Source organism: Methylobacterium sp. 22177 (assembly GCF_052045615.1).
Lineage (GTDB): Bacteria > Pseudomonadota > Alphaproteobacteria > Rhizobiales > Beijerinckiaceae > Methylobacterium > Methylobacterium radiotolerans.
The window spans coordinates 1-106,485 of record NZ_JBQEPK010000022.1 but is presented as its reverse complement, the minus strand read 5'-3'; the positions used below and the strand labels follow the sequence as shown (position 1 = coordinate 106,485).

The 106,485-nt window shown below is 71.2% G+C and carries 110 protein-coding genes, 1 other RNA gene, 2 pseudogenes, 1 riboswitch and 1 other annotated feature; of the genes and pseudogenes, 68 read left to right on the top strand and 45 right to left on the bottom strand.

What is annotated here, in order from left to right; translation table 11 throughout:
- The 5 genes from ACTJK8_RS19735 to ACTJK8_RS19715 form a co-directional block, all read left to right on the top strand.
- Nucleotides 1–483 (top strand): methyl-accepting chemotaxis protein (locus tag ACTJK8_RS19735; protein ID WP_440762397.1); only part of this gene is annotated, 483 nt, incomplete at its 5' end.
- 154 nt (nucleotides 484–637) lie between these two features.
- Nucleotides 638–2,308, top strand: coding sequence for a methyl-accepting chemotaxis protein (locus tag ACTJK8_RS19730; RefSeq protein ID WP_209650715.1), 1,671 nt, complete (start codon nucleotides 638–640; stop codon nucleotides 2,306–2,308).
- A 132-nt stretch (nucleotides 2,309–2,440) separates the two neighbouring features.
- Nucleotides 2,441–2,496: a sequence feature (sul1 is cis-regulatory element that is thought to sense ions involved in sulfur or methionine metabolism; They are found in Alphaproteobacteria), on the top strand.
- Between the two features lie 60 nt (nucleotides 2,497–2,556).
- Nucleotides 2,557–4,053 (top strand): SulP family inorganic anion transporter, encoded by a 1,497-nt coding sequence (locus ACTJK8_RS19725; protein ID WP_063110335.1) that lies wholly within the window; start codon nucleotides 2,557–2,559, stop codon nucleotides 4,051–4,053.
- Between the two features lie 100 nt (nucleotides 4,054–4,153).
- Nucleotides 4,154–5,467, top strand: coding sequence for an ATP-dependent protease ATPase subunit HslU (gene hslU, locus ACTJK8_RS19720; RefSeq protein ID WP_012320033.1), 1,314 nt, complete (start codon nucleotides 4,154–4,156; stop codon nucleotides 5,465–5,467).
- Nucleotides 5,468–5,626: 159 nt separating this feature from the next.
- A complete protein-coding gene (locus ACTJK8_RS19715) occupies nucleotides 5,627–6,514 on the top strand; it encodes an EamA family transporter (RefSeq protein WP_012320034.1) in 888 nt (295 codons plus the stop codon).
- Between the two features lie 10 nt (nucleotides 6,515–6,524).
- Here the strand turns inward: ACTJK8_RS19715 and ACTJK8_RS19710 are convergent, their stop codons facing one another.
- The 4 genes from ACTJK8_RS19710 to ACTJK8_RS19695 form a co-directional block, all read right to left on the bottom strand.
- A complete protein-coding gene (locus tag ACTJK8_RS19710) occupies nucleotides 6,525–6,926 on the bottom strand; it encodes a PTS sugar transporter subunit IIA (protein ID WP_010682249.1) in 402 nt (133 codons plus the stop codon).
- Between the two features lie 174 nt (nucleotides 6,927–7,100).
- On the bottom strand, nucleotides 7,101–7,541 hold the full coding sequence (locus ACTJK8_RS19705; RefSeq protein ID WP_024829533.1) for an HPr kinase/phosphorylase: 441 nt from the start codon (nucleotides 7,539–7,541) through the stop codon (nucleotides 7,101–7,103).
- Nucleotides 7,541–9,295 (bottom strand): stimulus-sensing domain-containing protein, encoded by a 1,755-nt coding sequence (locus ACTJK8_RS19700; protein ID WP_085985354.1) that lies wholly within the window; start codon nucleotides 9,293–9,295, stop codon nucleotides 7,541–7,543. The genes ACTJK8_RS19705 and ACTJK8_RS19700 overlap by 1 nt, the downstream gene beginning before the upstream one ends.
- 68 nt (nucleotides 9,296–9,363) lie before the next feature.
- Nucleotides 9,364–10,074 carry a response regulator transcription factor gene (locus ACTJK8_RS19695; RefSeq protein WP_012320037.1) on the bottom strand — a complete coding sequence of 237 codons (711 nt, stop codon included), beginning with the start codon at nucleotides 10,072–10,074 and terminating at the stop codon, nucleotides 9,364–9,366.
- A 315-nt stretch (nucleotides 10,075–10,389) separates the two neighbouring features.
- Here ACTJK8_RS19695 and ACTJK8_RS19690 point away from each other — a divergent pair, with 315 nt between their 5' ends.
- The 3 genes from ACTJK8_RS19690 (at nucleotide 10,390) to lepA (ending at nucleotide 13,549) form a co-directional block, all read left to right on the top strand.
- Nucleotides 10,390–11,175: a HugZ family pyridoxamine 5'-phosphate oxidase gene (locus tag ACTJK8_RS19690; RefSeq protein ID WP_043074023.1), complete on the top strand. Its 786-nt coding sequence runs from the start codon at nucleotides 10,390–10,392 to the stop codon at nucleotides 11,173–11,175.
- A gap of 61 nt (nucleotides 11,176–11,236) precedes the next feature.
- On the top strand, nucleotides 11,237–11,437 hold the full coding sequence (locus ACTJK8_RS19685; protein WP_010682254.1) for a hypothetical protein: 201 nt from the start codon (nucleotides 11,237–11,239) through the stop codon (nucleotides 11,435–11,437).
- Between the two features lie 309 nt (nucleotides 11,438–11,746).
- On the top strand, nucleotides 11,747–13,549 hold the full coding sequence (lepA, locus tag ACTJK8_RS19680) for a translation elongation factor 4 (protein WP_012320039.1): 1,803 nt from the start codon (nucleotides 11,747–11,749) through the stop codon (nucleotides 13,547–13,549).
- A gap of 103 nt (nucleotides 13,550–13,652) precedes the next feature.
- Here lepA and ACTJK8_RS19675 read toward each other — a convergent pair whose 3' ends face one another.
- The 3 genes from ACTJK8_RS19675 to ACTJK8_RS19665 all read right to left on the bottom strand — a co-directional run bounded on the left by ACTJK8_RS19675 (nucleotide 13,653) and on the right by ACTJK8_RS19665 (nucleotide 17,020).
- Nucleotides 13,653–13,970: a c-type cytochrome gene (locus ACTJK8_RS19675; protein WP_029357791.1), complete on the bottom strand. Its 318-nt coding sequence runs from the start codon at nucleotides 13,968–13,970 to the stop codon at nucleotides 13,653–13,655.
- A gap of 150 nt (nucleotides 13,971–14,120) precedes the next feature.
- Nucleotides 14,121–15,404: a PQQ-dependent sugar dehydrogenase gene (locus ACTJK8_RS19670; protein WP_012320041.1), complete on the bottom strand. Its 1,284-nt coding sequence runs from the start codon at nucleotides 15,402–15,404 to the stop codon at nucleotides 14,121–14,123.
- 113 nt (nucleotides 15,405–15,517) lie between these two features.
- Complete coding sequence (locus tag ACTJK8_RS19665; RefSeq protein ID WP_440762396.1) at nucleotides 15,518–17,020, bottom strand: NAD(P)/FAD-dependent oxidoreductase; 1,503 nt, start codon at nucleotides 17,018–17,020, stop codon at nucleotides 15,518–15,520.
- Between the two features lie 205 nt (nucleotides 17,021–17,225).
- Between ACTJK8_RS19665 and ACTJK8_RS19660 the strand changes: the two genes are divergently transcribed.
- On the top strand, nucleotides 17,226–19,010 hold the full coding sequence (locus tag ACTJK8_RS19660; RefSeq protein ID WP_440762395.1) for a hypothetical protein: 1,785 nt from the start codon (nucleotides 17,226–17,228) through the stop codon (nucleotides 19,008–19,010).
- 3 nt (nucleotides 19,011–19,013) lie between these two features.
- Here the strand turns inward: ACTJK8_RS19660 and ACTJK8_RS19655 are convergent, their stop codons facing one another.
- From ACTJK8_RS19655 to ACTJK8_RS19625, 7 genes are all read right to left on the bottom strand, one after another.
- The gene (locus ACTJK8_RS19655; RefSeq protein WP_012320044.1) at nucleotides 19,014–20,243 is read right to left on the bottom strand and encodes a molybdopterin molybdotransferase MoeA; all 1,230 of its coding nucleotides are present in this window, start codon (nucleotides 20,241–20,243) and stop codon (nucleotides 19,014–19,016) included.
- Complete coding sequence (gene moaC / locus ACTJK8_RS19650) at nucleotides 20,240–20,731, bottom strand: cyclic pyranopterin monophosphate synthase MoaC (protein ID WP_024829527.1); 492 nt, start codon at nucleotides 20,729–20,731, stop codon at nucleotides 20,240–20,242. The genes ACTJK8_RS19655 and moaC overlap by 4 nt, the downstream gene beginning before the upstream one ends.
- A gap of 3 nt (nucleotides 20,732–20,734) precedes the next feature.
- The gene (gene trpC / locus ACTJK8_RS19645; protein ID WP_116655945.1) at nucleotides 20,735–21,622 is read right to left on the bottom strand and encodes an indole-3-glycerol phosphate synthase TrpC; all 888 of its coding nucleotides are present in this window, start codon (nucleotides 21,620–21,622) and stop codon (nucleotides 20,735–20,737) included.
- Nucleotides 21,619–22,656, bottom strand: coding sequence for an anthranilate phosphoribosyltransferase (gene trpD, locus ACTJK8_RS19640; protein WP_116655944.1), 1,038 nt, complete (start codon nucleotides 22,654–22,656; stop codon nucleotides 21,619–21,621). The genes trpC and trpD overlap by 4 nt, the downstream gene beginning before the upstream one ends.
- A 34-nt stretch (nucleotides 22,657–22,690) precedes the next feature.
- Nucleotides 22,691–23,305: an anthranilate synthase component II gene (locus ACTJK8_RS19635; RefSeq protein ID WP_012320048.1), complete on the bottom strand. Its 615-nt coding sequence runs from the start codon at nucleotides 23,303–23,305 to the stop codon at nucleotides 22,691–22,693.
- Nucleotides 23,306–23,399: 94 nt separating this feature from the next.
- Nucleotides 23,400–24,920, bottom strand: a complete 1,521-nt coding sequence (gene trpE / locus ACTJK8_RS19630) for an anthranilate synthase component I (protein ID WP_440762394.1) — start codon at nucleotides 24,918–24,920, stop codon at nucleotides 23,400–23,402.
- A 3-nt stretch (nucleotides 24,921–24,923) separates the two neighbouring features.
- Complete coding sequence (locus tag ACTJK8_RS19625) at nucleotides 24,924–26,825, bottom strand: peptidyl-prolyl cis-trans isomerase (RefSeq protein ID WP_440762393.1); 1,902 nt, start codon at nucleotides 26,823–26,825, stop codon at nucleotides 24,924–24,926.
- Between the two features lie 186 nt (nucleotides 26,826–27,011).
- On the opposite strand from ACTJK8_RS19625, the gene tpiA reads away from it, so the two are divergent.
- Nucleotides 27,012–27,773, top strand: coding sequence for a triose-phosphate isomerase (gene tpiA, locus ACTJK8_RS19620; RefSeq protein WP_012320051.1), 762 nt, complete (start codon nucleotides 27,012–27,014; stop codon nucleotides 27,771–27,773).
- A gap of 48 nt (nucleotides 27,774–27,821) precedes the next feature.
- Here the strand turns inward: tpiA and ACTJK8_RS19615 are convergent, their stop codons facing one another.
- Entirely contained in the window at nucleotides 27,822–28,280 is a 459-nt protein-coding gene (locus tag ACTJK8_RS19615) for a nuclear transport factor 2 family protein (RefSeq protein WP_070999840.1), read from the bottom strand.
- A 307-nt stretch (nucleotides 28,281–28,587) separates the two neighbouring features.
- Here ACTJK8_RS19615 and secG point away from each other — a divergent pair, with 307 nt between their 5' ends.
- The 4 genes from secG to ACTJK8_RS19595 all read left to right on the top strand — a co-directional run bounded on the left by secG (nucleotide 28,588) and on the right by ACTJK8_RS19595 (nucleotide 32,898).
- Entirely contained in the window at nucleotides 28,588–29,010 is a 423-nt protein-coding gene (gene secG, locus ACTJK8_RS19610; RefSeq protein ID WP_440762392.1) for a preprotein translocase subunit SecG, read from the top strand.
- Nucleotides 29,011–29,166: 156 nt separating this feature from the next.
- A complete protein-coding gene (locus tag ACTJK8_RS19605; protein ID WP_012320054.1) occupies nucleotides 29,167–30,795 on the top strand; it encodes a CTP synthase in 1,629 nt (542 codons plus the stop codon).
- 58 nt (nucleotides 30,796–30,853) lie between these two features.
- On the top strand, nucleotides 30,854–31,306 hold the full coding sequence (locus ACTJK8_RS19600) for a DNA polymerase III subunit chi (RefSeq protein WP_012320055.1): 453 nt from the start codon (nucleotides 30,854–30,856) through the stop codon (nucleotides 31,304–31,306).
- Nucleotides 31,306–32,898 carry a S10 family peptidase gene (locus ACTJK8_RS19595; RefSeq protein WP_440762391.1) on the top strand — a complete coding sequence of 531 codons (1,593 nt, stop codon included), beginning with the start codon at nucleotides 31,306–31,308 and terminating at the stop codon, nucleotides 32,896–32,898. Before ACTJK8_RS19600 ends, ACTJK8_RS19595 begins: the two co-directional genes overlap by 1 nt.
- 22 nt (nucleotides 32,899–32,920) lie before the next feature.
- Here ACTJK8_RS19595 and ACTJK8_RS19590 read toward each other — a convergent pair whose 3' ends face one another.
- Nucleotides 32,921–34,279: a hypothetical protein gene (locus tag ACTJK8_RS19590; RefSeq protein ID WP_012320057.1), complete on the bottom strand. Its 1,359-nt coding sequence runs from the start codon at nucleotides 34,277–34,279 to the stop codon at nucleotides 32,921–32,923.
- Nucleotides 34,280–34,433: 154 nt separating this feature from the next.
- Nucleotides 34,434–34,628, top strand: a riboswitch (cobalamin riboswitch).
- A 35-nt stretch (nucleotides 34,629–34,663) separates the two neighbouring features.
- Between ACTJK8_RS19590 and ACTJK8_RS19585 the strand changes: the two genes are divergently transcribed.
- Genes ACTJK8_RS19585 through cobJ form a run of 9 tightly spaced genes read left to right on the top strand, consistent with a single transcriptional unit; the run spans nucleotide 34,664 to nucleotide 43,988 of the window.
- On the top strand, nucleotides 34,664–34,846 hold the full coding sequence (locus ACTJK8_RS19585; protein WP_024829520.1) for a CbtB domain-containing protein: 183 nt from the start codon (nucleotides 34,664–34,666) through the stop codon (nucleotides 34,844–34,846).
- Nucleotides 34,847–34,862: 16 nt separating this feature from the next.
- Entirely contained in the window at nucleotides 34,863–35,615 is a 753-nt protein-coding gene (locus ACTJK8_RS19580; protein ID WP_440762390.1) for a CbtA family protein, read from the top strand.
- Nucleotides 35,608–36,009, top strand: coding sequence for a DUF1636 domain-containing protein (locus ACTJK8_RS19575; RefSeq protein WP_029357782.1), 402 nt, complete (start codon nucleotides 35,608–35,610; stop codon nucleotides 36,007–36,009). Before ACTJK8_RS19580 ends, ACTJK8_RS19575 begins: the two co-directional genes overlap by 8 nt.
- On the top strand, nucleotides 36,006–37,040 hold the full coding sequence (gene cobW / locus ACTJK8_RS19570; protein ID WP_012320061.1) for a cobalamin biosynthesis protein CobW: 1,035 nt from the start codon (nucleotides 36,006–36,008) through the stop codon (nucleotides 37,038–37,040). The genes ACTJK8_RS19575 and cobW overlap by 4 nt, the downstream gene beginning before the upstream one ends.
- A gap of 46 nt (nucleotides 37,041–37,086) precedes the next feature.
- On the top strand, nucleotides 37,087–40,416 hold the full coding sequence (gene cobN / locus ACTJK8_RS19565; RefSeq protein WP_440762389.1) for a cobaltochelatase subunit CobN: 3,330 nt from the start codon (nucleotides 37,087–37,089) through the stop codon (nucleotides 40,414–40,416).
- The gene (cobG, locus tag ACTJK8_RS19560; protein ID WP_440762388.1) at nucleotides 40,413–41,762 is read left to right on the top strand and encodes a precorrin-3B synthase; all 1,350 of its coding nucleotides are present in this window, start codon (nucleotides 40,413–40,415) and stop codon (nucleotides 41,760–41,762) included. The genes cobN and cobG overlap by 4 nt, the downstream gene beginning before the upstream one ends.
- Complete coding sequence (locus ACTJK8_RS19555; protein WP_012320064.1) at nucleotides 41,759–42,451, top strand: precorrin-8X methylmutase; 693 nt, start codon at nucleotides 41,759–41,761, stop codon at nucleotides 42,449–42,451. The genes cobG and ACTJK8_RS19555 overlap by 4 nt, the downstream gene beginning before the upstream one ends.
- Nucleotides 42,451–43,230 (top strand): precorrin-2 C(20)-methyltransferase, encoded by a 780-nt coding sequence (locus ACTJK8_RS19550; protein WP_012320065.1) that lies wholly within the window; start codon nucleotides 42,451–42,453, stop codon nucleotides 43,228–43,230. The genes ACTJK8_RS19555 and ACTJK8_RS19550 overlap by 1 nt, the downstream gene beginning before the upstream one ends.
- Nucleotides 43,227–43,988 carry a precorrin-3B C(17)-methyltransferase gene (gene cobJ / locus ACTJK8_RS19545; RefSeq protein WP_063111285.1) on the top strand — a complete coding sequence of 254 codons (762 nt, stop codon included), beginning with the start codon at nucleotides 43,227–43,229 and terminating at the stop codon, nucleotides 43,986–43,988. The genes ACTJK8_RS19550 and cobJ overlap by 4 nt, the downstream gene beginning before the upstream one ends.
- On the opposite strand, the gene ACTJK8_RS19540 is transcribed toward cobJ, so the two are convergent.
- The gene (locus ACTJK8_RS19540; RefSeq protein ID WP_024829514.1) at nucleotides 43,955–44,767 is read right to left on the bottom strand and encodes a cobalt-precorrin-6A reductase; all 813 of its coding nucleotides are present in this window, start codon (nucleotides 44,765–44,767) and stop codon (nucleotides 43,955–43,957) included. The two genes, cobJ and ACTJK8_RS19540, sit on opposite strands and share 34 nt — an antisense overlap.
- Here ACTJK8_RS19540 and ACTJK8_RS19535 point away from each other — a divergent pair.
- Genes ACTJK8_RS19535 through ACTJK8_RS19520 form a run of 4 tightly spaced genes read left to right on the top strand, consistent with a single transcriptional unit; the run spans nucleotide 44,766 to nucleotide 48,473 of the window.
- The gene (locus ACTJK8_RS19535) at nucleotides 44,766–45,986 is read left to right on the top strand and encodes a bifunctional cobalt-precorrin-7 (C(5))-methyltransferase/cobalt-precorrin-6B (C(15))-methyltransferase (RefSeq protein WP_012320068.1); all 1,221 of its coding nucleotides are present in this window, start codon (nucleotides 44,766–44,768) and stop codon (nucleotides 45,984–45,986) included. The genes ACTJK8_RS19540 and ACTJK8_RS19535 overlap by 2 nt on opposite strands.
- On the top strand, nucleotides 45,965–46,387 hold the full coding sequence (locus tag ACTJK8_RS19530) for a cobalamin biosynthesis protein (RefSeq protein ID WP_041372350.1): 423 nt from the start codon (nucleotides 45,965–45,967) through the stop codon (nucleotides 46,385–46,387). The genes ACTJK8_RS19535 and ACTJK8_RS19530 overlap by 22 nt, the downstream gene beginning before the upstream one ends.
- The gene (cobM, locus tag ACTJK8_RS19525; RefSeq protein ID WP_012320070.1) at nucleotides 46,384–47,160 is read left to right on the top strand and encodes a precorrin-4 C(11)-methyltransferase; all 777 of its coding nucleotides are present in this window, start codon (nucleotides 46,384–46,386) and stop codon (nucleotides 47,158–47,160) included. The genes ACTJK8_RS19530 and cobM overlap by 4 nt, the downstream gene beginning before the upstream one ends.
- Complete coding sequence (locus ACTJK8_RS19520; RefSeq protein ID WP_012320071.1) at nucleotides 47,157–48,473, top strand: cobyrinate a,c-diamide synthase; 1,317 nt, start codon at nucleotides 47,157–47,159, stop codon at nucleotides 48,471–48,473. Before cobM ends, ACTJK8_RS19520 begins: the two co-directional genes overlap by 4 nt.
- 19 nt (nucleotides 48,474–48,492) lie before the next feature.
- Here ACTJK8_RS19520 and ACTJK8_RS19515 read toward each other — a convergent pair whose 3' ends face one another.
- Nucleotides 48,493–48,921: a helix-turn-helix domain-containing protein gene (locus tag ACTJK8_RS19515; protein ID WP_081437813.1), complete on the bottom strand. Its 429-nt coding sequence runs from the start codon at nucleotides 48,919–48,921 to the stop codon at nucleotides 48,493–48,495.
- 356 nt (nucleotides 48,922–49,277) lie between these two features.
- On the opposite strand from ACTJK8_RS19515, the gene ACTJK8_RS19510 reads away from it, so the two are divergent.
- Both ACTJK8_RS19510 and ACTJK8_RS19505 read left to right on the top strand, forming a co-directional pair.
- Complete coding sequence (locus tag ACTJK8_RS19510) at nucleotides 49,278–49,625, top strand: antibiotic biosynthesis monooxygenase family protein (protein ID WP_012320073.1); 348 nt, start codon at nucleotides 49,278–49,280, stop codon at nucleotides 49,623–49,625.
- A 336-nt stretch (nucleotides 49,626–49,961) separates the two neighbouring features.
- A complete protein-coding gene (locus ACTJK8_RS19505) occupies nucleotides 49,962–51,467 on the top strand; it encodes an undecaprenyl-phosphate glucose phosphotransferase (RefSeq protein WP_012320074.1) in 1,506 nt (501 codons plus the stop codon).
- 76 nt (nucleotides 51,468–51,543) lie between these two features.
- Here the strand turns inward: ACTJK8_RS19505 and ACTJK8_RS19500 are convergent, their stop codons facing one another.
- A complete protein-coding gene (locus ACTJK8_RS19500; protein ID WP_063111283.1) occupies nucleotides 51,544–52,029 on the bottom strand; it encodes a transcriptional repressor in 486 nt (161 codons plus the stop codon).
- A 124-nt stretch (nucleotides 52,030–52,153) separates the two neighbouring features.
- On the opposite strand from ACTJK8_RS19500, the gene ACTJK8_RS19495 reads away from it, so the two are divergent.
- From ACTJK8_RS19495 to ACTJK8_RS19485, 3 genes are read left to right on the top strand one after another with little or no spacing between them, the layout of a single operon-like run.
- Nucleotides 52,154–52,288: a hypothetical protein gene (locus ACTJK8_RS19495; RefSeq protein WP_020094646.1), complete on the top strand. Its 135-nt coding sequence runs from the start codon at nucleotides 52,154–52,156 to the stop codon at nucleotides 52,286–52,288.
- A complete protein-coding gene (locus ACTJK8_RS19490) occupies nucleotides 52,285–53,085 on the top strand; it encodes a metal ABC transporter ATP-binding protein (protein ID WP_063111282.1) in 801 nt (266 codons plus the stop codon). Before ACTJK8_RS19495 ends, ACTJK8_RS19490 begins: the two co-directional genes overlap by 4 nt.
- A gap of 47 nt (nucleotides 53,086–53,132) precedes the next feature.
- A complete protein-coding gene (locus tag ACTJK8_RS19485) occupies nucleotides 53,133–53,957 on the top strand; it encodes a metal ABC transporter permease (RefSeq protein WP_043074057.1) in 825 nt (274 codons plus the stop codon).
- On the opposite strand, the gene ACTJK8_RS19480 is transcribed toward ACTJK8_RS19485, so the two are convergent.
- The 3 genes from ACTJK8_RS19480 to ACTJK8_RS19470 are packed head-to-tail and all read right to left on the bottom strand — an operon-like array spanning nucleotide 53,958 to nucleotide 56,685.
- Complete coding sequence (locus ACTJK8_RS19480) at nucleotides 53,958–54,821, bottom strand: SDR family oxidoreductase (RefSeq protein ID WP_063111281.1); 864 nt, start codon at nucleotides 54,819–54,821, stop codon at nucleotides 53,958–53,960.
- Nucleotides 54,818–55,963 carry a tRNA epoxyqueuosine(34) reductase QueG gene (queG, locus tag ACTJK8_RS19475; RefSeq protein ID WP_209650944.1) on the bottom strand — a complete coding sequence of 382 codons (1,146 nt, stop codon included), beginning with the start codon at nucleotides 55,961–55,963 and terminating at the stop codon, nucleotides 54,818–54,820. The genes ACTJK8_RS19480 and queG overlap by 4 nt, the downstream gene beginning before the upstream one ends.
- A gap of 29 nt (nucleotides 55,964–55,992) precedes the next feature.
- A complete protein-coding gene (locus ACTJK8_RS19470; protein ID WP_012320080.1) occupies nucleotides 55,993–56,685 on the bottom strand; it encodes a glutathione S-transferase family protein in 693 nt (230 codons plus the stop codon).
- A 254-nt stretch (nucleotides 56,686–56,939) separates the two neighbouring features.
- Here ACTJK8_RS19470 and ACTJK8_RS19465 point away from each other — a divergent pair, with 254 nt between their 5' ends.
- The 5 genes from ACTJK8_RS19465 (at nucleotide 56,940) to ACTJK8_RS19445 (ending at nucleotide 61,639) form a co-directional block, all read left to right on the top strand.
- Nucleotides 56,940–57,743, top strand: coding sequence for an undecaprenyl-diphosphate phosphatase (locus ACTJK8_RS19465; RefSeq protein ID WP_012320081.1), 804 nt, complete (start codon nucleotides 56,940–56,942; stop codon nucleotides 57,741–57,743).
- A 235-nt stretch (nucleotides 57,744–57,978) separates the two neighbouring features.
- A complete protein-coding gene (locus tag ACTJK8_RS19460) occupies nucleotides 57,979–59,868 on the top strand; it encodes a methylmalonyl-CoA mutase family protein (protein WP_440762387.1) in 1,890 nt (629 codons plus the stop codon).
- A gap of 43 nt (nucleotides 59,869–59,911) precedes the next feature.
- Nucleotides 59,912–60,286, top strand: coding sequence for a hypothetical protein (locus tag ACTJK8_RS19455; protein ID WP_012320083.1), 375 nt, complete (start codon nucleotides 59,912–59,914; stop codon nucleotides 60,284–60,286).
- A 135-nt stretch (nucleotides 60,287–60,421) separates the two neighbouring features.
- A complete protein-coding gene (locus ACTJK8_RS19450) occupies nucleotides 60,422–60,871 on the top strand; it encodes a hypothetical protein (protein WP_012320084.1) in 450 nt (149 codons plus the stop codon).
- 48 nt (nucleotides 60,872–60,919) lie between these two features.
- Nucleotides 60,920–61,639 (top strand): glutathione S-transferase, encoded by a 720-nt coding sequence (locus tag ACTJK8_RS19445; protein ID WP_440762386.1) that lies wholly within the window; start codon nucleotides 60,920–60,922, stop codon nucleotides 61,637–61,639.
- 15 nt (nucleotides 61,640–61,654) lie between these two features.
- Here ACTJK8_RS19445 and ACTJK8_RS19440 read toward each other — a convergent pair whose 3' ends face one another.
- The 5 genes and pseudogenes from ACTJK8_RS19440 to ACTJK8_RS19420 all read right to left on the bottom strand — a co-directional run bounded on the left by ACTJK8_RS19440 (nucleotide 61,655) and on the right by ACTJK8_RS19420 (nucleotide 66,697).
- The gene (locus tag ACTJK8_RS19440) at nucleotides 61,655–63,412 is read right to left on the bottom strand and encodes a bifunctional serine/threonine-protein phosphatase/kinase (protein WP_024829503.1); all 1,758 of its coding nucleotides are present in this window, start codon (nucleotides 63,410–63,412) and stop codon (nucleotides 61,655–61,657) included.
- A pseudogene (locus ACTJK8_RS19435) lies at nucleotides 63,409–64,314 on the bottom strand (YifB family Mg chelatase-like AAA ATPase); the annotation flags it as partial. The gene ACTJK8_RS19440 and the pseudogene ACTJK8_RS19435, both read right to left, overlap by 4 nt.
- A gap of 102 nt (nucleotides 64,315–64,416) precedes the next feature.
- On the bottom strand, nucleotides 64,417–65,154 hold the full coding sequence (locus ACTJK8_RS19430; protein ID WP_440762385.1) for a hypothetical protein: 738 nt from the start codon (nucleotides 65,152–65,154) through the stop codon (nucleotides 64,417–64,419).
- Between the two features lie 24 nt (nucleotides 65,155–65,178).
- A complete protein-coding gene (locus tag ACTJK8_RS19425; RefSeq protein ID WP_440762384.1) occupies nucleotides 65,179–65,694 on the bottom strand; it encodes a Panacea domain-containing protein in 516 nt (171 codons plus the stop codon).
- Nucleotides 65,695–66,571: 877 nt separating this feature from the next.
- A complete protein-coding gene (locus ACTJK8_RS19420) occupies nucleotides 66,572–66,697 on the bottom strand; it encodes a hypothetical protein (RefSeq protein WP_440762383.1) in 126 nt (41 codons plus the stop codon).
- Nucleotides 66,698–67,052: 355 nt separating this feature from the next.
- Between ACTJK8_RS19420 and ACTJK8_RS19415 the strand changes: the two genes are divergently transcribed.
- Entirely contained in the window at nucleotides 67,053–67,310 is a 258-nt protein-coding gene (locus ACTJK8_RS19415; RefSeq protein WP_440762382.1) for a hypothetical protein, read from the top strand.
- Nucleotides 67,311–67,319: 9 nt separating this feature from the next.
- Here ACTJK8_RS19415 and ACTJK8_RS19410 read toward each other — a convergent pair whose 3' ends face one another.
- The 3 genes from ACTJK8_RS19410 to ACTJK8_RS19400 are packed head-to-tail and all read right to left on the bottom strand — an operon-like array spanning nucleotide 67,320 to nucleotide 68,501.
- Nucleotides 67,320–67,559, bottom strand: a complete 240-nt coding sequence (locus ACTJK8_RS19410; protein WP_440762381.1) for a hypothetical protein — start codon at nucleotides 67,557–67,559, stop codon at nucleotides 67,320–67,322.
- On the bottom strand, nucleotides 67,552–67,806 hold the full coding sequence (locus tag ACTJK8_RS19405; protein ID WP_440762380.1) for a hypothetical protein: 255 nt from the start codon (nucleotides 67,804–67,806) through the stop codon (nucleotides 67,552–67,554). Before ACTJK8_RS19405 ends, ACTJK8_RS19410 begins: the two co-directional genes overlap by 8 nt.
- Entirely contained in the window at nucleotides 67,794–68,501 is a 708-nt protein-coding gene (locus ACTJK8_RS19400; protein ID WP_440762379.1) for a recombinase family protein, read from the bottom strand. The genes ACTJK8_RS19405 and ACTJK8_RS19400 overlap by 13 nt, the downstream gene beginning before the upstream one ends.
- 128 nt (nucleotides 68,502–68,629) lie before the next feature.
- Here ACTJK8_RS19400 and ACTJK8_RS19395 point away from each other — a divergent pair, with 128 nt between their 5' ends.
- Entirely contained in the window at nucleotides 68,630–68,905 is a 276-nt protein-coding gene (locus tag ACTJK8_RS19395) for a hypothetical protein (RefSeq protein WP_440762378.1), read from the top strand.
- Nucleotides 68,902–69,327 (top strand): hypothetical protein, encoded by a 426-nt coding sequence (locus ACTJK8_RS19390; protein ID WP_440762377.1) that lies wholly within the window; start codon nucleotides 68,902–68,904, stop codon nucleotides 69,325–69,327. The genes ACTJK8_RS19395 and ACTJK8_RS19390 overlap by 4 nt, the downstream gene beginning before the upstream one ends.
- On the opposite strand, the gene ACTJK8_RS19385 is transcribed toward ACTJK8_RS19390, so the two are convergent.
- The gene (locus tag ACTJK8_RS19385) at nucleotides 69,324–69,566 is read right to left on the bottom strand and encodes a hypothetical protein (RefSeq protein ID WP_440762376.1); all 243 of its coding nucleotides are present in this window, start codon (nucleotides 69,564–69,566) and stop codon (nucleotides 69,324–69,326) included. The genes ACTJK8_RS19390 and ACTJK8_RS19385 overlap by 4 nt on opposite strands.
- A 198-nt stretch (nucleotides 69,567–69,764) precedes the next feature.
- Between ACTJK8_RS19385 and ACTJK8_RS19380 the strand changes: the two genes are divergently transcribed.
- From ACTJK8_RS19380 to ACTJK8_RS19350, 7 genes are all read left to right on the top strand, one after another.
- On the top strand, nucleotides 69,765–70,973 hold the full coding sequence (locus tag ACTJK8_RS19380; protein ID WP_440762375.1) for a hypothetical protein: 1,209 nt from the start codon (nucleotides 69,765–69,767) through the stop codon (nucleotides 70,971–70,973).
- Nucleotides 70,974–71,060: 87 nt separating this feature from the next.
- Nucleotides 71,061–71,507, top strand: coding sequence for a hypothetical protein (locus ACTJK8_RS19375; RefSeq protein WP_440762374.1), 447 nt, complete (start codon nucleotides 71,061–71,063; stop codon nucleotides 71,505–71,507).
- 158 nt (nucleotides 71,508–71,665) lie between these two features.
- Nucleotides 71,666–72,559 (top strand): hypothetical protein, encoded by an 894-nt coding sequence (locus ACTJK8_RS19370; protein WP_440762373.1) that lies wholly within the window; start codon nucleotides 71,666–71,668, stop codon nucleotides 72,557–72,559.
- A 582-nt stretch (nucleotides 72,560–73,141) separates the two neighbouring features.
- Nucleotides 73,142–73,360: a hypothetical protein gene (locus ACTJK8_RS19365; protein ID WP_440762372.1), complete on the top strand. Its 219-nt coding sequence runs from the start codon at nucleotides 73,142–73,144 to the stop codon at nucleotides 73,358–73,360.
- On the top strand, nucleotides 73,357–73,848 hold the full coding sequence (locus ACTJK8_RS19360; protein ID WP_440762371.1) for a hypothetical protein: 492 nt from the start codon (nucleotides 73,357–73,359) through the stop codon (nucleotides 73,846–73,848). Before ACTJK8_RS19365 ends, ACTJK8_RS19360 begins: the two co-directional genes overlap by 4 nt.
- Nucleotides 73,848–74,309: a hypothetical protein gene (locus ACTJK8_RS19355; RefSeq protein WP_440762370.1), complete on the top strand. Its 462-nt coding sequence runs from the start codon at nucleotides 73,848–73,850 to the stop codon at nucleotides 74,307–74,309. The genes ACTJK8_RS19360 and ACTJK8_RS19355 overlap by 1 nt, the downstream gene beginning before the upstream one ends.
- On the top strand, nucleotides 74,306–74,644 hold the full coding sequence (locus tag ACTJK8_RS19350) for a hypothetical protein (protein ID WP_440762369.1): 339 nt from the start codon (nucleotides 74,306–74,308) through the stop codon (nucleotides 74,642–74,644). Before ACTJK8_RS19355 ends, ACTJK8_RS19350 begins: the two co-directional genes overlap by 4 nt.
- A gap of 87 nt (nucleotides 74,645–74,731) precedes the next feature.
- Here ACTJK8_RS19350 and ACTJK8_RS19345 read toward each other — a convergent pair whose 3' ends face one another.
- Both ACTJK8_RS19345 and ACTJK8_RS19340 read right to left on the bottom strand, forming a co-directional pair.
- The gene (locus tag ACTJK8_RS19345; RefSeq protein ID WP_440762368.1) at nucleotides 74,732–76,465 is read right to left on the bottom strand and encodes a recombinase family protein; all 1,734 of its coding nucleotides are present in this window, start codon (nucleotides 76,463–76,465) and stop codon (nucleotides 74,732–74,734) included.
- Between the two features lie 48 nt (nucleotides 76,466–76,513).
- Nucleotides 76,514–77,158 (bottom strand): annotated as a pseudogene (locus ACTJK8_RS19340) (magnesium chelatase domain-containing protein); the annotation flags it as partial.
- Nucleotides 77,159–77,301: 143 nt separating this feature from the next.
- Between ACTJK8_RS19340 and ACTJK8_RS19335 the strand changes: the two are divergent.
- The 4 genes from ACTJK8_RS19335 to ACTJK8_RS19320 all read left to right on the top strand — a co-directional run bounded on the left by ACTJK8_RS19335 (nucleotide 77,302) and on the right by ACTJK8_RS19320 (nucleotide 80,057).
- A complete protein-coding gene (locus ACTJK8_RS19335) occupies nucleotides 77,302–77,562 on the top strand; it encodes a PepSY domain-containing protein (RefSeq protein ID WP_012320088.1) in 261 nt (86 codons plus the stop codon).
- Between the two features lie 54 nt (nucleotides 77,563–77,616).
- An RNA gene (gene ffs / locus ACTJK8_RS19330) (signal recognition particle sRNA small type) lies at nucleotides 77,617–77,715 on the top strand.
- Between the two features lie 37 nt (nucleotides 77,716–77,752).
- The gene (locus ACTJK8_RS19325; protein WP_440762367.1) at nucleotides 77,753–79,666 is read left to right on the top strand and encodes a DNA polymerase III subunit gamma/tau; all 1,914 of its coding nucleotides are present in this window, start codon (nucleotides 77,753–77,755) and stop codon (nucleotides 79,664–79,666) included.
- 67 nt (nucleotides 79,667–79,733) lie between these two features.
- Nucleotides 79,734–80,057, top strand: a complete 324-nt coding sequence (locus tag ACTJK8_RS19320; RefSeq protein WP_440762366.1) for a YbaB/EbfC family nucleoid-associated protein — start codon at nucleotides 79,734–79,736, stop codon at nucleotides 80,055–80,057.
- A 160-nt stretch (nucleotides 80,058–80,217) separates the two neighbouring features.
- Here the strand turns inward: ACTJK8_RS19320 and ACTJK8_RS19315 are convergent, their stop codons facing one another.
- Nucleotides 80,218–81,837, bottom strand: a complete 1,620-nt coding sequence (locus ACTJK8_RS19315) for a phosphoenolpyruvate carboxykinase (RefSeq protein WP_012320091.1) — start codon at nucleotides 81,835–81,837, stop codon at nucleotides 80,218–80,220.
- Nucleotides 81,838–82,252: 415 nt separating this feature from the next.
- Here ACTJK8_RS19315 and recR point away from each other — a divergent pair, with 415 nt between their 5' ends.
- From recR to truA, 4 genes are all read left to right on the top strand, one after another.
- Nucleotides 82,253–82,858 (top strand): recombination mediator RecR, encoded by a 606-nt coding sequence (gene recR / locus ACTJK8_RS19310; RefSeq protein ID WP_012320092.1) that lies wholly within the window; start codon nucleotides 82,253–82,255, stop codon nucleotides 82,856–82,858.
- Nucleotides 82,859–82,962: 104 nt separating this feature from the next.
- Nucleotides 82,963–83,478: a peptide deformylase gene (def, locus tag ACTJK8_RS19305; protein ID WP_440762365.1), complete on the top strand. Its 516-nt coding sequence runs from the start codon at nucleotides 82,963–82,965 to the stop codon at nucleotides 83,476–83,478.
- A gap of 7 nt (nucleotides 83,479–83,485) precedes the next feature.
- On the top strand, nucleotides 83,486–84,427 hold the full coding sequence (gene fmt / locus ACTJK8_RS19300) for a methionyl-tRNA formyltransferase (protein WP_440762364.1): 942 nt from the start codon (nucleotides 83,486–83,488) through the stop codon (nucleotides 84,425–84,427).
- Nucleotides 84,427–85,188: a tRNA pseudouridine(38-40) synthase TruA gene (gene truA / locus ACTJK8_RS19295; RefSeq protein ID WP_043074038.1), complete on the top strand. Its 762-nt coding sequence runs from the start codon at nucleotides 84,427–84,429 to the stop codon at nucleotides 85,186–85,188. Before fmt ends, truA begins: the two co-directional genes overlap by 1 nt.
- Here truA and dapE read toward each other — a convergent pair.
- The 3 genes from dapE to ACTJK8_RS19280 all read right to left on the bottom strand — a co-directional run bounded on the left by dapE (nucleotide 85,170) and on the right by ACTJK8_RS19280 (nucleotide 90,053).
- Entirely contained in the window at nucleotides 85,170–86,348 is a 1,179-nt protein-coding gene (gene dapE, locus ACTJK8_RS19290) for a succinyl-diaminopimelate desuccinylase (RefSeq protein ID WP_029357743.1), read from the bottom strand. The genes truA and dapE overlap by 19 nt on opposite strands.
- Nucleotides 86,349–86,428: 80 nt before the next feature.
- On the bottom strand, nucleotides 86,429–88,774 hold the full coding sequence (locus ACTJK8_RS19285; RefSeq protein WP_024829497.1) for an amylo-alpha-1,6-glucosidase: 2,346 nt from the start codon (nucleotides 88,772–88,774) through the stop codon (nucleotides 86,429–86,431).
- Nucleotides 88,775–88,922: 148 nt separating this feature from the next.
- Nucleotides 88,923–90,053 (bottom strand): glycosyltransferase family 4 protein, encoded by a 1,131-nt coding sequence (locus ACTJK8_RS19280; RefSeq protein WP_012320098.1) that lies wholly within the window; start codon nucleotides 90,051–90,053, stop codon nucleotides 88,923–88,925.
- 460 nt (nucleotides 90,054–90,513) lie between these two features.
- Here ACTJK8_RS19280 and rpmI point away from each other — a divergent pair, with 460 nt between their 5' ends.
- The 5 genes from rpmI (at nucleotide 90,514) to ACTJK8_RS19255 (ending at nucleotide 95,796) form a co-directional block, all read left to right on the top strand.
- Entirely contained in the window at nucleotides 90,514–90,717 is a 204-nt protein-coding gene (gene rpmI / locus ACTJK8_RS19275; RefSeq protein WP_007561407.1) for a 50S ribosomal protein L35, read from the top strand.
- A gap of 51 nt (nucleotides 90,718–90,768) precedes the next feature.
- Nucleotides 90,769–91,146, top strand: coding sequence for a 50S ribosomal protein L20 (gene rplT / locus ACTJK8_RS19270; protein WP_012320099.1), 378 nt, complete (start codon nucleotides 90,769–90,771; stop codon nucleotides 91,144–91,146).
- A gap of 157 nt (nucleotides 91,147–91,303) precedes the next feature.
- A complete protein-coding gene (gene pheS, locus ACTJK8_RS19265) occupies nucleotides 91,304–92,386 on the top strand; it encodes a phenylalanine--tRNA ligase subunit alpha (RefSeq protein ID WP_024829496.1) in 1,083 nt (360 codons plus the stop codon).
- Nucleotides 92,387–92,484: 98 nt separating this feature from the next.
- Nucleotides 92,485–94,905: a phenylalanine--tRNA ligase subunit beta gene (pheT, locus tag ACTJK8_RS19260; protein ID WP_440762363.1), complete on the top strand. Its 2,421-nt coding sequence runs from the start codon at nucleotides 92,485–92,487 to the stop codon at nucleotides 94,903–94,905.
- A gap of 9 nt (nucleotides 94,906–94,914) precedes the next feature.
- Entirely contained in the window at nucleotides 94,915–95,796 is an 882-nt protein-coding gene (locus tag ACTJK8_RS19255; RefSeq protein ID WP_440762362.1) for a DUF1186 domain-containing protein, read from the top strand.
- Here the strand turns inward: ACTJK8_RS19255 and ACTJK8_RS19250 are convergent.
- The 3 genes from ACTJK8_RS19250 to ACTJK8_RS19240 all read right to left on the bottom strand — a co-directional run bounded on the left by ACTJK8_RS19250 (nucleotide 95,785) and on the right by ACTJK8_RS19240 (nucleotide 98,691).
- The gene (locus ACTJK8_RS19250) at nucleotides 95,785–96,570 is read right to left on the bottom strand and encodes a HesA/MoeB/ThiF family protein (RefSeq protein ID WP_029357741.1); all 786 of its coding nucleotides are present in this window, start codon (nucleotides 96,568–96,570) and stop codon (nucleotides 95,785–95,787) included. The two genes, ACTJK8_RS19255 and ACTJK8_RS19250, sit on opposite strands and share 12 nt — an antisense overlap.
- A 103-nt stretch (nucleotides 96,571–96,673) precedes the next feature.
- Nucleotides 96,674–97,195, bottom strand: coding sequence for a translation initiation factor IF-3 (infC, locus tag ACTJK8_RS19245; protein WP_012320104.1), 522 nt, complete (start codon nucleotides 97,193–97,195; stop codon nucleotides 96,674–96,676).
- Between the two features lie 209 nt (nucleotides 97,196–97,404).
- Complete coding sequence (locus ACTJK8_RS19240) at nucleotides 97,405–98,691, bottom strand: glycosyltransferase family 4 protein (protein ID WP_012320105.1); 1,287 nt, start codon at nucleotides 98,689–98,691, stop codon at nucleotides 97,405–97,407.
- Between the two features lie 107 nt (nucleotides 98,692–98,798).
- On the opposite strand from ACTJK8_RS19240, the gene ACTJK8_RS19235 reads away from it, so the two are divergent.
- Entirely contained in the window at nucleotides 98,799–99,566 is a 768-nt protein-coding gene (locus ACTJK8_RS19235) for an alpha/beta hydrolase (protein ID WP_029357740.1), read from the top strand.
- Between the two features lie 20 nt (nucleotides 99,567–99,586).
- Here the strand turns inward: ACTJK8_RS19235 and ACTJK8_RS19230 are convergent, their stop codons facing one another.
- Nucleotides 99,587–99,871: a DUF1150 family protein gene (locus tag ACTJK8_RS19230; protein WP_024829492.1), complete on the bottom strand. Its 285-nt coding sequence runs from the start codon at nucleotides 99,869–99,871 to the stop codon at nucleotides 99,587–99,589.
- Nucleotides 99,872–99,972: 101 nt separating this feature from the next.
- Complete coding sequence (locus ACTJK8_RS19225; protein WP_012320108.1) at nucleotides 99,973–100,401, bottom strand: Hsp20 family protein; 429 nt, start codon at nucleotides 100,399–100,401, stop codon at nucleotides 99,973–99,975.
- Between the two features lie 419 nt (nucleotides 100,402–100,820).
- Here ACTJK8_RS19225 and ACTJK8_RS19220 point away from each other — a divergent pair, with 419 nt between their 5' ends.
- The 7 genes from ACTJK8_RS19220 to ACTJK8_RS19190 all read left to right on the top strand — a co-directional run bounded on the left by ACTJK8_RS19220 (nucleotide 100,821) and on the right by ACTJK8_RS19190 (nucleotide 105,081).
- Nucleotides 100,821–101,300 carry a hypothetical protein gene (locus ACTJK8_RS19220; RefSeq protein WP_012320109.1) on the top strand — a complete coding sequence of 160 codons (480 nt, stop codon included), beginning with the start codon at nucleotides 100,821–100,823 and terminating at the stop codon, nucleotides 101,298–101,300.
- A gap of 74 nt (nucleotides 101,301–101,374) precedes the next feature.
- The gene (locus tag ACTJK8_RS19215) at nucleotides 101,375–101,845 is read left to right on the top strand and encodes a hypothetical protein (protein ID WP_024829491.1); all 471 of its coding nucleotides are present in this window, start codon (nucleotides 101,375–101,377) and stop codon (nucleotides 101,843–101,845) included.
- Nucleotides 101,846–101,977: 132 nt separating this feature from the next.
- Nucleotides 101,978–102,667 (top strand): MotA/TolQ/ExbB proton channel family protein, encoded by a 690-nt coding sequence (locus ACTJK8_RS19210; protein WP_012320111.1) that lies wholly within the window; start codon nucleotides 101,978–101,980, stop codon nucleotides 102,665–102,667.
- Between the two features lie 54 nt (nucleotides 102,668–102,721).
- Nucleotides 102,722–103,198, top strand: a complete 477-nt coding sequence (locus ACTJK8_RS19205; RefSeq protein ID WP_012320112.1) for an ExbD/TolR family protein — start codon at nucleotides 102,722–102,724, stop codon at nucleotides 103,196–103,198.
- 4 nt (nucleotides 103,199–103,202) lie between these two features.
- On the top strand, nucleotides 103,203–104,198 hold the full coding sequence (locus ACTJK8_RS19200; RefSeq protein WP_053621070.1) for an energy transducer TonB family protein: 996 nt from the start codon (nucleotides 103,203–103,205) through the stop codon (nucleotides 104,196–104,198).
- Nucleotides 104,199–104,496: 298 nt separating this feature from the next.
- Nucleotides 104,497–104,814 (top strand): hypothetical protein, encoded by a 318-nt coding sequence (locus ACTJK8_RS19195; RefSeq protein WP_024829490.1) that lies wholly within the window; start codon nucleotides 104,497–104,499, stop codon nucleotides 104,812–104,814.
- Between the two features lie 6 nt (nucleotides 104,815–104,820).
- The gene (locus tag ACTJK8_RS19190) at nucleotides 104,821–105,081 is read left to right on the top strand and encodes a BrnA antitoxin family protein (protein ID WP_012320115.1); all 261 of its coding nucleotides are present in this window, start codon (nucleotides 104,821–104,823) and stop codon (nucleotides 105,079–105,081) included.
- Between the two features lie 41 nt (nucleotides 105,082–105,122).
- Here ACTJK8_RS19190 and ACTJK8_RS19185 read toward each other — a convergent pair whose 3' ends face one another.
- From ACTJK8_RS19185 to ACTJK8_RS19175, 3 genes are all read right to left on the bottom strand, one after another.
- Nucleotides 105,123–105,602 (bottom strand): YaiI/YqxD family protein, encoded by a 480-nt coding sequence (locus tag ACTJK8_RS19185; RefSeq protein ID WP_012320116.1) that lies wholly within the window; start codon nucleotides 105,600–105,602, stop codon nucleotides 105,123–105,125.
- A complete protein-coding gene (locus ACTJK8_RS19180) occupies nucleotides 105,599–105,802 on the bottom strand; it encodes a hypothetical protein (protein WP_012320117.1) in 204 nt (67 codons plus the stop codon). The genes ACTJK8_RS19185 and ACTJK8_RS19180 overlap by 4 nt, the downstream gene beginning before the upstream one ends.
- Nucleotides 105,802–106,485, bottom strand: a 684-nt coding sequence (locus tag ACTJK8_RS19175; RefSeq protein WP_440762361.1) for an adenylate/guanylate cyclase domain-containing protein, incomplete at its 5' end; no start/stop codon positions are given. The genes ACTJK8_RS19180 and ACTJK8_RS19175, both read right to left, overlap by 1 nt.

The following is a 106,485-nucleotide window of genomic DNA, read 5'->3' as shown; positions in this document are numbered from 1 at the left end:
AACATCGCCGGCCAGACCAACCTGCTGGCGCTCAACGCCACCATCGAGGCGGCCCGGGCCGGGGCCGCCGGCAAGGGCTTCGCGGTGGTGGCCTCCGAGGTCAAGGCGCTGGCCGAGCAGACCGCCAGGGCGACGCACGAGATCTCCGGCCAGATCGCGCAGATCCAGGCCTCGACCGGGCAGGCGGTCACGTCGATCGCCGGCATCACCGGCCGGATCCGCGAGATCAGCGGCGTGGCGACCTCGATCGCCGCCGCGGTCGAGCAGCAGGGTGCGGCGACCCAGGAGATCGTCCGCAACGTCTCCCAGGCGGCGATCGGCGCCGGCGAGGTGACGAGCAACATCTCCGGCGTCGCCGGCGCCGCCGATGAGACCGGCGTCGCCGCCGGCCAGGTCCTCGACGCGGCCTCCGAGCTGTCGCGGCAATCCGAACACCTGACCGCCGAGGTCAGCCGCTTCCTCGACACCGTCCGGGCGGCCTGACCGGGTTGGGCGCGGCACGCGCCGCGCCGGCCCCATGCGTCACGGGCGCTCCAGTATCGAGCCAGGACAAATAATTCCGGATCGTCTCAGTTTACTACGTCTTGACGAATAACCTGCATTTTGACGCCAATCGCGCCTCGACGGTTGGATAGCAATGAAAATCGGCGGAAAACTCCTGAGCTTCGTCGGCGCCTGCAGCCTGACGACGCTGGTCGTGGCGGGGGTCAGCGTCGCGACGCTGAAGAGCTTCGAGCGCTCGCTGGCGAGCGTCGAGAGCGCCTCGGTCCGGGCGCTCGACGCGGCCAACTTCAACCGCCTCGCCGCCGAAGTCACCATGGACTCGCGCGGCGTCTACGCCTCCGCCGACCGGGCGGAGGCCGCCAAGTACACCGCCGGGATCCGCAAAGGTCTCGCCGAGATGGATGCGCTGCGGGCCGACTGGGCGCCGCGGGTGACCGAGGCCGAGCGGCCGCTCTTCGAGACCATGGTGCGCAACGCCGACGCGTTCCGCGCCCTCCGGAGCGCCCTCGCGGAGGCGGGCGACACGACCGGCCCCAAGGCGGCCGCCGAGCTCGGGTTCAACGACGCCAACCGGGCGAACCGCAAGGCCTTCCAGGCGAGCATCGACGCCCTGGTGAAACAGGGCCGGGCCGAGATGACGGCGATCAAGGCCGACACCCAGGCGCTGTTCGAGGCGCGCACGCTCCTGCTCCTCGGCCTCGCCCTGGTCGGGACCGTGATCTGCTGCGCCCTCGGACTGCTCATCGGCCAGCGACAGATCGCCCGGCCGCTGCGGGCGGTCTCGGACGCGATCCAGCGCCTCTCGCGCGGCGACCTCACCCTGCCCGCCGTCAAGCCGGGACGCGACGAGATCGGCGCGATCTGGACGAGCATGCAGGTCTTCAGTGACACGATGCGGGAGGCCGAGACCCTGCGGCACGAGCACGAGCGGATGCAGGCCGATACGGCGACGCGCAAGCGCACCGAGATGGCCTGGCTGGCCGAGCGCTTCCAGGGCAGCATCGGCGGCCTGGTCGAGCACCTCGCCGGTGCCGCGGCCGGGCTGGAGCGCGCCGCCGCGACCATGGCGGGCAACGCCGAGCACGCCGGCACGCAGTCGCAGTCGGTCACGCGCGCGGCCGAGACCACGGCCCACAACGTCGAGGCCGTCGCCGCCGCCACCGAGGAGCTGGCCGCCACCGCCAGCGAGATCGGCGTCCAGGTGACCCAGACCTCGACGGCCGCCGAGAGCGCCGTCGAGGCGACGCGGCGGACCCGGGCGAGCGTCCAGGCCCTCGCCCGCAGCGCCGACGGCATCGGGCAGGTCGTCTCCCTGATCTCCACCATCGCCGGCCAGACCAACCTGCTGGCCCTCAACGCCACGATCGAGGCGGCGCGGGCCGGCGAGGCCGGGCGCGGCTTCGCGGTGGTCGCCACCGAGGTGAAGGACCTCGCGACGCAGACCGCCAAGGCCACCGAGGAGATCGCCGGGCAGATCGCCGCCATGCGGACCGCGACCCACGACGCCGTCGCGGCGATCGAGGAGATCGGCGGCACGATCGAGCAGGTCCACGGCATCGCCCTCGGTGTGGCGGCCGCCGTCGAGGAGCAGCAGCTGGCCACCCAGGAGATCGCCCGCAGCGTCTCGGAGGCCGCCAGCGGCACCCGCGCCGTCACCGACACGATGGCGCTGGTCCTGGGTGCGGCCCGGGAGACCGGCGTCAGCGCCGCGGAGGTCCTCGACGCCGCCGCCGATATCGCCCGCCGCTCGAACGGGCTCGGCGGCGAGGTGGCGGGCTTCGTGGCGCAGGTGCGCGCGGCCTGAGCGGACCGGACCGACGGTTCCGCCAGGGCGGGAATGCGGAGCGGCGCCAGTGGCGACGGGGACGGCGTCGCGGGCCGTTTTCCTGAGCGTTGTTGCATTGCGGTGCCCGGCCCCCTAGGGTCGGCGCATTCGCAAGGACCCGGTGAAAGCCCGGGTGGCTCTTCCGGCCGCCGATCCGCCGGACCACGCATTCGAGACGCGCCTCGACCCGCCAGCGACGCGGGGGCGCCGCTCGTGCGGATTCATCGATGTCGACACCCGTGACCCGAAACGCCGGATATGTCCGGTCGTGGACCTCCAACCTGCGCGGCGACGCCCTGTCGGGGATCGTCGTCGCCCTGGCGCTGATCCCCGAGGCCATCGGCTTCTCGGTCATCGCCGGAGTCGACCCGAAGGTCGGCCTCTACGCCTCCGTGGTCATCGCCTGCACCATCGCCTTCGCGGGCGGGCGGCCGGCGATGATCTCGGCCGCCACCGCCGCCACCGCGGTGGTGATGGTCGACCTCGTGCGCGAGCACGGTGTCCAGTACCTCTTCGCCGCGACGATCTTGATGGGCCTGATCCAGATCCTGGCCGGCTTCCTCCGGCTGGGCCGGCTGATGCGCTTCGTCTCGCAATCGGTGATGACCGGGTTCGTCAACGCGCTCGCCATCCTCATCTTCCTGGCGCAGATGCCCGAGCTCACCGGCGTGACGCCCGCGACCTACGGGCTGATCGCCCTGGGTCTGGCGATCATCTACGGGTTCCCGCGGATCACCCGCGCGATCCCCGCGCCGCTCGTCGCGATCGCGGTGCTGACGGCGATCACCGCGATGTTCCACCTCGACGTGCGCACGGTCGCCCATCTCGGCGCCCTGCCCTCCGCGCTGCCGAGCTTCGCCCTGCCGGATGTGCCCCTCAGCCTGGAGACCCTGCGAATCCTGCTGCCCTACGCGGCCACGCTCGCGGCCGTCGGCCTGCTGGAGAGCCTGCTCACCGCGCAGATCGTCGACGACATGACCGACACCGGCAGCGACAAGAACCGCGAGTGCGTGGGTCAGGGCATCGCCAACATGGCGTCGGCGGTGTTCGGCGGCATGGGCGGCTGCGCGATGATCGGCCAGTCGGTGATCAACGTTTCCTCGGGCGCCCGCGGCCGTCTCTCGACGCTGGTCGCGGGGGCGTTCCTGCTGGTGCTCCTCGTGGCGCTGCAGGACCTGCTCGCCGTCGTGCCGGTGGCGGCTCTGACGGCCGTGATGATCATGGTCTCGATCAACACCTTCTCGTGGCGCTCCCTCCTGCGGCTGCGCACCAACCCGCTGCCCTCCTCGGCGGTGATGCTGGTGACCGTCCTGGTCGTGGTCGCCACGAATGATCTCGCCGTCGGCGTGCTTGTCGGCGTGCTGCTCTCCGGCGTGTTCTTCGCCGGCAAGGTCGCCCGGCTCAACCGGATCACGTCGGCCCTCTCGGCAGACGGCCGCACCCGGACCTACACCATCACCGGGCAGGTGTTCTTCGCCTCGGCGGGCACGTTCTCGGAGGCGATCGACGTGCTGGAGCCGGTCGAGCGCCTCGTCATCGACGTCCACGCGGCGCATTTCTGGGACATCTCCGCCATCGGGGCCCTCGACCGGGTCGTCCTCAAGGCTCGCGCCCGTGGCCGCGACGTCGCGGTCGTCGGCCTGAACGAGGCCAGCGCGACCCTGGTCGAGCGGTTCGGCCAGCACGACAAGGGCGACGCCGCGGCGGTCCCGGCAGCGCACTGAGGTGGCGACCGGCCGACGCGCGGCCCCTTGCGCGGGACCGCGCGCGACCCCATTCCCGGCGCGGGGCCGATTTCGGGCCGGGAACAGGGATGGCAAAGCGGTGACGACGTTCTCTCCCCGCGAGATCGTGTCCGAACTCGATCGGTTCATCGTCGGGCAACACGACGCCAAGCGCGCCGTGGCGATCGCGCTGCGCAACCGCTGGCGGCGCCAGCAGCTCACAGGTCCGCTCCGCGAGGAAGTCGCGCCCAAGAACATCCTGATGATCGGGCCGACCGGGTGCGGCAAGACCGAGATCGCCCGCCGCCTCGCCCGGCTCGCCAACGCGCCGTTCCTCAAGGTCGAGGCCACCAAGTTCACCGAGGTCGGCTATGTCGGCCGCGACGTCGAGCAGATCGTCCGCGACCTCGTCGAGGTGGCGATCGGCCTGACCCGGCAGGCCAAGCGCGAGGGCGTGAAGGCCAAGGCCGAGGCCGCCGCCGAGAACCGGATCCTCGACGCGCTGGTCGGCCCGACGGCGAGCCAGGCCACCCGCGACAGCTTCCGGCGCAAGCTCCGCAACAGCGAGCTCGACGACAAGGAAGTCGAACTGGAGCTGACCTCCAGCGCCCCCGCCGGCATGCCGATGTTCGAGATTCCCGGCGTTCCGGGCGCCTCCATGGGCGCGATCAACATCGGCGACATGCTCGGCAAAGCGCTCGGCGGCCAGCGCGGGAAGCCGCGGCGGATCCTGGTGCGGGACGCCTACGCGCCGCTGATGGCCGAGGAATCCGACAAGCTCGTCGACGACGAGGCGCTGGTCCGCGAGGCGATCCGCGAGGTCGAGAACAACGGCATCGTCTTCCTCGACGAGATCGACAAGATCTGCGCCCGCGAGGGCCGCTCGTCCGGCGACGTCTCGCGCGAGGGCGTGCAGCGCGACCTGCTGCCGCTGATCGAGGGCACCACCGTGGCCACGAAGCACGGGCCGGTGAAGACGGACCACGTGCTGTTCATCGCCTCGGGCGCCTTCCACGTCTCGAAGCCGGCAGACCTCCTGCCCGAGCTGCAGGGCCGCCTCCCGATCCGGGTGGAACTGCAGCCTCTCACGGTGGACGACTTCAAGCAGATCCTGACCGCCACCGAGGCGAGCCTGCTCAAGCAGACCGTCGCGCTGATGGAGACCGAGGGCGTCACCCTGACCTTCACGGACGACGCGGTCGACGCCCTCGCGCGGGTCGCCGTGGAGGTGAATTCCTCGGTGGAGAATATCGGCGCGCGTCGGCTCCAGACGGTTCTGGAGCGGGTGATCGACGAGATCTCCTTCACCGCCACCGACCGGTCGGGCGAGACGGTGCCGATCGACGCGGCCTACGTGCGCGAGCGGGTGCAGGATCTGGCGTCGAACGCGGATCTGAGCCGCTTCATCCTGTGAGGGCAGATCGCTGCACCGTCGCGCATCGGCGGCCGGTGCGAGCCCGGCGTGGCGAGCCCCACGCGGGGCTGGCGTGAGCCATGAGGCCCGGCGTAGGCCGCGGCGGCTGCGGCATCTGCTAAGCGAGCGCCCTGGCCCGGTCCTGAGGATTGTCGTCGCGTGTCACGGATCAGGTTCGGCCTCGGGGATACGGTGCTCTCCGTGGCGGCGCTGGTCACCGGCATGGTCTCGCTCCAGTGCGGCGCGACCTTTGCCAAGAGCCTGTTCCCGGCGGTCGGCGCGGCCGGGACCTCCGCCCTGCGGGTCGGCTTCTCCGCCCTGATCCTGATCGCGGTCTGGCGGCCGTGGCGGCGCAGCCTCCCGGCGCGCGAGGCCGGCTGGATCGCCCTCTACGGGACCGCCCTCGGGCTGATGAACCTCCTGTTCTACCTCGCCCTAGCGCGGCTGCCCCTCGGGCCGGCCGTGGCCATCGAGTTCGTCGGGCCGCTGGCGGTCGCGCTGATCGCGTCGCGGCGGCGCTCGGATTTCCTGTGGATCGGCGTGGCGATCGCCGGGCTCGCGCTGCTGCTGCCGATCGCCAACCCGGACGGCCTCGACCCGATCGGCATCGCGCTCGATCTCGGCGCCGCCCTGTGCTGGGCGCTCTACATCCTGTTCGGGCAGCGCGCCGGGCGCATCGACGGTGGGCAGGCCGTATCCCTCGGCATGCTCACGGCGGCCCTCGTCGTGGCGCCGTTCGGCGTGGCGGAGGCCGGTCCGGCCCTGCTGGCGCCCGGTCTCCTGGCCGCGGGCTTCGCGGTGGCGCTGATGTCGAGCGCCCTGCCCTACTCGCTGGAGATGGTCGCCCTGCGCCGGCTCGACCGGAAGAGCTTCGGCGTGCTGATGAGCCTGGAGCCGGCCGTGGCGGCCTGCGCGGGACTCGTGCTGCTGGGAGAGCGAATCAGCGCGGTCCAGTGGCTCGCGATCGCGCTGGTGATCGCGGCGTCGGTGGGTATCACCGTGAGCGCCCGGCGCTCCGCTCCGCCGACGGCCGTTCTGGAAGCCTGATCGCGGAGACTTACTTCCCCGCCAGGACCCGCGAGGCGACGTTGATGTATTTGCGGCCCGCTTCCTGGGCGTGGAGCACGGCGTCGCCGAGCTTCTCCTCGTCGCGGACGCTGGCCAGCTTGATCAGCATCGGCAGGTTGATCCCCGCCACGACCTCCACCGAACCGCCGTTCATGCAGGAGAGCGCGAGGTTCGACGGGGTGCCGCCGAACATGTCGGTCAGCACCACCACACCGTCCCCGGTATTCACACGACAGACCGCGGACATGATGTCCCGGCGTCGCAGTTCCATATCGTCCTCCGGCCCGATCGTGATCGTCTCGATCTGATCCTGCGGGCCGACCACGTGCTCCAGCGCGGCCTTGAACTCGGTCGCCAGGAGTCCGTGGGTGACGAGCACCATGCCAATCATCGACACGTGTTCCAACGTCCTGTGTGTGCCGCCATGTTGTGCATCGCACAGCCCCCCACAAGGCGAACGCGACTTTTTTGCCCGGACATTCCCACGATCATGCCACGGTCGCCGCGTGTGCGCCATGGGGGATACCAGTCTTGGGCGAATCGAGCCGCCTGTGCGGCTGCGAAGTCACGGCCGCGGTTTTCGCAGCGCCGCACGGACGAGGAGCGGCGCGAGGCCGGCCGCGCGGACGCCTCGGTCGAGGACGAGGCGCGGCACAGCGGCCCCCAGGATGTCGGCGTCGGCCGGCGGATCCGGCAGGCGCGACGCCGTCTCCACCAGATCGACGGCGAGGTGCAGCACCGCCTCCGGCCGTACGTCGAGCCCCAGATCGACCGCCGACAGGATCCCCTGGCCGCGGACCTCCACGCGTCCGTTGAGCGCGGGATGGGCAGCGGCCGTGACCCGCCCGTCGCGAATCGCGCAGACGACCCGATCGTCGGCCACGAAGGCCCCGTCCGGCGCGGCGGCGAGCAGGAGCGCGAGACTGGACTTGCCCGCGCCCGATGGACCGCGAATCAGGATGCCGGCCCCGCGCAGCGCGATGCAGGCGCCGTGCAGGGTGACCATCAGGCGTGGAGCTGCCGCGGCGCCGCCGGCAGGCGCACGACGAACCGGGCGCCGCGCACCGTCGGCTCGCCGTCCTCGTCGGGAGCGCCCGGCCGGTTCTCGGCGCGGATCGTGCCGCGGTGGGCCTGGACGATCTGCCGGGAGATCGACAGGCCGAGGCCCGAGTTCTGGCCGAAGCCCTGCTCCGGCCGGTCGGTGTAGAAGCGCTCGAAGATCCGCTCCAGCGCGTGCTCCGGGATACCCGGACCCTCGTCCTCGCAGATCATCTCGACCTCGCCGCGCACCCGGCGCAGCACGACCCGGACCTTCGCGTCGGTCGGTGAGAATGACCTGGCATTGTCGAGCAGGTTGTTGACCACCTGCCCGAGCCGGCTGTCGTGGCCGATGATCGTGAACGGCGCGTCCTGCTCGGAGCCCGTCGCCTCGACGTCGAGCTGGATCAGGCAATCCTTGGGGCGCCGCCGCTCGTTGGCGACCGACACGACCGTGGTGAGCAGCCGCCGGAGATCGACCCGGCGCGCCTCGGCGCGCGCCAGCTCCGCGTCGAGGCGCGAGGCGTCGGCGATGTCGCTGATCAGGCGGTCGAGGCGCTTCACGTCGTGCTGGATGATCGCCATCAGCCGGCCGCGGGACTCGTCGTTCCGGGCGAGCGGCAGCGTCTCCACCGCGCTGCGAAGCGAGGTCAGCGGGTTCTTCAGCTCGTGGCTGACATCCGCCGCGAAGCTCTCGATGGCGTCGATCCGCCGGTAGAGGGCCTGTGTCATGTCCCGGAGGGCGCCGGACAGGTGGCCGATCTCGTCGGTGCGCTCGGTGAAGTCCGGGATCTCCTCGCGGGTCTTGATACCCATGCGGACCTTCTCGGCGGCCTCCGCGAGGCGGCGCACCGGTCCCGCGATCGCGCCCGCCAGCAGGAACGACAGCACCACCATCACCGCCGACGCGACGAGGAACACCTGGAGCAGGCCGAACCGCTCCGAGGCGATGACACGGTCGATCGCGTCGCCCTGGGTCGAGATCAGCAGGGCGCCGCGGACCGAGCCGGCCCGGTGAATCGGCACCGCCACCGAGACGGTGGTCTCGCCGAGCTTGTTCCGGCGGACGAGGCTGCCGCGATTGCCACCGAGCGCCGCCTGGACCTCGCGCAGCGAGTGGCCGTTCACCGGCCCGGTCTCCTCGGCGGTCTCGGTCCGGCTGCGGAACAGGCCGCCGAGCTTGGACTGGATCGCCTCGAAGGCGGATTCGAGCATCCCGGGCTTGTGGGGCTTCGGCTCCAACGGGTCGGGCCGGCTGGCATCGCCGCGCTTGAACAGGGTGCGGGTGTCGAACAGGAGGCCGCCCTCCTGGTCGTAGACACGGGCGCGGTTGCCCGTCGGCGTCACGAGCCGCGACAGGAGCGGCGCCACCTTCTCGGGGTTGAGCGAGAAGGCGAGCGGCTGCGATTCCTCCTCCGCCGCCTCGCCGGCCTGCTGCTGCAGCAGCTTGTCGGGGTCGATGCGGATCGTGTCGGTGTCCACGGACGCCGAGGCGGCGATCGCCCCAGCGATGATCTCGCCCTGGATGGCGAGACTCTGGATCCGGGCCTGGATCAGGCCCTGGCGGAACTGATTGAGGTACAGGAATCCGACGAGGAGCGCGATCAACCCGACGAGATTGAGGACGACGATGCGGCGCGTCAGGCTCGACGAGGCGCGCTGGCCGATCGCCTCCCACACGGCGCGGGGCCAGCCGAGCGGTCGGGACAGGGTCTGGGCCAGGGAGGCGCGGGGCGCGGCATCCTCGGTCTGGGTCTGAGTACGGACGGTCACGGGGCGGATCCTGGAGATCACGCCTCCTTGAATCGATAGCCGACGCCGTAGAGCGTCTCGATCATGTCGAAGCTCTGGTCTGTGACCTTGAACTTCTTCCGCAACCGCTTGATGTGGCTGTCGATCGTCCGGTCATCGACGTAGACCTGATCGTCGTAGGCGGCATCCATGAGGGCGTTGCGGCTCTTCACCACGCCGGGGCGCTGCGCGAGGGCCTGGAGAATCAGGAACTCCGTGACCGTCAGGGTCACCGGCTCGCCCTTCCACGTGCAGGTGTGCCGCTCGGGATCCATCATCAGCGCGCCGCGCTCGAGCGACCGGGCCGCGACCTCGGCCTCGCCGCGGGGCGTGCCGCCGGGGGCCTCCTTGGCGAAGCGCCGGAGCACCGCCTTCACCCGCTCCACCAGCAGGCGCTGCGAGAACGGCTTATGGATGAAGTCGTCCGCGCCCATCTTGAGGCCGAACAGCTCGTCGATCTCCTCGTCCTTCGACGTCAGAAAGATCACGGGAAGGTCCGATTTCTGCCGCAGGCGTCGGAGAAGCTCCATCCCGTCCATGCGCGGCATCTTGATATCGAAGATCGCGAGATCGGGCGGGGAATGGCGCAGACCGTCCAGCGCGGAGGCGCCGTCCGTGTAGGTCTGAATGCGGTAGCCTTCGGTCTCAAGCGCGATCGACACAGAGGTGAGGATGTTCCGGTCGTCGTCGACGAGGGCGATGGTCGGCATGCGCGGTCCCTGACTGAACGGGCTCAGGCGCGGTCCCGGCTCTTCGCACAGGCCGCGCCACGTCCCGGCCCCGAGGGGGCAGACAAAAACGCGAACCGGGCAGTTTGGGCGCAACCCGGCACGCGCAAAGGGACAGGTGCTTTAGTACGGCCGATCGGAAAAAGCGAGCGGCGGTCATAGCTTGGCCGTAACACGGGCGCCCATCGCTCCTCCTCCGGCCCATCTGACGCGGTCGCGGCGCCTCGCGCCGCCCCCGTTGCGCCGCTAACGTGGCGGCGAAACCGGGCGGCCGCTCGAGTGGGGGAGGAATCGCGCATGGGCGAGACGATCGACACGGGTCCGGGTGCGGGCGGACCGGCCCGTCCGCTGCCGGCCGAGGCGGCGCCGTTCGACGCGATCGGCCTGTCGCGCACGCTCCTGCGCAGCGTCCGGTCCGGGGCGCTCGCGACCCTCGAGCCGGACGGGACGCCCTTCGCCTCCCTCGTCACGATCGCCACCGACGCGGACGGCACGCCGCTGATGCTGCTGTCGCGGCTGTCGGCCCACACCCGCAACCTGCTGGCCGACCCGCGCTGCTCGCTGCTGTTCTCGCAGGGTGGCAAGGGCGATCCCCTCGCCCATCCCCGGCTGACCGTGGTGGGCCGCGCCGTCCAGACCGTCGAGGCGCGGGCGCGGGAGCGGTTCCTGGCTCGCCACCCCAAGGCCAAGCTCTACGCCGACTTCCCGGATTTCGGCTTCTTCGCCCTGGCGCCCGAGGCCGGCCACCTCAACGGCGGCTTCGCCAAGGCCGCGACCCTGACCCGCGACCAGCTCCTCCTCGACCTCTCGGACGCGCAGGCCATCGTGGCGGGCGAGCGCGGCGCGGTCGAGCACATGAACGCCGATCACGCGGACGCGCTGGCGCTCTACGCCGCGGGCGCCGGCGGCGCAGCCGATCTGCCCTGGCGGCTCACCGGCCTGGACCCCGAGGGCATGGACCTGATGGCCGCCGACCGCACCGTGCGGGTCCCCTATCCGGAGCGCGTCACCGACATGGGTGCGCTGCGCAAAAGCCTCGTTGCCATGGCCGCGCGGGCGCGCGCGACCGGTGCGGACGCGTAAACGCGCAAGGACTTGCCGATCAGGCATGGCGAAAGGTCGCTGACCGCCCCATATCGGCCCCATGAGCGATACCCAGACAGATACCTACCCCTTCAGCCTCGACGTGGAGCCGGTCGGCGAGAGCGGCTCCCTGTTCCAGTGGAGCATCCGCAAGCACGGCAAGCTGCACCAGCGTTCGGACCGGAAGCATCCGACCGAGGCCAAGGCGCGCTCCCACGGCGAGGCCGAGATCGAGCGACTGATCCGCGACCGCGGTCGCTGAGCCAGATCGCTCCTTGGCGTCAGACACGATCGTGACCCGGGGGCCGGCCCGTTCCGGCCCCCGTTGCTTTTGTGTCGCCGCCGGAAGGACCCGCCGGCGGCGCAGGCCTGTCACCGACTCTGCCCCGGGTCCTGCCCGCGGTGCCGAATGCCGCCGCCGGTGCTTCGCGTCGGGCTGCGCGTCCGCCCGGGCGCTCAGGCCGCGCTTGGCGCCTCCCCGCCGCGCTGCTATCTCGCGCGGGAGCCGCTCTATCCGAACACGTCCCGACGTCAGACGGTGCGCGCCGGCGCGCGCCCCAACGGAATGCCGATGACAGCCCCGATCGACACCATCCGCAACTTCTCGATCGTCGCGCATATCGACCACGGCAAATCGACCTTGGCCGACCGGCTGATCCAGGCCACCGGGACCGTGGCCTTGCGGGACATGTCCGAGCAGATGCTCGACTCGATGGACATCGAGAAGGAGCGCGGCATCACCATCAAGGCGCAGACCGTGCGCCTGGAGTACAAGGCGCAGGACGGCAAGGACTACGTCCTGAACCTGATGGACACGCCCGGCCACGTGGACTTCGCCTACGAGGTCTCGCGCTCGCTCGCCGCCTGCGAGGGCTCGCTGCTGGTGGTCGACGCCTCCCAGGGTGTCGAGGCGCAGACGCTCGCCAACGTCTACCAGGCGCTCGACGCCAATCACGAGATCGTCCCGGTCCTCAACAAGGTCGATCTGCCGGCCGCCGAGCCGGACCGGGTGAAGGAGCAGATCGAGGAGGTGATCGGCCTCGACGCTTCCGACGCCGTGCCGATCTCGGCCAAGACCGGCCTCAACATCGAGGCGGTGCTGGAGGCGATCGTCACGCGCCTGCCGCCGCCGAAGGGCAACCGCGACGCGCCCCTGAAGGCGCTCCTCGTGGACAGCTGGTACGACGCCTATCTCGGCGTCGTGGTGCTGGTGCGGATCATCGACGGCACCCTCAAGAAGGGCATGACCATCCGCATGATGGGCGCCGACGCGGTCTACGGCGTCGACCGGATCGGCGTGTTCCGGCCGAAGATGGCCGACATCGATGCGCTGGGCCCGGGCGAGGTCGGCTTCTTCACCGGCTCGATCAAGGAGGTGGCCGACACCCGCGTCGGCGACACGATCACCGAGGACAAGCGCCAGACCACCGAGATGCTGCCCGGCTTCAAGGAAGTTCAGGCGGTGGTGTTCTGCGGCCTGTTCCCCGTGGACGCGGCCGAGTTCGAGAACCTGCGCTCGGCCATGGGCAAGCTCCGGCTCAACGACGCTTCGTTCTCGTACGAGATGGAGAGTTCGGCCGCGCTCGGCTTCGGCTTCCGCTGCGGCTTCCTCGGGCTCCTGCACCTGGAGATCATCCAAGAGCGGCTGGAGCGCGAATTTAACCTCGACCTGATCTCCACGGCGCCGTCGGTGGTCTACCGGCTCAAGATGCGCGACGGCGAGATCAAGGAACTGCACAATCCGGCCGACATGCCTGACGTCATGAAGATCGAGACGGTCGAGGAGCCCTGGATCCGCGCCACGATCCTGACGCCGGACGAGTATCTCGGCGGCGTGCTCAAGCTCTGCCAGGACCGGCGCGGCGTCCAGATCGACCTCAACTACGTCGGCAAGCGCGCCATGGTCGTCTACGACCTGCCGCTGAACGAGGTGGTGTTCGACTTCTACGACCGGCTCAAGTCGATCTCGAAGGGCTACGCCTCCTTCGACTACCACGTGTCGGACTACCGCGAGGGCGACCTCGTGAAGATGTCGATCCTGGTGAATGCCGAGCCGGTGGACGCCCTCTCGATGCTGGTCCACCGCACCCGCGCCGAGTCGCGCGGCCGGGCCATGTGCGAGAAGCTGAAGGACCTGATCCCGCGCCACCTGTTCCAGATTCCCGTCCAGGCGGCGATCGGCGGCAAGATCATCGCCCGCGAGACGATCAAGGCCCTGTCGAAGGACGTCACCGCCAAGTGCTACGGCGGCGACATCTCGCGCAAGCGCAAGCTTCTCGACAAGCAGAAGGAAGGCAAGAAGAAGATGCGCCAGTTCGGGCGCGTCGAGATCCCCCAGGAGGCGTTCATCGCCGCCCTGAAGATGGACGATTGATCCGCGGCGTCGCCAGCGGAGCGAAGCGATACAGGTAGCGCGACGTCGGTCTGCGTGGCGCAACCGGATCGCTTCGCTCCGCTCGCAGTGACGGGGGTGCCGCCTAGCCCGGCGGCAGCACGTCGATCTGGATGCCGGAATAGTACGCCGCCAGGTTGGCGATATCGGCGTCCGACAGCTCCTTCGCGACCACGTTCATGATCTCGTTCTGCCGCTTGCCGTCGCGGTACTCGGTGAGTGCCTTCACGAGGTAGGGCTCGACCTGCCCGGCGAGGTTCGGCGCCTCCGGCAGCTTCGAGAGCCCGTCCATCCCATGACAGGTCTGGCAGGCGGTCGCCCGCTTCTTGCCCGCGGTCGCGTCGCCGGCCTGCGCCGAGAGCGGAACGAGGGTGGCGGTCAGGACGAGAAGCGGACGGATCATCGGGCGAGCTCGAACTCTGGGATCAGTGAAGACTTGCCCGCTCGCGTCGGAACGGGACGCGCGCGCCCTCTCCCGAACGTGAGACAGGGCGCGTTGCGGCTTTCCGCGACTTGGCGCCTCACGAGCGGAGAGGCGCCAAGTCACAAGAGACTACTTCTCGTAGGAGATCCGGTAGATCGCCCCGGCGGAATCGTCCGAGACGAGCAGCGAGCCGTCGAGCATCACGGCCACGTCCACCGGGCGGCCGAGGTACTCGCCGTCGCCGGTGAGCCACCCTTCCGCGAACGGCTTGACCGACTCGACCTTCCCGTCGGCGCCGAGCTTGGCGAACATCACCCGGGCGCCCACCGGCTCGGTGCGGTTCCACGAGCCGTGCTCGGCGATGAAGATCCCGCCCTTGTACGACGCCGGGAACTGCTTGCCGTTGTAGAAGGTCATGCCGAGATCGGCCGCGTGCGGCGGCAGCTCGGCCTGCGGAGCGACGGCGTCGGTCGGCGGGGTCTGATCCTTGTACTCGACCGTGCGGACCGAGCCGCCGCCGAACCACGGGAAGCCGAAATTCTCGCCCGCCTTGGTGGCGCGGTTCAGCTCGCCCGGCGGCTTGTCGTCGCCCATGCCGTCGACCTGGTTGTCGGTGAACCACAGCGACTTGTCGGTGTTGAAGTCCATCCCGACCGAGTTGCGGATGCCGGTCGCGTAGACCTCGCGGTTCTTGCCGTCGGCGTCGATGCGGATGATGCCGCCGATACCGGTCTTCTTGTAGAGGTCCATCTTCTCGGCGGGCGGCACGTTGTAGGGTTGGCCGAGCGCGATGTAGGTCTTGCCATCCGGCCCGACCCGGCAGACCCGGGCGGTGTGGTTGAAGCTCTCCTCGGAGGCCGGGATCAGCTGGCCCTGCTTGACCAGCACGCCGGCGGCGACGTCCGGGTTCTCGTAGAAGAACTCGGCGGCCGGGAAGGCCAGGACGCGGTTCTGCTCGACCACGGTGAGCACGCCGTCCTTCGAGAAGCAGACGCCGTTCGGGATCTTGAACGTGATGCCCGGCGCGAAGGGGCGGACCTCGTCGGCGACCCGGTCCTTGTCGCGGTCGGTGACCGTGTAGATCTTGCTCTTGCGCGTGCCGACGAACAGCACCCCGGCATTGGGGCCGACCGCGATGGCGCGGGCGTCCGGTACCACGGCGTAGAGATCGATCTTGAAGCCCTCCGGCAGCTTGATCTTCGACAGGGTCTTGCGGATCGCGTCGGCGCGGCGGCCGGTCTGCGGGATCTCCGCGGCGGCCTGGGTGTCGGTGCTGTGGAAGCCCTCGAGCTTCTCGAGGTCGTCGGTCTTCGCCTTGGTCTCGGCAGGGGCGGCGCCCTGCGCCAGGACGGGGAGCACCGCCGCCGGCAGGGCCACGCCCGCGAAGAGCGCGGCGAGAAGCAGAGATCGCATCGAAAGAATCCTCCCGGCAGCCCTTGGACCAGGGCATTACCGGGAGGGAACGATAGAGGCGCGGGATGGACCGGCAAGCCGCGCCGGTGACGCGGCCGGGGCGCTGTCGCGCGTCAGGCCACCTTGCGCGGCACGAGGCGCTCGCTGCCCAGGGCGAGGTCGGCCCCCGACACGCCGGACTCGGTGTACTCGGCGTCCTCGTTCACCCGCCAGACATCGTGCCGGCGCCGGCCGCAGAGGATGTTCTCCACGGTCAGCATCGCGGTCATCATCGCGTGGTCCTGGTTGTTGTACTTGTGCATGCCATTGCGGCCCACGAGGTGCAGGCTCGGGAAATCCCGCTCCAGCTCCCGCCGCACGGTGACGACGTGGCCGGCATACTCCTCGTCGTAGACCGGGTAGGCCTTCGGCTGGCGGACCACGCAGGCATCGACGACGTCGGCCGGGTCGATCAGGCCGATCTGCCCGATCTCGCGCTTGGCGAGCTCCACCAGCTCGGAATCGTCGGCGTTCCACAAGCCGTCACCCTCGAAGCAGAAATACTCCAGACCCAGGCAGGTGTGGTCCGCGTCCGGCACCATCTCGGGCGACCAGGAGCGGAAGTTCTGCACGCGACCGACCTTCACCGACGGGTCGTGGATGTAGATCCAGTTGTCCGGGAAATTCTTGTCGGACTTGGCGATGAGCGCCACCGTCAGGAAGTCGCGGTACTTCAGCGCCCGGGCGTTGAAGGTGCTGAGCGGCCGCGGGCGGATCGCGTCGACCAGCTCGCGGACCGGCGCGGACGAGACGACGTTGCGGGCCGTGAAGGTCTCGCGGCTGCCGTCCGAGCGGCGGGCCGCCACCGTCCAGATGCCGGTGCCGGCATCGTAGCTGAGGGAGTCGACGCTGCGGTCGAGCTTCAGCTGACCGCCCTGGGCGCGGATCTTGACGGCCGCCGCCTCCCACATCATGCCGGGGCCGCGGCGCGGATAGCGGAACGACTCGATGAGCGTCTTGATGACCGGACCGCCGGCCTTCGGCGCCTTGCGCAGGCCCAGCGACCGCTTGATGCCGTCGCGGATCGCCGCACCGAGGTCGAGCCCCTTGATGCGCTGGGCCGCCCAGTCGGCCGAGATCGCGTCGCACGACATGCCCCACACCTTCTCGGTGTAGGTCTTGAAGAAGATCGAGAACAGGCGCTCGCCGAACTGGTTGCGGACCCAGGCGTGGAAGGTCTTGGGCTCCGCGACCGGCCGCAGGCGGGCGTAGAGGTAGGAGGCGACGCAGGCCGCGCTGGTGAGGACGCCCAGGTTGCGCAGCGCCTCGAAGGCCTTGAGCGGGTAGGCGTAGTACCGGCCGCGATAGTAGATCCGCGACAGGCGTGGGCGCTCGATGAAGTCGTCGGGGAGGATCTCGTCCCAGAGATCGACCACGGCCTGGGACTTCGAGAAGAACCGGTGGCCGCCGATATCGAACAGGTAGCCGTTGTGCGAGACGGTGCGCGAGATCCCGCCGACCTGCGCCGGATCGCGCTCCAGGACGGTGACGGAGCGGCCCTTCTTCGACAGCAGGTAGGCGGCGGTCAGACCCGCGGGCCCCGCGCCGATCACCAGCGTCTCGGTGTGGTGGCTCATCCCATGCTCCGGCGATTGGTGCGGCGCGCGACGCGCAGGACGCCGACCGGTCGCCAGCATGCCCGGTCGTGGTTAAGGAATCGCTGGCGCCGGCGGGGCAAACCGGCGGCCGGACCGCCCGTCCGCCTCCCTTTGACCGCGCGTTAAGCCGAATTGCGCGAGCATGCCGGCGCGGGCATCGACCGCTCGTCCGGGTGATCCAACCATGCCGGCTCCGGCGCTCCCTCTCTCCCGACCGCGCGGGCGGATCGAGGCCCGCACGCTGCTGTGGGTCCTCGCCGGCCTCTGCGTCGCGACGATGAACGCCCCCCACGCGGTGTGGGAGACGATCCACCACCTGCGCGTCCCGGATACCGACGACGCCATGCGCCTCGTTGAAGTTCGCGACCTGCTGGCCGGCCAGGGCTGGTACGACAACGTCCAGTACCGCTTCCTGCCTCCGGGCGGCGTGCCGGGCCACTGGTCGCGCCTCGTCGACGCACCCATCGCCAGCCTGATCCTGGCGCTCACGCCCCTGACGGGCCCCGCGCTCGCCGAAAGCCTGACGGCCGCACTCTGGCCGATGCTGCTCTTCGGGCTCTACGGCTGGCTGCTGTATCGCGGAGTCCGGCACAGCTTCGGCAGCGGGGCCGCGCTCCTGGCCGTGATCGCGGCCACGCAGACTTTTGGTGTGACGATCCAGTTCCAGGCGGGGCGGGTCGATCATCACAACCTGCAGATCCTCTCGATCCTCGGTCTCTCCTTCTGCATGATCCGCGGGGGTCTGCGACCCGGCCTGATCGGCGGGATCCTGGCGGCGGGCTCGCTGGCGATCGGCCTCGAGGGCCTGCCCTTCGTCGCGCTGGCGGCCGTCTTTCTCACGGGCGAGTGGTGCCTGCGCGGACGCTCGGCCCTGCCGTCGCTGGCGGGCTTCGGCCTGGGCCTCGGCCTGGCCGCGCCCGCGCTGTTCGCCCTCCAGACGGCCCCCTCGCAGTGGGGGGGCACCCACTGCGACGCGCTCTCGCCGCCCTGGCTCTGGCTCACTCTGGGCGGCCTCGGCCTCGTCGCCGCAGCCGCCGCCGCGGGCGAGCGCCTCGCGACCGTATCGGCGCGCCTCGCCCTGGCAGGAATGGCGGGGACCATCCTGCTGGCCGGGTTCGCCGCCGCCTTCCCGTCCTGCCTCGGCGGCCCGTTCCCCGACATGCCGCCCCTGGTGAGGATCCACTGGCTGCTCACGGTCAACGAGATGGCGCCGTTGGCGAAGTTCGTGGCCCGCGGCCAGTGGGAAGCGCTGGTCTTCTACCCCGTGGTGTTCCTCGCGGCCCTCACGGCCACCGGGATGGCGTGGCGCGGGCCCGACCGCCGGGCCTGGTCGGTGGTCGCGCTGTTCCTGTGGCCGGGGCTGATCCTCGGCATCGCGCAGTTCCGCGGATTGTACATCGTCTCCGGCTTCGTGCCGCTGGTGGCGGGGGTAATCCTCGATCGGGCGCTGGCGCGGGCAGCCCTGCCGGCCGGGGAACGGCGCTGGCCCGCCGCGCTCCTCGGGGCCGCGATGATCAGCAGCCTCTGGATGATCCCCGCGCTCCTGGCGGAGATCCTGGCGCCCGGCCTGCGCACCGCGCCCGACGCGGCCGAGACCACCGCCTGCCTCGACGACGCCGCCGTCCGCCCCCTGGCGCGCCTGCCGGAAGGCACCGTGCTCGCACCGATCTTCATGGGGCCGTCGATACTTCTCCGGACCCCGCACAGCATCGTCGCCGCGCCCTATCACCGCGCCATTCCCGGCCTCACGGCGGCCATCGTGGGATTGGGCGGCACAGAGGCCGACCTCGACCGGGTGCTCACGGCGTTCCACGTTCGCTACCTCGTGGCCTGCCCGGCACGGCCGGCCGAGAATCTGCAGGCGGAGACGGCTTACGCCACGCGACTCGCCGAGGGCGCGGCCCGGAGCGCGCGCCTCTTGCCGCTGGACGTGCCCGGCCCGCTTAAGGCCTGGCGCGTGGTGCCCTGACGATCAGAGCAGGCGGCGATCGAGGCGGATGATCCGGCAGGGATCGCCGGCGCGCGCGGCCGGCGCGTGCGGGGCGCGGAGCAGCAGGGCCTCGGACCGGCCGAGGACGGCGAGCATCGACGAATCCTGGCGCTGCTCGGCGGTCGCGACCGGCAGCCGGCCGGGCTCGAGGGCGAGGCTCGCCCGCATGTAGTCGGCCCGCCCGTCATTCTCCGGCATGTCGCGGCCGAGCGTGGCCGGCTCGCTCCGGTCGGCGCCCGCCCGCGGATCGCCCTGGAGCGCGCGGATCGCCGGCACCACGAACAGCAGCCCGCACACGATGGACGAGACCGGATTGCCCGGCAGCCCGATCACCAGCATGTCGCCGAGACGGCCGTGCATCAGCGGCTTGCCCGGCCGGAGGGCGACCCGCCAGAAGCCGAGCTCCAACCCCTCCTTGGCGAGCGCGGCCTGTACCAGATCGTGGTCGCCCACGGAGGCTCCTCCGAGGGTGACCAGCAGGTCGGCCCGCGCCGCGCGGGCGCGACGGAACGCGTCCGCCAGGGCGTCGTGGTCGTCCCCGGCGATGCCGAGATCGACGATGTCGGCGCCCGCCTCCGCGGCGAGTGCGCCGAGCGCGAGGCTGTTCGAGGCGACGATCTGGTCCCAGCCCGGCGTCGCGCCCGGCTCCACCAGCTCGTCGCCGGTGGCGAGGATCGCGACGCGCGGCCGGCGACGGACCGGGAGCCGCGGATGACCGGCCGCCGCGGCGAGCGCGAGGCGCCGCGCGTCGAGGCTCGTGCCGGCCGGGATCAGGGTCTGGCCCGCGGTGAAGTCGAGGCCGGCCCGGCGAATGAACCGTGCCGGCTCCACGGGCTCCAGGACCCGCACCGCGCCCGCCTCGGCGGCGGCGTCCTCCTGGATGAGGATCGCGTCCGCGCCCTCCGGAACCGGCGCGCCGGTGAAGATCCGGACCGCCTCACCCGCGCCGATGCGTCCCGGGAAGCCGTGGCCGGCCGCGCTGGTGCCGATGAGCCGCAGGGTCGCCCCGACCATTGCGGCGTCGGCGCTACGCACGGCGTAGCCGTCCATGGCCGAGGCCGGAAATGGCGGCTGGGTCCGCGAGGCGACGACGTCGGCCGCGAGCGTCCGGCCGCCGGCCCGAGCCAGCGGGACGGTCTCGGCCTCGACCGGCGCGGCGACGCTCGCGAGCACCCGGGCCAGCGCCTCCGCGACCGGGATCAGGCCGCTCATTCCGCCGGTGCCCGGTAGGCGCCCGAGCGGCCGCCATCCTTTGCGGTCAGCCGGATCCCCTCGATCCGCATGCCGCGATCGACCGCCTTCACCATGTCGTAGACCGTCAGGCAGGCCACCGAGACGGCGGTGAGCGCCTCCATCTCGACGCCGGTCGGGCCCTGGACACGGACCTCGGCGGCGATGCGCAGGCCCGGGAGCGCGTCGTCGGGCTCGCACTCGACCCGCACCTTCGACAGCAGCAGCGGGTGACAGAGCGGGATCAGCTCGTGGGTGCGCTTGGCCGCCATGATGCCGGCGAGCCGGGCCGTGCCGATCACGTCGCCCTTCTTGGCGTCGCCCTCGCGGATCAGCGCCAGCGTCTCGGGCCTCATCACGATCTGGCCTTCCGCCCGGGCGGTCCGGTCGGTGGCGGGCTTGTCGGTGACGTCGACCATGTTGGCCGCGCCGCTGGTGTCGAGATGGGTCAGCGTCGAGCCCGGTCGCATGCCTTACGCCTTCTTCCGCGGCTTGCCGCCCGTGGCCCCCGCGTCGCCGAACAGCAGGGCGCGGGCCGCTGCCGCGACGTCCGGCTGCCGCATCAGGCTCTCGCCGACCAAGACCACGCCGAGGCCGTTGTCCCGCAGCCGCGCCACGTCGGCGTGGTCGCCGATCCCGCTCTCGGCCACGGCGATCCGGTCCGCCGGGATCCCCGGCGCCAGCCGGATCGCGGTCTCGAACGAGACCTCGAAGGTCTTGAGGTTCCGATTGTTGATACCGATCAGCGCCGTGCCGAGGGTGATCGCCCGCGCGAGTTCGGCCTCGTCGTGCACCTCGACCAGGACATCCATCCCGAGGAGGTGCGCCGTCTCGACCAGGGCCTCGGCCTCGTCGTCGTCGAGGCAGGCCATGATGACGAGGATGCAGTCGGCGCCCCAGGCCCGGGCCTCGTAGACCTGATAGGGCTCGAACAGGAAGTCCTTGCGCAGCACCGGCAGCCCGCAGGCCGCGCGCGCCGCCGTCAGGTACTCGGGACGACCCTGAAATGAGGGCTCGTCGGTCAGCACCGACAGGCAGGTGGCGCCGCCGGCCTCGTAGGCGGCGGCGAGGGTCGCCGGATCGAAATCGGCGCGGATCAGGCCCTTCGACGGCGAGGCCTTCTTCACCTCGGCGATGAGCGCCGGGCGATCCGCGGCCAGATGGGCCCGGATCGCCGCCGCGAATCCGCGCACCGGCTCCGCCTGAGCGACCTTCCGCTCCAGCTTGGCGAGCGGCACGCGCAGCTTCGCCTCGGCGATCTCGCGGCGCTTGTAGGCCTCGATGCGGGCGAGGACGTTCGGCCGCTCGGTCGGGGTCCCGGCGCCGGTCTCCGGGGTCGCCTCGTGCGTCAGCGAGCTCATCGGCCCTCCTGCCCGTTGGAGTGGTCGTTCGAGGCCCGGACGAGGCGGGCGAGCGTCGCCCGGGCGGCCCCGGAATCGACGGCATCCTGCGCCTGCGCGACGCCGTCCGCCAGGGCCTGCGCGGCCCCCGCGACCACGAGCGCCGCCCCGGCGTTGAGGACCGCGATGTCCCGATAGGCGTTCCGCGCACCCGCCAGGACGGCCTGCAGGGACCGCGCGTTGTCGGCCGGGTCGCCGCCGCGCAGCTCCTCGGGCGCGCGCAGCGCCAGCCCGAATTCGCGCGGGTCGATGGTGAAGTGTGACAACCGGCCTTCCTCGAGGGCGACGACCTGCGTCGGGCCGGTGACGGTGATCTCGTCGAGCCCATCGGATCCGTGGACGGTCCAGACCCGGCGGCTGCCGAGTTCGGCCAGGACCCGCGTCAGCGGCTCCGCGAGGGCCGCCTGGGCGACGCCGAAGAGCTGGTAGCCCACGCCGGCCGGGTTGCTCAGCGGGCCGAGCAGGTTGAAGATCGTCCGCACGGGCAGCTCGGACCGGACCGCCGCGACGTGGCGCATCGCCGGGTGGTGGGCCTGCGCGAACAGGAAGCAGAGGCCGGCCTCGTCGAGGCAGCGGGCCTGCGCGGCGGGGTCGAGCCCGAGCCGGACGCCCAGGGCCGCGAGCACGTCGGCGGCACCGGAGCGCGAGGTCGCCGCGCGGTTCCCGTGCTTCGCCACCGGCACGCCGCAGGCGGCCACGACGATCGCCGCCAGGGTCGAGACGTTCACGCTGCCGGAATGGTCACCGCCGGTGCCGACGACGTCGACGGCGTTCTCCGGCGCCGCGACGCGCGTCATGCGCGCCCGCATGGCCTCGGCCGCGCCGACGATCTCCTCGACGCTCTCGCCGCGCACCTTTAGGGCGGTCAGGAAGGCGCCGGCCTGGACCGGCGTGACCTCGCCCGACAGCAGGTCGTCGAAGGCGGCGCGGGCCTCGGCGCGGTCGAGGGCGAGGCCCCCGGCGACCTTCGCGAGATGGGGTCTGAAGCTGTCCATGAGTTCTTACGGAGGGCCGCCCCGGCCCCCGGCGTCAATGCACGTCGGCGCGCGTCCTGTCACGCGCCGTGTTCCAGGCGGCGGCGAGATCCAGGAAGTTCTTCACGATCTCCGCGCCGTGCTGCGACCGGATGCTCTCGGGGTGGAACTGGACGCCGTGGAGCGGCCGGTCGGCGTGCTCCAGGCCCATGATCAGGCCGTCCGCCTCGGCGGTGACCCGCAGGGCCGTCGGGCAGGTCGCGCGGTCGACCACCAGGGAGTGGTAGCGGGTCGCCTCGAAGCTGTCGTTGAGGCCGCGGAACAGGCCGCGCGCGCCGTGCCGGATGGTCGAGACCTTGCCGTGGAGCGGCAGGGGCGCCCGCACGACGTCACCGCCGAAGGCCTGGCCGATCGCCTGGAGGCCGAGGCACACGCCGAAGATCGGGATCTCCTCGGACAGGTCGCGGACCACGTCGAGGCAGATGCCCGCCTCCGTCGGCGTGCACGGCCCGGGCGACAGCACGATCGCGTCGGGCGCCCTGGCGCGGATGTCGGCGATCGTGAGCGCGTCGTTGCGCGCGACCTCGACCGCGCCGCAGAGCGGCCCGATCAGGTGCACGAGATTCCACGTGAAGGAATCGTAGTTGTCGATGACGAGGACGTTGGGCATCGCGGCGGCACGCTCGGGCATGCAGGCGATGTGACCGCTCGCACCCGCGCGGTCAACCGTCGGCGTCGGACGGCGGCGCAGCCGCGCGTCCGCCCTACTGCCCGCGCTTGGCCTGCGCGGCGAAGCGCACCGCCTCCTCGGCGGCCCGGAACAGCGCCTTGGCCTTGTTGACGCATTCCTGCTGCTCGGAGGCCGGGTCCGAATCGTAGACGATCCCCGCCCCGGCCTGGACGTGCATCGCCCCGTCCTTCACCACCGCGGTGCGCAGGACGATGCAGGTGTCCATCTCGCCACGCGCGCCGAAATAGCCGATGCAGCCCGCGTACGGCCCGCGCTTCTCGCGCTCCAGCTCGTCGATGATCTCCATGGCCCGCACCTTCGGGGCACCCGAGACCGTGCCGGCCGGAAATCCCGCGGCCAGAGCCTCCAGGGGATCGTGGCGCGGGTCGAGGTCACCCTCGACGTTCGACACGATGTGCATGACCTGGCTGTAGCGCTCGATGAAGAACGAGTCGGTCACCCGGACGCTGCCGATCCGCGACACCCGCCCGGCGTCGTTGCGGCCGAGATCGAGCAGCATCAGGTGCTCGGCCCGCTCCTTCGGATCGGCGAGCAGCTCCTCGGCCAGGGCGGCATCCTCGGCCGGGGTCGCGCCGCGGCGGCGCGTGCCGGCGATCGGGCGGACCGTGACTACCCCGTCCCGCACCCGCACCAGGATCTCCGGCGAGGAGCAGACGATCTGGAAATCCTCGAAATCGAGGTAGCACAGGAACGGCGCCGGGTTCGTCCGCCGCAGCGAGCGGTACAGGCTGAAGGCCGGCAGCGTGAACGGCGCCGAGAAGCGCTGGGACAGCACCACCTGGAACACGTCGCCCGCGACGATGTACTCCTTGGCGCGCGCCACCATGGCGAAGAAGTCGGCCGGCGGCGTGTTCGAGACCGGCTCGGGATGGGCGACCGCCGACAGGTCGACCCGCGCCTCGATCGGCAGCGGCCCCTCGAGGGCGGCGGCGACCCGGTCGACGCGCTGCAGCGCGTCCTCGTAGGCGGCCCGAGCCGCGACGCCTGGGCCGGGCCGGACCGGCGACACGACGGTGATGACGTCGCGGATGGAGTCGAAGACCACCATCACCCGGGGGCGCACAAGGATCGCGTCGGGCACGCCGAGCGGGTCCGGATTCGGCTCCGGCAGCCGCTCCATGGCGCGGACCATGTCGTAGCCGAGATAGCCGAACAGGCCGGCGGCCATCGGCGGCAGGTCCTGGCCATCCGACTCGCCGATGGCGCTCTCGGCGATCAGGGCGCGCAGGCTCGCGAGCGGCGCCCGGGAATCCGGCTCGAACCGCGTGAGGTCTGCCCCGCGCGCGATCGCGGGCGCGCCCGCCCGGCAGCGCCAGATCAGGTCCGGATCGAGTCCGATCATCGAGTACCGGCCGCGGACGGCGCCGCCCTCGACCGATTCGAGCAGGAAGGCCGGCCCGGAATGGCCGGCGCGCAGCTTGAGGAACGCCGCGACCGGCGTCTCGAGGTCCGCGACGAGGCTTACCGCCACGAGGCTCGGCTGCCCGGCCTCGTAGCGCGCCGCGAAGGCCGCGTAATCGGGCGCTTCGGCCATGCCTCAGTACTCGCCGCCGATGGCGCGCCGCAGGGCCGCCGGGTCGACCTTCACGCCCGCGTTCTTCTGGACCTCGCTGATGTACTGGGACAGCACGTCATCGGCGAGCGCCGCCTGGAAGCTCTGCGTGATCTGCTTGTCGCTCGGGCTATCGGCCACGAAGGCCGGCACCGTCGCCGCCGTGACCTTGAAGACCGCGCGCGAATCGCCCGCGGCCGCCGTGCCGGCCTTGCCGACCGGGGTCGCGAAGATCAGGTTCACGACGTCCGCCGTGAGCATGTCCTTGGCCTGGTTGCGCGCGAGATCCTGCGCCTCCTGCAGGTTGACGCCGACCTCCTGGACGGCCGCCTCCATGGTCTCGCCCTTGTTGATCTTCTCGACGAGCTCGCGACCCTTGGCCTGGAGGCGCTTGGCGATCTCCGTCGCGGTCCAGCCGGCCTTCACGCCGTCCTTGACCTGATCGAGGGGTTTGTCGTGGGCGGCGTCGATCCCGGTCACGTCGTACCAGACGTAGCCGCCGGTCTTGGTCCGCAGGGGCTCGTTGTCGCCGCCGATCTCGGCGCGGAACAGGGCCGGCAGGGTGGTCTCCGCATCGGGAATGTCGGTGACCCGCTGCCCGTCCGGTCCCTTGCCGTTGGCGTCCACGGCCTTCACGGTGACGATCTTGAGGCCGCGCTCCGCGGCGATGTCGGCGAGGGGCTTGGCGACGGCGCGCTGGTCCTCAATCGCGTCGCGGGTGGTCTCCATGGCGTCGCGGGCACGGGCCAGGGCGAGGGCCTTGCGGATCTCTCCCTCCACCGCCTCGAACGGCTTCACCGTCCCGGCCTCGATCTTGGTCACGCGCAGCAGCACCGTGCCGAACCGGCCCTGGACCGGCTGGCTCACGCCGCCCTCCGGCAGCGCGAAGGCGGCGTCGGCGACGGCCTTGTCGAACAGCTCGCTCTTGGTCAGCGTGCCGAGGGTCAGGTCCTTCTCGTCGGTGCCGCGCTCGGCCGCCACCGCGTCGAAGGTCTTGGAGCCGTCCGTAATCGCCTTGCGGGCCGCCTCGGCGGCGGCCGCGTCGGGGAACACGATCTGCTGGATGGTGCGCTTCTCGGGCGTGCCGTAGCGGTCCTTGTTCAGCGCGTAGGCGGCGCGGGCGTCGGCCTCCGTGATCGCGTCGGGCTTCGCCATCGCCTCGGGCTCGACCACGAGGAGGTTGACCGACCGGAATTCCGGCGCCCGGAAGCCGGACTTGTTGGCCTCGTACCAAGTCTTGAGCTCGTCGTCCGTCGGATCGGGGATCTGGCCGGCCACCGAAGGGGTCAGCATCAGGTAGGCGGCCGCGCGGCGCTCGGTGGTGTAGCGGTGAACGGCCTCGCGCATGGCGAGCGGCACGTGCAGGTCCGACGACACGGCCTCGGCCAGCTGAAGGCGGGCGATCACCGAGCGCTGCTCGCGCACGAACAGGCCCTCGTTGAGGCCGGCGCGCTGCAGGGTCTGGTAGAAGAGCTGCGGCTCGAACTGACCCTGCTGGTTCTGGAAGCTCTTCTCCTCGTGGATCGCCTTGATCACCGAGGCATCCGGCACGGCGAGGCCGAGATCGTGGGTCTTCTGATCGAGGGCGGCCTCGGTGATCAGCTGCGACATCACCTGCCGGTCCAGACCGAGCATCCGCGCCTGATCGGGCGTGAGCGGACGCTTCAGCTGCGTCTGATAGCGCTGGAGCTGGTTCTGGTAGGCTTGGCGCACCTGCTCGGCGGTGATCGGCGTGCTGCCGACCGTGGCCACCTTGTTGCTCGCGCCGCCGCGGAAGAACTCCTCGACCCCGAAGATGCCGACACCGGCGATCAGCAGCGTGAAGATGATCGTCAAGACGATCTTGCCGAGCCAGTGCTGGCTGGCGTTGCGGATGCCCTGAAGCATGGTCTGTGATCGAGTACCTTCGGCAGCCGCCCCGTCACCGGGCCGGCGCTGTCCCTGAGAGCCGACCGCGATAGACCATTCGCGTCCACAGGCAAAGGCTCGGGCACGCCGGGCCGTTTGCACGCTCAAGCTCGCTCTGGTAGGCCGCGGCAACTTCGGAAACGCCGCGACGGAGCGAGGGCAGGAATGACGCAGTCTGGGCGCAGGCCGCTTGTCGCCGGCAACTGGAAGATGAACGGGACCCGGTCATCCATCCAGGTGGTCGAAGCGATTCGCGACGGGCTGTCGCCGGACCTCGCGTCCCGCATCGACGTGCTGATCTGCCCGCCCGCGACGCTGATCGGATCCTGCGTGGCGGCAGCGGCCGGATCGCCGATCGCGATCGGCGGCCAGAACCTGCATGCCCGTCCGAGCGGCGCCTTCACGGGCTCGATCTCGGCCGAGATGCTCGCCGACCTCGGCGCCAAGTACGTGATCGTCGGCCATTCCGAGCGCCGGGCCTACCACCACGAGACCGACGACGGGGTCCACGCGAAGGCGCTGGGCGCCCGGCGCGCGGGCCTGTGCGGGATCATCTGCGTCGGCGAGACGATCGAGGAGCGCGAGCAGGGGCGCGCCCTCGACATCGTCCGCGCCCAGCTCGCCATCGGCCTGCCGAAGGGCGCGACCGCGGCCGACACGGTGATCGCCTACGAGCCGGTCTGGGCGATCGGCTCGGGGAGGACGCCGACGCCGCGCGACATCGCCGAGGTCCACGCCTCCCTGCGGGAGATGCTCGACAAGCTCGTGGGCGACGAGGCGCAGAAGATCCGCATCCTCTACGGCGGCTCGGTGAAGCCCGGGAACGCCAAGGAACTCCTGTCGGTGGACAACGTCGACGGCGCGCTCGTGGGCGGCGCCAGCCTCGTGGCGGAAGATTTCCTGGGGATCTGCGCCGCCTACGCCTGAGCGCGCAGCCGCCGTTCGCCCGGGTGCGGCGCTCGCGCGCCCGGGTTGTCAGATCTTGAAGGCCTGCCGGGCGAGCAGCCGCCAGCGGCCGCCGTCGCTGTGCCAGACCTGCATCACGCCGATATGCACCGGTGACGTCTTGCCGCCCGAGACCACCTCGCCGGTGAAGATGTGGCGCGCGATCGCGTCGTCGCCGACCACCGAGACGGACCGGTCCGACAGAGTGATGTTTGGGAAGGCCGAGCGCCTGCTGGTCAGCGTCTCGATGAAGGCCGTCTTGTCCTGCACCTGACCGCTGGAATGGCCGTAGCTCAGCCCGTCGAGGACCAGGGCGTCGAGGGCCGGCCCGTCCGCCGACAGAAGGGCCCTGGTGAGGGCGTCGACCGCCTGTTCCACGGCGGCGCCCTGAGCGGCATCGGATCCGCCCGCGGAGCCCGGGCCCGAGCAAATCAGGACGGGCACGGCGATGGCGGCGGCGGCGAGCGCCGCGCGGCGGGACACGGACATGGCTAGCCTCCCGGACCGAGCGGCGCGTTCGGTAGGCCGCCCTTCCCCGACAGAGAGCACGATGCGCGGCCGAAGGCGAGGGTCGAAGCGGACAGCCGGCCGCTCGCGTCAGGTTGGCGACGGGCGACCGGTGGTGTATGTCGTCGCCGAATTCCGGCCGGTCCGCCAGAAGCGTCGCCCCCGAAGCTCTCGCCGCACGCCCCCGTGCCCGGGAGGTTCGTGAACGATCGCGGGCCCCGGCCCTCGTGCGTTCGTCTTCCGGTGCCCGCTGCCGGCGCGCGGCGCTGAAGAAGACTCCGGAACACCGATGCAGACCGTCCTGATCGTCGTCCACCTCATCATCGTGCTCGCGCTGATCGGCGTCGTGCTGCTCCAGCGCTCCGAGGGCGGCCTCGGGCTCGGCGGTGGCGGCGGTGGCGGCGTCGGCGGATTCATGACCGGCCGCGGTCAGGCCAACGCCCTGACGCGGGCCACCGCGATCCTGGCGGCCCTGTTCTTCACGACCAGCATGGTCCTCGCCATCCTGTCGCATCGCTCGGCGGCGCCCAAGTCGATCCTCGACAGCGGCGCGCCGCAGACGTCCGGCCAGCCGGCCAAGCAGCCGACCGGTGCCGACAACCTGCTCGACACGCTGCGCCAGCAACAGGACCGGGCGCCCGCGAACGCTCCGGCCCAGCCGGCCCCGGCCCCCGCGCAGCCGGCGGTTCCGGAAGCGCCGCAGTCGCGCTGACGGCGCGCGCCGCGGGCGGCGCAGCGTCCGACCCTTGTCCCGACGGACCGGCGCTCGGCCGGTCCACGCCATGCGTCGCGCGATCCCCAGCCCATGCACCGGCCGGGGCCTCCGCCGTTTGGCAAATGCCAGCAGCTTCTTTATGGACCGAGGCCCATGACGCGGTACGTTTTCATCACCGGCGGCGTGGTTTCCTCTCTCGGCAAGGGCCTCGCCTCGGCGGCCCTGGCGGCGGTCCTTCAGGCCCGCGGCTACCGGGTCCGGATGCGCAAGCTCGACCCTTACCTCAACGTCGATCCGGGCACGATGAGCCCGACGCAGCACGGCGAGGTGTTCGTCACCGACGACGGCGCCGAGACCGACCTCGACCTCGGGCATTACGAGCGCTTCACCGGCGTCCCGGCGAGCCGGGCGGACAACATCACCACGGGCCGCATCTACCAGGACATCATCGCCAAGGAGCGGCGCGGCGACTACCTCGGCGCCACGATTCAGGTGATCCCGCACGTCACCAACGCGATCAAGGACTTCGTCCTCGACGGCAACGACAGCTTCGATTTCGTGCTGGTGGAGATCGGCGGCACGGTCGGCGACATCGAGGGCCTGCCGTTCTTCGAGGCGATCCGGCAGCTCGGCCAGGAACTGCCGCGGGGCACCTGCTGCTACGTCCACCTGACGCTGCTGCCGTACATCCCGTCCGCCGGCGAGCTGAAGACCAAGCCGACGCAGCACTCCGTGAAGGAGTTGCGCTCGATCGGCATCCAGCCCGACATCCTGCTCTGCCGCTGCGACCGGCCGATCCCGATGGACGAGCGGCGCAAGCTCGCGCTGTTCTGCAACGTCCGCCAGACCGCGGTGATCGAGGCGCTCGACGTGGCCTCGATCTACGAGGTGCCGCTCTCCTACCGGACCGCCGGCCTGGACCGCGAGGTGCTCGGCCATTTCGGCCTAGAGCACGGCGAGGAGCCGGATCTCGGCCGCTGGCAGACCATCGCGGAGCGCGTGCGCAATCCCGAGGGCGAGGTCTCGATCGCCATCGTGGGTAAGTACACGGGGCTGAAGGACGCCTACAAGTCGCTGACCGAGGCGCTGACCCACGGCGGCATCAGCCACCGGGTGAAGGTCAACCTCGAGTGGATCGAGGCCGAGGTGTTCGAGCGCGAGGATCCGGCGCCCTTCCTCGAGGGTCTCAACGGGATCCTGGTCCCGGGCGGCTTCGGCCAGCGCGGGGCCGAGGGCAAGATCCGCGCGGCCCGCTACGCCCGCGAGAAGCGCATCCCCTACCTCGGCATCTGCTTCGGCATGCAGATGGCGGTGATCGAGGCCGCCCGCTCGCTGGCCGGGATGCCGGAGGCGAATTCGACGGAGTTCGGCGAGACCGCCGAGCCGGTGGTCGGCCTGCTCACCGAGTGGCTGCGCGGCAACGAGCTGGAGCGGCGCGCCGCGGCCGGCGACCTCGGCGGCACGATGCGGCTCGGCGCCTACGAGGCGAAGCTCGACCCCGAGTCGAAGATCGCCCAGATCTACGGGTCCGAGCAGATCTCGGAGCGGCACCGCCACCGCTACGAGGTCAACATGGCCTATCGCGAGCGGCTGGAGGCCAAGGGCCTGCGCTTCTCCGGCGTCTCGCCCGACGGCCTGCTGCCCGAGACCGTGGAGCATGTCGGGCACCCGTGGTTCATCGGCGTGCAGTTCCACCCGGAGCTGAAGTCGCGCCCGTTCGAGCCGCACCCGCTGTTCAAGGGGTTCGTCGGCGCCGCGATCGAGCAGAGCCGCCTGGTCTGAGGCCGCGGCGGCGCGCCGCTGCTCGCGCGGCGCCCCGCGGCCCTATATCCTCGGTGCCGTGACCGAGATCCTCTTCTACCACATGCAGCGGCAGCCCCTGGAGAAGGTGCTGCCGAACCTCGTCGAGCGCTCGCTGGACCGCGGCTGGCAGGCCGCGATCCAGGCGGCCAGCGAGGAACGGCTGCAGGCGCTCGACGACCACCTCTGGACCTATTCCGACGAGAGCTTCCTGCCGCACGGCACCGACCGCGAGCCCGACGCCGCGAGTCAGCCGGTGGTGCTCACGCTCCGGGACGTGAATCCCAACACGGCCTCGATCCGCTTCCTCGTGGAGGGCGCCGACCTGCCGCCCGACGCCGGGCAGTACGAGCGGATCTGCATCCTGTTCGACGGGACCGATCAGGACGCCCTCCTGCGCGCCCGCGAGCAGTGGAAACAGGCCAAGGACGCCGGCCACGCGGTGGCCTACTGGCAGCAGGACGATACCGGACGCTGGAACAAGAAGGCTTGATGGTGCCCCTCCACGGACGTCTCGCGCGCGCCGCGCTCGCCCTCACCCTGGCTGTCGCCGCACCCGCCGGCACCCTGGCCCAGGACGCGCCGCATCCGCATCCCGCGGAGAGCAAGCCGGCGCCGCGCGGCCCGGAGGGGCGCCGCCTCCCGCCCGATTCGACGACGAGGCAGAGCGTCACGCTGCCGGACGGCCGGACCCTCGACTTCACCGCCACGGCCGGCAGCCTGCCCCTCGTCGACGAGGCGGGAAAGCTCCAGGCCGAGATCGCCTACGTCGCCTACACGATGGCGCCGCAGGCCGGCCGCGAGCGGCCCGTCACCTTCGCGGTCAACGGCGGCCCGGGCGCCGCGTCGGCCTATCTCAACATCGGGGCGATCGGGCCCTGGCGGCTGCCGGTCGGCGGCGACAGCATCAGCCCGTCGCAGCCGGTGACGCTGACGCCCAACGACGGGACGTGGCTGGGCTTCACCGACCTCGTCTTCATCGACCCCGTGGGCACCGGCTACAGCCGGGCCGCGGACGGGAACGGCAAGGCCTACTGGTCGATCGATTCGGACGCCTCGACCCTGGCGGCGACCATCGCCCGCTACCTGCGCGTCAACGACCGGATGGCGAGCCCGAAATTCTTCGTCGGCGAGAGCTACGGCGGATTCCGCGGCCCGCTGATCGCCGAGAAGCTCCAGGAGGAGATCGGCGTCGGCCTCTCCGGCATGGTGCTGCTCTCGCCGGTGCTCGATTTCGCGTGGCTGGAGACGCCGCGGGCCAACCCGTGGGGTTACGTGCTGAAGCTGCCCTCGCTGGCGGCCGGCGCTTTGGAGCGGGCCGGCACGGTGCCGACGCCCACCCTTCTCGGCGACGCGGAGGCGTACGCCACGGGTCCGTACCTGAGCGATCTGCTGAAGGGGCCGAGCGATACGGCCGCCGTCGCCCGGATGACCGAGAAGGTCGCGCCCCTGGTCGGCCTCGACCCAGCCCTGGTGCGCGCGCAGGCGGCGCGCCTCTCGACCCGCAGCGTCCAGCGCGAGATCGACCGCGCCGAGGGCCGCGTGACCAGCGCCTACGACACCGGCATCACCGGCTGGGACCCGAACCCGGACGCCGCCCAGTCGAGCTTCGAGGACCCCCAGCTCACGGCCCTCCAGGCGCCGCTGACCAGCGCGATGCTCGACCTCTACGCGCGCGCGCTGAAGTGGCCGGTGACCAACATGCGCTACGAGCTCCTGAACAACGCGGTCAATCGCGGCTGGAGCTGGGGCTCGGGCCGGCAGGCCCCGGAGGTCCTGTCGAACCTCAAGGGCGACCTCGCGCTCGACGGGCACCTGCGCGTCCTCGTGGCGCACGGCTACACCGACCTGGTGACGCCCTACTTCGCCTCGAAGCTCCTGCTGGCGCAGGTCCCCGCCTACGCGGCCGGGCGCCTGAGCCTCGCGGTCTATCCGGGCGGGCACATGTTCTACACGCGCCCGGACTCGCGCGCCGCGTTCAGGGCGGACGTCGAGCGGATGTACACGGACGCCCTGAAGGTGCGCGACGCCGGCCCGACCCGTCCGGCCGGCGCCCCCGCCGAGCATCTCAGGACCGCGCCGTGACGCCCCCCGCCCGCCTGGCCGTTCACGCGTCGTCGAAGGCGAGGGCCTCGGCCGGGTAATCGACCATCGTCCGGCGCTGCGCGTCGGTATTCTGCCACTCCCCGACCTTCATGTAGCGGCCCTCGAGATCGCGGACCTCGACCACCTTCCCGATGGTGGGGATCGACTGGAAGCCCTGCGGCCAGTTCGACGCGAAATAGAAGACCTGCTCGACGTGGTCCGAGAGGTGGCAGATCCCCGGTCCGAAGGTTCCCAGCCCGAACACGAGGTAGCGGCCGTTCACCAGGGCCGCGACGTCGGAGATCAGCGACTCGCTCTGGATCTCCACCGGCAGGCCGCGTCGCGCCGCGTAGGCCTCCACCTCGGCGATGACCGGGTTCAGCCTGTTCTCGAAGACGAGCTTGACCGAGCGGATCCGGCCCTCGGCCAGCAGCCGGTCGATGACCATCCGGTAGAACGCGAGGGGCGGCTGCGGGTAGTGCGGATCGACCCAGGTGCTGAAGATGTCGCCCGAGCGGATGTGGATCAGGAGCTGGTCGTCGGGCTTGGCCGGGAAGGTCCTGGGCAGGCCGTTGAACAGCGGCCGGATCACGCTCTGCACGATCGCGCGCGAATCCGTCGGTCCCCGCAGCGCGGTCACGCGCTCGAACTGCGTCGGGTCGAAGTACAGACCCGACAGGAAGTAGCCGTCCGGCGGCAGCGGTTCGTCCGGCGGGATGAAGGTGATGCCGTCGCAGGTCAGCCGCTCGGTCAGGAAGATCACCTTGCTGCGGTCGACCTTGGGGACCTTGATGTATTTCAGGTTGAGCGCCTTCGCGACCGACACCGCGATGATGTACTGGACGAGGCAGTTGCCGAAGGCGCCGTTCTCGAACAGCGACAGGCCGACGAGGGCGCGGCTCGCGCGGTCGGGCGCCGAATGGAGATTGTAGGTGACGTAGACGTTGGCCCCGGGCTTCTCGTTCAGGAGCGTCACGTCGAGGCCGAGCATCGCCCGGAGGGCGATCAGGTCGACGGCGGCCTCTTCGGCGCGGACGGCAACGGGGACGATCCGGGCCGGCTCCGGCGCGGCGACCCGCACCGCGCGCGCCCAGGCCCGCTCGTCGGGGACGATGGCGGCCACGAGGGCGTCCGGGGTCGCGCTCCAGCCGGCGAGGTCCGGCTCGATCCACGTCGCGCCGTCCTGCGAGACCGCCACGGCGACGTCGCCGGGTTCCGGAGGGACCACCCCTCCCCCCGGTCGCAGGGCGACGGAGTGGATCGGGAAACGGCCGCCGAGATCGACTTCGAGCCACCTCGTACCCGCGTCCGATACGATCCGCGGGTCTCGGCCGGCCGCCAGATCGACGAGGACCGGGGTCGGATCGTCTGTCAGGGCCATCGGGTCTCCGGGAGCTTACCGCCCGCGCCGGGCGGGTGTCGGGTGCGGCGGTGCCTGCTCCGGGGCGCGGCCGTCAAGCCCGTCCGTGCCGCGGCGCGGCGCGGGAATCGGCCGCGATCCGGCGTCGCTCCGTTGTGTCCCGGCGGTCATGCGTCTACAACGACCGGGTGACGGTGCCCCGGCGACGGGGTGAAAAGGGAATGCGGTGAGGGGTCCGAGGCCCCGATTCCGCGGCTGCCCCCGCAACTGTGAGCGGCGAGCGCCCGCCAAGCGCCACCGGAGCGATCCGGGAAGGCGGCGGGCGCGCCGAGCCGCGAGCCAGGAGACCTGCCGTCACGACAGGATCCCGCAATGCCGCCGGTGGGGCGGCTGGAGACACTGCTGATGACGACCCAAACCCTCGCCCCCGTCGCCGCCGGCACCCGCGCGTCGGAGCGCCCGATCGCCGTCGCGCTCGCGGCCGTGCTGGGCCTCGGCCTGCTGTTCATGGCGGGCTTCTCGCCGGCGATCGCGCTCCACAACGCGGCGCACGATTTCCGACACACCCAGAACTTCCCCTGCCACTGACGTCCCCGGAACAGGGATGATCATCCGGCTCCTGTCGGCGGCCCTCGCCGCCGGCTTCTTCGCGGCTGCCGTCGTGACGGGCCTCGAACTCACGCTGACCTCGCCGCTGATCGTCGCGGCCGAGCGCTACGAGCAGCAGGAGGCGCCGCGTCATGCCGCCGAGACGCTCCCGATCAGGGCGCTCCCGATCGTGCTGGCCCATGCCGGGCACGACCACGCCGCGCCCGACGCCGCGCCGGAATGGCAGCCCGGCCCCGGCCTGCCGCGGATGGCCTTCACCGGGCTCGCGACCCTCGTCGGCGGCGTCGGCTACGCGCTGCTGCTCGGCGCGGTGATGCTCGCCTGCGGCCGCGAACCCACGCCACAGGTCGGGCTCGCCTTCGCGGTGGCGGGCTTCGCCAGCGTCGCCCTCGCGCCGGGCCTCGGCCTGCCGCCGGAACTGCCCGGCAGCGCGGCGGCCCCGCTCGCGACGCGCCAGGCGTGGTGGGTGATGACCGCCGCGGCGACCGGGATGGGGCTCTACCTGATCACGATCCGCCGCGCGCTGATCACCATCCTCGGGGGGCTCGTCCTGATCATCGCCCCGCACGCGGTCGGCGCCCCGCAGGCGCCGGAGGCCGCGTCGGAGCTTCCGGCCGCGCTGGCCGCGCAGTTCGCCGCGCGGTCGCTGGCCATCAGCTTCGTGTTCTGGATCCTGATCGGGCTGGGACTCGGCTGGGCGTGGCAGGCCTTCGCCCGCGGCGCGGATCGGGGAGCGGCCCGTGCCTGAGACCATTCTCTACGTCTGCACCACCTGCCGCCGCTCGGACGACGACCCGGACGGCCCCCGCGCCGGGGCCCGCCTGCTGGAGGCGCTCCGGGCGCGGAGCGGCGGCACGCCGGACCTGCGGGTCGAGGCGGTGGAGTGCCTGTCGGTCTGCAAGCGGCCCTGCACCGTGGCGGTCGCCGCGGCCGACCGCTGGACCTACGTCTACGGCGACATGGATCCGGCCGCCTCGGCCGAGATCATCCTCGGCGGGCTCGCGGCCTACGCGGCGACCCCGGACGGCATCGTGCCCTGGCGCGAGCGTCCGGAGGCGTTCCGCAAGGGCGTGATCGCCCGCATCCCCCCTTTCCCAGAACCCCGCCCGGTCCCCGCCGGCACCCTGGAGGCCGCGGAATGACCCTCGTGAACAAGATCCCCTGCACCATCGTCACCGGCTTCCTCGGGGCCGGCAAGACGACCCTCGTCCGCCACGTGGTCGAGAACGCCAAGGGGCGCCGCCTCGCCATCCTGGTGAACGAGTTCGGCGACATCGGCTTCGACAAGTCGTTCCTGGCGGCCTGCGGCGTCGAGGGCTGCACCGAGGACGCCATCGTCGAGCTGCCGAACGGCTGCATCTGCTGCACGGTCGCGGACGATTTCGTTCCCGCGCTGGAGACCCTGCTCGGCCGCGCCGAGCCGCCGGAGCACATCCTGATCGAGACCTCGGGTCTCGCGCTGCCGAAGCCGCTCGTCCAGGCGTTCCAGTGGCCGGCGATCCGCTCGCGGGTGACCGTCGACGGCGTGGTCGCCGTGGTCGACGGCCCGGCGGTGGCCTCGGGCGCCTTCGCGGAGGATCCGGAGGCCCTGGCGGCCCAGCGGGCCGCCGACCAGTCGGTCGACCACGACAATCCCCTGGAGGAGGTTTTCGAGGACCAGCTCCTCTGCGCCGACCTCGTGGTGGTCAACAAGGCCGACCTGATCGACGCCGCGACCCGGGCGCGGGTCCGCGCCGAGGTCGAGGGGCACCTGCCCCGCGCCGTGAAGGTCGTCGAGACCGAGAACGGCGCCATCGACCCGCGGGTGCTGCTCGGCCTCGGCGCGGCCGCCGAGGACGATCTCGACGCCCGCCCCTCGCATCACGGCGAGGGCGAGGACCACGATCACGACGATTTCGAGACCGTGGCGCTGCCGGTCCGCCCGGCGGTGACCGCGGGGGATCTCGCGGCCCGGGTCGAGGCGGCGGCCGAGGCCGCCGGCGTCCTGCGCATCAAGGGCTTCGCCGAGGTCGAGGGCAAGCCCATGCGCCTCGTGGTGCAGGGTGTCGGCCGGCGCGTCACCCATCATTTCGACCGCCCCTGGCGGGCCGGGGAAGCCCGCGACGGGACGCTGGTGGTGATCGGCCTGAAGGGCTTCGACAAGGACGCCGTCGCGGCGGCCCTCGCGGGATGAGGCCGGTCGCGCACGCCCGCCCGGACTCGCTCTAGGGGCCGCCGCGGTGCATCTCGTGCGCATCGATGCCGTGTCCCTCGACGAGGGCGAGGCGGCCGTGGATCTCGGGCAGGAGCCCGGCGACCTCGTGGTGCTGTCGTTCACCGACAGCGACCTCGCTTCGGTCGGGCAGGCCCACGCCGCGGAGCCCGGTCTGCCGAGCCTTCGGCTCGCGAAGCTCGCCAAGCTGCGGCATCCGCTCTCGGTCGACCTCTACGTCGAGCGGGTCGTGGCGCGCGCCAAGGTCGTGGTGATCCGCTGCCTGGGCGGGCTCGACTACTGGCGCTACGGGATCGAGCGCTGCGCCGAGGCCGCGCGGGCGCACGGCGTCGTGCTGGCGGTCCTGCCGGGCGACGACCGGCCGGATCCGCGCCTCGCGGCGTTCTCCACCGATCCCGACCTCGCCGGGCAGCTCGACGCCTATTTCCGCGCCGGCGGGCCCGACAACCTGCGGCGGATGCTGCGGAGCCTGTCGATCCGCCTCGGCGGCGACGGCCGGGTCGAGCCGCCGCAGCCGCTCCCGCGCGGCTTTCCGTGGTGCCCCGGCTGCGGGGTCCTGCCCCTCGAGACGGCCCTCGCCGCGGCCGGGACCGCGGTCCCGCTCGCCGGTGCGCGGATCGCCGCCGAGCCCGTCGCGCTCCTCCTGATCTACCGCTCCGCCGTGCTCGGCGGCGATACCGGCCCGTTCGCCGCCCTCGCCGCCGCCCTGCGGGCCCGCGGGATCGGCGTGCTGCCGATGGCGGTGTCCAGCCTGAAGGAACCGCAGGCCGCCGCCGCGGTCGCCGCGGCCGTGCGCGCGCGCCGGCCCGACCTCGTGATCGCCGCCACCGCCTTCTCGGCCCGCGAGGACGAGACCGACTTCGTCCTCGACGGCGCCGACTGCCCGGTCCTCCAGGCCTTCACGGTGGGCTCGCCGCGCGCGGCCTGGGCGGCCTCCGCCCGCGGCCTGGGCGCGGCCGATCTCGCCATGCAGGTCGCGCTGCCGGAATTCGACGGCCGGCTCTCGGGCTTCCCGATCTCGTTCAAGGAGGAGAGCGCCGAGATCGCCGGCTTCGCCGAGCGCCGCGCCGTGCCCTACGAGGCCGGCATCGCCGCGCTCGCCGACCGGGCCGCGGGATGGCTGCGGCTGGCCGCCCTGCCGCGCGCGGCGCGGCGCGTCGCCCTGGTCCTGTCCGACTATCCCGCCCGCGGCGGCCGGGCCGGGTTCGCGGTCGGGCTCGACACGCCCGCGAGCGCCCGCGCGATCAGCGCCGACCTCGCGGCCGCCGGCTACGCGGCGGGCGCGCTGCCGGAGGCGGGACCGCTGATGGCGGCGCTCACGGAGGGCGCGGACCAGTTCCGGGTGCCGCTCGCGGCCTACGCGGCGTGGTGGCGCTCGCTCCCCGGGGACGTCCGCGCCGCGGTCACCGCCAGCTGGGGCGAGGCCGAGGCGGACCCGGCCTGCGTCGACGGCGCCTTCCGCTTCCGGATCGTCCGGGACGGCAACCTCGCGGTCCTCCTCCAGCCCGACCGCGGCCGCGATCCCGATCGCAAGACCGGCTACCACGACCTCGAGCGGGCACCGACCCACGCCTACCTGGCGTTCCATCTCGGCCTGCGGCAGGGTTTCGACGCCCTGGTGCAGCTCGGCACGCACGGCACCGCGGAGTGGCTGCCGGGCAAGGCCGTGGCCCTGTCGCCCGACTGCTTCCCGGCGCTCTGCGTGGGCGGGCTGCCGGTGATCTACCCGTTCATCGTCGACGACCCGGGCGAGGCCGCGCCGCTCAAGCGCCGTCTCGGCGGGGTCGCGCTCGGGCACCTGACGCCCGACACCGCCGTCCACGCGCTGACACCCGAGGCGGCCCGGCTCCGCGAGCTGGTGGAGGAGTATTCGGCGGCCAGCGTGCTCGACCCCCGCCGCGCCCACCTCATCGCCCGGGCCATCCTGGAGGAGGCCGGGGCGGCCGGTCTGCTGGACGGTGCCGGGATCGGCGCGGACACGCCGATGGACGAGGCGCTGACGCGGCTCGACGCGCATCTCTGCGATCTCGGCGAGACCGTGTTCCGCGACGGCCTGCACGTCTTCGCCCGCGCGCCGCACGGGGCTGCGGAGCCCGTCGCGGCGAGCGCGGACTCCGAGCGCGCCGGCCTGCTCGCCGCCCTCGACGGGCGGTTCGTCCGTCCGGGCCCCTCCGGCTCGCCGTCCCGCGGGCGGGCCGACGTGCTCCCGACCGGGCGCAACCTCGCGACCCTCGACCCGCGGGCCATCCCGAGCCGCGCCGCCGCGCTCCTCGGCGAGAAGGCCGCCGTCGCCGTGGTGACCCGCTACCTTCAGGACGAGGGCGCCTATCCGGCCCGGATCGTCATGGATCTCTGGGCCTCGCCGACCCTGCGCACCGGCGGCGAGGACGTGGCCCACGCCCTCGCCCTGATGGGCGTGCGGCCGGTCTGGGACCACGCCAGCACCCGCGTCACCGGCTTCGAGATCCTGCCCCTCGCGATGCTGGACCGGCCGCGGATCGACGTCACCGTCCGGGTTTCCGGCGCGTTCCGCGACACCTTCCCCGACACGCTGGCGCTCCTCGACCGCGCCGCCCGCGCCGTGGCTGAGCGGGACGAGGCCGACGACGAGAATCCCCTGGCGGCGGCGCGGCGGCGGGGCGACGGCGCCGCGCGCGTCTACGGGGCTGCGCCGGGCCGCTACGGCGCCGGCACCGCCGCCACCGCCCTCGACGGCGCCTGGGAGGGCCGCGCCGACCTCGGCCGCGCCTATCTGGCCGCCAGCGGTCACACCTACGGCGACCGCGACGGTCCGGACGCCGATTTCGCCGCCCGCGTCGCGGCGGCCGACGCCTATCTTCACGCCTTCGACGTGGCCGAGCGCGACCTGTTCGACGGCGACGCCGCCGTAGACGCGATGGGCGGTTTCGCGGCGGCCGCGGCCCTGGAGGGTGCGAGTCCCGCGCTCTACAGCCTCGACGTGTCGGTGCCGGAACGGCCGAAGGCGCGGACGGCCCGGGAGGACGCCGCCCGCCTGATTCGCGGGCGCCTCGCGGATCCCCGCTGGATCGCGGCCCAGCTGCGCCACGGCTACAGGGGGGCGCAGGAGCTCGCCCAGGGGCTCGACGCGGTCTTCGTCCTGGCCGCCGCGAGCGACGCGGTGACGGATCCCGGCTTCGAGGCGCTCTACGCGGCCTGGGTCGCCGATGCCGAGGTGTTCGAGCACCTGCGCGCCGCCAATCCCGCCGCGGCCCGGGCGATCCTCGAACGGTTCGACGAGGCGCGGGATCGCGGCCTCTGGCACAGCCGGCGCAACGCCCTCCCGGCCGACGCCCTGATGCGCGAGGCCGCCGAGTGAGCGCCGCCCCGCATCGGCGCGTCCCGCCCGAGGCGCCCGCCCGCCGGGGCTGGTGCCCGGGCCTGGCCAAGCCCATGCCGACGGGCGACGGCCTGCTCGCGCGCGTGCACCCGCCGCTCGGAATCCTGACCCTGGATCAGGCCCGCGCGGTGGCGGACGGGGCGCGGCGCTTCGGGAACGGGCACCTGGATCTCACCGCGCGGGCCAATCTTCAGATCCGCGGCGTCTCCGAGGCGACGCGCGTTCCGCTCGCCGCCTGGCTCGCGGCCCGGGGCCTCGGCGACGCGCGCGCCGACGGCGGCCCCCAGCGCCTGACGCTCACGAGCCCGCTGGCGGGTCACGATCCGGACGAGACGATCGACGTGCCGGCCCTGGCCGCCGCCATCGAGGCTGCCGGGCTCGCGACACCCGGACTTCCGGCCAAGACCCTCGTCGTCGTCGAGGGCCGCCCCGGCCGGGCGGTGCCCGAGGCGGATCTCTGCGCCGTCGCCGAGGGGCCGGGCGTCGTCGCGATCGCGGTCGCCCGCGGTGAGACCTCGCTGACGCTCCTGACCTGCAGGGAGGACGCGGCGCCCGGCCACGTGGCGGCCCTGCTCGGCGCCTTCGCGGGGACGGGCCGGCGCCGGATGCGCGACCTGGCGGACGACGAGCTGGCCGCGCTGACCGAGGCTCTTCGCTCGGGCAGGCCGGCGCCCCCGATCGGACCGGCTTACACGCGCCGCGGCTTCGCACCGGAACGGGAGCCGGCACGTCCGGCGCGCGGATCGGATCTCCGGGGCGTCGCCATCGACGCGCCGTTCGGGCGCTGCACCGCCGATGCCCTCGACCGGGTCGCGGCCACGGCGACGGCGGTCGGCACGGACGCGATCCGCCTCTCCCCCACGCGCGGCTTCGTGCTGCTGGTGCCGGCCACCGCCTTCGACGCGGCGGCGGCCGCGACGGCGGCGCTCGCGGCGGAGTTCATCGTCGTCCCGGACGATCCGCGGCGCGCGATCGCGGCCTGCACGGGGGCTCCGGGCTGCGCCTCCGGATCGACCCCCACGCTGACGGATGCGGCGCGCCTCGCGGCGGCGTTCGGCCCGCTGGCGGGCGCGGGCCGCGCCGCGCACGTCTCGGGCTGCGCCAAGGGCTGCGCGCGACCGGGCCCGGCCGACCTGACCCTCGTCGGCCGGGACGGGCGCTACGGCGTGGTGATCGGGGGGGCGCCCGGCGATGAGCCGGCGATGGATCTCCCTATCGAGGCCGTGCTGGAGCGGCTAGGAAGAGCCGAGATCGACGGGCTTTCCGCCGCCTTCGCGCCGGAGATCACCCCTTCGGCATGCGGGAGGACCAGGAGACCGGCATGAGCGCGAGCCAGAACGCCCTGCGCCAGACAGGATCGGAGCCGGCCGCGGCCCACGAGTCCCCGTCCCGCTACGACTACATCCGCGACGGCGGCGCGATCTACGCGCGCTCCTTCGCGATGATCCGCGCCGAGGCGGATCTCGGGCGCTGGTCGGGCGCCGCCGAGCGCGTCGTCGTGCGCATGATCCACGCCTGCGGCATGACCGACCTGCCGACCGACGTGGAGATGGCGCCCGATTTCGCCGAGGCCGGGGTCGCGGCTCTGAAGGCCGGCGCGCCGATCCTGTGCGACGTCCGCATGGTCGCCGACGGCGTCACCCGGGCTCGCCTGCCCGCCGACAACAGGGTGATCTGCACGCTCGGTGACCCGCGCGTGCCCGATCTCGCCAAGAGCCTCGGCACGACCCGCTCCGCGGCCGCCATGGAGCTGTGGCGGGAGCATCTCCCGGGCAGCGTCGTGGCGGTGGGCAACGCCCCGACCGCCCTGTTCCGCCTCCTGGAACTGCTCGATGCCGGCGTGGCGCCGCCCGCCGCGGTGATCGGCATCCCGGTGGGCTTCGTCGGCGCGGCGGAGTCGAAGGAGGCCCTGGCGCGGGACGGCCGCGTGCCGTTCGTGGTCGTGCACGGGCGGCGCGGCGGCAGCGCCATGACGGCCGCGGCGGTCAACGCGCTCGCCAGCGAGGTCGAGTGATGGACGGTTTCGAACGCCTCGACGGCCCGACCGAGGAAATCCCCGCGGCCGCCGTGACGGGCACGCTCTACGGCGTCGGGATGGGCCCGGGCGATCCGGAGCTGCTGACCGTGAAGGCGCAGCGCATCCTGATGCGCGCGCCGGTGCTGGTGCATTTCTGCAAGCGCGGCCGGCGCGGCAACGCCCGCACGATCGCGGACGCGATCCTGCGCGATCCCGCCCGCGAGATGGCCCTCGCCTATCCCTACACGACCGAGATCCACCCCGAGCACCCGGACTACGTGGCGGCGCTGGCCGGCTTCTACGACGACGCGGCCGGGCAGCTCGCCGATCACCTGGGTGCCGGGCGGGACGTCGCGATCCTGTCGGAGGGCGACCCCTTCTTCTACGGCTCGTTCATGCACCTGTGGCGGCGCCTGAAGGACCGCTTCCCCGTGGAGGTCGTTCCGGGCGTCACCGGCATGTCGGGCTGCTGGACCCGGGCCGGCACGCCGATCACCTGGGGCGACGACGTCCTCACCGTCCTGCCGGCGACCCTGTCGCTCGACGCGCTGACCGAGCGCCTGCGCGGCACGGACGCGGCCGTGGTGATGAAGCTCGGGCGCCACCTTCCGAAGGTGCGGGCCGCCCTGTCGGCCGCCGGGCTGCTCGCGCGCGCGGTCTACGTGGAACGCGGCACGATGGCGGGCGAGCGCGTCGTGATGCTGGCCGACAAGGCCGACGACGACGCGCCCTACTTCTCGATGGTGCTCCTGCCCGGAGAGGGCCGCCGGCCGTGAGCGGGAGCCTGACCGTCGTCGGCCTCGGGCCGGGCGACGCGGCCCTGCTGACCGAGTCGGCCCGCCGGGCGCTGGACGCGGCGGAGGACGTCGTCGGCTACTTCCCCTACGTGGCCCGCGTGCCCGAGCGGCCCGGCCTCGTCCGGCACGCCAGCGACAACCGGGTGGAGATCGACCGGGCGCGCCACGCGCTGCAGCTCGCAGCGTCCGGGCGCCGGGTCGCGGTCGTTTCCGGCGGCGATCCCGGCGTCTTCGCCATGGCGGCGGCGGTGTTCGAGGCGGTCGAGTACGGCGAGCCCGGCTGGCGCGACCTCGCCATCACGGTGGAGCCCGGCATCACCGCGATGCTCGCCGCCGCGGCCCGGCTCGGCGCGCCGCTCGGCGGGGATTTCTGCGCGCTCTCGCTCTCGGACAACCTGAAGCCCTGGCCGGTGGTGACCGCGCGGCTGGAGGCGGTGCTGCGCGCGGATTTCGTGGTCGCGCTCTACAACCCGATCTCCACCGCCCGGCCCTGGCAGCTCGGGGCGGCGCTGGAGATCGCGGCCGGGATCCGGGCGCCCGACACGCCCGTCATGTTCGCCCGCGCCGTCAGCCGGCCGGACGAGGCGATCCGGGTCGCGACCCTCGCGGAGGCGCCCGCGGTGGCGGCCGACATGGCCACGATGGTGATCCTGGGCGCCTCGACGACGCGGCTGATCCCGCGCGCCGGCCGGGCGCCGTTCGTCTACACCGCCCGCAAGGTCGAGGGACCGGCGTGATCGCTTGCGTCCAGCCAGCGGCGCGCGCCCGCTTCGTCCGCGACGCGGGGCACGTCGGGCTTGGCCGGCCGGCGCACCATCACGACCGGGAGGCCGAGGCTGCGCGCCGCCGCGATCTTGCCGTAGGTCGCCGCGCCGCCGGCGTTCTTGCTGACCACGATCTCGATCCGGTTCGCCCGCATCAGGGCCGCCTCGGACGCGGCGTCGAAGGGCCCGCGCGCCTCCAGGGCGGTGAGATGCGGCACCGGCAGGATCCCGGCCAGCGGCTCGACCGTCCGGGCCAGATAGCTGTGCTGGGGCGCCGCCGCGAAGGCCCCGGCCTCCTGCCGACCGATCGTCAGGAACACGCGCCGGGGTTCCGCGCCGAGGGCGGCGACCGCCTCCGCCATCCCGTCGACCTCGATCCAGTCGTCGCCGCGCTCGCGGCTCCAGGCGGGCCGGCGGATCGCGAGGAGCGGCACCCCCGTCAGGGCCGCCGCGCGCGCGGCGTTGATCGACATCTGCGCGGCGAACGGGTGGGTCGCGTCGATCAGGCGGCTGATCGCCTCGGTCCGCAGGTAGCGGGCGAGACCCTCGGCGCCGCCGAACCCGCCGATCCGGGTCGGCACCGGCTCGGGCTTCGGCGCCGCGGTCCGGCCTGCCAGCGAGAGCGTCACGGCGCGATCCGCCCGGCCGGCGAGCGACCGGACCAGGGCGCTCGCCTCGCCGGTCCCGCCGAGGATCAGGACCCGCAGCGTGCCGGCGGTGGAGGGCGGCGTGTTCATGGGCGTCTTGTCCATGAGCGCTGATCGCCTGTCGAGCGTCCCGTGGCTGTCGATCGTCGGGATCGGCGAGGACGGGCGGGCCGGGCTGACGCCGTCCGCCGCCGCCGCGCTCGGCGCCGCTCGAGTGGTCTATGGCGGCCGGCGCCACCTCGCCCTCGCGGGGCCGCTCGACGCGGAGGCGCGGCCCTGGCCGAGCCCGATCCACGAGGCCTATCCGGAGATCGTCGCGCGGCGCGGCCGGCCGACCTGCATCCTCGCCACGGGCGACCCGTTCCATTACGGCATCGGCGCCGAGATCGCCCGGCTGGTGCCGGCGGACGAGATCCGCGCCTTCCCGCAGCCGTCCGCCTTCAGCCTCGCCTGCGCCCGGCTCGGCTGGCCGCTCGCCGAGTGCGCGCTGGTCACGCTTCACGGTCGGGCGCTGACACGGATCGTCCCGCATATCCAGCCGGGGGCGCGGCTGCTCGTCCTGTCGTGGGACGGCACGACGCCCGGCGCGCTCGCCGCCCTGCTGCGCGACCGCGGCTTCGGCGCGTCGACGCTGACGGTGCTGGAGGCGATGGGCGGCCCGCGCGAGCGCGTCCGCACGGCCCGCGCCGACGCGTTCGACGGCGCCGGCGTCGACCCGCTGAACACCGTCGCGCTCGCGGTGGCGGGTGCCGGCCGCGCCCTGCCCCTCGCGCCGGGCCTCGACGACGACCTGTTCGAGAATGACGGACAGCTCACCAAGGCCGAGATCCGGGCTCTGACCCTCTCGGCCCTGCGCCCGCATCCGGGACAGCATCTCTGGGATGTCGGTGCGGGCGCCGGCTCGATCGCGATCGAGTGGATGCTGCGCCACGCGACCCTGCGCGCCACGGCGATCGAGGGGAGACCGGACCGCGCCGAGCGGATCCGGCGCAACGCCGCCGCGCTCGGCGCGCCGGACCTCGCCGTCGTCACCGGCACGGCCCCCGGCGCGCTCGCCGGCCTGCCCGCGCCGGACGCGGTGTTCATCGGCGGCGGGGTCTCGGAGCCCGGAATCCTGCCGACGGCGCTGGCGGCGCTGCGGAGCGGCGGTCGCTGCGTGGCCAACGCCGTGACCCTCGAGGGCGAGGCCGCGCTGCTCGCCGCCTTCGCGGCGCACGGCGGAACGCTGCGCCGCTACGGCGTGGAGCGGGCGAGCCCGGTCGGGGGAATGCACGGCTGGCGCCCCGCCATGCCGGTGACCCAGTGGGCCTGGACCAAGCCGTGACCGGAGCCCTGGTCGCCGGCATCGGCTTCCGCCGGGAAACCGATGCTGAGGAAATCGCGGGACTGATCGAGCGCGCCCTCGCCCTGGCCGGAGCCGCGCGCTCGAGCCTCGCGGCCGTGGCCACCGCGGCCGATCGGGCCTCGGACCCGGCGATCCGCGGGGCGGCGGCCCGGTTCGGCCTGGCACCGCATCCCGTCCCCGCCGCCGCGCTGGAGGCGCGCGACGCCGAGATCGTCACCCGCTCGGCGCGGATCGAGCACCTGCGCGGCGTCGGCTCGCTCGCCGAGGCGGCGGCCCTCGCCGGGGCGGGGGACAGGAGCCGGCTCGCCCTGCCCCGAATCGCGAGCCGCGGCGCCACTTGCGCCCTGGCCGTCCGATACGACACGACACGGGAACCATGACCGTCCATTTCATCGGCGCCGGCCCCGGCGCGGCCGACCTGATCACGGTGCGCGGGCGCGACCGCATCGCGGCCTGCCCGGTCTGCCTCTACGCCGGGTCGCTCGTCGCCCCCGAGATCCTGAGCTGGTGCCCCCCCGGCGCCCGGATCGTCGACACGGCCCCCCTCGACCTCGACGCCATCGTGGCGGAGATCCGGACGGCGCACGCGGCCGGCCAGGACGTGGCGCGCCTGCATTCCGGCGACCTGTCGATCTGGAGCGCCCTGGCCGAGCAGATGCGCCGGCTCGACGCGCTCGCCATTCCCTACACGGTGACGCCCGGCGTCCCCGCCTTCGCGGCCGCGGCCGCGCTGCTGCGCCGGGAACTGACCGTCCCGGGCGTGGCGCAGAGCGTGGTCCTGACCCGCACCTCCGGTCGGGCGAGCGCCATGCCCGAGCGGGAGACCCTCGCGGCCTACGCGGCCACCGGCGCGACCCTGGCGATCCACCTGTCGATCCACGTGGTCGAGGCGGTCGCCGCCGAGTTGATCCCCTTCTACGGCCCGTCCTGCCCGGCGGCGGCGGTGTTCCGGGCATCCTGGCCGGACGAGCGGGCGCTCGTCGGCGATCTCGCCGGGCTGCCCGGGCTGGTCGCGGCGGCCGGCCTGGAGCGCACAGCCCTGATCCTGGTCGGACCGGCGCTCGGCGCCGCGGATTTCCGCGAGAGCGCGCTCTACGCGCCCGACTACGACCGGCGCTACCGGCCCGGCGGCACGGTGGGGAGCCGCTCGTGAGCGCCCCGGGCCTCCTCGTCGCGGCGCCGCGCTCCAGTTCCGGCAAGACGACCGTCACCCTCGCGCTGATGCGCGCCCTCACCCGGCGCGGCCTGCGGGTGCGCGGCGCGAAGTGCGGTCCCGACTACATCGATCCGGCCTTTCACCAGGCCGCGACCGGCCATCCGAGCTTCAACCTCGACAGCTTCGCGATGGCGCCACCCCTCCTCGACGCCCTGGCGGGCGCGACGGCGGCGGCCGATCTGGTGGTCGCCGAGGGGTCGATGGGCCTGTTCGACGGTGTCCGGGCGGCCGAGAACCGCACCGGGGCGAACGCCGATATCGCCGCGCGCTACGGCTGGCCGGTGCTGCTCGTGGTGGACGTGTCGGGTGCGGCCCAGTCGGCCGCCGCCGTGGCGCTCGGCTGCTCCCTCTACGATCCCCGCATCCGGATCGCCGGCGTGATCCTCAACAAGGTGGCGAGCGCCCGGCACCGGCGCCTCGTGGAGGCCGGCATGGAGCGTGCCGGGCTGCCGGTGCTCGGCGCGCTGATGCGCGACGCGCAGCTGGTCCTGCCCGAACGCCACCTGGGGCTCGTGCAGGCCGGCGAGACCGCGGATCTCGCCGCCCGTCTGGACCGGCTCGCCGACCTCGCCGAGGCTGGCATCGACCTCGACGCCGTCACGGCCTGCGCGGGCGGCGCCGTGCCGGCCTCCGGCGGCCAGCTGCCCCGGCCGCCCGGGCAGCGCGTGGCGGTCGCCCGGGACGCGGCGTTCAGCTTCCTCTACCCGCATCTCGAGACCGGCTGGCGGATGGCCGGCGCCGAGCTCGTGCCGTTCTCGCCCTTGGCCGACGAGGGACCGCCCGAGGAGTGCGACGTCTGCTGGCTGCCGGGCGGCTATCCGGAACTGCACGCGGGCCCGATCGCCGGCGCGACCCGCTTCCTGGACGGGCTGCGCCGCTTCGCGCGGACCCGGCCCATCCACGGCGAGTGCGGTGGCTACATGGTCCTCGGGCAGACGCTCCAGGATGCCGACGGCGCCACCCATCCCATGGCGGGCCTGCTGCCGGTCGCGACCTCGTATCACCGGCGCAAGCTGCATCTCGGCTACCGCGTCGCGCGGCTGTGCGGGTCCGGCGTGCTCGGCGGCGCGGGCACGCGCCTCGTCGGACACGAGTTCCACTATGCCAGCGAACTCTCGCCGATCGCGCCGGAGGCAGCGGCGCTCGCCCGCGTGACGGATGCCGAAGGTGTCGATCTGGGACTGGCCGGGCACCGGGTCGGACCCGTCACCGGCAGCTTCTTCCACCTGATCGCGACCGATCCCCCGTGACGCCGGCCTGCCGGGCCTGTCAGGCCGGATCCGTCGTCGGCGCGCGGTTCTGCGCGAGGCGGGCGGCGCTGCGGACCAGCGCGAGCACGTCGCGGCGCATCTGCTCGTCCTCGATCTGGGCGTAGGCGCGCAGCAGCTCGATGGCGCCGTGGGCGCTGAGGAAGCCGAACACGTCCTCCTGGGCGTTCTCGCGCGGCTCGCTCTCCTCGAAGAACGCGGAGACCGGAACCTCGAGGAGGCGCGCGATCTCGCGCAACCGGCCGGCACCGACGCGATTCTGGCCCTTCTCGTATTTCTGCACCTGCTGGAAGGTCACGCCGACCGCGTTGCCCAGAGCGGTCTGACTCATGCCGCGGGCCTTGCGCAGGGCGGTGATCCGGATGCCGACCAGGCGATCGACGTCGGTCGTCTGCTTCGGCATCGTCTGGCCGGAGGTCTCTTTCTCCATGGCGTGGGCTGCATCCTCCTGCAGACGCGGTGTCTTCGCCTCGCCGTCGCGCCGCTTCACCGTCCGCCCCTTCGTCGCATGTCCTGCACGCCAGGCTGCCGGTACTCCGTGCCGCTATCCGGCTATAGCCCTGATCCCGACACAGCTGAACCGCGGCGCAGTAGGACACCAAGTTGTCAAGCTTCGCAAGTCGAAGATTACATCTTCTAGTTTAAGCCCACACATCTTTGCAACATTGTTGCTCAAATGTCGACGCTGAGGTCTCGGCTGCTTTTAAGGGTGCGCCTTGTCGCCGCGCGGGCGTTCCCCTTACGAACACCGAGGCATGTAGGTTCGGTACCGCGCAGGAGACACGCATGTTCATCGCGATGAATCGCTTCAAGGTCGTTAAGGACGCGACGGCGGATTTCGAGGCCGTCTGGCTCGGGCGCGACAGCCACCTCGGCGAGATGCCCGGCTTCGTGGAATTCCACCTGCTGCGCGGGCCCGAGCACGAGGATCACGTGCTGTACGCCTCCCACACGATCTGGCGATCGCGCGCGGATTTCGAGGCCTGGACCCGGTCTGAGCAATTCCGCAAGGCGCACGGTCGCGTCCCGTCGACCAAGCCCCTGTATCTCGGCCACCCGCAATTCGAAGGTTTCGAGACGATCCAGACGGTCGGCGGCTCCGCCGACGCCCGCCAGGACGCCGACGCCGTCTGAGCGAGACCGACCCCGGCCCTCCCGTGGCCGGGGTCGCACGCGGGCACCGACGCGGTTGAAACCGTGAGTTAAGAAACCCGCGTGAATTGAAATAGCTCCGGCGAAAATGGTTCCCTACCAAATCTGGCCCCTGCCGGATGCGCCGAACAGTCACTCAGCATTAATCATGTATTGCAACGTCCGGAGGCTCGCCCTAGGTCGCAGCCTTCCTTCGTGACTGCGATCGTGAACCCGCGGGGCCCGCGGCTTGCTCCGTCACCGTCACCAGGCGGCGCTGAAACCTTTCGTGTCTCAGACTGGTACAGAGTCCGACTAAGACGGGACGTTGCGGGTCAGATGTTTCACGATCGGCTTCCGGAGACGTTTCAGGCGCTGCCGACCTCGGCGGAGCGCCGCCGCAACGTGTGGTCGGCCCTGCTGCCGCGCCGCGGTCGTGCGCTGGCGCGCATCGCCCTCTCCGCGGGGCTCGCGGTCACCGACATGGCGGCGATCGTGGCGGTGACGCTGGGCCTCGAATGCGCCTACCACGCCATCGCGCAGGACAGCACGGTCTGGGCGGGTCTCGTCCGCGGCCTGCGGCTGTCGGCGCTGCTCGCCTTGGTGATCGTCGCCACAAACGTGCTCCGCGAGGAGTACAGCCTCGAGAACGTGATGGCGCAGAAGCCCGGCATCCAGCGCGTGGCCTCCCTCTGGCTGATCGCCTGGGCCGCCGTGCTCGTCGTCAGCTTCATGACGAAGACGACCAACGATTACTCGCGGCTCGTCTCGCTCGGGATCTTCGCCGCCGGCCTGCCGGTCCTGATCGGAGCGCGGGCCGCGGTGCGGCGGCTCGTGCGCGAGCGGCTGAGCGCCGGCTCGGCCACCGCCAGCCGGATCCACCTCGTGGGCTACGAGGAGGACATCGCGCGGTTCTACGCCGGCAAGGAGGTCGACCAGCTCGGCTCGCGGATCATCGGGACGAGCTACCTGCGGCGGGTCGATCCCGGCGCGGACGCGGCCACGCGCCACGACCAGCTGCAGGAAGACCTCGACCTCGCCGTCTCCGTCGTCCGCTTCCTGCGGCCGGACGACGTCTTCGTCCTGGTGCCGTGGGCCGACACCGCGGAGGTCGAGCGCTGCATCGACGCGTTCCTGCGGGTGCCCTCGGCCCTGCACCTGCGTCCCGGCGCGGTCCTCGACCGGTTCCCCGACCTGCAGGTCGCCCGAGTCGGCGGCGTCTCGGGGATCAACATCGGCCGCCGGCCGCTCAACGTGGGTGAGGTCATGCTCAAGCGCGCCCTCGACCTGACGGTGGCGACCATCGCCCTCGTGTCGCTGTCGCCGCTGCTCGCCGCGATCGCGGTGGCGATCAAGCTCGACAGCCCCGGCCCGGTCTTCTTCCGGCAGAAGCGCTACGGATTCAATCAGCAGCCGTTCGGCGTGTTCAAGTTCCGGTCGATGCGGGCGGACCCGAACGCCGCCTTCCGGCAGGCGACCCGCAACGACAGCCGGATCACCCGGATCGGCGCCATCCTGCGGCGGACGAATCTCGACGAGCTGCCCCAGCTCATCAACGTCCTGCGCGGGGAGATGTCGCTGGTCGGTCCGCGCCCGCACGCGCTGGCGCACGACCGCAGCTTCGAGCGCCGGATCGCCCTCTACGCCCGCCGACACAACGTGAAGCCCGGCATCACCGGTTGGGCCCAGGTCAACGGCTACCGCGGCGAGACGCAGACCGACTTGGCCATGGAGCGGCGCGTCGCCTGCGACCTGCACTACATCGACAACTGGTCGATCTGGTTCGACATCCAGATCATGATCCAGACGGTCGTCTCGCGCCGCGCCTACCAGAACGCCTTCTGACCGGCAGCCGGCGATCGTCCGGCGCGCAGGTGTACACGGCGCGGTCGGCCGGGCCTCCCAGCCCGGGCGGTGCGCCTCAGAGGGCCTGCTTCCGCTCCCGGCAGGCGCCGCAATCGCCCTCGACCTCCAAGATGCTGTGGCTCGGCGTGAATCCGGCCCGCTCGAGCGTGCGCCCGAGACTGCCCTCGACCTCCTCCGACGAGGCCTCGTCGACGCCCCCGCAAATGCGACAGATCAGGAAGATGACGCCCTCTCCGGGCGCGTGGCCGTGCGCGCACGGGATGAAGGCGTTGCGGCTCGCGATCCGATGGACCAGCCCCTGCTCCATGAGGAAGTCGAGGGCGCGGTAGACCGAAACCGGCGCCACGCGCTTGCCCGGCACGCTCAGCCGCTCGGCGATGTCGTAGGCGCCCTGAGCCTTCCCGGCCTCGGCCACGGCCTCCAGCACCTCCCGGCGCAGGGGCGTGAACTGAAGACCGCGCTCGCGACACAGGGCCTCGGCCCGCGCGAGCATGTCACCGGTGCCGGCGTGGCACGCGTCGTGACCCTCGTGACGGTGCATGATTGCTCCAGACGTAATCCGCAGGTTGTCCCACGGGTTTGTTACAGTGTATCACCGCCGCCCAGCACCGCACCAGTAGCCCCGCGCGGTGCCCGCGCCGGCGTGAGCGCGCGACGAGGACTCCGTGCCGACCATTCCCAGCCCGAGACACGCGGCGCGGCGATCGCTGTTCCAGAGCGGGATCGGCCTGCGGCTGGCGCTCGCCGCGCTGCTCTCCGCGCTGGTCTGGCTGACCATCGCCTGGGCGCTCGCCACATGAGCGGCCCGATACCGGATCCGATCCGCCTCGTCGGTCTCACCCTCGGTTACGACCGGCATCCCGCGGTCCACCACCTCGACGGATCCGTGCGGGCCGGCGACCTGCTCGCCCTGGTCGGGCCGAACGGGGCCGGCAAGTCGACGCTCCTCAAGGGCATGGCCGGCGAGATCCGCTGCCTGGACGGCCGCATCGAGCGCGCGGGCGCCCTCGCCTACATGCCGCAGGTCGACGAGATCGACCGGAGCTTCCCGCTCACGGTGATGGATCTCGCCGGCATGGGCCTCTGGCGCCGCGCGGGGGCGTGGCGCAGCCTCACCCGGAGTCGCCCGGCCATTCAGGCGGCGCTGGCCACGGTCGGCCTCGACGGCTTCGCGGCGCGGCCGATCGGCACCCTGTCGGGCGGGCAGTTCCGGCGCGCGCTGTTCGCCCGGCTGATCCTGCAGGACTGTCCGGTCGTGCTCCTCGACGAGCCGTTCACCGGCATCGACGCGCGGACGGTGGACGACCTCCTGGCGCTCATCCGCGCGTGGCATTCCGAGGGGCGGACCGTGGTCGCCGCCCTCCACGACCTCCAGCAGGTCCGCGCGCATTTCCCGACGACGCTGCTCCTCGCCCGAGAGCCGGTCGCCTGGGGTCCGACCGCGCGGGTCCTGACGGCCGAGAACCTCGCCCGTGCCCGCAACCTGTCCGAGGCCTGGGACGAGGGCGCGGCGATCTGCGCCGGGCCGCGGGCGGTCGCGGCCCCGGCGCACGACCACGGTGGCGCGGACCATCACCACCACGAGGACGCCGCGTGACCGATCCGCTCGGATCCCTGTTCGCGCCGTTCGTGGAGTTCGGCTTCATGCGCCGGGCCCTGGCGGGCTGCCTCGCGCTGTCGGTCTCGGCGCCGCCCATCGGCGTGTTCCTGACGCTGCGCCGCATGAGCCTGATGAGCGACGCCATGAGCCACGCGATCCTGCCCGGGGCCGCTATCGGCTTCCTGGTCGCCGGCCTGTCCCTTCCGGCGATGACGCTGGGCGGCCTCGTCGCCGGGCTCGCGGTCGCCCTGCTCGCCGGCGCCGTCACTCGGGCGACGGTCGTGCGGGAGGACGCCAACCTCGCGGCCTTCTACCTCATTTCCCTGGCGGCCGGCGTGCTGCTGGTCTCCCTGCGCGGCTCGCAGATCGACCTCATGCACTTCCTGTTCGGCTCGGTCCTGGCGCTGGACGACGCCGCCCTCTGGCTGCTCGGCGGCATCAGCACGCTGACCCTGCTGGCCCTCGCCCTGATCTACCGACCGCTCGTGATGGAATGCGTCGACCCGCTGTTCCTGCGGAGCGTCAGCCGCAGCGGCGGCCCGGTCCACCTCGCCTTTCTGGCGCTGGTGGTGGTCAACCTCGTGGGCGGCTTCCAGGCTCTCGGCACGCTGCTGGCCGTGGGGCTTATGCTGCTGCCGGCGGTGGCGGCCCGGTTCTGGGCGCGCGACCTGGCCGGGCTGATCCCGGTCTCGATGCTGATCGCCGCCCTGGCCAGCGTGTCGGGGCTCAGCCTGTCGTACCGGTACGACGTGCCGAGCGGGCCGGCCATCGTGCTGGCGGCCGGCGCGCTCTACGTGGCCTCGATGATGGTCGGCCCCCGCGACGGCCTGCTCCGCCGCCTCGTCCGGCCGCGCCACCTCGAAGCCTGATCAGGGCTGGTCCTTGAGGGCGGCGAGACCCTCGCGGTAGGTCGGGTAGGCGAGCGCGACGCCGAGCTCGTCGCGGATCAGCCGGTTCCGGACGCGCTTGTTCTCGCCGTAGAAGCTGCGCGCCATCGGCGACAGGTCGGCGGTCTCGAAATCGATCGCGGGCGGGAGCGGCAGGCCGGTGAGGGCCGCGGCGTGCTCGGTCACGGTCTGGGGCGCGGCCGGCTCGTCGTCGGTGACGTTGTAGATCGCTCCCGGTCGCGGCCGGTCGATCGAGGCGAGCAGCGTCGTGGCGATGTCGTCGACGTGGATGCGGTTGAAGACCTGCCCGGCCTTCACGATGCGCTGCGAGCGACCCTCGCGCAGCTTCACGATCGGGTTGCGCCCGGGTCCGTAGATGCCCGAGAGCCGGAAGATCTGGACGGCCTTGCCGGTCGCGGCGCCGAGCGCCAGCCACGCCGCCTCAGCGTCGAGGCGCACCTTGGACCGGGCGCTGCGCGGGGTCGCCGGCGTGGCCTCGTCGGTCCAGGCGCCGCCCTGGTCGCCGTAGACGCCGATGGTCGACAGGTACCCGATCCAGCGGATCCGGCTCGCCGCGACGGCGTCGGCGTAGCGGGCGAGCACCGGGTCGCCGGCCTCGCCGGGGGGCGCCGAGACCAGGAGCACGTCCGTGTCGGCGAGGTCCGCGGCGATCCGGGGATCGTCGGCCTCCGGCCCGAAGGCGCGCATGGCGAAGGACGTCTCCGCCGCGATGCGGTCGGCGGCCGCGGGGTCGGTGACGGTCGCGCGGACGGTCTCGAAGCGCGCCCGTGCCCGCGCGGCGAAGTGGCGGCCCGTGAAACCGAGCCCGAAGACGAAGAGATTCATGCGGCGGATGTCTCGTCCGTCCGCGATCCCGTCAAGCCGGTCGCGGCCCGCCACTCGTCGCGCACGTGGGCGTCCGTCTCGCGCTCGCCCTGCTGCCGACGGAGCGCGCGCACGGTCTCCGGCTCCAGCAGCCGGCCGCAGGCCCAGACCGCCATGCCGCGCACCAGCGGGGACGGGTCGCGCAGCCGCGCGACGGCCGCCTCCGCCAGCGACGGGTCACCCGAATTGCCGATCGCGATCATGACGTTGCGCAGGAAGCGGTCGCGCCCCGTACGCTTCACCGGCGTGCCGGCGAAGAAGGCGCGGAACGCCGCGTCGTCGAGTTCCGCGAGATCCGCGAGCGCCGGGGACGCCAGCTCCGCGCGCGCGGCGAGCCGGCTCTCCGCCGCGGTGCGGGCGAACTTGTTCCAGGGGCAGACGGCCAGGCAATCGTCGCAGCCGAAGACCCGGTTGCCGATCGCCGCCCGGAACGCCGCCGGGATCGGCCCGGCATGCTCGATCGTGAGGTACGAGATGCAGCGGCGGGCATCGAGCCGGTAGGGCGCCGGGAAGGCGTCGGTGGGGCAGACGTCCAGGCAGGCGCGGCAGGAACCGCAATGGTCGCGCTCCGGCGCATCGGGCTCGAACTCCGCGCTCGTGTAGATCGCGCCGAGGAGCAGCCAGTTGCCGTGCCCGCGGGAGATCAGCACCGTGTGCTTGCCCTGCCAGCCGAGGCCGGCCGCCTCCGCGAGGGTCTTCTCCATGACGGGGGCGGTGTCGCAGAACACCTTCACCCGCACGTCACCCTTGGCCGACAGGTACCCGCCCAACTCTTTCAGACGCCCCTTCAAAACCTCGTGATAATCCCGCCGCTGCGCGTAGGCGGCGACGGCACCGCGGTCGCGGCGTCCCACGAGGTCGAGGGGATCGTGCTCCGGCCGGTAGCTCATCGCCAGGACCAGGATGCTGCGCACCCCCGGCCAGAGCGCGATCGGGCTGGCCCGCTGGTCGGCCCGCTCCGCCATCCAGTCCATGGTGCCCTGCGCGCCCTCGGCGAGCCAGGCGGACAGGCGGCCCGGCAGGTCGGGGAGCCGGTCGGGACGGGTCACGCGCAGGCCGCAGAACCCGAGCGTCCGGGCCCGGGCCTCGACGAGGCGGCGCAGGTCGGCGCCGTGATAGGTCCGTCGCGCGTTCAGAAATCCAGATCCGCGTAGTGGGCGGCCGGCGCCATGCCGGGCACACGGTCGGCGAGCAGGGCGCGGAACGAGGGCCGCGACTTGACCCGGGCGTACCAGTTCCGCGCCATCTCGTCCTCGTCCCAGGGCACGTCGCCCAGGTAGTCGACGCAGGAGAGATGGGCCGCCGCCGCGAGATCCGCATAGGTCAGGTTGTCGCCGGCGATCCAGCGCCGCCGCGCGATCAGGTAGCCGATGTATTTGAGGTGGTAGCGCACGTTGGAGCGCGCCGCGCGGATCGCGTTCATGTCGGGCGGGCCGCCGCCCTCGTTGGCCGACATGAAGCGCTTCGAGATCTTCTCGTTCACGAGGTAGGCGGTCACCTCGGACTCGAACTTCACCAGGAACCAGTCGAGCAGCCGCCGGACCTCGACGCGCTCGACCGTGTCCTCCGGCAGCATCCGCCGGCCGGAGAGGCCGAGGCCGCGGGTCTCGTCGAGGTACTCGGCGATGACGCCCGCACCGGGGACCACGAGCCCGTTCTGCTCCAGCAGCACGGGCGTGACGCCCGCCGGGTTGATCAGCAGGAAGTCGTCGCGCCGTTCCCAGGGCCGTTCTTCGAACAGCGTCGGCTCCATGCCCATCTCGGCGAGCACGAGACGGATGAATCGGGAATTCGCGCAGAAGGGGAAATGGTAGAGGGTCGCCATCGAGGCCGTGCGGGACGTTCGGTCTGCCAGCGCGGCCGGTCCCGCGCTCGTCGTGGGTCCTGATGCGCAGGTCTTCGGCGCGCAGGACTTCGGACCGAGCGTTATTGCCCGACCGTTGCCGAGCCCTTAACACGCGCGGCCCGGCCCGGTAACTGCCCGTCAACCCTGATCGGCGAAGCCTCGGGTACAACCATTTCGCGTGGCAGGCGGCGGCCCGACGGGGGCCGCCGCGCGCGCGGCATCAAGGCGTCGCGATGGATCCCGCAAGCATCGGCAAGGCAGTGCTGCTCGCCCTGGTGGAGGGGGCGACCGAGTTCATCCCGGTCTCCTCCACCGGCCACCAGCTGCTGGTGGGGCACTTCATCGGCTTCCACTCGCCCAACAACACCTTCGAGGTGCTGATCCAGCTCGGCGCCATCCTGGCGATCCTGCTGGTGTATTTCCGCCGCCTCCTCGGGATCGCCACCGCCCTCCCGTCCGATCCGAAGGCCCGTCGCTTCGTGCTCGGCATCCTGGTGGCGTTCCTGCCGGCGGCGATCATCGGCGGTCTCTTCTCGAAGCTGATCAAGGCCTACCTGTTCAACCCGTGGATCGTCTGCGCGACCCTCGTGGCCGGCGGCCTGGTTCTCCTCGTCATCGACGACACCGACCTCGAGGTGAAGAAGACCGACGTCTACGACTTCACGCTGCCGATGGACCTGAAGATCGGCATCTTCCAGTGCCTGGCGATGATCCCCGGCGTCTCGCGCTCGGGCGCCACGATCGTGGGCGCGATGCTGATGGGCGCCGACAAGCGCTCGGCTACCGAGTTCTCGTTCTACCTCGCGATGCCGACCATGGCGGGCGCCTTCGCCAAGGACCTGCTCGACAACTACAAGTACCTTTCGGGCAACGATGTCGGCCTGATCGTGATCGGCTTCATCGTGTCGTTCGTCTCGGCGCTGTTCGTGGTGCGGTTTCTCCTCGACTACGTCTCCCGCCACGGCTTCTGGCTGTTCGCGTGGTGGCGGATCATCGTCGGCGCCCTCGGCTTCGCCGGCCTGATCATCCTCGGCTGACGCGAGGGCGCCGCGCCCCGGTACACCCGACGGCCCATCCGCCTCGCCGGCGGCGCCCCGGCGCGACGATCCGGATTGACGGGCGCTCCTCGCTTCGCCTCGGCCGCCGCCCTCAAAAATCGGTGATCGGCGGCTTGAGCTTTCCTCAACCATCGGGCGATTGCCAGCGGCGGGGCGGCGTGCGAGGCAAACGCATGAAAGCGGTGCAGAAGACGCCGCGCCCTGGGACGTACCGATGGAAGACAGACCGCTCGCCGACCTCTTCGAGCCCGCGGACCGAGCCCGCTGGCTCGGCCTCGTCGAAGGCGTCCTGAAGGGGGCCGATTTCGATAAGCGGCTGGTGTCGCGCACGGCCGACGGCCTGCGGATCGAACCCCTCTACGGACTGGCCGAGCCGGCGGCGCAGCCGGTGCGCGAGCCCGGGCCCTGGCGGATCGCCCAGCGGGTCGACCATCCCGACCTCAACACCGCCAACGCGCAGGCGCTCACCGACCTCGAAGGCGGGGCCGATGCCCTCGTGCTCGCCTTCGCGGGCGCGCCGGGCGCCCGCGGCTACGGTCTGACGGCGGCGAGCGTCGAGGAGCTCGACGCCGCGCTGAAGGGCGTGATGCTGCCGCTGATCGCCCTGCGGATCGACGCCGGGGGCCGCGGCCTGGAGGTGGCCCGGCTGGTCAAGGCGCTGGCGGAGCGCCGCGGCGAGGATCTCTCGACCTACGATCTGGATCTCGGGCTCGATCCCGTGGGCGTCCTGGCGGCCACCGGCAGCCTCGGGGCCGTCTGGACGGACATCGCCCCCCGCCTCGCCGAGACCGTGGCCGAGCTGGAGGCCGCGGGTTTCCGCGGCCGAGCCTTCCTGGCCGACGGCCGGCCCTACCACGAGGGCGGCGCGGGCGAAGCGGCGGAGCTCGGTGCTGTGCTCGCCACCGCCGTCGCCTACCTGCGCGCCCTGGAGGCCTCCGGTCACGATCTCGCGAGCGCCCGCGACCGCGTGGCGATGCTGCTGGCGGCCGATGCCGACGAGTTCGTCACCGTCGCCAAGTTCCGCGCCGTGCGGCGCCTCTGGGCGCGGGTGGAGCAGGCCTGCGGCCTGGACCCGAAGCCGCTGCGGCTCCACGCCGAGACGGCGTGGCGGATGATGACCAAGCGCGATCCGTTCGTGAACATCCTCCGCACAGGCATGGCGGCGGCCTCGGCCGGCATGGGCGGCGCCGACAGCGTCGCGGTCCTGCCCTACACGCAGGCGCTCGGCCTGCCCGACGCCTTCGCCCGGCGCGTGGCGCGCAACAGCCAGATCGTGCTCATCGAGGAGTCGCATCTCGCGCGCGTCAGCGACCCCGCCGCGGGCGCCGGCGGTTTCGAGGCCCTGACGGCCGAGCTCGCCGACGCGGGCTGGGCGGCGTTCCAGGCGATCGAGGCCGAGGGCGGCATCGTGGCCTCGCTCAGCGTCGGCAAGCTCCAGCGGCGGATCGAGGTGACCCGCGAGGCCCGCGCCAAGGCGGTGGCGACCCGCCGCGAGCCGCTCACGGGTGCGAGCGAGTTCCCGAACCTCCCCGAGAAGCAGGTCACGGTTCTCGACGTGCCGCCCGTGGCGGCGGGGCGCGGCTCCAACTTCGGTGCGGGTTCCGCGGTCGCCTGCGACGCGCTGCCGTCCCAGCGCCTCGCGGAGCCCTACGAGGCCCTCCGGGACGCCTCGGACGCCTTCCTCGCCAAGACCGGGCGCAGACCGGTCGTGTTCCTGGCCAATCTCGGCCCGGTGGCGGCCTTCAACGCCCGGGCGAGCTTCGCGGCCAACGCCTTCGCGGCCGGCGGACTCGAGTCCCTCTCGAACGAGGGCTTCCCCGACGCCGAGTCGGCGGCGGCGGCGTTCCGGGAGTCCGGCGCCAGCCTCGCCTGCATCTGCTCCACCGACGGGATCTACGCCGAGCGCGCGGTCGAGACGGCGAAGGCGCTCGCCGAGGCCGGCGCCGGACCGGTCTACCTCGCCGGGAAGCCGACGGACCTGGCCGAGCCGCTGAAGCAGGCGGGCGTGGCCGCCTTCCTGCATGTCGGCTGCGACCTGCTCGCCCTCCTCAACGCGGCGCTCCGCGCGGCCATGCGGACACCGGCGCCGCAGACGTCGCGCTGACGGGGCGCCGGTCCCTCCGAAGCCCTCGGCCCCCCGGACTCGCATGACGCCCCGCCTCGCCGTCGCCCTGCTCCTCGTCGGCACGCTGCCCGCCGCGGCCGCCCCGCGCCCGGCCGCCCAGCCCGACCGGTTCGACGGCACGTGGAGCGTCGAGATCATCACCGAGGCGGGGACCTGCGACCGCGCCTATCGCTACCCGGTGCGGATCGAGCGCGGGCGGGCCCGCTTCATCGGGACCGCCTTCACGGTCGAGGGCGGCGTCGCCCGGAACGGCGCGATCCGCGGCACGATCTCGAACGGCGCCGCGACCGCCGACGTGCGGGGGCGGCTGGGCTCGGACGGGTTCGGTGCCGGAACCTGGGTCGCGTCCGGAGCCCTCGCCTGCCGGGGACACTGGAACGCGGAGCGGCGCGGCTGAGCCCGGCTGTGGCCGTCGCGAAACAGCCCGGATCTTGCCCGGAATCGGGCGTCCGGACCGAGCCGCCAGCCCCGATCCCGACGCAATCATGAGCGAGAGCTGAACACGGTTCGGACACCCGACGAGGCCGCCCGTATGAAGACTTCGATCCTCGCCACCTTCGCCGTCCTCGCGCTCGTCTCGGCTGCCGAGGCGCGGCCTCACCGGCACCCGGCCGCCCCGAAGGTGAACGCCGCCGAGGCCGAGAAGGTGCTGGGGCCGCTGCGGCAGGCCGCCACCGCGTGCTTCGCCGAGACGGTGCTGTCGAACCCGAAGGCCACCGCCGAGGCGCGCGCCGGCCGCTGGTACGAGGCCGTCGGCATCACCGGCTTCCTCTGCCGCCCGGAGGTCGCCGCGATGATCCAGGCCCACGATAGCCTCTACGGCGCGAAGACCGGCGAGCGCTACTTCAAGGGTGCCTACGTCAAGCACCTGGACCAGCAGCTCGCCGAGCGCCTCCAGCCGATGTTCGCGCGCAAGGCCGTCGCCAGCGCCGAGCCGCCGGTCGAGAAGGCCTCGGCCGAGGAGCCGGCCGAGAACAACTGAGCGGGAACCGACCGGGCCCGCCGCGCCTTCCCCGACCCGGAGGCGGCGATGCCCTACGAACTCCATTACTGGCCGATGATCCAGGGGCGCGGCGAGTTCGTCCGCCTCGCGCTTGAGGAAGCCGGCGCCGACTACGTCGACGTGGCCCGCCAAGACGACGATTCGGGCGGTATCGGACCGATGCTCGACCGCCTGTCCGACCCGGCCGATCCGCGGCCGCCCCTGGCTCCGCCCTTCCTGCGCGACGGCGACGTCGTCGTCGGGCAGAGCGCCGCGATCCTGCTCTATCTGGGGCCGCGCCTCGGCCTCGTGGGCGCTTCGGAGAGCGACCGGATCTGGACCCACCAGCTCCAGCTCACCGTCGCGGACGCGGTCGACGAGGCGCACGACACCCACCATCCCGTCGGCGTCGGCCTGTACTACGCGGATCAGAAGCCCGAGGCGCTGCGCCGGGCGGCCGAGTTCCGGGACGAGCGCATCCCGAAATACCTCGGCTATTTCGAGCGCGTGCTGGCGGCGAACGGCGGCGGCCGGCTCGTCGGCGCGAATCTCTGCTACGCCGACCTGTCGCTGTTCCAGCTCGTCGACGGCCTGCTCTACGCCTTCCCCAGGGCTACCACCGCGGCCCTTCGGAGGACGCCGCAGGTGGCGGCGCTCCACGAGACCGTGGCGCGCCGCCCGCGGCTCGCCGCCTACCTCGCCAGCGAGCGCCGGATCCCGTTCAACGAGGACGGCATCTTCCGCCGCTATCCCGAACTGGATCCCTGAGGCGCGCGCCGGGGCTCACCGACGCGGGCCGGCGACCAGGATCGCCGCGAGCGCCAGCGCGATGAGCCCGAGCACCAGCGACAGCAGGCGCCAGAACAGCAGCGGGTCGCGCTCCAGAAGCGACGCCCGCCGGCCGTCCGTGAAGGCCGGGTTGGGGTGGCGCAGGTCGTGGACGAAGGCCGACAGGGCCGTGTAGCGCCGTTCCGGATCGGGATGCACGGCCCTGCGCAGCGCTTCGTCGACCCAGACGGGCAGCAGCGGGCGTACGGTGAGCGCCGACGCGTAGCGCAGCCGCCGCTGCGCCGCGCGCGTCCGCGCCCGGGGCACCGCGTCGCCGTAGGGCAGCCGCCCCGTCAGCATCTGGTAGGTGATCACGCCGACCGCGAAGACGTCCGACCGGACGGTCGCCGGGGCGCCGAGGAAGCACTCGGGCGCCGTGTACTGCACCGTGCCCAGGATCTCCGACGGGTCGATCCGCGGGTCGCCCTCGACCACGCCGGCGACCTGCGTCGCGCCGAAATCGATGACCTGGACGGTCCCCGCCGCGTCGATCAGGACGTTGTCGGGCCGCAGGTCCTGGTGGACCATCTCCCGCCGGTGGAAGGCCTGCACGCCCCGGGCGAGTTGCTCGACGAGCGCCCGCACCGCCTCCAGTTCTGGCGCCGCGTGGTCGCGCATCCACTGGGTCAGCGTCTGGCCCTCGACGTAGCGCATCACCGTGTAGAGGTGGCTGCGCTGGCCGGCCCGGGAATGGGCCTTGAGCACGTGAGGACTGTCGATCCGGCGCGCGATCCACTCCTCCATCACGAAGCGCTTCCGATGCGCCGGGTCGTCCCGCAGGTCGAGGGACAGCACCTTCAGGGCGACCTGGGCGCCGGTCTCGGCGTCCACCGCGAGGTAGACGCGGCTGCGCGGACCGGAGTGCAGGATCCGCAGCAGCCGGAAGCCGTCGAGCTCCGCGGGCGGATCGAGCAGCGGCGCCGGGTCCAGCCCCTCGGCCTCGCCGAGCAGGTCCGCCGGCTCGCCGGCCGGCACCGTCTCGACCCGCACGATCTGGATCGTCAGGTTGTCCGGGCTGCCGGCCGCCAGGGCCATCTCCACGATCGCCCGCGCGGCGGCGTCCAGGGTCTCGGCCGCCGCGATCGCCGCCACGATGTCGCGGGGCCGGACATGCTCGTGCACGCCGTCGGTCGTCAGCACGAAGGTGTCGCCCGCCGCGATGCCGACGGCGTGGTAGTCGATCTCCAGGCGGGCCTGCGCCCCGAGCGCCCGGCCGAGATAGGATTCCGCGGGGGAGACCACCACGCGGTGGTCCTCGGTGAGCTGCTCGAGGGACCTGCCGGAGACGCGCCAGATCCGGCCATCACCGACGTGGAAGAGGTGGGCCGCGCGCGATTTCAGCACGAGGGCGTCGAAGGTCGTGACGTGACCCCGGTCGAGGTCGTTCGGGTCGGCGCCGCGCCGGGTCTCGGCGAAGAGCCAGGAATTGGTCGCCGCGATCACGCGCTGCGCCGAGGTCTTCACCGACCACGTGTCGGGCGTGGCGTAGTAGTCGCTGAGGAAGCTCTTGACCGCGGTCTCGCTCGCCGCGGCCCCGGCGGCGCTGCTGCTGATCCCGTCGGCGAGGGCCACCGCGATGCCCTTCAGGCCGAGGGCCGGCTGGACCGGGACCAGGGCGCCGTTGAAGTCCTGGTTGGCCGCCTTGCGGCCGGCGCTGCTGTGCTGGCCGATCGTGACCGTCAGGTCGGCCGGACCGTCCGAGACGGCACTCACGCGGCGGCCGCCGCGCCGTCGCCGCGGCCCCGGTACGACAGGGCCTCCGCGAGGTGGAGCCGGCGGACCTGGGCCTCGCCGTCGAGATCGGCGAGGGTCCGGGCGACGCGCAGCGTCCGGTGGAAGCCGCGGGCGGAGAGGCGCATGCTCTCGGCCGCCTGACGGATCAGCGCCGTCCCGTCGGCGTCGGGGCTCGCGACGTCCGAGATCAGCGTCGCCGGACAGGTCGCGTTGGTGGTGGAATCCGGCAGACCGCGCGCGGCGTAGCGCGCGCCCTGGAGGGCGCGGGCGGCCGACACGCGCGCGGCCGCCTCGCGGGAGCCCTCGGCCGGCGCCGGCAGGATCAGGTCGGCGGCCGTGACCGCCGGCACCTCGACGCGCAGGTCGATGCGGTCGAGCAACGGTCCGGAGATCCGCGCCTGGTACTGCGCCATGCAGCGCGCGTTCGGCCCGCGCCGGCAGGCGTAGCCCGGTTCGAGTCCCTGGCCGCAGCGGCACGGGTTCATCGCCGCGACCAGCTGGAAGCGCGCCGGGTAGGTGACCCGGTGGTTGGCCCGGGCGATCATCACCGCCCCGGTTTCCATCGGCTGGCGCAGGCTGTCGAGCACCTGCGGGGCGAATTCGGGCAGCTCGTCCAGGAACAGCACCCCGCCATGGGCGAGGGAGACCTCCCCGGGCCGGGCGCCGAGCCCGCCACCCACAAGCGCCGCCATCGAGGCGGAATGGTGCGGCTGCCGGAACGGGCGGCGGCTGGAGAGGGCGCCGCCCTTCAGCGCGCCCGCCACCGACTGGATCATGGAGATGTCGAGCAGCTCGCGCGGCGTGAGCGGCGGCAGGATCGACGGCAGACGGGCCGCGAGCATGGATTTGCCCGAGCCCGGCGGACCGTTCATCAGCATGTTGGTGGCGTGAAGACCCATGCCGAGCTTCTCCTCAGCGGCAGCGCTGTAGGCGTGAGGAACAAAGATACTCGCCTACCGCCGCTGAGGTGTCAGGCCGACGGGCTACCCGAACATCGACGGCTGATCCGGGTCGATTACCCGATAGCCGCGGAGGTTCGCATCCTTCACGGTCACGCCGCTTTCGAGCGCGAGAGCGACGCCTTTGACGTAAACGTCGAGCAGCGCGTCGACATCATCAACTCCGTAGATCTGCCGCTCGCGGCCACTGTACACCCTGAGGAATCGCCGACCCTCTGCCGCTTCACCCGCGTCCAGATACTCGAAATCGGCTTCAGAAAAATCGTCCCGGGCGAAGGTCGCCAGGGCGATAGAGCACGCCACGTCAACCTGCGGCCCGACAGGACGACTGGTCTTCCGGAAGCCGGGCAGAACAACGGAGGCGGCGCCACTGGCGACACGAAGGAGCGGCGCCTTCAAGCCGATATACACCGTCCTGCCGTGCGCCCTACCAACCGGAACCGCCGTGTACCCGATCCTGTAACAGGTCGATGGGTTCGCGACGGCGTAAGGGCCCACGCAGTCGATAGCCTGAACATTGTACGGCCGACCAACGGGTTGCCCAGTTGTCAGGCATCTCATCTTCGCGTCAGCGAGGCTGAGGCGCCCCTGAAACATCTCGTAGAGGCACTTAATGGCGGGATCGTAGTTGAATGAGCCACCACGCTTCTTCACGTATTCCGTCAAAAGCCAGTCGGCGATCTGCTCAGGTTTGCGGTTCAGCGGATCGAAAGCGAACGCCCGACCAACGTCGAGGTTGTTGAGGAGCAAGAAACTGGACACGCAGGCACTCCGCGCTCGGCAATTTTAGGACAACGCAAAGCGCTGCCGTAGGCTCCGAAAGTGCGCTCGAATTTCTTCATTTTTTATTCGGAGGGCCAGCCGTCCTACTGGCTCAGGAGAATTCCAGAGCACATCCCACGGCGAACCAGTTTCGTGGGTGAAGTCCGAAAGCTGCCACGCATCATAAATGTGATAGGCGTCGAAAATGCCCTCGATAAATTTTTTGTCCTCTGAAGAGAGGTCGGGTTCAACTTCAACAATTTCTCCAGTGGTCAGGATTAACTTTGTCGCTCGCGATGTAATAAATTCTTTTCTAAAATTTTTGAACGCATCTCTGACGACTTTGACGACTGGTCCGTGGGTCCAGGCCTCAAACTCCTGCGCGCACAGAGGACGCTCATTGATCGCTAAGTACCAACCATGAGCAAAATAGACGATTTTCAAGACTGACATTTGTGTCAGTTGTACGCCACGACTATCTGCCAGATCGAGCAGGAAATTGGCGATCGCCCGCGCATCATAAGGTGGCGACTTTTGCATGTCCCATTTTCATCCAAACTGCTAAGCTTCCGTAAGCGCTGGGCTTATCCACAACTATCCCGCGCAAGGCGGGCGGCAACCGCACCACAATTGTTCCTCTTTCGTTCCATTGTCCAGCCGGCGACTGGCAGCGAGGCGAATTCACGTCACCTGTTCGCGCTGGTCGGCGCGTTCCAGCACACGCTGAACCTGTTTGGTCCTGCAGTCGCCGCCGCGATCCGTATGGATCTTGGTGCCTAGATGGCCCTGCACTTCCCTTTTGAAGCGGTGCGGTGCTGTAGGCTACCAACGAGGAGGTCGCGGCTCAGCCCTGCCGACATGCGCTCGTACGCCACCTGATGGGCCTTTCGTGAGCCGTTCCACGAACTGGCCTAGTGAGGCCGCCCAAAGGCCCGGCTACCGCCGCCAGGAGCGGACATGTCGTCCTGAGACGCCTTCCTCGCCCGGATTGCGGCCAGGAAGCGGCCAGGAAGCGGCCGCGCTGAAACGCGACGGCGCCGCCGACAACCAGGTTTTTGAAAATAGTGGAGAACCACGTTTGCGGCCGACTTGCGCGAATGCAAACGGCCCTCGACCGCTTGCGCAACCCTGTGCCTCTCATGCACGGTGGGTGCACGGGCCTTGTACATCGGCCCCCCTGACCCGAGAGACGAGGGCAGCGCAAAGCGCCACCCCCGTCCCCCTCGGGGAGCCAGGAAGCGCGTTCGGGGCGGTCGGCCGACCAAGCAAGGCCGCCTCGACGCCACTTCCGCGAGCAGCATGCAGAGTGGGTCGCCGAGAACGCAAGCGGCAGGCCCACTTATCCCCGTTGTATCCACCGGCTGAGCACCTTTGGACACGGAACGCATGTTCCTGTGGAGAGAGCGATTTTCGCCCCTTACGGCGCTTGCAGTGCGTACATGTAGAGGTTGAACGCCTCGCGGTCGCGCGCGTCCGCCATGTTGACGTCGGCGTTGTCGATCTCGATGCGCCGGCCGGCCTCGAGCTGAGCGGTCCGGATCAAAGGTTGAAATTCCGTTACCAGGTAAGCCCGCGTTAGCGGGTTCGGGGCGACAGTTGGGCATCACCCTCACGGGATGCCTCATGCCGGACCCTCAGACCCTCTACGCCGTCGCCGCCGTCATCACGGCTCTGTCGCCCGTCGCCATCGCCGCCATTTTGGAGACCGGCCGCCTTGTGCGAAGCCGCCGGCGGCCTACCACGCCTCCGTCCGACCCGCCGGACCCGTGAGGTCTCCGATCCGACAGGGCATCTAGAATGGGACATGACGGCGGTGAGAGCTGTATCGTTGCCGCCTTGTTCTCGCCGAGGTAAGCGTCTCTTAACCGCGGCCGGTCAAGTCGACTGGGCAGGAGCCCATGTTCCATTCTCTCCCCACTCTCCAGTCGCTCCGTGTCCTTGCGGAGAGCAATCGTCCCGGCGCGATCGTGCTGGCCGAGCACGTTGTCGATCAGCACGCAGCGATGTTCGATAACCCTGGCGACCGTCTCACTGCGCTTGATGCGCTGGCCCGCGATCTGATCCGTATGGGACGGGTGAATGTGGATCTCCAGCCGTTCCTGCGGCAGGTGGACGACTACATCGAACTCATCCAGGGCTGGCCCAAGGTGGCCTAGAAGGCGGGCCTACGGCCCCGTGCCGAACCGCTCGGTGTAGGTGACATTCAGGGCCGCGAGCCGCCCCTGCATCTCCAAGATCTTCACCCGCTGTCGTCGCGCGACGTCCCGCATGGCCTTGGCCGCAGGTTTCCTGTCGAGCAGATCGGCGGACCTCACCAGCCCGTCAGCAGTCGCGTTCAAGGTTGTAATGCTGGTGCAAAGAGCGACCATCCGCCCGTGCATCGCCTGGCGCAGATCCTCACTCACCGCGCCGAGCTCCAGGGCTGCGCCGGTTCTCCGGCCCTGAGAGGAACAAGGTGGCGTGTTGCTCACGTAGGGCAGCAAGCTGGCCCCGTAGCTCCATCGCTTTCACCCGCGTGCGAGCTGCGGTGTCCCGTATAGCTTCGGCGCCTCGCTGATGTTCAGCCAGGGCAACCGCCGCTTCCACGAGCGCATCCGCTGTCGCCTCGGTCCTGATGATGTCGCCGGTCAGGACGTCCATCAGGTCCAGCATGATCTTACGCAGATCCTCGCTGATGCCGCTCGCGCCTCGACCCGCTGAACTTGCACGGGACTCCACATCCCGCCGCGCGCGGTCGGGATGCCACGAGCGTTCAGGGCGTCCGCGACGGCCTGGAGCGTGAAGGCGCCGGCCTCGCGTATCTCGGCGATGACGGGGAGGAGATCAGCCGCCCGGCTGTTGGCCTTGGCCTGTCGGACCTGCGCGCCCTTGGCCTTGGCCTCCGCCGACAGGACCGCACCCCGGTCTCCCCCGAGCTTCACGCCACGGGCCTTTGCAGCGGCCAGCGCCGCCTTGGTGCGAGCGGAGATCGCGCGGCGCTCCTCATCCGCGACAAGGGCCATGATCCCGACCGTGAGCCGGTTGGCGTGCGGGTTGTCGGTGGCGACGAACTCGATGCCGGCTTTCTCCAGGCCGAGCAGGAAGTGCGCGTCACGACTGAGCCGGTCGAACTTCGCGATGAGCAGCTTGGCGCCGTAAATCCGGCAGGCCTGGATAGCGCGCTGGAGCTGCGGGCGGTTCACGTCCGACTTGCCGCTCTCGACCTCGACGAACTCGCCGCAGACTGTCCAGGCACCCCCGTTGAGGTAGGTCTCGACCGCCGCGCGCTGCGCCTCCAGGCCAAGGCCGCTGTCGCCCTGCCGCTTGGTGCTGACCCGCAAGTAAGTGACGAACTTGCCCTGGGCCATGACCGCCTCGCGCATTACGTCTTAGTCGACGTTCGATGACTGTTTTGTAAAGCGGCTCGCTGCCCCTTGGCAAGCTCCTTCCGGCCCCCGTGCGAGGAAATCGCGCCCGGCCACAACCTGGACCCTTCATGGAAACTATCGACCGCTGGGGGCCATGGGCCGCCGGCCTCTCCGACTGCGAACGTCTCGCACGCCTCCGCACGTTGCGGACGATCGTCCACCTGTTGCTGGGCCCGCGCGGCGATGTGCTGGAGCGGGCGATCCGGTGCGTGGAGGAGAGCGCCGTCGATCTCGACCTCCTACCCGCAGCCCTGAGCCGGCTCCCGTCCCTGGACTACCGGAAGGTGCTCGCGAGCTACGCCGCCATCGCCCGACCGGCACAGCCCTGCGGGACGCCGGCATGATCGGTCACCCTGTTCTGACGGCCCTCGCGGACCTCGACGTGCTCACCCCTGCCGACCTGGAATTCATCCGGCAGCATGGGCGCTCCTATCGTGGCATCCTCCTGCCAGACGAGATCGAGCCGTGGCCGCGCCACCGCTGTCTGGACGCTGCCGACGCCCTGGAGGACGAGGGCTGGGGCAGGTACGTGCGAGGGTTCGCCCTGAGGCCCGGTTCCCGTGCGCCCCTCATGCACGCTTGGACCAGCCGCGACCGCGCGACCGCGATCGACGCGGTTTGGTCCGACCAGCCGAGCTGCCGGTACTGGGGTCTCGACCGGGAGCATGAAGCCGAGTTGGAGCGCCTGACGGAGATCGTCAACCGCGCGATCGAGGGGCGATCCCGGCCGGCTTGGTACGGCGCCGTGTTCGGGGGCTTGCGCTAAGCGCTGTCGGCGTCGGCTGTCGCCCGGCCTGAGCGGCTGTCGCGGAGATCCAGGAAGGCGCCGATCGTCTCCACCATGTCGGCGGCGGCGTTGGCCATGGCCGTGTCGCCGTTGGCCTCCGCGATCACGCCCAGCGCGAACGCCTCCTCAAGCGCGAGCCTGAAGCGCTCCGAGATCTCGGGGCCAAGCTCCTCAAGTCGCGCTTCGGCGCGCGTGAGAAACCCATCGTCACCAGCCACGCCCTGCCCCGCTCCTCCGTGTTCCCTGAGCTTAGATCATGCCGGGGGTCGGCGAGCAAGAAGAAAATCAAGTAACAATCAATACGATGTGTAGGTTTCGAGTTTTTTATTGGCACACCCCGTGGCCTTGGGGAAACGCCTATACAAATTCCACCTATAAAAGGCCCTTTTTATAAAAAACAACAAGAAGAAACCACAATGCCATTCGGCTTCACGCCCATCTTCCGCATCGAGCAAGAGGGCATCGACATCTCGGATCGGTTCAACGACCGACTAATCGCCATCGATGTAAGACATTCTGCCGGAGGTGGCGACTCCGACACGGTAGAGATCACCCTCGATGACAGAGATTGGAAAATCGCAAAACCAACCGTAGGTCGAAAGCTCGAAATTTATCTTGGATACAAGGAAGTTGGTCTCGCGCAACAGAACGTCTACGAGATTAAACGCGTTGAATTTTCCGGCCCTCCACGTTCGATCAAAATCACTGGCACCTCAGTCGAGATGATCGGCGGCCTGAAAGAGCCCAAGGTGCGGGAATTCGAGGGCAAGACCCTCGGGGAGATCGTCGAGGCCCTCGCGGCCTCTGGGGGCGTGAAGGCCCTTGTCGAGCAAGGTCTGGGCGAGAAGTTGGTCCCGTTCCTGAACCAGGCGGGACAGTCCAGCCTGCACGTCCTGCAAGAGCTGGAGCGGCGCTACGGGGCGATCTCCAAGTTCGAGAATGGCCGGCTGATCTTCATCCCCCGTGACAAGAACGAGACCGTCTCGGGCTTCACCTTGCCGACCTTGCTCCTAAGGCCGGAACACCTCGCGAAGTGGTCCGTCTGGCACGACAAGAGGGGCGATTTCTCGAGCGCGAGGGCCGCCTATGTTGATCCGAACACGCACCAGCCGGTCTGGATCGAGGAGGAAAACCCCCGGCCGGTCACGGACGAAGAGGGCAACGTCGCACGCTTCCCCTACCGCTTTGCGCAGCCTTTCCAAACCGAAGTGGAGGCCAGGGCGGCGGTGTCCGGCATGATCCATCGCCTGAACCGCTCCCTGGGCGAGATCAACGTCACCCTGTCCAAGGGCGATCCGTGGATCCGAGGCAATCAGCTCACCTTGATCGGTGGCATGCGCGAGGGGATCAACGGCTCGTACACGACCGAGGTAGTCGAACACAGCTACAGGAAGGATCGCGGTCTTCTCACGACCATCCTGGGCAAGCCGACCGGCGGTCCCGACCCTTACCCGAACGGGGCCGACACAGACGCGCAGGTGCTGATGGCACCTCAAGTCGGCCAGACCCTTGGTCGGAAGCTCGACGACGACAAGGCGTATGGGCCGCTGGCGACACGGGGAGCGACCGCTCCCACGTCTCCCTCGACGCCGCCTCCGAGCACGCCAGACCCCAACCTACCGTAGCGCCCGGCCGGGTCTCGTGGCCTGCCACAGCTCCGCTTGCAGCTCTGCGCTTGCTCGACCATCTCACTGTAACGTTACGAACGAATGGTGAACGCAGTGGCGATGACGAACGCGGAGCGGCAGGCCCAGTACAGGGCTCGCCTGAAGGTGAAGGGGTCGGCCGGCGTCGAGCTGGGCGCGGAGATCGTGGCCTTCAGGGAGGTGTGCGCGCGGAAGGTGGCGGAGATCGCCGCTCAGGGGAACGAGGCGGCCTTCGACCTGTCGGACCTACTCGCGGCCATCCTCGACGGTGACGAGGCTGCGAGGGGCCTCCAGGGTCCCTTGCTGGCACGGGCATTGGGCCTGCCGTCTGACCCCTGGCCGCACCTAACCGGCAACTCCCTGCGGATCATGATTGGAGGGAGGATCGAAGAGGCTGAGCGCCTGGGCTTCCCGGTCGGACTAGACGGGGGTGAGGTGGACTTCGTCACCAAGCTACGTGCGGACCGCCACCTCGATTGGCTGGTCCAGGATGATAGGGCGGAGGCGGCGTAGAACCTGCCGATCCGCCGATAAATCCCTATAAAAGGCACGCTCAGGACAGCAAAAAATGGTCGATTGGCAATAAGTCATTGCCAGTACACGACTTTTATTCCCGCTTTTTCAAGAAATTAAATAGGGCTCCCAGTCGAAAGACGGGTGCCTGTCCAAACATGAAGAAGCCCCAGTCGCCTCGTCCGGGAAGAGGTGGCGACCAGGGCTTTTTGGAGCAGTCGAGAGAGATGGAACATACATCAGGACCGCCCGGCGATCAAGTAGACCGGCCCCAAAACGACAGCTTCATCGATGTCGAAAACCGGCTCAGGGTGAAACGATACGAGGTGGAGGATCAGCGTCGATCGAGCCGCAACTTCCCGCGCCAACGTGTCGGCGCCCTGAGCAAGATCGTCCGACACCGGCACGAGGGTCCATGCGAGACCGACGACGGCGAGACCTACTTCGATCTCGTCGCGCCCTTCCTCGTGCAGGCCAGCGCGATCGAGGGCGGCGATCCGGTCGCCTACGTCATGGGCTGGGCGCAGCAGTTCGTGCCGGCCCTCGTGCGCGAGATCGGTCCGGCCGGGATCGAGGCGCGCGTGAGCGCCATGGTCCGGCAGCATGAGGAGGCCCGTCGATCCGGCGCTCGCTGGGCGCCCGGCATGAAGGCGATCGTCTCGGCTCTCCGCCTCACCCTAGAGGAGGTGCGCGCGGTCGGTCTCCGGGGGTTCGGTTCGGTCAACCCGCCCTCCGCCGACGACGTGAAGGCCCGCAAGCGGAACCGCGCCACTGAGGTTCGGCGCGAGAGGGGCATGACCGCCCAATCCGACCGGACGCGGACCAAATGCGACGACGCTATCGCCGCTGCAATCGGCCTGAAATCCCGGCGCATGATCCAGAAATGGAGGAAGGATCAGATCCTCGACGCCAAGCTCGCGCCCTTCATCGAGGCCGGCATCCTGGATTACGCAAAACTGTGTCCCCCATCCTCTGGGGAACATGGACGACACACTTTTGCGAACTGCGAGCCTGCCATGAACGACAACGCCCAACTCGCCCGTTCCGCGTGACCGGCGATCGTCGCGGAGATCGAGACCGTCTCAGTGGTGGTATTGGGAGCCGGAGGCGACAGGGACCTTTCCGGCAGCGCAGTGCTGGGAGGATCATCACGACCAGATGATGGTGGTGGTGCGAGCGGAGCGAGAAAGACGGTTCCGGGAGCTCGACGTAGACGGTGACGCGCGCGAGGCCTGAGACGTGGACCCGGCGGAGGCGTTTACGTCGCCTTCGGCTCCCACCATGACCACGAGCTGACCCGGCCGGACCGCCTCGACCTCGACCGGCTGCTCAGCGGTGGCATTTCTGCGCTACGCGCCACCATCATCAGCACATCCAATGCCGGACCAAGCATAGCCGTAGCACAAAGCACGCCTGTGCGACGATGTGTCATTAAAGATCATTTGACACTGGAGCCCGATTAGTGTAAGAAATGGGTATCCTGCAAATTCTATATCTGAGCTGAACCGCTCAGGTTCCCGCCGGTCTGAGACCGGCCCGACGCCGTGCGGATCGCGGCCGTTCGCCTGTGCGAGCGCCTTCAGGGGCCGGCCTTTCCGCAGGGCGCCGCCCCGCCAATCCCTCCCGAGACCAAGATGAACCAGACCCCGACAGGGGGCCGCATGGTCGGTTTCATACCGTCCAGCGACCTCCGAAAGGCGCTTGAGCGCGCCTCGGCTCGCAATCGCGAGACCATCTCCACCTACATCCGCCGCACACTGGGGGAGGCCCTGACAACCGGCGGCCTGCTCAAGCCCGGCGCGCCGATCTCGAACCTCGACGCCCGCCGGCAGGCCTCAGGAGACGCCCTGTGAGCGAACCGACCTCATACCGCGACCTAATCGAGGCTCACGTCGCCGCCGCCGGTCTCGCGCCGACCGAAGAGCAGATCCAGGCCGCAGACGCGCTTCTACTGGGGCGCATCATCACCTTCTCCACCGGCATCACGATGGTGGATGGTGAACTCGCAAGCCCGGACAAGGCCGTCGCCCACGCCTGCGGATGGTTCCCTAAGGCCCTGACGCCGCCCGCTCCGCCGGCTCCCGTCGCCCAGCCAGAACCGCCCCCGCCGCCTGCTCCGCCGTCGCGCTGGACAGGTCTCACAGCCGCCGCGCTCGCCCGCACGGCCACCAACGGCGCCACCACGGCGAAGGCCGCGCATGAGGGCGAACAGGTCGAACACGCGCGCCGGCTCGCAGCCGGTCCAAACCCCTTCCGTGCCGGTGGAAATCAGACTCACCGGGCCATCATCCGCAAGTATCTGCCGGAAATTGCAGATAATCTAAAAGTACAGGCAGGATAATGTTTTCGAGTAACTGGAGACAACGCGAGCAGAACGGCAAGGATAGACTGGCCGACGAGCAAGAGAAGCGGAACGATCCCAAGTTCAAAACGCGGGAGCAGCAACTCCGGGAGCTATCGGCTCGGCAAGATGCCCTGATCCAGGCGGAGCGCGAACAGGCCCGCATCGCGGCCGATGGTCCACTCCAGCCTGTCGCCGAGCTGTTCCGAGAGAAATTCGGGGGCGATCTACCGGAGGTAGTTGAAGTCCTGAGCAAGCCCCGAGGCGCTGAGAAGTTGGCGAGGATACTGCGGGGATCCGTTCAGGAGATCATCACGGCTCGCCGACAAGCGGCGGAGGCCGCGCGGATCGAGGCTGGCAAGGCTCAGATCGAGATCGACGGCGCCCGGCGCTTGGCGACCCAAGAGCAGGCTGAGGCCAAGCGCAAAGCCAAGGCTGAGACTGCGGAGGCGGAGGCGTGAGCGCCCCCGACCTCCCGCCCTTCGACTGGCGCGAGATCGTTCGACCGGGCGAGGTGGTGTTCGGAACCCGGCACCTCGACGCGGACGCCCTCGACCGGCCCACCGGCTTGGCGCTGGCAAACCTGCCGCCCGGCCCGCTCGCGGCGTTCGTGGTCGCGCATGGTGCGATCCGCTGGGCCCTCGACGGCGAGCTGGCGACCCCGGACCACTTCGGCACCCTCGCCCCCGCCGGAAGCGCTCTGGACGTTTTTGACGCTCATGGCCTGCGGATCGTCGCGGTGGAGCCCGGTGCCACAGCGACGGTCACGCTGAAGCGAGGCGCGAGAAGCGAATAGGAAGGCCGCAGACGGGCGAGAGGCGTTCCCGGCTACGTCCGGCGCCTTCAGCCTATTGATGACCGTTCCCGACTCGTTCTGGCGATCCTAGGGGCTGTCCGCCTTCGGAGCATCGCCGGCAGGCACAAACGGCAAGGCGAGAAAGCGCTGAACAGAGCGCTCGACCGAGAGCGGATGCGAGATGACGGCGAAATGCGCCTCTTCGGTCATCGGAGTTGAGAAAGCGGGCAGCTCCTCGGTCAGTTTCCTAGCCGCGACCTGCCACTCCTCCGGCGCGCGCGTGTGGTCGTCGCGCTCGTCATACTTGATGATCGTCTCGCTGTTGTCCTTCCACCTGAAGATCAGGAAGCCCGTCCCGTATTGCACCGTTACAGACGACAGACTTTGCCGCAGCAGTACGTTCACCCGCTGGCGATCGGGTGCGTAGGCGGCAAGAAGGCCGCGAAGCTCGTCGAACCTGCGGGAGACCGCAGCTTGGTCCGAGACCGCCCTCGCGCGCAGCAGCTCAAGCTCGCGGCCCCGGAAGACCTCAACGGCCTTCTCTTCAGTCACAAGTGCGATGCTCAGGGCTGAGGAGGTTGCCCCTTCCGCGATGGCCCGGACGAGGTTGTCCCGCCGCGCCTCCGCCTTCTGGATTGCCTCCCGCACCTTTTCCAGGGGGTCACCTAGGCCCCCATACGGACCGTCGAAGCTCCGGACTTGAAAAAGCCAATCCGCATCGACTCGGATTGCGCCCTCGACGTGATCCAGTCGGACGGCACGATACCGACACCCTCCGCCGGCCTTCGCCTTCGTGCAAACCAGCGATGGGTGCCCGGCCTTGGCCTTTGACCCTTTCGAGACCCGCGTCATTGTCGCCCCGCACATTGGGCAACGGGCCAGCCCGGCGAGCATGTTTCTGATTTCGGCGGTCGCGTGTCGGCCGCGCTGGGGGTTAATCGACGAAGTCCGAAGGGCGCGAACCGTTTCCCGCGTCTCGTCATCGACGATGATCGGAAAGTGGCCCTCGACCGGCGCTTGGCGCGTCCGCACCTTCCGACCTTCTACATGCTCTTGGGTGTAGGGCTGGAGCACGCCCCCTACCGCAGGGTTGTCCAAAATTTTGATGATCGAGGTTCGGTGCCAATGCGCGGCGAGCCGAGATCCGTTGCCGAATGGCTGGACGCCATCCCGGTTGAGCGCGGCCGTGATCGCGTGCTCGCCAGATCCTTCGGCTGCCATCGCGAAGATCCGGCGCACTACAGCCGCACGATCCTCGCGCACCCGCCACGTTCGATCGGGCGTCAGCTCCAGCCAAGCCGGCGCGCGAGCCGTGAGCGGTCGTGAACCGGCGGTGTCGCGCTTGTTCGCCCATGCCGCCTTCAGACGCCTCGACTTCGTCGCGCTCTCCTCGTTCGATCGGATGAAGATCATCAGCGCGAGCATCAGCGACATGGGATCGTCGTCGATCCCATCAGCCGTATAGGCCTTGCCATCGCTGAGCGTGACGACGGTAATCCCCGCTTCGACGATGTTCTCCAATGCCCGCAGCGCCTTCCTAGCTGCCTGCCGGGAGATGCGGTCCAAGCTCTCCACCAAAAGGTAGGAGCCCTGCGGCACGGTACCGACCTTCACGGCCTCCAGGAACTCGCCCAGGCGGCCGGTTTCGGCATTCCTTCCACGGAAGGCCGATACGCCAAGATCCGCGAAGGTCAGCTTTTGGTCGAGGTCGAGACCATGGCGAAGGGCGTAGTCCCTGGCCAACGCCGTCTGACGGCGCGAGCTGTCACCCTTGGCCTGCTCAGGCGTCGAGAACCGCAGATACGAGTACGCCTTCGGCATGGCCGACCTCCAAAGGCGGCAATGCCACGTAGGTCTCTAAGACGTCAACATGAGCAGGTTGTGGCCGCCGGCCGCCGCGATCTCGAGGGCGCGCTTGGCACCCTCCTGCCCCCGGATGTCGGCGAGGTCCGGAAGCGGCCCGGTCGGCGCGGCGACGGCGGGCTCCGGCCGCGCCATGACCTGGCTGCCCTTGAAGTGGTTGGCGAGCTGGATCAGCGAGCGCGGCGCGAGCACGTCGAGGTCGCCCCCGGCCCAGGCCGCCTCCGGCCCGGTGGCGGCCGGGCAGATGAGCCCGAGCCCCCGGGCACCGGCCGCCACGGCGGCCGGCAGCACGCCGCTGACCGCCGTGATGCTGCCGTCGAGGGCGAGTTCGCCGAGGACGCAGTAGCCGGCGAGCGCGTCGGCCGGGATCGCGCCGATCGCCGCCATGACGCCCAGCGCGATCGGCAGGTCGAAGTGCGAGCCTTCCTTGGGAAGATCCGCCGGAGCGAGATTCACCGTGATGCGCTTGGCGGGCAGTGCCAGTCCGGAGGCGATCAGCGCGCCGCGGACCCGCTCGCGCGATTCCGCCACCGCCTTGTCGGGCAGACCGACGACGGTGAAGACCACGGAGCCCGGGACGATCTGGACCTGCACGTCCACCGCCCGCGCCTCGATGCCCTCGAAGGCCACGGTGGCGACGCGGGTGACCATCGGTGCCAAGTCCTCGCCGCCGCGTTCCGGTACGGCCCAGATGTGCGGCAGATCCGGGAGCGGCTCAAGGGCATCGCCGCCATGGAACTCCGCTGCCGCCGGCCTGTTCACAGCCGGACACAATGGCCGGATCGGAGACAGCCATGCGCCTGACCACGACCCTTCTCGCCCTGACCCTGATCGCCGGCAGCAGCCTCGCCGCCCGCGCCGACGAGAAGCTCCCGCCGGACCAGCAGGCGAAGGTCGAAGCCATGCTCAAGCAGGAGGGCTTCACCAAGTGGAAGGAGATCGAACTCGACGACGGCATGATCGAGGTCGACGACGCGATCGACGCGAGCGGCAAGCAGTTCGACCTGAAGCTCGATCCGAAGACCCTGGCGATCGTCAAGCGCAAGGCCGAGTAGGCGGCGCCGAGAGGCAGCGCTTGCGTTCAGAGCGAGGCCCGGCCATATAGCCGGCGGGGGGTTGGCGAGGGACGTTTCACTCGCCAACCGGGTCAGGTCCGGAAGGAAGCAGCCCTAACGAGACCGAGCGGGTCTTCGTCCAGCCTCCCACCTCATTCCACGGCGCGCGGCAGCCAGACCCAGACACGGCATGGACGCTACGACCGGCACGCCTGACGACGAGCCGGGCCTGCCCGGGTTTCCAGCGCCCCCCGCCGCGGCGACGCCCTACCGGGTGCTCGCCCGAAAGTATCGCCCGACCAATTTCGGCGACCTGATCGGCCAGGACGCGATGGTGCGGACCCTCGCCAACGCGTTCGCGGCCAACCGCATCCCGCAGGCCTGGATGCTCACCGGCGTTCGCGGCGTCGGCAAGACCACGACGGCGCGCATCCTGGCCCGCGGCCTCAACTACGCCCGCGCCGGACAGCCCGACACCGGCCCGACCGTGTCGATGCCGGAACTCGGCCTCCACTGCGCGGCGATCATGGAATCCCGGCACATGGACGTGCTGGAGATGGACGCCGCCTCGCATACCGGTATCGACGACGTCCGGGCGATCATCGACGGCATCCGCTACGGGCCGGTCTCGGCGCGCTACAAGGTCTACATCGTCGACGAGGTCCACATGCTCTCCGAGAAGGCGTTCAACGCCTTCCTGAAGACGCTGGAGGAGCCGCCGCCGCACGCGAAGTTCGTGTTCGCCACCACGGAGATCCGCAAGGTCCCGGTGACGATCCTGTCCCGCTGCCAGCGATTCGACCTGCGCCGCGTCGAGGCGCCGACCCTGCACGCCCATCTCGCAAAGGTCTGCGCGGCCGAGGGGGTCATCGTCGAGGACGAGGCGCTGGGGGCCATCGTGCGGGCCGCGGAAGGGTCCGTGCGCGACGCGCTCTCGCTGCTCGACCAGGCGATCGCCCACGGCGCCGGCACGATCACCGCGCAGAGCGTCCGCGACATGCTGGGCCTCGCCGATCGCGCCCGGATCCTCGACCTGTTCGAGGCGGTGATGCGCGGGTCGGTCCCGGCCGCCTTCGCGGAACTGCGGGCGCAGTACGATTCCGGCGCGGACCCGTCGGTGGTGCTCTCGGATCTCGCGGCCTTCACGCATCTCGTCACCCGGCTCAAGGTGGTGCCGGAGGCGGCCGCGGACCCGACGCTCAGCGAGACGGAGCGCGTCCGCGGGGCCGCGTTCGCCGACAAACTCTCGATCCGCGCCCTGTCGCGGGCGTGGCAGATCCTGCTGAAGGCGATTCCCGAGGTCCAGGCCGCGCCCCGGCCGCTCGCGGCGGCCGAGATGGCGATCGTGCGCCTCGCCTACGCGGCCGATCTGCCGACCCCCGACGAGGCGCTGCGCCAGCTCAGGGCCGAGGCGGCCGCGGCCCCCGCGGACGAGGCCCCGGCCGTGTCGGCCCGGCCGCCGCTGCCGCCGATCCCCGACCTGCGCGGCGGCGGCTCCGCCGCGCTCGCCGCGGCACCCCGCACGGCAGCCGCGGACACCGCCCCGGTCACGGCACCCGTGGCCGCGCCCGTCGCCGTGAACGCGACCGCGAGCGTCGCCATGAGCGCGCCCGTCGCTGCGCCGGCGCCGAGACCGGCGCCCGTGACACCGCCGACGCCGCGCCTCGGACGGTTCGAGGACCTGATCGCGCTGGCGGACGCCAACCGGGACATCCTGCTGCGGACCGCCCTCGAGCGCGACGTCCACCTGGTGCACTTCGAGGAGGGGCGGATGGAGTTCCGCCTCGCCTCCGGAGGCCGGTCGAGCCTCGCCACCGACATCGCCGCCGCCATCGAGCGGTGGACCGGGCGGCGCTGGGTGGTGGCCCTGTCGAAGGACGAGGGCGCCCCGACCCTCGACGCGGCGGCCCGGGCCGCCACCGAGACCCGCCGGGAGAATGCCGCCGCCGACCCCTTCGTGCGCGAGGTGCTGACGCGCTTCCCCGGGGCCGAGATCGTCGACGTGCGCGAGACCGCGCCCGAGGCCCTGCCCTCCGCCGAGCAGGAGATCCTCGGGGAAGGCGATGCCGCGCGGGTCGGCGAGGTCGAGGACGACGACGCCTGACGCGGCGCACGGTGGCGCCCGGGCCGGGCCATACCCAGATCAGACGGAAGAACGGAAAGAGAGCCGCATGCGCGACCTGATGGGCATCATGAAGCAGGCTCAGGCCATGCAGGAGAAGATGGCCAACCTGCAGTCCGAGATGGACGCGACCGAGGTGAGCGGCGCCTCCGGCGGCGGCTCGGTCCGGGTCACCATGACCGCCAAGGGCCAGATGAAGGGCGTCAGCATCGACCCGTCGCTGATGGTGGCGGACGAGCGCGAGATCCTGGAGGACCTGATCGTGGCCGCCTGCAACGACGCCCGCGGCAAGGCCGAGGCGACCATGCAGGAGCGCATGGCCGAGCTGACGAAGGGCCTGCCGCTGCCGCCGGGCATGAAGCTGCCCTTCTAGGCTGCAGGTCCGACGGAACGGTCGAATCCGTCGTCTTCGCGAGTGCGGCGGAGCGATCCGGCAGCGCCGCGCTCGTCGAGGACGCGCTGCCCTGGACTGCTTCGTCGCGCTCGCGAGGACGGGGAGGAACGGGCGGCCCTGCGAGCCGCCCGTCCGATCTTCAGGCCGCGATCGCCTGCGCGGTCGGCCCGGCAGAGCGCACGTCGGCGTCGACGTGGTCCTCGAACCGCTTGAAGTTGTCGTCGAACATCTTCACCAGCCGCGCGGCCGTCTCCACGAAGGCACCCTTGTTGGCCCAGGTCTTCACCGGGGTCAGGATGTGCGGCTCGACGCCCGGAACCGAGACCGGCACCGCGAAGCCGAAATACGGGTCACGCCGGAACTCGGCCTGCGCCAGCGAGCCGTCGAGGGCGGCGCTCAGCAGGCGGCGCGTCACGCGGATCGGCATCCGCCGGCCGGTGCCGACGCCGCCGCCGGTCCAGCCGGTGTTGACCAGCCAGCAATCGACGCTGTGCTTGGCGATGAGGTCGCGCAGCAGGTTGCCGTAGGTGCTCGGGTGCCGCGGCATGAACGGCGCGCCGAAGCAGGTCGAGAAGGTCGCCTCCGGCCCGGTCAGGCCGCGCTCGGTGCCGGCCACCTTGGCGGTGTAGCCCGAGAGGAAGTGGTACATCGCCTCGGCGCCGGTGAGCTTGGCGATCGGCGGCATCACCCCGAAGGCGTCGCAGGTCAGCATCACGATGTTCTTCGGATGCCCGGCCCGGCCCGTGGCGCTCGCGTTGGCGATGAAGTCCAGCGGGTAGGCGCAGCGGGTATTCTCGGTGAGCGACGCGTCGTCGAAGTCCGGCACGCGGGTGACCGGGTCGATGATCACGTTCTCCATCACCGTGCCGAAGCGCTCGGTGGTGGCGTAGATCTCCGGCTCGGCGTTGCGCGAGAGACGGATCGTCTTGGCGTAGCAGCCGCCCTCGAAGTTGAAGATCCCGGAATTCGACCAGCCGTGCTCGTCGTCGCCGAGCAGCTGGCGGGAGGAATCGTTCGACAGCGTCGTCTTGCCGGTGCCCGAGAGGCCGAAGAAGATCGCCGAGCCGCCCTCGGCGTCGAGCGCCGCGTTGGCCGAGCAGTGCATCGGCATCACGCCCTGCCCCGGCAGGATGTAGTTCAGGTAGGTGAAGACCGACTTCTTCATCTCGCCCGCGTAGGCGGAGCCGCCGATCAGCACGAGCTTCTTCGAGAAGTCGATGGCGATCACGGTCTTCGACCGGCAGCCGTGCCGGGCGGGATCCGCCTGGAAGCTCGGCAGGTCGATGATCGTCATGTCCGGCACGTAGGACGCGATCTCGGAGCGGTCCGGCCGGATGAGCAGGTTGCGGATGAACAGCGAGTGCCACGCGAACTCGGTGAACACCCGCGCCTTGACCCGGTAGGCCGGATCGGCACCGCCGTAGAGGTCCTGGGCGAACAGCTCCCTGCCCTCGGCGTGCTTCAGGAAGTCCTGGCGCAGGGTCTCGAACTGCTCGGGCGTGATGGCGCCGTTGTTGTCCCACCAGACCTCGTTCTCGGTGCCAGCGTCGCGGACCACGAACTTGTCCTTGGGCGAGCGGCCGGTGTGGCTGCCGGTGGTGGCGACGATCGCGCCCCCGCGGGCGAGCTGCGCCTCCTTGCGGGACAGGGCCTCCTCGTAGAGGCGCGGGGCCTCGAAGTTCCAGTGGACGGCCTTGAGGTCGCGGAAGCCGGCCGCCTCGGCGCCGTGGGCCGCGTTGTGATCACCGATGTTGGTCAAGATCGTATCTCCCGGGCCCCTGTTCGACCGTCGACGCGACTGAACCGGACGGCACCGCCGTCCGGGCTTGCCCGGGAGACGTCCGTGCGGTCGTACAGGACCGCCGCACGCAGGATCTCCGTTCCCGGCCGCTCACCTCCCCACTCTCGAGTAGGTGGCGAAGCTTCGCTGTCATAAGGGGCCCCGCCGGGAGCCCGCAACGTGTACAAACAGGTTAGACCACAGTCGTGGACTCAGGAACCCAAGTCTGTAAGCAGTTCCGTTCGTCGGGCAGCATAATGCCACCGGCGGAGCGGCTTCGGAATACCCATATACCACACAAGCGGGTACTCACCCGTCCCCGGACCCTTGCGCGGCGCCCGCCGCCGTCTATGCCCGTCCGGATCCGAAGCCCCTTCCTCGCCCCAGAGGCACGATGCCCCAAGCCGTCGCCGGCCCCGAGATCGAGCGCCTGATCCAGCTCCTCGCCCGCATGCCGGGCCTCGGACCGCGCTCGGCGCGGCGGGCCGCCCTCCAGCTCATCAAGAAGCGCGACACCTTGCTCGGGCCCCTCGCCGACGCGATGCGGGTGGCGGCCGACCGCATCGTCGTGTGCACGAGCTGCGGGAACGTCGACACCTCGGACCCGTGCACGATCTGCCGCGACGCCGAGCGCGATCCGACGACGCTCGTGGTGGTGGAGGACGTGTCCGACCTCTGGGCCCTGGAGCGCTCCGGGGCCGTGAAGGCGCGCTATCACGTGCTCGGCGGCGTCCTCTCGGCGCTGGACGGCGTCCGGCCGGAGCACCTGAACCTCGCGAGTCTCGTGGAGCGCGTGGCCCGGCCCGAGGTCACCGAGGTCATCCTGGCGCTCAACGCCACGGTCGACGGCCAGACCACCGCCCACTACGTCACGGAGTCGATCCGGCACTGCGACGTGAAGGTCACGCGCCTCGCCCACGGCGTGCCGGTCGGCGGCGAGCTCGACTACCTCGACGAGGGCACGCTGTCGGCGGCGATCCGCAGCCGGACGGCGTTCTGAGGGTCGGCGACGGGGCACCAACCGGTATTTGACCGGTCCACGGCCGCATCCTATTCGACGGGGAGCCCGGACCCGTCCCGGCGCCTTCCCTGCCGGTTCCTGCCATGACCATCCGCCCGCTCGTCATCCTTCCCGATCCTGTCCTGCGCCTGGGCTCCGAGCCGGTCGGGCCGATCACCGCCGAGATCCGCACCCTCGTCGCCGACATGTTCGAGACGATGTACGACGCCCCCGGCGTCGGGCTCGCGGCGATCCAGATCGGCGTGCCGAAGCGCGTCGTCACGATCGACACATCGAAGGAGGAAGGAGTCCGCGACGCGCGGGTGTTCATCAACCCCGAGATCGTCTGGTCCTCGGAAGAGAAGCGGGTCTACGACGAGGGCTGCCTGTCGATCCCGGACTACTACGCCGAGGTCGAGCGGCCGGACCGGGTGCGGGTGAAGTTCCGCGACCTCGACGGCAAGGAGCGGGAGATCGAGGCCGACGGCCTGCTCTCGACCTGCATCCAGCACGAGATCGACCATCTGAACGGCGTGCTGTTCATCGACCACCTGTCTAAGCTGAAGCGTGACCGGGTGATCAAGAAGTTCACCAAGGCGGCCAAGCGCGACGCGGCCTGATCCGGCCATGCGCGTCGTCTTCATGGGCACGCCGGACTTCGCGGTACCGACGCTCGCCCGGCTTGCGCAGGACGGGCACGACATCGCGGCGGTCTATACCCGCGCGCCCGCCCGGGCCGGCCGCGGCATGAGCCTGCGCCCCTCGCCGGTCCACGCGCTGGCCGACACGCTCGGCATCCCGGTCCTGACACCCGCGACGCTCCGCACGCCCGAAGCCGCCGAGACCTTCGCGGCGCACCGGGCCGACGTCGCCGTGGTGGTGGCCTACGGGATGCTGCTGCCGCAGGCGATCCTCGACGCGCCGAAGCACGGCTGCCTCAACCTGCACGGCTCCCTGCTGCCGCGCTGGCGCGGCGCGGCGCCGATCCAGCGCGCCGTGATGGCGGGCGATGCCGAGAGCGGCGTCGGCGTGATGCGGATGGAGGCGGGCCTCGACACCGGCCCGGTGGCCCTGGAGGCCCGGCTGCCGATCGCGCCGGGCATGACGGCGGGGGCGCTGCACGACGCCCTGATGCCGCTCGGCGCGGACCTGATGGCGCAGGCGCTCGCCCGGCTGGACGCGGGCACGCTGACCTTCACGCCGCAGCCGGAGGACGGCGTCGTCTACGCGCACAAGATCACCAACGACGAGGCGCGGATCGACTGGTCCCGGCCGGCGGCTGAGGTCGCGAACCGGATCAACGGGTTGTCGCCGTTCCCCGGCGCCTTCTTTGAGGTCGATCTCGGCAAGGGACCCGAGCGGGTGAAAGTGCTGCGTGCCGCCCTCGCCGAGAGCGCGGGTTCGGGCGCGGGCGCGCCGGGCACGCTGCTCGACGCCGAAGGCACCGTCGCATGCGGGGACGGTGCCGTGCGGCTCGTGGAGCTGCGCCGCGCCGGGAAGGGCGGAAGCGCGAGCGGGGCCGAGTTCGTCCGCGGCGCGCGGCTGGCGCCCGGCGCCCGCCTCGGCTGATGCCCCGCTACAAGCTCGTCATCGAGTACGACGGCGGCCCCTTCTGCGGCTGGCAGCGGCAGGCCGACGATCCCACGGTCCAGGGCGCGATCGAGGCGGCCGTCACGCGCTTCTCCGGCGAGAATGCCCGGCTCACCTGCGCGGGCCGGACCGATGCCGGCGTGCACGCGATCCATCAGGTCGCCCATCTCGACCTCGCCAAGGACTGGCGGACCGACACGGTCCGGGACGCCCTGAACGCCCATCTGCGGCCGCAGCCGGTGGCGATCCTGTCCGCCGAGACCGTGCCGGACAGCTTCGACGCCCGCCACTCGGCGATCCGCCGGCACTACCGCTACCGTATCCTCAATCGGCGCAGCCCCGCGGCGCTGACGCGGGCTCATGTCTGGCACGTGCCGTGGCCCCTCGACGCGGACCTGATGCACGACGCCGCCCAGCGCCTCGTCGGCCGCCACGACTTCTCGGCCTTCCGGGCCGCCGAATGCCAGGCGAACAGCCCGATCCGCACGCTGGAGCAGCTCGACGTCGCCCGCGCGCCGATGGCGCTCCACGACGAGATCGTGGTGGCGACCGCGGCGCGCTCCTTCCTGCACCATCAGGTGCGGGCGATGGTCGGCACGCTGATGCTCGCCGGCTGCCGTCGCCTCGCCGCGGACGACGTGGCCGAGATCCTCGCCTCGGGCGACAAAAGCCGCTGCGGGCCGCTGGCCCCGGCCGCGGGGCTGACCTTCGTGGGCGTCGACTACGATCCCGGGAAATAGGCGTCGAGCACGCGCCCGTAGATCGCGGTCAGCCGCTCGAGGTCGGCGACCGCCACGCATTCGTCGACCTGGTGCATCGTCTCGCCGACGAGGCCGAACTCGATCACCGGGCAGGCATCCTTGATGAAGCGCGCGTCCGACGTGCCGCCGGTGGTGGAGAGCGTCGGCATCAGACCGGTCTCGGCCCGGATCGCCTCGGCGACGAGCGTCACGAAGGCGTCCGGCCGCGTCAGGAAGGCCGGCGCGTTCGAGGGCTGGAGGTCGAGGGTGAAGCGGACCGCGTTCCCGGCCGCCTGCTCCAGGCGCCGGCGGATCTCGGCGCCCAGGCTCTCGGCCGTCCAGTCGTCGTTGAAGCGGACGTTGAAGGTTGCCCGGGCGGTCGACGGGATCACGTTGGTGGCCGGATTGCCGACGTCGACCGTGGTGAATTCGAGGTTCGAGGCGTCGAAATGCGCGGTCCCACGATCCAGAGGCTCGGCGATCAGCGCCGAGGCGAGGCGCAGCAGGCCGGGAATCGGGTTCTCGGCCTTGTGCGGGTAGGCGACGTGGCCCTGCCGTCCGAGCACAGTGAGCTTGCCGGTCAGCGACCCGCGCCGGCCGATCTTGATCATCTCGCCGAGCCGGCCTGGGTTGGTCGGCTCCCCGAGGACGCAGTGGTCGAACCGCTCGCCCCGGCGCCGCGCCCAGTCGAGGAGCTTCACGGTGCCGTTGACCGCGGGTCCCTCCTCGTCGCCGGTGATCAGGAACGCGATGGAGCCGCCGAAATCGGCCCCGCGCCGGTCGAGGAAGGCGAGGGTCGCCGCGAGCATGCAGGCGACGCCGCCCTTCATGTCGGCCGCGCCCCGGCCGTACAGCATCCCGTCGGCCACGGCGCCCGCGAAGGGATCGTGGCGCCAAGCGCCCTCGCCCTCCGGCACGACGTCGGTGTGGCCGGCAAAGACGAGGCACGGACCGTTCTGCCCGATGCGGGCGTAGAGGTTCGGCGTATCGGGATAGCCGGGCTCCGCGAAGACCGGCCGCTCGATCGCGAAGCCGGCCGGTCGGAGCGCGTCGGCGACCACGTCGAGGGCGCCCCGATCTTCCGGTGTCACGGACGGGCAGCGGATCAGGTCCTGCGCGAGGCGCAGGGCCGCGTCGGGGGCGTGATGGTCAGCCGGCATGAACCCGTCCTCGGCGGCGCGAGGTGCCGCGCGGCCCGCTTAACCCGAAGCGGGCCGCCCCGGAACTCCCGACCCGGGCCCTACTTGGTGACCACGACCTGCACGTCGCCGTGGCGGCGCTGCACCGAGACGGTGACGTCGTCGTCGTAGCGCTGGAAGCGGATGTCCAGGCGCGAGCCGCCGAGCTTCACGTTGTAGAGCGTCACCCCGTCGAGGAAGCCCGGCAGGATCGGGTTCTTGAGCCGGACGCGGTTGCGCTCGTGGTCCAGTTCGAGGCCGAGGCAGGCCGCCAGGAACGCGAACGGCGCCGCCGCCGCCCAGGCCTGCGGGCTGCAGGCGACCGGGTACGAGACCGGGCCGCGCTGCTTGCGGCGCATGAAGCCGCAGAACAGCTCCGGCAGCCGCTTCTGGTCCTGGTAGAGCGAGGTGTCGAACATCCCCTGGAAGATGCGCGCGGCCTCGTGCTTGCGGTCGTAGCGCGCGAGACCCATCGCGATCAGCGCGTTGTCGTGCGGCCAGATCGAGCCGTTGTGGTAGGACATCGGGTTGTAGCGCGCCTCGCCCTTGGCGATCGTGCGCACGCCCCAGCCGTTGAAGCCGTCCTTGCACAGCAGCGTCTCGGCGACCCGCGCCGCCCGCTCCGGCTTGGCGATGCCGGTGAACAGGGCGTGGCCGGCGTTGGAGGAGCGCACCGCGCACTGCTTCTTCGCGCCGTCGAGCGCCAGCGCGTAGGTGCCGATCTCCTCGTTCCAGAACGCCGCGTCGAACCGCTCGCGCAGGCTCGCGGCCTCCTGGGTGAGCCGCTCGGCCATCGGGTCGTGGCCGAGGAGCGCCGCGAGCTTCGCCATGCCGTTCTTGGCCGCGTAGACGTAGCCCTGTACCTCGCAGAGAGCGATCGGGCCCTTGGCCAGGTGGCCGTCGGCGTGGAAGATCGAGTCGTGGCTGTCCTTCCAGCCCTGGTTCTCGAGGCCCTTGTCGGTGTCGCGGGCGTACTCGACGAACCCGTCGCCGTCGCGGTCGCCATAACGGTCCATCCATTCGAGCGCCAGTTCGAGGGCTGGCCAGATCGCCCGCACGGTCTCGAGGTCGCCCGTGACCGCGTAGTACTCCCAGGCCAGCATCACGAAGAGCGGCGTGCCGTCGATGGTGCCATAATAGTGCCGGAACGGCACCTCGCCGAGCATCGCCATCTCGCCGCGGCGGGTCTCGTGCAGGACCTTGCCGGGCTGGGCGTCGGCGGCCGGATCGACCGCCTTGGCCTGCGTCGAGGCGAGGTAGCGCAGGACGCCCCGGGCGAATTTCGGGTCGATCCACAGGGCCATCATCGCGGTGATGATGCCGTCGCGCCCGAACACCGTGGAGTACCAGGGGATGCCGGCGAACGGGTAGATGCCCTCCGGGGTTCGGCTCGCGAGCATGTAGAGGTCGGCCGTGGCCCGGCACAACCCCTCGTTGAACTGGTCGTTCGACGAGATGATCGTGGTGATGCCGGCCGTCAGTGCCCGCAGGTCCCGCCGCGAATCGCGGTAGGCGCGCGCGAAGATCGTCCCCTCACCGAGATCCTTCGGCTCGCGCCGGGCGCCGCCGGCATTGGCCGCCAGCGTGAGCCGGGCGGCCGCGTCCTCGCCGACCATCGTGTCGGTCGGCGGCTTGGTGAAGGCCCGGTGCGCCTCGAAGGTCACCCGGATGAACAGGGAGGTCCGGCCGCCCGGCGGGAGCGACACGTCGAACGCCACCTTGCCGGGCTCGATCGAATCGGGCTTCGGGCCGAAATGCAGGGACGTCGTCCGGACGATCTCGTCCAGGCCGACGTAGCGGAACTGCACCTCGCGGTCGCTCGCCACCAGGACGCCGCGCTTGCCGCGCTCCTGACGGTCGGTCCCGCGGACCTCGAAGAGGTCGCGGAAATCTGCGTCGAAGGTGACGGCGATGCGCAGGCGCCGGTGCTTCGAATCGTACGAGCGCAGGCCGATCCGGTCGTAGCAAGCGCCGCGGAACAGGAACTTGGTGCGCTCGATCGCGATCGTCTCGCGGGGGATCGAGGTCTCGTCGTGGGCGTCGATGCGGATGTCGGGCGTCGTCATGTCGACGCTGAGCGCGCCGTTATCGTCCTGCATCACTGAGGAGAGCATCAGCGGGCGCTGGCCCTCGACCGTCACCTCCAGGCGCGAGAGGTAGCGCGTGTCTTGGAAATAGAGGCCTTCCGGCCCGGGCTGGACGCCGATGTCGCCGTAGGAATCGAGGACGCCGAAGGCCTCGCCGAACTTCAGCGAGCGCAGCGGCCGCTCGACCAGGGAGGTCTGCGCCTCGATGTGGTAGGTCGGGAGGACGTCGTCCGCGTCCTGGAATCCGTGCGCCACGCTTCCGGCGCTCGCCGCGGTCCGGGCCTTCGCATCGTGGGCCGCTGCCGTGTTGTCCGCCGCCATGCAGGGCATCTCCGGGTGCAAGTGAGGGGTGCGAATCGAGAGGGCTGCTGCATCCCTACGATGCAGCAGCCCTTGTTCACCCTACGGATGAGTCGCCTTTAAGACGCTAGGCCGAGCCGGACCCGCCTCGCAAGCCCGGTGCCGTTTTTCAGGCCGGCATGGCGGCGACCGGGATCGCCGGTCGCGCGGAGCCGTTGACCTCGCCGTACTGCGGCATGAACCCGGACTTCGGCAGCTTGATCACGTCGGCGCCGCGGGCGAGCAGCTCCTCGTAGGCGGCCACGTACTTCTTCACCATGCACTCGGCGGTGAAGGCGCTCTCGAAGTGGCGGCGCACGCCGGCGCGGCTCATTGCCTTCACCTTGGCGACAGCGGCCACGGCGTCGTCCATGTTATCGCAGAGCACGCCGCCGACGCCGTCCTTGATGACCTCCGGCACGGAGCCGTTCCGGAACGCGATCACCGGGGTGCCGGCCGACATCGCCTCGATCATCACGAGGCCGAAGGGCTCCGGCCAGTCGATCGGGAAGGCGAGCGCCAGGGCGTTGCCGAGGAAGTCCTTCTTCTGCTCCTCGTTGATCTCGCCGATGTACTCGATCAGCGGGTGGTGGATCATCGGCTCGATGACCTCGTCCCAGTAATCCTGATCGGCCTTGTCGACCTTGGCGGCAATCTTGAGGGGAGTGCCGGAGCGGATCGCCATCTCGATCGCGCGGTCGGGCCGCTTCTCGGGCGAGATCCGGCCGAGGAAGGCGAGGTAGCCGCCCTTGGCCTCCGGGTAGTACGGGCAGTTCTCGGCCGGCAGGCCGTGATGGATCGTCGCCAGCCAGTTGGAGGTCGGCGGCATGGGCAGGCGCTGATTGTCGGAGATCGAGACCAGCGGCATGCCCGTGAAGGTCCGGTAGACCGGCATGAAGTCCGGCACGTCGAGGCGACCGTGCATCGTGGTGATGCACTTATGGTTCAGATCCTCGAACATCGGGTACTGAAGCAGGTCGATGTGGAAGTGCAGGATGTCGAATTCGTGCGCGCGGCGGTGCACCTGATGCAGCATCGCCAGGTGGCTGGCCGTGTGGTCCCGGTAGCCGAGCAGGCGCAGGCCCTCGGGTGTGCAGGCCGCGAGCTTGGCAGTCGTCTCGGAGTCACCGCTCGCGAACAGCGTGACTTCGTGGCCCTGGCGAACCAGTTCCTCTGTAATCCAGCTGACGACGCGCTCGGTGCCGCCGTAGAACTTCGGAGGGACGGCCTCCGACAACGGAGCGATCTGGGCAATGCGCACGAAGTGTCTCCTGGTTGGCCAATTTGACGGGGGGTCTAACCCTGCCGGCCTGAGCGGGACATGAATGAAACCGACGGCTAAGGTTATGGTTCCTGGCGCACCCGCTGTCCCCCGCCGTTTTGTGCGGCGCGCAAGCCGTCCCCGAATTCCCCCGAATCAGCACGGACGAAACGGCCGCTGCCCCGCCGGCTCGCCGGCGCGGGTGTCCTGCAGAGAAGCCCGGTCTCAGGGCTCGATACGCCGAAGCCCGGCGACGCGTTCCGTCTGATCTCGATCTCGTGCTCCGATCCGCGGGCGTTGCCGCCGCGTCAGCTTTCTGTCATAAGCCGCCCCGCGTCGAACCGCCCGGCCGATAGGGCTGCCGTGGCGGCTCGTGCTGCTCCACCAGAAGCATCAGCGCGCGAACCTCATCCGATCCTCCCGGATCGGTCCGAGATCATTTCGCGCAACGGAGAGCCAAATGCCCAAGTTGAAGACGAAATCGGGCGCGAAGAAGCGCTTCAAGATCACCGGCACCGGCAAGGTGATGTACGCCCAGGCCGGCAAGCGCCACGGGATGATCAAGCGGACGACCAAGCAGATCCGCAACCTGCGCGGCACCACGACCCTGTTCGAGGGCGATGCCGCCAACGTGAAGAAGTACTTCCTGCCGAACGCGCGGTAAGTCCTTCAACACCCGTTGCCACTGTCTTTCGTCGAATCCAGGAGATAACCGATGGCCCGCGTCAAGCGCGGCGTGACCAGTCACGCGAAGCACAAGAAGGTTCTGAAGGCCGCCAAGGGCTACTACGGCCGGCGCAAGAATACGATCCGCATCGCCAAGCAGGCGGTCGAGAAGGGCATGCAGTATGCCTACCGCGACCGCAAGAACAAGAAGCGCACGTTCCGCGCCCTCTGGATCCAGCGCCTCAACGCGGCTGTCCGCGAGCACGGCCTGACCTACTCGCGCTTCATCGACGGCCTGGCCAAGTCCGGCATCGTCGTTGACCGCAAGGCGCTGTCGGAGCTGGCGATCCACGAGCCGGCGAGCTTCGCCGCCGTCGTCGAGAAGGCGAAGGCCGCGCTGCCGCAGAACACCGCCAAGGCCGCCTGATCCAGGCCTGAGGCGAGACGGACGGAAGGCGCGGTTCCCCTGAGGAGCCGCGCCTTCGTCGTTTACGAGGTCCCGCGCGCCGCGCTTGCGCCCGGGCGCACAACGCGCGAGAGCACGGCCCGATGGCCGACTCCGCCAACCCTGCTCGAAGACAGCGATGACCGATCTCGACACCCTCGAACGCGATCTCCTGGCCCAGGTGGGCGCGGCGTCCGACGAGGCGGCCCTCGACGCGGTCCGCGTCGCCGCGCTCGGCAAGAAGGGCAGCGTCTCGGACCTGCTGAAGACCCTCGGGTCGATGACGCCGGAGGAGCGGAAGGAGCGCGGGCCCCTGATCAACGGCCTGCGCGACCGTGTCCAGGGCGCCGTCACCGCGCGCAAGACCGAGCTGGCCGAGGCCGCCCTGGAGGCCCGCCTCGCCTCCGAGCGGGTCGACGTCACCCTGCCGGTCCGCGAGGCCCCCGAGGTGCGCGGCCGGATCCACCCGATCTCCCAGGTGATCGACGAGATCACCGCGATCTTCGCCGACATGGGCTTCGCGGTCGCCGAGGGTCCGGACATCGAGACGGACGAGCTGAACTTCACGGCGCTCAACTTTCCGCCCGGCCACCCGGCCCGCGAGATGCACGACACCTTCTTCCTGGCGCCGGACCGCGACGGGAAGCGCAAGGTGCTGCGCACCCACACCTCGCCCGTGCAGGTGCGGACCATGCGGGCGCAGACGCCGCCGATCCGCGTGATCATCCCGGGCCGGACCTACCGGCACGATTCCGACCAGACCCACACGCCGATGTTCCATCAGGTCGAGGGGCTGGTGATCGACACGAGCGCCAACATCGCCAACCTGAAATGGGTGCTGGAGGAGTTCTGCAGGGCGTTCTTCGAGGTGGACGGCGTGAAGATGCGCTTCCGCCCGTCCTTCTTCCCCTTCACCGAGCCCTCCGCGGAGGTCGACATCCAGTGCTCGCGCAAGGGCGGCGAGATCCGCTTCGGCGAGGGCGACGACTGGCTGGAGATCCTCGGCTGCGGGATGGTCCACCCGAACGTGCTGCGCAATTGCGGGCTCGACCCGGACGCCGTGCAGGGCTTCGCCTTCGGCGTCGGGATCGACCGCATCGCCATGCTCAAATACGGCATGCCGGACCTGCGGCCGTTCTTCGAGGCCGACGTCCGCTGGCTCGACCATTACGGCTTCCGCCCGCTCGACGTGCCGAGCCTCGTGGGCGGCCTCACGGCCTGAGCCGCCCCGGCCGAGCCGCGGCCCTCCGGCCCCGGTGACGGCCCCGCGATCCTGTTCCTCCGACGGTCGAGCCGATACCGGGCTCTCGAAGGTCCATCATGAAATTCACCCTCGCCTGGCTCAAGGACCACCTCGACACCGAGGCTTCCCTCGACACCGTCGCCGAGACGCTCACGCGGATCGGCCTGGAGGTGGAGGGCATCGAGGACAAGGCCGCCGCGCTCAAGCCCTACGTGATCGCCCGGATCCTGACGGCCGAGCAGCACCCGAACGCCGACCGGCTCCGGGTCTGCACCGTCGATACCGGCGCGGGCGCGCCTGTGCAGGTGGTCTGCGGCGCCCCGAACGCCCGGGCCGACCTCGTCTCGGTCTTCGCGCCGCCGGGCACCTACGTCCCGGGCAAGAACATCACCCTGTCGGTGGGCACGATCCGCGGCGTCGAGAGCCGCGGGATGCTGTGCTCGGGCGCCGAGCTCGGCCTCGGCGATGACCACGACGGCATCATGGAGCTCCCGACTGACGCGCCGGTCGGACAGGCCTACGCGCTCTATGCCGGGCTCGACGATCCGGTCATCGAGATCAACCTGACGCCGAACCGGCCGGACTGCGCCTCGGTCCACGGCATCGCCCGCGACCTCGCCGCCGCCGGCATCGGCACGCTCAAGCGCGAGACCCTGCCGGGCGTGCGCGGCGAGGGCCCCTGCCCGGTCGAGGTCGCGCTGTCCCTCGATCCGGCCGACCGCCACCTCGCCCCGCTGTTCGCCCTGCGGCTGGTGCGCGGCGTCAGGAACGGCCCGTCGCCGGCCTGGATGCAGGCGCGCCTGCGCGCCATCGGCCTGCGGCCGATCAACAGCCTCGTCGACATCACCAACTACGTCACGTTCGACCGCGGCCGGCCGCTCCACGTCTTCGACGCCGCCAAGGTCGCCGGCGCGCTGACCGTCCGGCGGGCGCGGGAGGGCGAGAGCCTGCGCGCCCTGGACGGCCGGACCCACGCCCTCACCGACGATACGGTGGTGATCGCCGACGCGAACGGCGTCGAATCCATCGCCGGCATCATGGGCGGCGAGGCGTCGGGCTGCGACGCCGGCACCACGGACGTGCTGATCGAGTCGGCCCTGTGGGACCCGACCAACATCGCCCAGTCGGGCCGCCGCCTCGGCATCATCACCGACGCGCGCTACCGCTTCGAGCGGGGCGTCGATCCGGCCTTCACGCTCCCCGGCCTCGACCTCGCGACCCGGCTCGTGGTCGATCTCTGCGGCGGCACGCCGACCGAGGCGCGGGTCGCCGGGGCGCCGCCCGAATCCGAGCACGTCATCGACTTCCCCTGGACCGAGGTCCGCCGCCTCGCCGGCATCGACGTCCCGCGCGCCGAGATGCAGCAGATCCTCGAGACGCTGGGCTTCCACGTCTCCGGCACCGGGGACAGGGTGACGGTGCGGCCGCCGTCCTGGCGGCCCGACGTCGAGGGCAAGGCCGACCTCGTCGAGGAGGTCGTCCGCATCGCCGGGCTCGATCGGATCGAGGCCGAGCCCCTGCCGCCGCTCGCCGGGATCGGCCGTCCGCTGCTCACCGTGATGCAGAAGCGGACCCGCCTGGCCAAGCGCGCCCTGGCGAGCCGCGGCCTCATGGAGGCGGTGACGTGGTCGTTCGTCCCGCACGACGACGCCGTCCTGTTCGGCGGCGGCGGCGCCGACCTGATCCTGGCCAACCCGATCGCCTCGGAGCTGTCCGACATGCGGCCGAGCCTGGTGCCGGGCCTCCTGCGCGCGGCCCAGCGCAACGCCGACCGCGGCTACCCGGACGCCGCCCTGTTCGAGGTCGGCCAGTGCTTCGCCTCGGACGAGCCGGAGGGCCAGACCATCCGCGCGGCGGCGGTCCGCCGCGGCGGGGCGACCCTGGCCGGCGCCGGGCGGCACTGGGACGGCAAGGCCGCGACCGTCGACGCCTTCGACGCCAAGGCGGACGCCCTCGCCCTGCTCGGCAGCCTCGGCGTGCCGACGGGCGGCCTCCAGATCACCGCGGGCGGCCCGTCCTGGCTGCATCCCGGCCGCTCGGGCACGCTGCGCTTCGGCCCGAAGACCGAGATCGGCTGGTTCGGGGAGGTGCATCCGCGGACGCTGCAGGCCCTCGACCTGAAGGGGACCCTCGTCGCCTTCGAGATCGTCCTCGACGCCCTGCCCCTGCCCAAGCTCAAGCCGACCAAGGCCAAGGCCGCCCTGGCGCTGTCGGAATTCCAGCCGCTGTCGCGGGACTTCGCCTTCGTGGTCGGCCGCGACGTCCCGGCGGGCGACATCGTCAAGGCCGCCCAGAACGCCGAGCGCAAGCTCGTGACCGGCGTCGACGTGTTCGACCTCTACGAGGGGCCGGGCGTGCCGGACGGCGCCAAGTCGGTGGCGATCGCGGTGCGCCTCCAGCCCGTCGAGCGGACCCTGACCGACGCGGAGATCGAGGCGGTGAGCGCCAGGATCGTCGCCGAGGTCTCCCGCAAGACGGGCGCGACCCTCCGGGCCTGAGGCGCCGCCATGGACCGGATCGCGATGCTCATCGACGACCTCGCGGCGGCCGAGTACCGGCCGAAGGCGGCGCTGCGGGAGGCCCTCAACCACCCGGCCGCCGTCGCGGAGGCGACCCTGCCGCTGCTGGAGGCGGCCGCCGACGGGCGCGAGCTGGCGCCGGAGGAGACGAACCTCCTGTTCTGGGGCCTGCACGTCATGGCCCATGCCCGGGACACGCGCGCCCTGGCGCCGCTCCTCAGGCTGCTCCGGCACGACGAGGAGACCCTCGACGCCGTGCTGGGCGATGCCGTCACGGCCACCCTCGCCCGTGTCGTGGCGAGCCTGTTCGACGGCGATCCGCAGCCGCTGTTCCGGCTGATCCTGGACAGCACGGTCGACGATTACGCGCGCATGGCGCTGATGTGCGCCTGCACCTTCCTGACCCTGGAGGGGCGGATCGACCGGACGGCGATGCACGACCTGCTGGTCCGGTTCGACGACGCGCAGGCCGCCGTGGAGGACGGTCCCGCCTGGGTCGGCTGGGAAGAGACGATCGCGCATCTCGGCTTCCGGGACCTCGCGCCGCGCGCGGCCGCGGCCCGCGCCGACGGACGGCTCACCGACGAGGTCAGCGACGCCGGGTGGTTCAAGGAGGCCCTGCGCAAGGCGGAGACCAAGCCGGACGACCGCGACCGGCTCGGCCCCTACCAGTACGGCTACCTCGACGATCCGGTCGAAGCGCTCGACTGGGCCGAGGAGGGTGCGGGCGAGCCGCAGCGCAACCCGTTCAAGGATGTCGGCCGCAACGACCCCTGCCCGTGCGGCTCGGGGAGGAAGTTCAAGAAGTGCTGCCTCGGCAAGGCGGAGGCGGAGGGACCGTGGATGCCGCCGGAGCCGCTAGGCGGCTGAGGCGCCGCTGCCGCTGAGCGGGTTCTCGGGATCCCAGCCGTAGGTCAGGGTCTCGAACCGCATCGCGCGGGCGTCGACCATGAGGAGGCGCCCGACCAGCGGCTCGCCGAAGCCCGCCACGGCGCGGATCACCTCCATGGCCATCAGCGAGCCCATGACGCCGGCGAGCGCGCCGAGCACGCCGGCCTCCGCGCAGGCGGGCACGCTGCCGGGCGGAGGCGGGTTCGGGAAGAGGCAGCGGTAGGTCGGGTTCGGAGTCCCGTCGGCCCCGGTCTCGTGCGCGCGGATCGTGGTCAGCGTGCCGTCGAAGCGGCCCAGCGCCGCCGTCACCAGCGGGCGCCGCGCCCGGAAGCAGGCGTCCGAAACCGCGTAGCGCGTGGCGAAGTTGTCGGATCCGTCGGCCACGAGGTCGTAGCCGGCGATGAGGTCGACGGCGTTGCCCGCGTCGATCCGGAACGGGTGCCGGACGACCGTCACGTGCGGGTTGAGGCGCGCCACCGCGTCGGCCGCGCTCTCGACCTTCGGCCGGCCGAGATCCGGCGTCCCGTGGATCACCTGCCGCTGCAGATTCGACAGGGAGACCGTGTCGTCGTCGACGAGGCCGATCGTGCCGATCCCCGCGGCGGCGAGGTACTGGATCAGCGGCGCGCCGAGCCCGCCCGCCCCGACGACGAGGATCCGGGCGGCCTTGATCCGGGCCTGACCGGGACCGCCGACCTCGGCCAGGACGAGGTGGCGGGCGTAGCGTTCGATCTCGTCGGGGGCGAGGGCCATAACCTGCCCATAATCCGCGGCGGCGCCGATCGGAAGCGCTGAAAAGACAACGCCGCCCCTGTGAGGAGGCGGCGCAAGTCTCGCGTCCCTGGATCCGGGCCGCTCAGCGCGGCGCGAGGATCATGATCATCTGCCGGCCCTCGAGCATCGGCTCGCTCTCGACCTTGGCGATCTCGGCGGTCTCGCTCTTCACGCGCTCCAGGAGGCGCAGACCGATATCCTGGTGAGCCATCTCACGACCGCGGAAGCGCAGGGTCACCTTGACCTTGTCGCCCTCCTCGAAGAAGCGGTGAACCGACTTCATCTTGGTGTCGTAGTCGTGCTTGTCGATGCCGGGACGGAGCTTGATCTCCTTCACCTCGACGGTCTTCTGCCGCTTGCGGGCCTCGTTCTGCTTCTTCTGCTCGTTGAAGCGGAAGCGCCCGTAATCGAGCAGCTTGCAGACGGGCGGCACGGAGTTCGGCGCGATCTCCACGAGATCGAGACCGACTTCCTCGGCCAGGTTCAGGGCGTCGAAGAAGGGGACGACGCCGCGGTTCTGCCCGGTATCGTCGATCAGCTGCACTTCCCGCACACCGCGAATGTCGCGGTTCGCGCGCGGCCCGTCCTTCTGCGGGGCCGGCATGGCTCTCATCGGTCTACGAATGGCTTAGGTCTCCTGCTGCAACGGCGAAACGGCGGATCCCCAGGAGGATGTCCTGACCGCCTGCCGTCCCGGTTTCATCCGGACATACAACGTTGGTGGAACAGCGCCCAGAGTCAACCGCCCAGCCGCGCGGCGGCGCAATTATTCGGCCGCCGCGTCGCGATTCGAGGCCGGGACCGGTGCCGCCGTCAGGCCGACCGACCGAGCAACCCGGCATAGACCGCCAGCGTGTCGCCGACCATCCGCTCGAGGGAGAAGTGCGCCTCGACATGCGCGCGGCTCCGCCGCCCGAGGGCGTCGCGGGCGCTCGCGCCGAGGGAGAGCGCCTCGGTGAGGGCGGCGGCGAGCGCGGCCGCGTCGCCGGGCGGCACGCGCCATCCGGTGCGCTGGCCCGCGGGGGTCTCGGGCGGTGCCAGCACCGTTTCCGGCACGGCGCCGAGGTCCGAGACGACCACCGGGGCGCCGAGCGCCTGCGCCTCCACGGCCGAGCGCCCGAAGGCCTCGGGCTCCACGGACGGCACCGCCACCACCGAGGCCGCGCGGAAGGCCGCCGGCATGTCGGTGCAGTGCCCGACCCGGCGGACGATGCCCCCGAGGCCGCGCGCGGCGATCAGCGCGTCGAGCTCGCGCTCGTAGGCGGCGCGGCCCTGCGGATCCCCCGCCAGCACCACGGCCAGGTCGGGAACGCCGCGGTCGCGCATCTGCGCGGCGGCCTCGATCAGCACGCGATGGCCCTTCCAGGCCGTGAGGCGGGCGGCCAGCAGGATCACGCGCTCGTGGGGCGCGACGCCCCAGCTCCGGCGCAGCGCCTCCACCCGGGCGGCGCCGACCGCCACCGGGTTGAACACCGCGAGGTCCGTGCCCCGGTGGATGACCCGCACGCGGTCGCCGGCCTGCTCGGCATGCAGCCGGTGGATCAGGTCCGCGGTGTAGTGCGAGTTCGCGATGACCACGTCGCCGCGGGCCATCACCGAGTTGTAGAGCACCTTCACGCCGGTCCGGCCGGAATAGCTGCCGTGATAGGTGGTCACGAATGGCAGCCCGAGCCGGCGCGCCGCCCCGAGGGCGACCCAGGCGGGCGCGCGGGAGCGAGCGTGGATGATCTGCACCTTCTCGCGGCGGCAGAGCGCCATCAGCCGCAGGACGTTCACCGCCATCGAGGCCGGATTCTTCGACGCGGCCGGGAAGCGCAGCCAGTGCCCACCCTTGGCTTGCAACTCGCCGACGAGACGTCCGCCCTCCGTCGCGACCAGGGCGCGAGCGCCCACGGCGGCGAGGCCGCCCGCGACATCGACCGCGGTGCGCTCCGCGCCCCCCGCGTCGAGTTCGGGGATGATCTGCAGGATGCGTGCCCCCGCCAGCGCCCCGACTTCCGCCGGGAAGCCCGACAGGGCGTGGGTTCCGTCGCCCGTTCGCGGGCCCTCGGCGAGGACGCGAAGGCCCCCGACCGGTATCTGCCAAATGCTCGCTGCCATTGATCCAGCATCGCCGCCGGGCTTTACGGTCCGGTAAACGAGAGTTGAAGCCGAACCGTTCAGGACCGGACTTCTTCCACGTTCAGACAGGGATATCGGAGAGATCGATGACGGATACCGCCCCCGAGTTCCTCACCGTCGGCACGGGCGACGCGGCCCGCCGCATCGCCGTGCGGGTGCGCGCGGGCGGCGGGCCGCCCGTGGTCTGGCTCGGCGGGTTTCGCTCCGACATGACCGCCACCAAGGCGACGGCCCTGGATGCCTGGGCGGCGCGGACGGGCCGGACGCTCATCCGGTTCGACTACGCCGCGCACGGCGCCTCGGGCGGGACCTTCACGGACTGCACCATCTCGTCCTGGCTCGAGGACGCGCAGGCCGTCCTCGCGGCCTACGTGACGGAGGCACCGGTCCTCGTCGGCTCGTCGATGGGCGGCTGGATCGCCTGCCTGGCGGCCCGCGACCGTGTTGCCCGCGGGCAGGCGACGGCAGGGCTGGTGCTGATCGCGCCGGCCCTGGATTTCACGGAGGAGCTGATCTGGAACCGTCTCAGCGCGGCGGCCCGCGCGATGCTGATCCGGGACGGCGTCCTCAGGAAGCCCAGCGACTACGCGCCGGAGCCGGACCCGATCACGCGGGCCCTCATCGACGACGGCCGCCGTCACTGCATGCTGGGCGGCCCGGTGGACCCAGCCTGCCCGGTGCATATCCTCCAGGGCATGCGGGACACCGACGTCCCCTATACCCACGCCTTGAAGACAGTCGACCGCCTGCCGGCCGAGGGGACGGTGCTGACGCTGATCGCCGACGGCGACCACCGCCTGTCGCGGCCGCGGGATATCGCGCGGCTCGTGGCGGCGGTGGCCGAGATCGCCTGACCGGCCCCGGGTCGGGCCGGTCAGTGCAGGCTGACGGGCTGCAGGTCGTGCGCCGCGGCGTTGGCCAGGACGACATCCCGCGAATCGGCGAGCATGATCGGGGCGCCGCTCGCCGACAGCAGGGCGAACAGGTCGAGGCCGGGCGTCAGCTCGGGAGCCTGCGGGAAGAAGCGGCGGACCTCGTCGGACCGGATCGGCCGGACGTAGGCGATGTGCCCCTCGCCCAGCGCCGCGAGATCGGCGGGCTGGAACTCCGCCGGGTCGAGATCGGCGGGGGTCAGGGGAGACGGGTTCAGAACGGTCATCAAGCCCTCCTGAGGTGGCAGAGCGTCCACCGCCGATCCTGAAGGCACCGGCGGCTCGACCCTGATGTGGGGATCCGCGCCGGCCAATCAATCGGTCGGCCTCAGCCGCGGGCCCCGATATCGATCTTGCGCACGATGCGGTCCGGCTCCGGCCGGACCAGGTCGATCGACAGGAGGCCGTTGGCGAGGTCGGCGCCGAGGACCTCCATGCCGTCCGCGAGCAGGAAAGCCCGCTGGAACTGGCGCGCCGCGATGCCGCGGTGGAGGAAGTGCCGCTCGCGCTCGTCCACCTGCCGGCCGCGCACGACGAGCTGGCTCTCCTCCAGCATCACGTCCAGCTGATCGCGGGTGAAGCCGGCCACCGCCAGGGTGATCCGGAGGCGCTCGGGCTCGCTCTCGGTGCGGGGCAGACGCTCGATGTTGTAGGGCGGGTAGCCGTCGTTGGCGGCCTTGGAGACCCGGTCGAGGGCCTGCTCGATCTCGTCGAAGCCGAGCAGGAACGGGTGCCCGAAGGGCGAGGATCGGGTCATCGCGGCCATCATCCAGAAAGCGAAGCCTCCGACCCCGGGATCTGCCGCAATCCCGGGATGCCTGAGCACCTCGTCGACAGGAGCCCGCTCGAGGCAGCGCTCCGCCGGACGCGACGACGCCGGCAACACGGAGATATGGCCAAGGCCTTCCGGGCCATCAAGGGAGGAGGCCGGTTTCGCCGGACGCCCGTGCGGCGCGCATATCCGGGATGTTTCGGCAAAAATCTGCGGGATCGATAGGCAAAGCCCCGAACAGCCACGCTTTCTTCTAACAGTTTGGAACTGCTCTGATTTTCTCTCCGGGCCTTGATCCGGACAGCGGGCCTGGATACTGCCGCGACAGGCGACGATCCGGCTCCCGAGATTGATCGCCGCGATCTTTTTACGCGACGCGAGGCACCGGAGCCGTGAGCACGCCCATGACCCCGTCGGACCATGCGGCGATGCGGCGCGTCGCCGACGTGTGCGGCGACGAGGCCGATATCCTGGCCCTGTCGGTGGCCCGTTTCGTGGCGGCCGGCTACATGACCAGCGACGTCGCCTGCTGGAATGCGGCCTTCGACGGTGCCGAGCAGCTGCTCGGCCCGACGGAGGGCTGCCGCTTCGTCGCCTGCGTGGTCGCGATCATCCGGGCGCTGCGCGCGGAGCGCGACGGCGACTGGTCGTTCATGCCGGCGAGCTGCTGCCGCGTGACCGGCCACGAATGCGCGCTGGTGAAGCTGATCAACCGGGGCCGCCAGCGACTCTGGGCGGATCTCGAGGCGGCCGCGGCCGAGATCACCGGCCAGGACGCGGCGCCGCGCCTCGTGGCGGCGGTCCGCGCCGCGGTCGGGCCGCTGGACGCGGCGGCCGAGCGCCTCGCCCCGGCCACCTGCCCCGCCGGAACGGTGCTGCACTGATCCCGCTCCCCGCCAACCCGGTCCGCGCGGCGAAAGCCGGCGGCCGGCGCAAACTCGAAGAGGATTTGGTCACGGTGCTTGCCCTGCGCGCTCCCCTGTACCGCCGTCGGATCGGGCGCATCGCCCTCGACACGGCGGCCTGCTTCGCGCTCTCGGCGCTCTTCGTCGTGTCGGCCCTGGCGCAGGACGCGCCCGAGAAGGCGCCGATCAAGCTGCAGCTCAACAAGGTCGAGACCGCGGGCGAGGCCTGCCGGATCACCATGGTGATCGACAACAAGGGGTCCGGCCTCAAGTCCTACAAGGTGGATCTCTTCGCGTTCGACCCCGAGGGCGTCGCGCAGAAGCGGGTGGCCGTCGAGCTCGGTCCGCTGCCGCCGAAGAAGACCACCGTGAAGATCTTCGATTTCCCCGGCATCGCCTGCAACAAGGTCGGTCGCGTCCTCTTGAACGACGTTCTGACCTGCGACGGCGGCGACGCCGGCCGCGAGGCCTGCCTCGAGCGGACCGAGACCGACAGCAAGGCCGGCCTCCCGTTCGACCGCTGATGCAGGTGGTGTGACGGTCGACGAGACCAAACCGCCCGGCGGCGAGGGCCGCCGGGCGGCCTGCGGCTTTCGCCGCACCCCGAGACGATGGCGGCGCAAGGCCGCGTGAGACCAGGACGCCAGGAGCCCGCGATGGACCCGACACAAGCCCCGATCGAGGCGGCCCACGACTTCTCGTTCCTCGGCCTGTTCCTGCAGGCCGACCCGATCGTGAAGGGCGTGATGATCCTGCTGGTGATCGCCTCGATCGCCTGCTGGACCGTGGTGTTCGAGAAGGTGATCCGGCTCGCCGCCGCGCGGCGCCAGGCCAAGGCCTTCGCGAACTTGGTCCGCTCCGGCGGCAGCCTCGACGGCGAGCATCGCGGCATCGCCGGCCACGTGGTGAAGGCGGCGATCGACGCGTGGCGCGATCAGGATTCCTCCGAGACCCGGGCCGAGCGCCGCGACCGCATCGAGCGGGCGATGAAGGGCGCCCTCACCATCGAGGTGAAGCGCCTGCGCACCGGCCTGTCGCTGCTGGCGACCTCGGGCTCCACGGCCCCGTTCGTCGGGCTGTTCGGCACCGTCTGGGGCATCATGAACTCGTTCTCGTCCATCGCCCGCAGCCAGGACACCTCGCTCGCCGTGGTGGCGCCGGGCATCGCGGAAGCCCTGTTCGCGACCGCGATCGGTCTCGTCGTCGCGATCCCGGCGGTGATGGCCTACAACAAGCTCGCGAGCGACGTGAGCGGCATCCAGAGCACCTTCTCGTCCTACATCTCGGTCCTGGGCAACCGCCTCGCGCGCGACCGCGCCGGCGCCCACCGCGCGGCCGCCGAGTAGAGCGACCGGCGCCCGCCCCCAGAGAGCCGAACGTAAAGGTACCGGAGACGCCCCATGGCGATGGGATCCATTCGCGCGAACGACGACGACGACCTCGACGACGTGCCGATGTCCGACATCAACGTCACCCCGATGGTCGACGTGATGCTCGTGCTGCTGATCATCTTCATGGTCGCCGCGCCGCTGATGACCACCGGCGTTCCGGTCCAGCTGCCGAAGACCGCGGCCCCCAAGGTCGCGCAGTCGAAGAAGCCCGCCGAGGTGACGGTCGACAAGGACGGCAACCCGTCCATTGCCAAGGAGGTGTTCACGATGGAGAGCATCGTGCCGCGCCTGCGCGAGATGGCCGCCGCCGACAAGGACCAGGTCATCCTCGTGCGCGGCGACCGCGACGTGCCCTACGGCAAGGTCATGGAGGTCATGGGCCTCGTCGGGCAGGCCGGCTTCACCAAGGTGTCGCTGATCGCGCAGTCGCCCGGCGGCGCCGCTCCGGCCTCGCCCGCCGCCGCCCCCGCAGGGACCGCGCGCTGACCCGATGAGCACCTACACGTCGACGGATATGCCGGCCGGTCTCGGCGAGCGCCGCCCGTCCGGGCTGCTCGCCGCCTTCCTGGTTGCCCTGGGCCTGCACGCCTGCGTGCTCGCCGCGGTGATGTTCCTGCGGCTCTCCCCGCCCGCACCGCCCGGCGAGCAGCAGATCACCGTCGACCTCGCGCCGCTCATGACCGACGCGGCCACCGAGGCGCCGGCGGAGCAGCAGATGAGCCAGGAGGCCCCTCCGGAGACGAAGCCGGTGGACGCGCCGCCGGACGAGGCCGTCCAGCCGCCGCCGCCGACCGAGATGACCGAGGTGAAGCCGGAGGACACCCAGGCGGTCGATATGCCGCAGGAGGCTCAGCCCGTCGAGGCGCAGAGCCAGGTCATCACCTCCGCGTCCGAGGCCGCCGAGCCGCTGGCACCGCCGCCCACGGAGGTCGCGAAGTCCGTGGAGCCGCCGAAGCCGACGCCCGATCCGGCCAAGCTGAAGGCGGAACGGGAAGCCAAGCTGCGCAAGATCCGGGAGGAGAAGCTCCGCGAGCAGAAGCGCGAGGAGGCCCGGCAGGAGCGCCTGGAGGAGATCCGCGAGGCGAAGGCCAAGGCCGCGCGCGAGGCCAAGGCCCGCGAGGCCAAGGCCCGGGCGGGTGCCGAGCGGAGTTCGGCGTCGGCCTCGCGCGAGAACGCGGCCGGCCGGGCCGCCGCGGGCAACGATCCGAGCGCCATGCGGCAGTGGCAGGGCGCGATCAGCGCGACGATCCACAGCCGGATGAACGTGAACGCGGCCGTCGGCACCGGCGGCGGGACCGCGGTGGTGCGGTTCACCGTGATGCGCTCGGGTCAGGTGACGGGAGCGGGCGTGGCCCGCTCCAGCGGGATCGGCCAGATCGACAGCGCCGCCCTCGCGGCGGTGCGCGGCTCCATGCCGGCCGCACCCGCGGGCGTGACGCAGTCGAGCCTCTCGATCTCCATTCCGCTCAACTTCCGCGTGCGTTGATCGGGCGACGATCGGGCCCGATTCCACTCGGCTGAACATGGGCGCGGTCCGGATCGTCCAGCGGACGCGTACGAATAGTGTGCGCCGTCCGTCCCGGCCGGCGATCCGGATTCGCCATCGGCCGCGCGGGCATGCTAAAGCCTTCGTCAACCTGCCCTCCCCGCGCGCCTGACGGCGATGCGGGAGGGCGCCGATCCGGCCTTGCCCTCCGCCCCTCGAACAGGCCGGACCCGCTTAGACCCCGTCCCGCGCAGGCTGCGCCGGGTCGGATCCGTCGAGCCGGGGTGAAAGGGACAGGATGAGCGACGACACTGAGTACGACCTCGACGAGGTGAATGCCACCCGCGACGCGGAGGCGGAAGCCAAGACCCGCGCCGAGAACCGCGCCGAGCGCGCGGAACGGGCGGAGCGCATGGCTCGTGAGGGCGCCCAGGCGATGGCGGAGCACCACGCGGCCATCAAGGCGATGGACGAGCGGACCGTGCGGCTGCGCTCGCTCCGGCTCGCCAAGGAGGCCGCGGACGCGCAGACCAAGGCGGCCGAGAAGGAAGCCAAGGCGGCCGCCAAGGGCAGCGCGAAGAAGGCCGCGCCGAAGAAGACGACCGCGAAGGGCTAGAGGTCGATGGCCGAAGACCGCAATCGCCGCCGCTTCAGCGACCCGCGCGCGGCAGCCGAGGCGGCGTTCCGGGCCGCCACCAGTCCGAAGCCCGCCGCCCCGCCGCCGCAGGCGGCGCCACGGCCGGCTGCGATCCCGGGCTCGCGGGAAGTGGTGAGCCTGCGCCTCGACAGCGCCGTGCTCGCCCATTTCCAGAAGGACGGGCCGGGCTGGCAGGACCGCATCAACGAGGCGCTCAAGGCCCTCGTCCCGGCGGCCGAGGCCTGAAAGCCGTCGGGCCAGGAAGCCCTCGATCCCGGAACAGGCGCTCAGACCGGCTTCGGCCGCTCGCGAAGGATCCGGTTCACCGCCCGGTCGAGGGCTGACAGGAATGCCGACCGATCGGCGCGCGAGAAGGGCTTCGGCCCGCCCGTGATGGTGCCGGCCTCGCGCAACGATTGCATCAAGTCGCGGGTGGCGAGGGCGAGGCCGATCCCGGCCTCGCTGAACGGCTTGCCGGTGAACGCCAGGACCGTGGCCCCGGCCTTCACGCAGCGCGCGGCCAGCGGGACGTCGGCGGTGAGCACGATGCTCCCGGGCCCGGCCCGCGCGGCGATCCAGTCGTCGGCGGCATCGAGTTCCGGGCCGACGACCACCCGCTCGATCCAGGGCTCGCGCGGAAGGTTCAGCACGCTGTTGGCGACGACGTGGACGGTCAGGCCGTAGCGTTCGGCGACCCGGTAGGTCTCGTCCTTGACCGGGCAGGCGTCGGCGTCGAGGTAGATCGGCGGGCGCGGCGCGACACTCATGGGCGGGGTACAAGCTTCGAGGTGAAGCCTGCCAGGATGAGGAGCACGCCCAGGGCGAACTGCCCGTGCTCGATATCGCCGCCCACCGACAGCACGATGGCGCGGCCGAAGACGACGAGTCCGATCAGCGGCAGCCCGAAGCGCAGCGCCATCTTCACGGCGATCAGGGCGTTCGCCCGCGCGGTGCTCGACCCGGACATCAGCGGGCGACCGCGGCGCGCCGGGGCGACAGGTCCGCCACCGGCGCGGTCTCGGCGGGCCCGCGCTCCAGCGTCGCGACGGACAGCGGCGCACCGCGGCCGCGGAGCGCGTGGGCGCCGAGGGACCGCGCCCGCACCCCGGCCGGCAGGCGCGGCAGGCGGTTGAGGAGATCCTGCGAGATCAGGATGCCGACGCCGAGGGGGCGGCACAGGGCCTCGATCCGCGACGTCACGTTCACGGCGTCGCCGAAATACGCGATCTTGTGGCGGTCGACCCCGACTTCGGCCGTGACCACCGAGCCGCCGTGCAGGGCCGCCCGCAGCCGCGGCACCGTGCCGAACCGGGCTTGCCAGGCCGCGGCGTCCGCCTCGATCCGGTCGAGCACCTCGAACACGCAGGTCACGCAGCGCGCGTCCTTCAGGCCGCGCTTCATCGGCCACGTGATCATCGCGAGGTCGCCGATGAAGTCGTCCGTGGAGCCGGCGTTGCGCCGCACCGGCTCGGCCAAGGTCGCGAACACCGCGCTGAGATAGGCCTGGGCGCGCAGGTCGCCGTGGGTCTCCGCGAAGGCCGTGGAGCCGACGACGTCGAGGAACAGGAAGATCCGCTCCTCCTGCACCGGCTTGTGGTAGCGGCCGATCATGAAGTTCACGAACACCTCGCCGCCGATCAGGTCGCGCAT

Bases quoted from the DNA above. Each gene is read 5' to 3' on its own strand.
- ACTJK8_RS19730 (WP_209650715.1), top strand. From the start codon at position 638: ATGAAAATCGGCGGAAAACTCCTGAGCTTCGTCGGCGCCTGCAGCCTG.
- ACTJK8_RS19725 (WP_063110335.1), top strand. From the start codon at position 2,557: ATGTCGACACCCGTGACCCGAAACGCCGGATATGTCCGGTCGTGGACC.
- ACTJK8_RS19710 (WP_010682249.1), bottom strand. From the start codon at position 6,926: ATGATTGGCATGGTGCTCGTCACCCACGGACTCCTGGCGACCGAGTTC.
- ACTJK8_RS19705 (WP_024829533.1), bottom strand. From the start codon at position 7,541: ATGGTCACCCTGCACGGCGCCTGCATCGCGCTGCGCGGGGCCGGCATC.
- ACTJK8_RS19695 (WP_012320037.1), bottom strand. From the start codon at position 10,074: ATGCCGACCATCGCCCTCGTCGACGACGACCGGAACATCCTCACCTCT.
- ACTJK8_RS19690 (WP_043074023.1), top strand. From the start codon at position 10,390: ATGGGCGAGACGATCGACACGGGTCCGGGTGCGGGCGGACCGGCCCGT.
- ACTJK8_RS19685 (WP_010682254.1), top strand. From the start codon at position 11,237: ATGAGCGATACCCAGACAGATACCTACCCCTTCAGCCTCGACGTGGAG.
- lepA (WP_012320039.1), top strand. From the start codon at position 11,747: ATGACAGCCCCGATCGACACCATCCGCAACTTCTCGATCGTCGCGCAT.
- ACTJK8_RS19675 (WP_029357791.1), bottom strand. From the start codon at position 13,970: ATGATCCGTCCGCTTCTCGTCCTGACCGCCACCCTCGTTCCGCTCTCG.
- ACTJK8_RS19670 (WP_012320041.1), bottom strand. From the start codon at position 15,404: ATGCGATCTCTGCTTCTCGCCGCGCTCTTCGCGGGCGTGGCCCTGCCG.
- ACTJK8_RS19665 (WP_440762396.1), bottom strand. From the start codon at position 17,020: ATGAGCCACCACACCGAGACGCTGGTGATCGGCGCGGGGCCCGCGGGT.
- ACTJK8_RS19660 (WP_440762395.1), top strand. From the start codon at position 17,226: ATGCCGGCTCCGGCGCTCCCTCTCTCCCGACCGCGCGGGCGGATCGAG.
- ACTJK8_RS19655 (WP_012320044.1), bottom strand. From the start codon at position 20,243: ATGAGCGGCCTGATCCCGGTCGCGGAGGCGCTGGCCCGGGTGCTCGCG.
- moaC (WP_024829527.1), bottom strand. From the start codon at position 20,731: ATGCGACCGGGCTCGACGCTGACCCATCTCGACACCAGCGGCGCGGCC.
- trpC (WP_116655945.1), bottom strand. From the start codon at position 21,622: ATGAGCTCGCTGACGCACGAGGCGACCCCGGAGACCGGCGCCGGGACC.
- trpD (WP_116655944.1), bottom strand. From the start codon at position 22,656: ATGGACAGCTTCAGACCCCATCTCGCGAAGGTCGCCGGGGGCCTCGCC.
- ACTJK8_RS19635 (WP_012320048.1), bottom strand. From the start codon at position 23,305: ATGCCCAACGTCCTCGTCATCGACAACTACGATTCCTTCACGTGGAAT.
- trpE (WP_440762394.1), bottom strand. From the start codon at position 24,920: ATGGCCGAAGCGCCCGATTACGCGGCCTTCGCGGCGCGCTACGAGGCC.
- ACTJK8_RS19625 (WP_440762393.1), bottom strand. From the start codon at position 26,825: ATGCTTCAGGGCATCCGCAACGCCAGCCAGCACTGGCTCGGCAAGATC.
- tpiA (WP_012320051.1), top strand. From the start codon at position 27,012: ATGACGCAGTCTGGGCGCAGGCCGCTTGTCGCCGGCAACTGGAAGATG.
- ACTJK8_RS19615 (WP_070999840.1), bottom strand. From the start codon at position 28,280: ATGTCCGTGTCCCGCCGCGCGGCGCTCGCCGCCGCCGCCATCGCCGTG.
- secG (WP_440762392.1), top strand. From the start codon at position 28,588: ATGCAGACCGTCCTGATCGTCGTCCACCTCATCATCGTGCTCGCGCTG.
- ACTJK8_RS19605 (WP_012320054.1), top strand. From the start codon at position 29,167: ATGACGCGGTACGTTTTCATCACCGGCGGCGTGGTTTCCTCTCTCGGC.
- ACTJK8_RS19595 (WP_440762391.1), top strand. From the start codon at position 31,306: ATGGTGCCCCTCCACGGACGTCTCGCGCGCGCCGCGCTCGCCCTCACC.
- ACTJK8_RS19590 (WP_012320057.1), bottom strand. From the start codon at position 34,279: ATGGCCCTGACAGACGATCCGACCCCGGTCCTCGTCGATCTGGCGGCC.
- ACTJK8_RS19585 (WP_024829520.1), top strand. From the start codon at position 34,664: ATGACGACCCAAACCCTCGCCCCCGTCGCCGCCGGCACCCGCGCGTCG.
- ACTJK8_RS19580 (WP_440762390.1), top strand. From the start codon at position 34,863: ATGATCATCCGGCTCCTGTCGGCGGCCCTCGCCGCCGGCTTCTTCGCG.
- cobW (WP_012320061.1), top strand. From the start codon at position 36,006: ATGACCCTCGTGAACAAGATCCCCTGCACCATCGTCACCGGCTTCCTC.
- ACTJK8_RS19555 (WP_012320064.1), top strand. From the start codon at position 41,759: ATGAGCGCGAGCCAGAACGCCCTGCGCCAGACAGGATCGGAGCCGGCC.
- ACTJK8_RS19550 (WP_012320065.1), top strand. From the start codon at position 42,451: ATGGACGGTTTCGAACGCCTCGACGGCCCGACCGAGGAAATCCCCGCG.
- ACTJK8_RS19535 (WP_012320068.1), top strand. From the start codon at position 44,766: ATGAGCGCTGATCGCCTGTCGAGCGTCCCGTGGCTGTCGATCGTCGGG.
- ACTJK8_RS19540 (WP_024829514.1), bottom strand. From the start codon at position 44,767: ATGGACAAGACGCCCATGAACACGCCGCCCTCCACCGCCGGCACGCTG.
- cobM (WP_012320070.1), top strand. From the start codon at position 46,384: ATGACCGTCCATTTCATCGGCGCCGGCCCCGGCGCGGCCGACCTGATC.
- ACTJK8_RS19515 (WP_081437813.1), bottom strand. From the start codon at position 48,921: ATGGAGAAAGAGACCTCCGGCCAGACGATGCCGAAGCAGACGACCGAC.
- ACTJK8_RS19510 (WP_012320073.1), top strand. From the start codon at position 49,278: ATGTTCATCGCGATGAATCGCTTCAAGGTCGTTAAGGACGCGACGGCG.
- ACTJK8_RS19505 (WP_012320074.1), top strand. From the start codon at position 49,962: ATGTTTCACGATCGGCTTCCGGAGACGTTTCAGGCGCTGCCGACCTCG.
- ACTJK8_RS19500 (WP_063111283.1), bottom strand. From the start codon at position 52,029: ATGCACCGTCACGAGGGTCACGACGCGTGCCACGCCGGCACCGGTGAC.
- ACTJK8_RS19490 (WP_063111282.1), top strand. From the start codon at position 52,285: ATGAGCGGCCCGATACCGGATCCGATCCGCCTCGTCGGTCTCACCCTC.
- ACTJK8_RS19485 (WP_043074057.1), top strand. From the start codon at position 53,133: ATGCGCCGGGCCCTGGCGGGCTGCCTCGCGCTGTCGGTCTCGGCGCCG.
- ACTJK8_RS19480 (WP_063111281.1), bottom strand. From the start codon at position 54,821: ATGAATCTCTTCGTCTTCGGGCTCGGTTTCACGGGCCGCCACTTCGCC.
- ACTJK8_RS19470 (WP_012320080.1), bottom strand. From the start codon at position 56,685: ATGGCGACCCTCTACCATTTCCCCTTCTGCGCGAATTCCCGATTCATC.
- ACTJK8_RS19465 (WP_012320081.1), top strand. From the start codon at position 56,940: ATGGATCCCGCAAGCATCGGCAAGGCAGTGCTGCTCGCCCTGGTGGAG.
- ACTJK8_RS19460 (WP_440762387.1), top strand. From the start codon at position 57,979: ATGGAAGACAGACCGCTCGCCGACCTCTTCGAGCCCGCGGACCGAGCC.
- ACTJK8_RS19455 (WP_012320083.1), top strand. From the start codon at position 59,912: ATGACGCCCCGCCTCGCCGTCGCCCTGCTCCTCGTCGGCACGCTGCCC.
- ACTJK8_RS19450 (WP_012320084.1), top strand. From the start codon at position 60,422: ATGAAGACTTCGATCCTCGCCACCTTCGCCGTCCTCGCGCTCGTCTCG.
- ACTJK8_RS19445 (WP_440762386.1), top strand. From the start codon at position 60,920: ATGCCCTACGAACTCCATTACTGGCCGATGATCCAGGGGCGCGGCGAG.
- ACTJK8_RS19425 (WP_440762384.1), bottom strand. From the start codon at position 65,694: ATGCAAAAGTCGCCACCTTATGATGCGCGGGCGATCGCCAATTTCCTG.
- ACTJK8_RS19415 (WP_440762382.1), top strand. From the start codon at position 67,053: ATGTTCCATTCTCTCCCCACTCTCCAGTCGCTCCGTGTCCTTGCGGAG.
- ACTJK8_RS19405 (WP_440762380.1), bottom strand. From the start codon at position 67,806: ATGCTGGACCTGATGGACGTCCTGACCGGCGACATCATCAGGACCGAG.
- ACTJK8_RS19400 (WP_440762379.1), bottom strand. From the start codon at position 68,501: ATGGCCCAGGGCAAGTTCGTCACTTACTTGCGGGTCAGCACCAAGCGG.
- ACTJK8_RS19395 (WP_440762378.1), top strand. From the start codon at position 68,630: ATGGAAACTATCGACCGCTGGGGGCCATGGGCCGCCGGCCTCTCCGAC.
- ACTJK8_RS19390 (WP_440762377.1), top strand. From the start codon at position 68,902: ATGATCGGTCACCCTGTTCTGACGGCCCTCGCGGACCTCGACGTGCTC.
- ACTJK8_RS19380 (WP_440762375.1), top strand. From the start codon at position 69,765: ATGCCATTCGGCTTCACGCCCATCTTCCGCATCGAGCAAGAGGGCATC.
- ACTJK8_RS19370 (WP_440762373.1), top strand. From the start codon at position 71,666: ATGAAGAAGCCCCAGTCGCCTCGTCCGGGAAGAGGTGGCGACCAGGGC.
- ACTJK8_RS19365 (WP_440762372.1), top strand. From the start codon at position 73,142: ATGAACCAGACCCCGACAGGGGGCCGCATGGTCGGTTTCATACCGTCC.
- ACTJK8_RS19355 (WP_440762370.1), top strand. From the start codon at position 73,848: ATGTTTTCGAGTAACTGGAGACAACGCGAGCAGAACGGCAAGGATAGA.
- ACTJK8_RS19345 (WP_440762368.1), bottom strand. From the start codon at position 76,465: ATGCCGAAGGCGTACTCGTATCTGCGGTTCTCGACGCCTGAGCAGGCC.
- ACTJK8_RS19335 (WP_012320088.1), top strand. From the start codon at position 77,302: ATGCGCCTGACCACGACCCTTCTCGCCCTGACCCTGATCGCCGGCAGC.
- ACTJK8_RS19325 (WP_440762367.1), top strand. From the start codon at position 77,753: ATGGACGCTACGACCGGCACGCCTGACGACGAGCCGGGCCTGCCCGGG.
- ACTJK8_RS19320 (WP_440762366.1), top strand. From the start codon at position 79,734: ATGCGCGACCTGATGGGCATCATGAAGCAGGCTCAGGCCATGCAGGAG.
- recR (WP_012320092.1), top strand. From the start codon at position 82,253: ATGCCCCAAGCCGTCGCCGGCCCCGAGATCGAGCGCCTGATCCAGCTC.
- def (WP_440762365.1), top strand. From the start codon at position 82,963: ATGACCATCCGCCCGCTCGTCATCCTTCCCGATCCTGTCCTGCGCCTG.
- fmt (WP_440762364.1), top strand. From the start codon at position 83,486: ATGCGCGTCGTCTTCATGGGCACGCCGGACTTCGCGGTACCGACGCTC.
- truA (WP_043074038.1), top strand. From the start codon at position 84,427: ATGCCCCGCTACAAGCTCGTCATCGAGTACGACGGCGGCCCCTTCTGC.
- dapE (WP_029357743.1), bottom strand. From the start codon at position 86,348: ATGCCGGCTGACCATCACGCCCCCGACGCGGCCCTGCGCCTCGCGCAG.
- ACTJK8_RS19285 (WP_024829497.1), bottom strand. From the start codon at position 88,774: ATGGCGGCGGACAACACGGCAGCGGCCCACGATGCGAAGGCCCGGACC.
- rpmI (WP_007561407.1), top strand. From the start codon at position 90,514: ATGCCCAAGTTGAAGACGAAATCGGGCGCGAAGAAGCGCTTCAAGATC.
- rplT (WP_012320099.1), top strand. From the start codon at position 90,769: ATGGCCCGCGTCAAGCGCGGCGTGACCAGTCACGCGAAGCACAAGAAG.
- pheS (WP_024829496.1), top strand. From the start codon at position 91,304: ATGACCGATCTCGACACCCTCGAACGCGATCTCCTGGCCCAGGTGGGC.
- pheT (WP_440762363.1), top strand. From the start codon at position 92,485: ATGAAATTCACCCTCGCCTGGCTCAAGGACCACCTCGACACCGAGGCT.
- ACTJK8_RS19255 (WP_440762362.1), top strand. From the start codon at position 94,915: ATGGACCGGATCGCGATGCTCATCGACGACCTCGCGGCGGCCGAGTAC.
- ACTJK8_RS19250 (WP_029357741.1), bottom strand. From the start codon at position 96,570: ATGGCCCTCGCCCCCGACGAGATCGAACGCTACGCCCGCCACCTCGTC.
- infC (WP_012320104.1), bottom strand. From the start codon at position 97,195: ATGCCGGCCCCGCAGAAGGACGGGCCGCGCGCGAACCGCGACATTCGC.
- ACTJK8_RS19240 (WP_012320105.1), bottom strand. From the start codon at position 98,691: ATGGCAGCGAGCATTTGGCAGATACCGGTCGGGGGCCTTCGCGTCCTC.
- ACTJK8_RS19235 (WP_029357740.1), top strand. From the start codon at position 98,799: ATGACGGATACCGCCCCCGAGTTCCTCACCGTCGGCACGGGCGACGCG.
- ACTJK8_RS19230 (WP_024829492.1), bottom strand. From the start codon at position 99,871: ATGACCGTTCTGAACCCGTCTCCCCTGACCCCCGCCGATCTCGACCCG.
- ACTJK8_RS19225 (WP_012320108.1), bottom strand. From the start codon at position 100,401: ATGACCCGATCCTCGCCCTTCGGGCACCCGTTCCTGCTCGGCTTCGAC.
- ACTJK8_RS19220 (WP_012320109.1), top strand. From the start codon at position 100,821: ATGACCCCGTCGGACCATGCGGCGATGCGGCGCGTCGCCGACGTGTGC.
- ACTJK8_RS19210 (WP_012320111.1), top strand. From the start codon at position 101,978: ATGGACCCGACACAAGCCCCGATCGAGGCGGCCCACGACTTCTCGTTC.
- ACTJK8_RS19205 (WP_012320112.1), top strand. From the start codon at position 102,722: ATGGCGATGGGATCCATTCGCGCGAACGACGACGACGACCTCGACGAC.
- ACTJK8_RS19200 (WP_053621070.1), top strand. From the start codon at position 103,203: ATGAGCACCTACACGTCGACGGATATGCCGGCCGGTCTCGGCGAGCGC.
- ACTJK8_RS19195 (WP_024829490.1), top strand. From the start codon at position 104,497: ATGAGCGACGACACTGAGTACGACCTCGACGAGGTGAATGCCACCCGC.
- ACTJK8_RS19190 (WP_012320115.1), top strand. From the start codon at position 104,821: ATGGCCGAAGACCGCAATCGCCGCCGCTTCAGCGACCCGCGCGCGGCA.
- ACTJK8_RS19185 (WP_012320116.1), bottom strand. From the start codon at position 105,602: ATGAGTGTCGCGCCGCGCCCGCCGATCTACCTCGACGCCGACGCCTGC.
- ACTJK8_RS19180 (WP_012320117.1), bottom strand. From the start codon at position 105,802: ATGTCCGGGTCGAGCACCGCGCGGGCGAACGCCCTGATCGCCGTGAAG.